This is a genomic window from Burkholderia sp. MSMB1498, from assembly GCF_001526245.1.
Taxonomy (GTDB): domain Bacteria; phylum Pseudomonadota; class Gammaproteobacteria; order Burkholderiales; family Burkholderiaceae; genus Burkholderia; species Burkholderia savannae.
On the sequence record NZ_LOYJ01000121.1, the window covers coordinates 1 to 99,281 of the forward strand.

General features: G+C 68.5%; 86 protein-coding genes, 3 tRNA genes and 2 pseudogenes. 44 read left to right on the top strand and 47 right to left on the bottom strand.

Translation table 11 applies throughout. From position 1 onward, the window contains the following. Positions 1 to 112 precede the first annotated feature (112 nt). Positions 113 to 1,024, bottom strand: coding sequence for a LysR family transcriptional regulator (locus WS91_RS28220; RefSeq protein ID WP_038744577.1), 912 nt, complete (start codon positions 1,022 to 1,024; stop codon positions 113 to 115). Between the two features lie 164 nt (positions 1,025 to 1,188). Here WS91_RS28220 and gcl point away from each other — a divergent pair, with 164 nt between their 5' ends. The 4 genes from gcl (at position 1,189) to lysM (ending at position 6,012) form a co-directional block, all read left to right on the top strand. Beyond that, the gene (gene gcl, locus WS91_RS28225; RefSeq protein ID WP_059580770.1) at positions 1,189 to 2,964 is read left to right on the top strand and encodes a glyoxylate carboligase; all 1,776 of its coding nucleotides are present in this window, start codon (positions 1,189 to 1,191) and stop codon (positions 2,962 to 2,964) included. A 119-nt stretch (positions 2,965 to 3,083) separates the two neighbouring features. Further along, entirely contained in the window at positions 3,084 to 3,893 is an 810-nt protein-coding gene (gene hyi / locus WS91_RS28230) for a hydroxypyruvate isomerase (protein ID WP_059642983.1), read from the top strand. 91 nt (positions 3,894 to 3,984) lie between these two features. After that, positions 3,985 to 4,890 (top strand): 2-hydroxy-3-oxopropionate reductase, encoded by a 906-nt coding sequence (locus WS91_RS28235; protein ID WP_038744581.1) that lies wholly within the window; start codon positions 3,985 to 3,987, stop codon positions 4,888 to 4,890. Between the two features lie 651 nt (positions 4,891 to 5,541). Beyond that, positions 5,542 to 6,012, top strand: coding sequence for a peptidoglycan-binding protein LysM (lysM, locus tag WS91_RS28240; RefSeq protein ID WP_038744583.1), 471 nt, complete (start codon positions 5,542 to 5,544; stop codon positions 6,010 to 6,012). Positions 6,013 to 6,187: 175 nt separating this feature from the next. Here the strand turns inward: lysM and WS91_RS28245 are convergent, their stop codons facing one another. Further along, the gene (locus tag WS91_RS28245; protein WP_038744584.1) at positions 6,188 to 7,231 is read right to left on the bottom strand and encodes an asparaginase; all 1,044 of its coding nucleotides are present in this window, start codon (positions 7,229 to 7,231) and stop codon (positions 6,188 to 6,190) included. A 497-nt stretch (positions 7,232 to 7,728) separates the two neighbouring features. Between WS91_RS28245 and WS91_RS28255 the strand changes: the two genes are divergently transcribed. From WS91_RS28255 to WS91_RS28265, 3 genes are all read left to right on the top strand, one after another. Further along, the gene (locus WS91_RS28255) at positions 7,729 to 8,019 is read left to right on the top strand and encodes a PsiF family protein (RefSeq protein ID WP_038744586.1); all 291 of its coding nucleotides are present in this window, start codon (positions 7,729 to 7,731) and stop codon (positions 8,017 to 8,019) included. Between the two features lie 208 nt (positions 8,020 to 8,227). Next, a complete protein-coding gene (locus WS91_RS28260) occupies positions 8,228 to 8,671 on the top strand; it encodes a membrane protein (protein WP_038744588.1) in 444 nt (147 codons plus the stop codon). Between the two features lie 212 nt (positions 8,672 to 8,883). After that, positions 8,884 to 9,471: a BPSL1445 family SYLF domain-containing lipoprotein gene (locus WS91_RS28265; RefSeq protein WP_038744590.1), complete on the top strand. Its 588-nt coding sequence runs from the start codon at positions 8,884 to 8,886 to the stop codon at positions 9,469 to 9,471. Positions 9,472 to 9,649: 178 nt separating this feature from the next. Here WS91_RS28265 and WS91_RS28270 read toward each other — a convergent pair whose 3' ends face one another. From WS91_RS28270 to mltG, 10 genes are all read right to left on the bottom strand, one after another. Continuing rightward, positions 9,650 to 10,714 (bottom strand): glycosyltransferase family 4 protein, encoded by a 1,065-nt coding sequence (locus WS91_RS28270; protein WP_038744591.1) that lies wholly within the window; start codon positions 10,712 to 10,714, stop codon positions 9,650 to 9,652. A gap of 282 nt (positions 10,715 to 10,996) precedes the next feature. Continuing rightward, positions 10,997 to 12,175: an AAA family ATPase gene (locus tag WS91_RS28275; RefSeq protein WP_059580897.1), complete on the bottom strand. Its 1,179-nt coding sequence runs from the start codon at positions 12,173 to 12,175 to the stop codon at positions 10,997 to 10,999. 264 nt (positions 12,176 to 12,439) lie between these two features. After that, complete coding sequence (locus WS91_RS28280; protein ID WP_059642993.1) at positions 12,440 to 13,627, bottom strand: mechanosensitive ion channel family protein; 1,188 nt, start codon at positions 13,625 to 13,627, stop codon at positions 12,440 to 12,442. Between the two features lie 66 nt (positions 13,628 to 13,693). Continuing rightward, positions 13,694 to 14,047, bottom strand: coding sequence for a Rap1a/Tai family immunity protein (locus WS91_RS28285; RefSeq protein ID WP_038744594.1), 354 nt, complete (start codon positions 14,045 to 14,047; stop codon positions 13,694 to 13,696). A 73-nt stretch (positions 14,048 to 14,120) separates the two neighbouring features. Next, positions 14,121 to 14,843, bottom strand: coding sequence for an ankyrin repeat domain-containing protein (locus WS91_RS28290; protein ID WP_038744596.1), 723 nt, complete (start codon positions 14,841 to 14,843; stop codon positions 14,121 to 14,123). Between the two features lie 12 nt (positions 14,844 to 14,855). After that, positions 14,856 to 15,665, bottom strand: a complete 810-nt coding sequence (locus tag WS91_RS28295; protein WP_038744597.1) for a TatD family hydrolase — start codon at positions 15,663 to 15,665, stop codon at positions 14,856 to 14,858. Between the two features lie 77 nt (positions 15,666 to 15,742). Continuing rightward, positions 15,743 to 16,249, bottom strand: a complete 507-nt coding sequence (locus WS91_RS28300; RefSeq protein WP_038744599.1) for a GNAT family N-acetyltransferase — start codon at positions 16,247 to 16,249, stop codon at positions 15,743 to 15,745. A 34-nt stretch (positions 16,250 to 16,283) separates the two neighbouring features. After that, a complete protein-coding gene (locus WS91_RS28305; RefSeq protein ID WP_038744600.1) occupies positions 16,284 to 17,312 on the bottom strand; it encodes a DNA polymerase III subunit delta' in 1,029 nt (342 codons plus the stop codon). Between the two features lie 19 nt (positions 17,313 to 17,331). Beyond that, positions 17,332 to 17,952 (bottom strand): dTMP kinase, encoded by a 621-nt coding sequence (gene tmk / locus WS91_RS28310; RefSeq protein WP_038744601.1) that lies wholly within the window; start codon positions 17,950 to 17,952, stop codon positions 17,332 to 17,334. Then, the gene (gene mltG, locus WS91_RS28315) at positions 17,953 to 18,972 is read right to left on the bottom strand and encodes an endolytic transglycosylase MltG (RefSeq protein ID WP_038744603.1); all 1,020 of its coding nucleotides are present in this window, start codon (positions 18,970 to 18,972) and stop codon (positions 17,953 to 17,955) included. Positions 18,973 to 19,050: 78 nt separating this feature from the next. Between mltG and ygfZ the strand changes: the two genes are divergently transcribed. Together ygfZ and WS91_RS28325 are read left to right on the top strand one after the other, a co-directional pair. After that, a complete protein-coding gene (ygfZ, locus tag WS91_RS28320) occupies positions 19,051 to 20,097 on the top strand; it encodes a CAF17-like 4Fe-4S cluster assembly/insertion protein YgfZ (protein WP_038744604.1) in 1,047 nt (348 codons plus the stop codon). Positions 20,098 to 20,167: 70 nt separating this feature from the next. Beyond that, entirely contained in the window at positions 20,168 to 21,019 is an 852-nt protein-coding gene (locus WS91_RS28325) for an NRDE family protein (RefSeq protein WP_059671461.1), read from the top strand. 396 nt (positions 21,020 to 21,415) lie between these two features. Here the strand turns inward: WS91_RS28325 and WS91_RS28330 are convergent, their stop codons facing one another. The 3 genes and pseudogenes from WS91_RS28330 to WS91_RS28340 all read right to left on the bottom strand — a co-directional run bounded on the left by WS91_RS28330 (position 21,416) and on the right by WS91_RS28340 (position 23,928). After that, positions 21,416 to 21,856 carry a GNAT family N-acetyltransferase gene (locus WS91_RS28330; RefSeq protein WP_038744606.1) on the bottom strand — a complete coding sequence of 147 codons (441 nt, stop codon included), beginning with the start codon at positions 21,854 to 21,856 and terminating at the stop codon, positions 21,416 to 21,418. 336 nt (positions 21,857 to 22,192) lie between these two features. Beyond that, positions 22,193 to 23,152, bottom strand: a complete 960-nt coding sequence (locus WS91_RS28335; RefSeq protein ID WP_038744607.1) for an alpha/beta hydrolase — start codon at positions 23,150 to 23,152, stop codon at positions 22,193 to 22,195. A gap of 81 nt (positions 23,153 to 23,233) precedes the next feature. Then, positions 23,234 to 23,928, bottom strand: a pseudogene (locus tag WS91_RS28340) (zinc-binding dehydrogenase). 105 nt (positions 23,929 to 24,033) lie between these two features. On the opposite strand from WS91_RS28340, the gene WS91_RS28345 reads away from it, so the two are divergent. From WS91_RS28345 to WS91_RS28355, 3 genes are read left to right on the top strand one after another with little or no spacing between them, the layout of a single operon-like run. After that, positions 24,034 to 24,264, top strand: coding sequence for a hypothetical protein (locus WS91_RS28345; protein WP_059671462.1), 231 nt, complete (start codon positions 24,034 to 24,036; stop codon positions 24,262 to 24,264). A 14-nt stretch (positions 24,265 to 24,278) separates the two neighbouring features. Then, on the top strand, positions 24,279 to 24,947 hold the full coding sequence (locus tag WS91_RS28350) for an HAD family hydrolase (protein ID WP_059671463.1): 669 nt from the start codon (positions 24,279 to 24,281) through the stop codon (positions 24,945 to 24,947). Between the two features lie 10 nt (positions 24,948 to 24,957). Next, complete coding sequence (locus tag WS91_RS28355; protein WP_059671464.1) at positions 24,958 to 26,103, top strand: MFS transporter; 1,146 nt, start codon at positions 24,958 to 24,960, stop codon at positions 26,101 to 26,103. A gap of 213 nt (positions 26,104 to 26,316) precedes the next feature. On the opposite strand, the gene WS91_RS28360 is transcribed toward WS91_RS28355, so the two are convergent. After that, complete coding sequence (locus WS91_RS28360) at positions 26,317 to 26,799, bottom strand: PaaI family thioesterase (RefSeq protein ID WP_038744612.1); 483 nt, start codon at positions 26,797 to 26,799, stop codon at positions 26,317 to 26,319. Further along, complete coding sequence (locus WS91_RS28365; protein ID WP_059580732.1) at positions 26,796 to 27,110, bottom strand: Dabb family protein; 315 nt, start codon at positions 27,108 to 27,110, stop codon at positions 26,796 to 26,798. Before WS91_RS28365 ends, WS91_RS28360 begins: the two co-directional genes overlap by 4 nt. 620 nt (positions 27,111 to 27,730) lie before the next feature. Between WS91_RS28365 and WS91_RS28375 the strand changes: the two genes are divergently transcribed. Continuing rightward, on the top strand, positions 27,731 to 28,195 hold the full coding sequence (locus WS91_RS28375) for a hypothetical protein (protein WP_038744615.1): 465 nt from the start codon (positions 27,731 to 27,733) through the stop codon (positions 28,193 to 28,195). A 520-nt stretch (positions 28,196 to 28,715) separates the two neighbouring features. Here WS91_RS28375 and WS91_RS28385 read toward each other — a convergent pair. From WS91_RS28385 to WS91_RS28400, 4 genes are all read right to left on the bottom strand, one after another. Then, positions 28,716 to 29,894 (bottom strand): acetyl-CoA C-acyltransferase, encoded by a 1,179-nt coding sequence (locus WS91_RS28385; protein WP_059580720.1) that lies wholly within the window; start codon positions 29,892 to 29,894, stop codon positions 28,716 to 28,718. Between the two features lie 73 nt (positions 29,895 to 29,967). Continuing rightward, positions 29,968 to 30,594: a bifunctional nicotinamidase/pyrazinamidase gene (gene pncA / locus WS91_RS28390; protein ID WP_038744618.1), complete on the bottom strand. Its 627-nt coding sequence runs from the start codon at positions 30,592 to 30,594 to the stop codon at positions 29,968 to 29,970. A 35-nt stretch (positions 30,595 to 30,629) separates the two neighbouring features. Then, positions 30,630 to 32,714 (bottom strand): 3-hydroxyacyl-CoA dehydrogenase NAD-binding domain-containing protein, encoded by a 2,085-nt coding sequence (locus WS91_RS28395; RefSeq protein ID WP_059671467.1) that lies wholly within the window; start codon positions 32,712 to 32,714, stop codon positions 30,630 to 30,632. 217 nt (positions 32,715 to 32,931) lie between these two features. Continuing rightward, a complete protein-coding gene (locus tag WS91_RS28400) occupies positions 32,932 to 34,572 on the bottom strand; it encodes a 3-(methylthio)propionyl-CoA ligase (protein ID WP_038744621.1) in 1,641 nt (546 codons plus the stop codon). Positions 34,573 to 34,699: 127 nt separating this feature from the next. Between WS91_RS28400 and WS91_RS28405 the strand changes: the two genes are divergently transcribed. The 5 genes from WS91_RS28405 to WS91_RS28425 all read left to right on the top strand — a co-directional run bounded on the left by WS91_RS28405 (position 34,700) and on the right by WS91_RS28425 (position 38,530). Next, positions 34,700 to 36,265 carry a protein adenylyltransferase SelO gene (locus tag WS91_RS28405; protein ID WP_038744622.1) on the top strand — a complete coding sequence of 522 codons (1,566 nt, stop codon included), beginning with the start codon at positions 34,700 to 34,702 and terminating at the stop codon, positions 36,263 to 36,265. Positions 36,266 to 36,350: 85 nt separating this feature from the next. Further along, on the top strand, positions 36,351 to 36,782 hold the full coding sequence (msrB, locus tag WS91_RS28410) for a peptide-methionine (R)-S-oxide reductase MsrB (RefSeq protein ID WP_038744624.1): 432 nt from the start codon (positions 36,351 to 36,353) through the stop codon (positions 36,780 to 36,782). 96 nt (positions 36,783 to 36,878) lie between these two features. Further along, a complete protein-coding gene (locus tag WS91_RS28415; RefSeq protein WP_038744625.1) occupies positions 36,879 to 37,409 on the top strand; it encodes a septation protein A in 531 nt (176 codons plus the stop codon). Beyond that, complete coding sequence (locus tag WS91_RS28420) at positions 37,406 to 37,726, top strand: BolA family protein (protein ID WP_081989352.1); 321 nt, start codon at positions 37,406 to 37,408, stop codon at positions 37,724 to 37,726. The genes WS91_RS28415 and WS91_RS28420 overlap by 4 nt, the downstream gene beginning before the upstream one ends. A gap of 24 nt (positions 37,727 to 37,750) precedes the next feature. Further along, a complete protein-coding gene (locus WS91_RS28425; protein ID WP_038744626.1) occupies positions 37,751 to 38,530 on the top strand; it encodes a peptidylprolyl isomerase in 780 nt (259 codons plus the stop codon). 124 nt (positions 38,531 to 38,654) lie between these two features. Here the strand turns inward: WS91_RS28425 and WS91_RS28430 are convergent. Both WS91_RS28430 and purL read right to left on the bottom strand, forming a co-directional pair. Further along, a pseudogene (locus WS91_RS28430) lies at positions 38,655 to 39,158 on the bottom strand (GNAT family N-acetyltransferase); the annotation flags it as partial. A gap of 39 nt (positions 39,159 to 39,197) precedes the next feature. Beyond that, positions 39,198 to 43,268 carry a phosphoribosylformylglycinamidine synthase gene (purL, locus tag WS91_RS28435; protein WP_059671468.1) on the bottom strand — a complete coding sequence of 1,357 codons (4,071 nt, stop codon included), beginning with the start codon at positions 43,266 to 43,268 and terminating at the stop codon, positions 39,198 to 39,200. Between the two features lie 254 nt (positions 43,269 to 43,522). Here purL and WS91_RS28440 point away from each other — a divergent pair, with 254 nt between their 5' ends. The 3 genes from WS91_RS28440 (at position 43,523) to pgi (ending at position 48,192) form a co-directional block, all read left to right on the top strand. Beyond that, complete coding sequence (locus WS91_RS28440; RefSeq protein WP_059671482.1) at positions 43,523 to 44,827, top strand: FAD-dependent oxidoreductase; 1,305 nt, start codon at positions 43,523 to 43,525, stop codon at positions 44,825 to 44,827. Positions 44,828 to 44,873: 46 nt separating this feature from the next. Continuing rightward, complete coding sequence (locus WS91_RS28445; protein WP_059671483.1) at positions 44,874 to 46,469, top strand: NAD(P)H-hydrate dehydratase; 1,596 nt, start codon at positions 44,874 to 44,876, stop codon at positions 46,467 to 46,469. A 100-nt stretch (positions 46,470 to 46,569) separates the two neighbouring features. Further along, positions 46,570 to 48,192 carry a glucose-6-phosphate isomerase gene (pgi, locus tag WS91_RS28450; RefSeq protein WP_059671469.1) on the top strand — a complete coding sequence of 541 codons (1,623 nt, stop codon included), beginning with the start codon at positions 46,570 to 46,572 and terminating at the stop codon, positions 48,190 to 48,192. Positions 48,193 to 48,253: 61 nt separating this feature from the next. On the opposite strand, the gene WS91_RS28455 is transcribed toward pgi, so the two are convergent. Beyond that, a complete protein-coding gene (locus WS91_RS28455; protein WP_059671470.1) occupies positions 48,254 to 48,970 on the bottom strand; it encodes an ABC transporter ATP-binding protein in 717 nt (238 codons plus the stop codon). Here WS91_RS28455 and WS91_RS28460 point away from each other — a divergent pair. Next, a complete protein-coding gene (locus tag WS91_RS28460; RefSeq protein ID WP_038744632.1) occupies positions 48,969 to 49,643 on the top strand; it encodes an arylesterase in 675 nt (224 codons plus the stop codon). The two genes, WS91_RS28455 and WS91_RS28460, sit on opposite strands and share 2 nt — an antisense overlap. A gap of 229 nt (positions 49,644 to 49,872) precedes the next feature. Here WS91_RS28460 and WS91_RS28465 read toward each other — a convergent pair whose 3' ends face one another. The 4 genes from WS91_RS28465 to WS91_RS28480 all read right to left on the bottom strand — a co-directional run bounded on the left by WS91_RS28465 (position 49,873) and on the right by WS91_RS28480 (position 53,198). Further along, complete coding sequence (locus WS91_RS28465) at positions 49,873 to 51,807, bottom strand: SurA N-terminal domain-containing protein (protein ID WP_059671471.1); 1,935 nt, start codon at positions 51,805 to 51,807, stop codon at positions 49,873 to 49,875. An 86-nt stretch (positions 51,808 to 51,893) separates the two neighbouring features. Beyond that, a tRNA-Asp gene (locus WS91_RS28470) sits at positions 51,894 to 51,970 on the bottom strand. Positions 51,971 to 52,235: 265 nt separating this feature from the next. Further along, positions 52,236 to 52,445, bottom strand: coding sequence for a hypothetical protein (locus tag WS91_RS28475; protein ID WP_038744634.1), 210 nt, complete (start codon positions 52,443 to 52,445; stop codon positions 52,236 to 52,238). Positions 52,446 to 52,703: 258 nt separating this feature from the next. Then, on the bottom strand, positions 52,704 to 53,198 hold the full coding sequence (locus WS91_RS28480) for a BCAM0308 family protein (protein WP_038744636.1): 495 nt from the start codon (positions 53,196 to 53,198) through the stop codon (positions 52,704 to 52,706). Positions 53,199 to 53,607: 409 nt separating this feature from the next. Here WS91_RS28480 and WS91_RS28485 point away from each other — a divergent pair, with 409 nt between their 5' ends. Next, positions 53,608 to 53,937, top strand: a complete 330-nt coding sequence (locus WS91_RS28485; RefSeq protein WP_059580694.1) for an HPF/RaiA family ribosome-associated protein — start codon at positions 53,608 to 53,610, stop codon at positions 53,935 to 53,937. A gap of 322 nt (positions 53,938 to 54,259) precedes the next feature. On the opposite strand, the gene WS91_RS28490 is transcribed toward WS91_RS28485, so the two are convergent. The 5 genes from WS91_RS28490 to tig all read right to left on the bottom strand — a co-directional run bounded on the left by WS91_RS28490 (position 54,260) and on the right by tig (position 61,072). Next, positions 54,260 to 54,335, bottom strand: a tRNA-Val gene (locus tag WS91_RS28490). Positions 54,336 to 54,878: 543 nt separating this feature from the next. Then, complete coding sequence (gene lon / locus WS91_RS28495) at positions 54,879 to 57,308, bottom strand: endopeptidase La (RefSeq protein ID WP_059671472.1); 2,430 nt, start codon at positions 57,306 to 57,308, stop codon at positions 54,879 to 54,881. A gap of 195 nt (positions 57,309 to 57,503) precedes the next feature. Continuing rightward, on the bottom strand, positions 57,504 to 58,775 hold the full coding sequence (gene clpX / locus WS91_RS28500; protein WP_038744641.1) for an ATP-dependent Clp protease ATP-binding subunit ClpX: 1,272 nt from the start codon (positions 58,773 to 58,775) through the stop codon (positions 57,504 to 57,506). A 160-nt stretch (positions 58,776 to 58,935) separates the two neighbouring features. After that, positions 58,936 to 59,589, bottom strand: coding sequence for an ATP-dependent Clp endopeptidase proteolytic subunit ClpP (clpP, locus tag WS91_RS28505; protein WP_038744642.1), 654 nt, complete (start codon positions 59,587 to 59,589; stop codon positions 58,936 to 58,938). Positions 59,590 to 59,725: 136 nt separating this feature from the next. After that, the gene (gene tig, locus WS91_RS28510; protein WP_038744644.1) at positions 59,726 to 61,072 is read right to left on the bottom strand and encodes a trigger factor; all 1,347 of its coding nucleotides are present in this window, start codon (positions 61,070 to 61,072) and stop codon (positions 59,726 to 59,728) included. Positions 61,073 to 61,516: 444 nt separating this feature from the next. On the opposite strand from tig, the gene WS91_RS28515 reads away from it, so the two are divergent. Together WS91_RS28515 and WS91_RS28520 are read left to right on the top strand one after the other, a co-directional pair. Then, positions 61,517 to 62,686 (top strand): glycerate kinase, encoded by a 1,170-nt coding sequence (locus tag WS91_RS28515; RefSeq protein WP_038744645.1) that lies wholly within the window; start codon positions 61,517 to 61,519, stop codon positions 62,684 to 62,686. Positions 62,687 to 62,779: 93 nt separating this feature from the next. After that, complete coding sequence (locus WS91_RS28520) at positions 62,780 to 63,229, top strand: MarR family winged helix-turn-helix transcriptional regulator (RefSeq protein WP_038744647.1); 450 nt, start codon at positions 62,780 to 62,782, stop codon at positions 63,227 to 63,229. Positions 63,230 to 63,647: 418 nt separating this feature from the next. On the opposite strand, the gene WS91_RS28525 is transcribed toward WS91_RS28520, so the two are convergent. Both WS91_RS28525 and WS91_RS28530 read right to left on the bottom strand, forming a co-directional pair. After that, complete coding sequence (locus tag WS91_RS28525) at positions 63,648 to 64,637, bottom strand: 2-dehydropantoate 2-reductase (RefSeq protein ID WP_059580690.1); 990 nt, start codon at positions 64,635 to 64,637, stop codon at positions 63,648 to 63,650. 94 nt (positions 64,638 to 64,731) lie between these two features. Continuing rightward, positions 64,732 to 65,877, bottom strand: a complete 1,146-nt coding sequence (locus WS91_RS28530; protein WP_038744650.1) for a helix-turn-helix transcriptional regulator — start codon at positions 65,875 to 65,877, stop codon at positions 64,732 to 64,734. Positions 65,878 to 66,212: 335 nt separating this feature from the next. Between WS91_RS28530 and WS91_RS28535 the strand changes: the two genes are divergently transcribed. The 4 genes from WS91_RS28535 to WS91_RS28550 all read left to right on the top strand — a co-directional run bounded on the left by WS91_RS28535 (position 66,213) and on the right by WS91_RS28550 (position 70,456). Beyond that, positions 66,213 to 67,268, top strand: coding sequence for a porin (locus tag WS91_RS28535; protein ID WP_038744653.1), 1,056 nt, complete (start codon positions 66,213 to 66,215; stop codon positions 67,266 to 67,268). 30 nt (positions 67,269 to 67,298) lie between these two features. Next, positions 67,299 to 68,486: an MFS transporter gene (locus WS91_RS28540; RefSeq protein ID WP_059671473.1), complete on the top strand. Its 1,188-nt coding sequence runs from the start codon at positions 67,299 to 67,301 to the stop codon at positions 68,484 to 68,486. Positions 68,487 to 68,532: 46 nt separating this feature from the next. Then, positions 68,533 to 69,642 carry a class II histone deacetylase gene (locus tag WS91_RS28545; protein ID WP_038744656.1) on the top strand — a complete coding sequence of 370 codons (1,110 nt, stop codon included), beginning with the start codon at positions 68,533 to 68,535 and terminating at the stop codon, positions 69,640 to 69,642. A 190-nt stretch (positions 69,643 to 69,832) separates the two neighbouring features. Next, positions 69,833 to 70,456: a phospholipase D family nuclease gene (locus tag WS91_RS28550; RefSeq protein WP_038744658.1), complete on the top strand. Its 624-nt coding sequence runs from the start codon at positions 69,833 to 69,835 to the stop codon at positions 70,454 to 70,456. Between the two features lie 281 nt (positions 70,457 to 70,737). On the opposite strand, the gene WS91_RS28555 is transcribed toward WS91_RS28550, so the two are convergent. Continuing rightward, entirely contained in the window at positions 70,738 to 71,397 is a 660-nt protein-coding gene (locus tag WS91_RS28555; protein WP_231752109.1) for an MEKHLA domain-containing protein, read from the bottom strand. 49 nt (positions 71,398 to 71,446) lie between these two features. On the opposite strand from WS91_RS28555, the gene WS91_RS36490 reads away from it, so the two are divergent. Further along, complete coding sequence (locus WS91_RS36490) at positions 71,447 to 71,638, top strand: hypothetical protein (protein ID WP_145986762.1); 192 nt, start codon at positions 71,447 to 71,449, stop codon at positions 71,636 to 71,638. A 67-nt stretch (positions 71,639 to 71,705) separates the two neighbouring features. On the opposite strand, the gene WS91_RS28560 is transcribed toward WS91_RS36490, so the two are convergent. Then, positions 71,706 to 71,792 (bottom strand) — tRNA-Leu (locus WS91_RS28560). Positions 71,793 to 72,017: 225 nt separating this feature from the next. Between WS91_RS28560 and hpnD the strand changes: the two genes are divergently transcribed. Continuing rightward, a complete protein-coding gene (gene hpnD / locus WS91_RS28565) occupies positions 72,018 to 72,854 on the top strand; it encodes a presqualene diphosphate synthase HpnD (RefSeq protein ID WP_059671475.1) in 837 nt (278 codons plus the stop codon). Between the two features lie 16 nt (positions 72,855 to 72,870). On the opposite strand, the gene WS91_RS28570 is transcribed toward hpnD, so the two are convergent. From WS91_RS28570 to WS91_RS34875, 4 genes are all read right to left on the bottom strand, one after another. Next, on the bottom strand, positions 72,871 to 74,118 hold the full coding sequence (locus WS91_RS28570) for a DUF1501 domain-containing protein (protein WP_059671485.1): 1,248 nt from the start codon (positions 74,116 to 74,118) through the stop codon (positions 72,871 to 72,873). An 82-nt stretch (positions 74,119 to 74,200) separates the two neighbouring features. Next, positions 74,201 to 75,613, bottom strand: a complete 1,413-nt coding sequence (locus WS91_RS28575) for a DUF1800 domain-containing protein (RefSeq protein WP_059671484.1) — start codon at positions 75,611 to 75,613, stop codon at positions 74,201 to 74,203. A gap of 208 nt (positions 75,614 to 75,821) precedes the next feature. Beyond that, positions 75,822 to 76,118 (bottom strand): hypothetical protein, encoded by a 297-nt coding sequence (locus WS91_RS28580; protein ID WP_059643035.1) that lies wholly within the window; start codon positions 76,116 to 76,118, stop codon positions 75,822 to 75,824. Then, positions 76,118 to 76,300, bottom strand: coding sequence for a hypothetical protein (locus WS91_RS34875; protein WP_009904927.1), 183 nt, complete (start codon positions 76,298 to 76,300; stop codon positions 76,118 to 76,120). Before WS91_RS34875 ends, WS91_RS28580 begins: the two co-directional genes overlap by 1 nt. A gap of 78 nt (positions 76,301 to 76,378) precedes the next feature. Between WS91_RS34875 and ompR the strand changes: the two genes are divergently transcribed. The 4 genes from ompR to WS91_RS28600 all read left to right on the top strand — a co-directional run bounded on the left by ompR (position 76,379) and on the right by WS91_RS28600 (position 79,891). Next, the gene (ompR, locus tag WS91_RS28585) at positions 76,379 to 77,113 is read left to right on the top strand and encodes an osmolarity response regulator transcription factor OmpR (RefSeq protein WP_004192636.1); all 735 of its coding nucleotides are present in this window, start codon (positions 76,379 to 76,381) and stop codon (positions 77,111 to 77,113) included. Between the two features lie 67 nt (positions 77,114 to 77,180). Next, the gene (locus WS91_RS28590; protein WP_038744665.1) at positions 77,181 to 78,539 is read left to right on the top strand and encodes an ATP-binding protein; all 1,359 of its coding nucleotides are present in this window, start codon (positions 77,181 to 77,183) and stop codon (positions 78,537 to 78,539) included. A 198-nt stretch (positions 78,540 to 78,737) separates the two neighbouring features. Next, the gene (locus WS91_RS28595) at positions 78,738 to 79,286 is read left to right on the top strand and encodes a peroxiredoxin (protein ID WP_038744667.1); all 549 of its coding nucleotides are present in this window, start codon (positions 78,738 to 78,740) and stop codon (positions 79,284 to 79,286) included. A 77-nt stretch (positions 79,287 to 79,363) separates the two neighbouring features. Then, positions 79,364 to 79,891 (top strand): carboxymuconolactone decarboxylase family protein, encoded by a 528-nt coding sequence (locus tag WS91_RS28600; RefSeq protein ID WP_038744668.1) that lies wholly within the window; start codon positions 79,364 to 79,366, stop codon positions 79,889 to 79,891. A 579-nt stretch (positions 79,892 to 80,470) separates the two neighbouring features. On the opposite strand, the gene ispF is transcribed toward WS91_RS28600, so the two are convergent. Further along, complete coding sequence (gene ispF / locus WS91_RS28605; protein WP_038744671.1) at positions 80,471 to 80,959, bottom strand: 2-C-methyl-D-erythritol 2,4-cyclodiphosphate synthase; 489 nt, start codon at positions 80,957 to 80,959, stop codon at positions 80,471 to 80,473. Between the two features lie 40 nt (positions 80,960 to 80,999). Next, a complete protein-coding gene (gene ispD / locus WS91_RS28610) occupies positions 81,000 to 81,710 on the bottom strand; it encodes a 2-C-methyl-D-erythritol 4-phosphate cytidylyltransferase (protein WP_038744672.1) in 711 nt (236 codons plus the stop codon). Positions 81,711 to 81,730: 20 nt separating this feature from the next. Here ispD and mfd point away from each other — a divergent pair, with 20 nt between their 5' ends. Then, positions 81,731 to 85,300 (top strand): transcription-repair coupling factor, encoded by a 3,570-nt coding sequence (gene mfd / locus WS91_RS28615; RefSeq protein ID WP_197422289.1) that lies wholly within the window; start codon positions 81,731 to 81,733, stop codon positions 85,298 to 85,300. Positions 85,301 to 85,757: 457 nt separating this feature from the next. Here the strand turns inward: mfd and WS91_RS28620 are convergent, their stop codons facing one another. After that, complete coding sequence (locus WS91_RS28620; protein ID WP_059671476.1) at positions 85,758 to 86,714, bottom strand: enoyl-CoA hydratase/isomerase family protein; 957 nt, start codon at positions 86,712 to 86,714, stop codon at positions 85,758 to 85,760. 707 nt (positions 86,715 to 87,421) lie between these two features. On the opposite strand from WS91_RS28620, the gene argE reads away from it, so the two are divergent. The 3 genes from argE (at position 87,422) to WS91_RS28640 (ending at position 90,707) form a co-directional block, all read left to right on the top strand. Continuing rightward, positions 87,422 to 88,639 carry an acetylornithine deacetylase gene (argE, locus tag WS91_RS28630; protein WP_059671477.1) on the top strand — a complete coding sequence of 406 codons (1,218 nt, stop codon included), beginning with the start codon at positions 87,422 to 87,424 and terminating at the stop codon, positions 88,637 to 88,639. A gap of 67 nt (positions 88,640 to 88,706) precedes the next feature. Next, positions 88,707 to 89,738, top strand: a complete 1,032-nt coding sequence (locus WS91_RS28635; protein ID WP_038744679.1) for a threonine/serine dehydratase — start codon at positions 88,707 to 88,709, stop codon at positions 89,736 to 89,738. Positions 89,739 to 90,257: 519 nt separating this feature from the next. Then, positions 90,258 to 90,707 carry a DUF3574 domain-containing protein gene (locus WS91_RS28640; RefSeq protein WP_059643048.1) on the top strand — a complete coding sequence of 150 codons (450 nt, stop codon included), beginning with the start codon at positions 90,258 to 90,260 and terminating at the stop codon, positions 90,705 to 90,707. A 520-nt stretch (positions 90,708 to 91,227) separates the two neighbouring features. Here WS91_RS28640 and WS91_RS28655 read toward each other — a convergent pair. Continuing rightward, entirely contained in the window at positions 91,228 to 93,747 is a 2,520-nt protein-coding gene (locus WS91_RS28655) for a penicillin-binding protein 1A (protein ID WP_059671479.1), read from the bottom strand. A 522-nt stretch (positions 93,748 to 94,269) separates the two neighbouring features. Here WS91_RS28655 and WS91_RS28660 point away from each other — a divergent pair. The 4 genes from WS91_RS28660 to WS91_RS28675 all read left to right on the top strand — a co-directional run bounded on the left by WS91_RS28660 (position 94,270) and on the right by WS91_RS28675 (position 97,690). Continuing rightward, the gene (locus WS91_RS28660; protein ID WP_038745099.1) at positions 94,270 to 94,950 is read left to right on the top strand and encodes a PspA/IM30 family protein; all 681 of its coding nucleotides are present in this window, start codon (positions 94,270 to 94,272) and stop codon (positions 94,948 to 94,950) included. Positions 94,951 to 95,063: 113 nt separating this feature from the next. Further along, positions 95,064 to 96,260: a tetratricopeptide repeat protein gene (locus WS91_RS28665; protein WP_059671480.1), complete on the top strand. Its 1,197-nt coding sequence runs from the start codon at positions 95,064 to 95,066 to the stop codon at positions 96,258 to 96,260. 184 nt (positions 96,261 to 96,444) lie between these two features. Next, positions 96,445 to 96,876: a large conductance mechanosensitive channel protein MscL gene (mscL, locus tag WS91_RS28670; protein WP_038745095.1), complete on the top strand. Its 432-nt coding sequence runs from the start codon at positions 96,445 to 96,447 to the stop codon at positions 96,874 to 96,876. A gap of 370 nt (positions 96,877 to 97,246) precedes the next feature. Next, positions 97,247 to 97,690: a hypothetical protein gene (locus WS91_RS28675; RefSeq protein WP_059574562.1), complete on the top strand. Its 444-nt coding sequence runs from the start codon at positions 97,247 to 97,249 to the stop codon at positions 97,688 to 97,690. Between the two features lie 130 nt (positions 97,691 to 97,820). Here the strand turns inward: WS91_RS28675 and WS91_RS28680 are convergent, their stop codons facing one another. Further along, positions 97,821 to 98,759 carry an NAD(P)-dependent oxidoreductase gene (locus tag WS91_RS28680; protein WP_060820695.1) on the bottom strand — a complete coding sequence of 313 codons (939 nt, stop codon included), beginning with the start codon at positions 98,757 to 98,759 and terminating at the stop codon, positions 97,821 to 97,823. A gap of 91 nt (positions 98,760 to 98,850) precedes the next feature. Here WS91_RS28680 and WS91_RS28685 point away from each other — a divergent pair, with 91 nt between their 5' ends. Continuing rightward, entirely contained in the window at positions 98,851 to 99,060 is a 210-nt protein-coding gene (locus WS91_RS28685) for a dodecin (protein ID WP_038745088.1), read from the top strand. Between the two features lie 31 nt (positions 99,061 to 99,091). Here the strand turns inward: WS91_RS28685 and WS91_RS36495 are convergent. Then, positions 99,092 to 99,281: hypothetical protein (locus WS91_RS36495; protein WP_059671481.1), on the bottom strand; the 190-nt coding region annotated here is incomplete at its 5' end.

A 99,281-nucleotide genomic window follows, 5' to 3' on the forward strand; every position in this document is an offset into this window, starting at 1 on the left:
TGGCGGACTGGCGGACTGGCGGACTGGCGGACTGGCGGACTGGCGGACTGGCGGACTGGCGGACTGGCGGACTGGCGCCGCGCGCGAAAGAACGCGCGCGGCGCCGCGGCGCTCAGACGGCGCCTTCCCAGTACCCGGGCCGCGCATACGCGGCGCGCAGATAGTCGATGAAATAGCGGACCCGCGCCGGCACGTAGCGTTGCTGCGGATAGACGGCGAGGATGTCGTAGTCGGGCAGCGCGAATTCGTCGAGCACCGTTTCGAGCTCGCCGCGCGCGAGCTGCTGCGCGATCTCCCACGTCGAGCGCCAGCCGAGCCCGAGCCCTTCCGACACCCAGCGGTGCAGCAGCTCGCCGTCGTTGCAGTCGAGCGCGCCCGACACGCGCATCGTCACGAGCTTGCCGTTGCGCCGGAAGTACCAGCCGCGGTTCTGCCCGCCCTGCAGATTGAACGCGAGGCAGTTGTGGCCCGCGAGATCGTCGAGCGTTTTCGGCCGGCCGTGCCGGCGCAGGTACTCGGGCGTCCCGCACACGACGCGCCGGTTCGACGCGAGCTTCACCGCGACGAAGTTCGGATCGACCGCGCCGCCGATCCGGATCGACAGGTCGTAGCCCTCGCGCACGAGATCGACGACGCGATCGGTCAGATTGAACGACATCTGCAAGTCGGGCTTGTCCGCGATGAACCCGGGCGCGAGCGGCGCGACGTGCTTGCGCCCGAACGCAGCGGGCGCCGACACGATCAGGTGCCCGCTCACCGCGCGGCGCCCGGCCGCCATCTCGTTTTCCGCCTGCGCCCATTCGGTGAGGAGCCCGCGGCAACGCTCGAGGAACGCGGCGCCGTCCTCGCTGACGACGAGCCGCCGCGTCGACCGGTACATCAGCTTCACGCCGAGGCGCTTCTCGAGCGCGTCGATGCGCCGCCCGAGCACGACGGGCGACACCCCTTCCTCGAGCGCGGCCGCCGCGAGGCTGCCCGCGTCGGCGACCCGCACGAAGGTCTCGATCTGCTTGAACCGGTCCATCCGCCGTCTCCTCACCGCCCCGCGCGGCCGCCCGCGCCCGGCATTCGATACTTTTAGTTTCGAAATAAGCGACTCGAGCGAATCTTATCAAACCTTTCCGGTGTCCCTAAAGTGTCTTCGACACCAGCGATACCCGCGATTCGCATCGAACTAGGAGACATTTCATGGCCAGGATGAGAGCCGTCGACGCCGCCGTGCTCGTGCTCGAGAAGGAAGGCGTGCAGACCGCGTTCGGCGTGCCGGGCGCCGCGATCAACCCGCTGTATTCGGCGCTGCGCCGCTCGGGCGCGATCGGGCACGTGCTCGCGCGGCACGTCGAAGGCGCGTCGCACATGGCGGAAGGCTACACGCGCGCCGCCCCCGGCAACATCGGCGTGTGCATCGGCACGTCGGGCCCCGCCGGCACCGACATGATCACGGGCCTCTATTGCGCATCGGCCGATTCGATCCCGATCCTCGCGATCACCGGCCAGGCGCCGCGCGCGCGGCTCTACAAGGAAGACTTCCAGGCGGTCGACATCGAATCGATCGCGAAGCCCGTCACGAAATGGGCGGTCACGGTGCGCGAGCCGGCGCTCGTGCCGCGCGTGTTCCAGCAGGCGTTCCATCTGATGCGCTCGGGCCGCCCGGGCCCCGTGCTGATCGATCTGCCGATCGACGTGCAACTCGCCGAGATCGAGTTCGACATCGCCACCTACGAGCCCTTGCCCATCTACAAGCCGCGCGCGACGCGCGCGCAGATCGAGGCCGCGCTCGCGATGCTCGACGAAGCCGAGCGCCCGCTCATCGTGTCGGGCGGCGGCGTGATCAACGCGGCGGCCGAGCATCTGCTCGTCGAATTCGCGGAAACGCTCGGTGTGCCGGTGATCCCGACGCTGATGTCGTGGGGCGCGATCGCCGACGACCATCCGCTGATGGCGGGCATGGTCGGCCTGCAGACCTCGCACCGCTACGGCAACGCGACGCTGCTCGCGTCCGACTTCGTGCTCGGCATCGGCAACCGCTGGGCGAACCGCCACACGGGCAGCATCGACGTCTACACGAAGGGCCGCAAGTTCGTGCACGTCGACATCGAGCCGACGCAGATCGGCCGCGTGTTCGGCCCCGATCTCGGCATCGTGTCGGATGCGAAGGCGGCGCTCGAGCTGTTCGTCGACGTGGCGCGCGAATGGAAGGCCGCGGGCAAGCTGAAGGATCGCGGCGCGTGGGCCGCCGACTGCCGGCAACGCAAGCGCACGCTGCAGCGCAAGACGCATTTCGACGACGTGCCCGTGAAGCCGCAGCGCGTGTACGAAGAGATGAACAAGGCGTTCGGCCGCGACACGTGCTACGTGAGCACGATCGGGCTGTCGCAGATCGCGGCCGCGCAGTTCCTGCACGTGTACAAGGCGCGCAACTGGATCAACTGCGGCCAGGCGGGCCCGCTCGGCTGGACGATTCCCGCCGCGCTCGGCGTGCGCGCGGCCGATCCGCAGCGCCCGATCGTCGCGCTGTCGGGCGACTACGACTTCCAGTTCATGATCGAGGAGCTCGCGGTCGGCGCGCAGTTCAAGCTGCCGTACGTGCACGTCGTCGTGAACAACTCGTATCTCGGCCTCATTCGCCAGGCGCAGCGCGCGTTCGACATGGACTACTGCGTGCAGCTCGCGTTCGACAACATCAACGCGCCCGAGGTGAACGGCTATGGCGTCGATCACGTCGCCGTGGCCGAGGGGCTCGGCTGCAAGGCGCTGCGCGTGTTCAAGCCCGAGGAGATCGCGCCCGCGCTCGAGCGCGCGCGGCAGTTGACGGCCGAGTTCAGCGTGCCCGTCGTCGTCGAGGTGATGCTCGAGCGCGTGACGAACATTTCGATGGGCGCCGAGATCGACGCGATCAACGAGTTCGAGGATCTCGCGGAGAAGGCCGAGCATGCGCCGACCGCGATCTCGCTGCTCGACTGATGCGCATCGCGCTCGCCGCTTTACTTGTTTGCTTGCTCGATTGGATTGATCAGCATCGCTGATCAGTTCAGTTCGACCGATTCGACTTGCTCAACTGACCGACCAGCGAGACCACGAACATGCCGAAATTCGCAGCCAATCTGACGATGCTGTTCAACGAGGTGCCGTTTCTCGACCGTTTCGAGGCGGCGGCCGACGCGGGCTTTTCCGCCGTCGAGTTCCTGTTTCCGTATCCGTACGCAAAGGAGGAGCTTGCCGAGCGGCTCGAAGCGAACCGCCTGCGCCTCGTGCTGCACAACCTGCCCGCGGGCGACTGGGATCGGGGCGAGCGCGGAATCGCGTGCCTGCCCGATCGCGTCGGCGAATTCCAGGACGGCGTCGGCCGCGCGATCGACTATGCGCGCGCGCTGAAGGTGCCGCAGCTCAATTGCCTCGTCGGCATCGCGCCGGCGAGCGCAAAGCGCGACGCGACGCTCGCGACGATCGTCGAGAACCTGCGCTTCGCCGCCACCGAACTGAAGAAGGCCGGCATGCGCCTGCTCGTCGAGCCCTGCAATTCGTACGACCTCCCGGGCTTCGCGCTCAACCGCTGCGCCGAAACGCTCGACGTGATCCGCGCGGCCGGCGCCGACAACCTCTTCCTGCAATACGACATCTATCACATGCAGCGGATGGAGGGCGAGCTCGCGGCGACGATCGAAAAGCATCTCGGATCGATCGCGCACATCCAGCTCGCGGACAACCCGGGCCGTCACGAGCCCGGCACGGGCGAAATCAACTATGCGTTTCTGTTCGATCGGCTCGACGCGCTCGGCTACGACGGCTACGTCGGCTGCGAATACAAGCCGCGCACGACGACGGCGGAAGGCCTCGGCTGGCTGCAGCAGATCGCGCGCGTCGATGCGAAGCGCGCCGGCACCGGCATGTGATCCGGTGCGCACGCGAACGCATCCGCTCATCCGCTCATTAGGCATCCACATTAGGCATCCACGATTCACAGGACTCACGGGAGACATCGCAATGGCAACGATCGGCTTCATCGGCCTCGGCATCATGGGCGCGCACATGGCGCGCAACCTGCTCAAGGGCGGCCACCGCCTCGTCGTGAACGGCGCGTATCCGGTGCCCGCCGATCTGCGCGAGCACGCGCAGGTCGCAGCGAATTCGACGGCCGTCGCGCAAGCGTCCGAGATCGTGATCTCGATGGTGCCCGACACGCCCGACGTGCGAAACGCGCTGTTCGCCGACGACGGCGTCGCGAAGGGGCTCGCGGCCGGCAAGCTCGTGATCGACATGAGCTCGATCTCGCCGCTCGACACGCGCGAGTTCGCCAAGGAGATCAACGCGCTCGGCTGCGACTATCTCGACGCGCCCGTGTCGGGCGGAGAAGTCGGCGCGCGCGATGCGACGCTCACGATCATGGTGGGCGGCCCGCAGCGCGCGTTCGAGCGCGCGAAGCCCCTCTTCGACCTGATGGGCAGGAACGTCTCGCTCATCGGCGACAACGGCGCGGGCCAGACCTGCAAGGTCGCGAATCAGATCATCGTCGCGCTGAACCTCGAGGCGGTCGCCGAGGCGCTCCTCTTCGCCGCGCGCTCGGGCGCCGATCCGGAGCGCGTGCGGCGCGCGCTGATGGGCGGTTTCGCGTCGTCGCGGATTCTCGAGCTGCACGGCGAGCGGATGACGAAGCGCACGTTCGAGCCGGGCTTCCGCATCGACCTGCATCGCAAGGACCTGAATCTCGCGCTCGACGGCGCGCGCCGGATGAACATCGCGCTGCCGCACACGGCGAGCGCGCAGCAGCTCTTCAGCGTGTGCGCGGCCAACGGCGGCGGCGCATGGGATCACTCGGCGATCGTGCGCGCGCTCGAGATCATGTCGAACTTCGAGATCGGCGAGCCGCAAAGCGACAAGAAAGTCGCGTGAACGAATGCGGCGGCGCGGCGCGGCGAATCGCGTCGGTGCGATGAAGCGGCGATGAAGCGGCTGCAAATCGGCGGTGCATCGGCGCATCGGCGAAGAGGAAAAGCGCAGCGCCGATGCGCCGCGGCGCGAGCGCCGTAAGCGCAGATGCCCGCCGTTCGGCTCGCACGCGCGCCGCTCGAATCGGGCATCGGTCAACACACCGTTCGCGCGAGCGAACGCAGCGCCGCGATGTCGCCCGTGTCCTGCGCGACGGCGTCGCTTAACACGACAACGAGTCGTCCGCGTGACGCTCGATGCAATCGAACGCGATGCGCGCGCGGCGCATCGTCGATGGGGCGCCTCGCCGCGTGCGCGTTGCATGCGGCGAGGCAAACAAAGCCGCTTTCGGCTGAGAGCGGCAGGTGGGTCCGCAGCGGCACCCGGCGCCGACGGGGAAGCCTTGGTCGGTCAGACGTCGTCGTCGGGTGTCCGTCTGTCGGATTCGTCACAGCACGTATTACATTTCTTTACGTTCGCCGAAGCGATTTTTCATGCAATTTGCAACGCGAACGCCTACACTTTCGCGACGCCTTTCGAGAAGCGCCGCACCGCTTTCGCGCTTCTCGCGACTTCACGGCGCATCTTTTTTCAATCACCTGAAGGAGTGTTGCGATGGGTCTTCTTTCGTTCATCAAGGAAGCGGGTGAAAAGCTGCTCGGCAAGAGCGACGAGCAAGCCGCGAGCGATCCGGCCGCAGCCAATCAGACGGCCGGCGATGCGATCAAGAACTACATCTCCGCACAGGGCCTCGACACGTCGAACCTGACGGTCGCGTTCGACGGCGCGTCGCGCACCGTCACGCTGTCGGGCAGCGTCGCGGACCTCGATACGAAGGCGAAGGTCAAGGTGGCGGCGGGCAACGTGCAAGGCGTCGCGGGCGTGAACGACGACGACCTGCAACCGGACGATCCGCAAGTGCAGTACCACGACGTCGTCTCCGGCGACAATCTCTGGAAGATCGCCGAGAAGTACTACGGCGACGGCTCGAAGAACGACGCGATCTTCCAGGCGAACCGCCCGATGCTCTCGAGCCCCGACAGGATCTATCCGGGCCAGAAGCTCGTGATTCCGCCGCAGTCCTGAACGACGCGCGCAGCGGCGCATCATGTGAAAAAAGCGGACCCACGGGTCCGCTTTTCTTTTATGCGCCGACGCCGCCTGCGGCTCGATTCGACGCGATGCATTCGGACGCGAAGCGGCCCGCGCGCCGCGCCGCGCGCGAGATGCGCGCCGGCCCGCCTATCCGCCTATCCGCCGATCAATACGTATCGAACACCCGCTGCAATTCGCGCACGTCGGCGACGCCCGCCGCGAGCGCGAGCATCAACAGCACGCGCGCCTTGTACGGATTGAGCGAGCCCGCGCTCACGAAGCCGAGCGCGTCGTCGTTCGCCGCGCCGTTGCGCATCACGTGCCCCGAGCCGACGCGCGACGCGCGCACGATCGCAACGCCCTTCGCCGCCGCGTCGGCCAGCGCCGTCTGCAGCGTCGCGTGGATCGAGCCGTTGCCCGTGCCCGCGACGACGAGCCCACGCGCGCCCGCGGCAACGCACGCGTCGACCATCGCGCGCGACGCGCCCGCGTAGCTCGCGACGACGTCGACCTGCGGCCACGCGGCGCCGATCGCGAAGCGCGAGTCGAGCGTATGCGGGCGCGTCGCGCGCCGCGCGAATTCGATGCGGCCGTCCTGCACCCAGCCAAGCGCGCCGAGTTCCGGCGAATGGAACGCGTCGACCGCGTAGGTGCTCGTCTTCACGACGTCGCGCGCGCCGTGTATCCGGTTGTTGAACGCGACGAGCACGCCCTGCCCGCGCGCCGCCTCGCTGCCTGCGACGGCCACCGCGTTCAGCAGGTTGAGCGGGCCGTCCGACGACAGCGCGGTCGCGGGCCGCATCGCCGCCGTCATCACGACGGGCTTCGCGGTCTTCACGGTCAGATGCAGCAGGTAGGCGGTTTCTTCGAGCGTGTCGGTGCCGTGCGTGATCACGATGCCGTCGATCGCGTCGCTCGCGGCGAGCGCGTCGATCCGCTCGACGAGCGTCGTCCACAGCGCGGGCGACAGATCCTTGCTGTCGATGCTCGCGACCTGCTCGGCTGCGATCGTCGCGATCTGCGCGAGCGCGGGCACGGCGGCGAGGAGCCGGTCGACGCCGAGCGCGCCCGCCTGATAGCCGGCCGTCTGCGCGGCGTCGGGCGCGGCGCCCGCGATCGTGCCGCCCGTCGCGAGAACGGCGATGCGTGGCAGCGTGCGCGGCGTCGCGCTCGAAACGTTGGGGGGGCTGGAAGATGTCGGTGCGTTCATGGCCGCGATTGTAACGGCAGCCGGCCTCCGCCCGGCAAGCGCGGAGTTTTCCCGAGTGCGCGCACGCGCGGCGCGAACCGGACGCGCCGGCCTCGCGCCGCCCGACGCGCGCCGTTCGCACTCCCGCACGATGCGCGCGCGACGCGCGAGATCGCGCGCGCCGCGCCTTCTCGCGTTATCTCGAAATAGACAAAATCGCCGGCGCCGCCCGACTGCGCCGCCCGGAAAAAGCGCGCGGCGCACGCACGCGAAGGCCGTCCGAAACGCTTGCGGCACCGGCGTTTGCAGCCTTGCGAAAGCATTTCGGCCACGGCCGGCGAGCGCGCTGCGCGCCCGATCCGTTGCGCGGCCGTCACGCGAAAATTAACGCACCGCTCGTTTTCCCCGAGTATTTTGTCGTTTCGGCGCCAATTTGCCATAATGCAAACCGCGATCCGCGCAGCCGCGCGATTCATCGCTTATCGAACAAGATGCAACTCACCCACCGGGAGTGTCCAATGAAGATCCGATCGCTGATGGCCGCGCTGCTCGTCGGCGGCGTGCTGGCAACGCCTGCATTCGCCGCAAACAGCCAGCAGGACAAGATGAAGGCATGCAATGCGCAGGCCGCCGGCAAGACGGGCGACGAGCGCAAGGCGTTCATGAAGGACTGTCTGTCGGCGAAGCCGGCGAAGAAGATGTCGCAGCAGGAAAAGATGAAGGCCTGCAACACGCAAGCCGCCGGCAAGACGGGCGACGATCGCAAGGCGTTCATGAAGGGCTGCCTGTCGGCGAAGCCCGCCGCCTGACGCTTCCGGCGAATCGGCACGATGCCGCGCACCGTTTCGACGGGCGCGGCACTTTCTTTTGCGACGCACGCATTCGCGCGCGGCCGACTGCGGCGTTTCGCCGCGTTTTCTTCTATGATGGCTGCAGCGCGGCCCTCCCCACCAAAACGAAGCGCCATCGGGCCGCCCTCATGACAGATGCGCGCCGCGCATCAAACGGAGGCACGGGATGGCATGGAGACAAAGCCGCTGGTTTCGGCGCTGGCTGATCGTGATCGTGTTCTGGGCGGTGCCTGTCGCGATCGTCGCCGTGCGCGAGATCCGCGAGGAAATGGCGTACAACTACGCCGACCTCGAGCTGGCGCTCACGACCTGGGAGCTCACCGGCGCGCAACGCGCGGCGGGCGCGGCGGCGGTCTGCCGCGGCGAGCCGGACGAGGCGCGCGCGGCAGGCTGCCCCGCCAACGTGCTCGCGGCGAACGCGCGCCGTCAGCAGGAGGCGCGCGACGAATTCGCGGTGCGCAAGCGCACGCTCGCGGGCTATCTGTGGCATGCGTTCGTCGGTTACTGGATCGTTCCCGCCGCGTTCCTGTTTGCATGCGGCGTCGTGATCGGGCTCGTGCGCCGCGCGCTGCGGCGCCCGCCGATCAAGCCGCCCGTTTCGCATCACTGACGTTCGCGCGCCGCGCGGCATCGGCTTCGCCCGCCAAAGCAAACCTTGGCCCACGACAACCCGCGCACGCACGCGCCGCCGCACAATGAAACGCGTCGATTTGACGGTCTTTCACCTTACAGCGGTAAGGCAAAGCATTTCGCTGTGTTATAAAGTCCGGCGTGAACCCGTTCGCGGGAATCACGCTGATCTACACTTGATGGAGAAAAACGATGCAGAAACGCAATCTCGTGTTGAAAGCCGCCGCCGCGCTCGTCGTGGGCAGCCTGGCGCTCGCCGGTTGCACGACGACGCCGGACAAGCCCGCCAACGCAGCGACCAACGCGTCGAAGCGTCAAGCCATCGATGCGAGCACGGACGCCACGCTGTCGCGTCTGTACTCGACGGTGCCCGGCTCGCGTGAGCTCGTCGCGAAGTCGCGCGGCGTGCTCGTGTTCCCGGACGTGATCCAGGCCGGCCTCATCATCGGCGGCCAAACGGGCAACGGCTCGCTGCGCGTGGGCGGCGCGACGGTCGGCTACTACAACACCTCGTCGCTGTCGGTCGGCCTGCAGGCGGGCGCACAATCGAAGGCGATCGTGTTCCTGTTCATGACGCAGGACGCGCTCGACAAATTCCGCAACTCCGACGGCTGGGCGGCCGGCGCCGACGCGTCGGTCGCGCTCGTGAAGATGGGCGCGAACGGCGCGATCGACACGACCACGGCGACCGCGCCCGTCGAAGTGATCGTGCTGACGAACGCCGGGCTGATGGGCGACGTGTCGATCAGCGGCACGAAGGTCACGAAGCTGAAGATCTGACGCCCGCGCACGCGGCCGCCGCATCGATGGCAAGCGGCGGCCGACACGAAAACGGCGATGCGCTTTTACCGCGCATCGCCGTTTTTTCATGCGTCGCCGCAACGCGCGGCGCGGCGCCGGGGCACACGGGGCGACGGCGGGCCGAGACGCACCCTGCCGCGCCGCTCGCCTCGTTCGTTCAAGACGCCGAATCGATCACCTTGAAGCGCGAGCGCTTCTGCGCGCGAATCAGCGATTGATAGACGTCGACGTATTGCTGCGCCATCCGGCGCGACGTGAAGCGCTCCTCGAAGCGCGCGCGCACCCGGTTGCGCGGCAGCGTGTACAGCCGGTTCACGGCCGCGACGGCGCTGATCTCATCCTCGACGATGAAGCCCGACACGCCCTCGTCGATCACCTCCGGCACCGCGCCGCGGTTGAACGCGATGACGGGCGTGCCGCACGCCATCGCCTCGATCATCACGAGGCCGAACGGCTCGGGCCAGTCGATCGGAAACAGCAGCGCATGCGCGCCCGACAGGAACGCCGCCTTCTCGTGATCGGCGATCTCGCCGATGAACTCGACGTGCGGCAGCGCGAAGAGCGGCTTGATCTCGCGCTCGAAATACTCTTCGTCCGCCGCGTCGATCTTCGCCGCGATGCGAATGCGCATCCCGCAGCGCTGCGCGATCCGGATCGCCGTGTCGACGCGCTTTTCCGGCGAGATCCGGCCGAGGAACGCGAGATACGACTGCTCGACGGGCTGCGGCGTGTAGAGCGTCTCGGGCAACCCGTGATGGACCGTCGTCAGCCACTTCGCCTGCGGCATCGGCTGGCGCTGCGCGTTCGAGATCGAGATCACGGGCGCGGTGTCGAACGTGTCGAACACCGGCTGCTGCTCCGGCAGATCGAGGCGGCCGTGCAGCGTCGTCACGAACGGCGTCTCCTGCCGCTTGAAGACCGAGAACGAGTAGTAATCCATGTGGAAATGGAGCACGTCGAAATCCCGCGCGCGGCGCGCGACGGTCTCCATCAGCAGCATGTGCGGCGCGATCCGGTCGCGGATCGACGAATCGAGCCGCAACGCGCGCGGCCACACCGCGTCGAGCTTCGCGCGCGTGATCGAATCGCCGCTCGCGAACAGCGTCACGTCATGCCCCAGGTCGACGAGCGCCTCGGTGATGTACGACACGACGCGCTCGGTTCCGCCGTACAGCTTCGGCGGCACTGATTCGGTCAACGGAGCGATCTGCGCAATTCTCATGGGTACGATCTCCAGTGGCGGCCGGCCCGCGAGCCGGCGTCGGGCGACGCCCGCAGACCGCCATTATTAGCGATCGGCGCGCATCCCAGCGGACCGATTGCATTTTTTGGGGCTTGTTACAGGCGAGATACATTCAGCCCAGCCGCATCTTTGCAGCCGCGGCGGACGTTGCCCAGAAACCTGGCCCTCTTTGTCCGATTCCGATGCGCCGTGCCGCCGCGGCGGCGTTCCGCGGCGCTCGCCGCCCCGCCGCCGCTGCCTGCCGCCCTCACCGCGCCGCCTTCATCGCGCCGGCCATTTCCATGCCGGCAAGTCGAGCGCGTCCGAATCGACGATCCGCGTCGCGCCCAGCGCCTTCTCGAGCACGATCGAATGGCTGCCCGGCTCGCGTTCGAGCGATGCGACGAGGCGCGCCGCATGCGACACGACGATCACCTGCGAGCGCCCCGCCGCCTGCGCGATCAGCCGGCCGAGCGCGGGCAGCAGGTCGGGATGCAGGCTCGTCTCCGGCTCGTTCAGCACGAGCAGCGCGGGCGGGCGCGGCGTGAGGAGCGCCGCGACGAGCAGCAGGTAGCGCAGCGTGCCGTCCGACAACTCGGCCGCGCGCAGCGGCCGCAGCAGCCCCGGCTGCCGCATCAGCACCTCGAAGCGGCCGCGCCTGCCCGGATTGTCGATCTCGAGCCGCGCGCCGGGAAACGCGTCGTCGAGCGCCGCGTCGAGCGCGGCGGCGTCGCCGATCTCGTAGATCGTCTGCAGCGCGGCCGCGAGATCGCCGCCGTCGTCGGACAGCACCGGCGTATGCGTGCCGACCTGCGCGAGCCGCGCGGGCGCGAGCGCGTCGGTGCGGAAATGATCGTAGAAGCGCCACGAGCGAATCCGCTCGCGCATCGCGATCATCTCGGGCGCGCCGCGCGGGTCGGCGAACTCGGTCATCATGCTGTCGAAACTCGCGACGGGCTGCGCAACGGTCCGCCAATCGCCCGCTTCATCGCGCGTGCGCAACTGCGCGCCGCGCCGATCGACGAGCAGCGTCGACGGCCGCGGCATCGGCCCGCTCCAGATGCACTCGCGCTTGATGACCGGATCGAGCCCGAACTCGGTTTCGCCGTTGAGCGGCGGCAGCCCGAGATCGATCGCGTAGCCGAAGTCTTCGCACGCGAAGCCGAGTTTCAGGCTCACCGGCTCGCTGCGCACCGTGCCCGTCACCGGCACCTCGCCCGCGAGCATGCCGCGCGAGAAGCGCTCGGGGCCCGCCCATAGCGTCGACGGCAGCCCGCCCTCGCGCGCGAGCGACGGAATCACCCGGCCCTGCGCGGTATCCGCGAGCAGGCGCAGCGCGCGATAGAGGCTCGATTTGCCGCTGCCGTTCGGCCCGGTGATCACGTTGAGCGCCGTGAGCGGCACGATGAGATCGCGCAACGACCGGTAATTGGCGATGGCGAGGGCGGTGAGCGGCGGCATCGAAAAATCGGCGGATCGCATCGGCGAATTGTTGAACCGTTGAATCGTTGATGGAGGAGGCGAACGGCGATCGATGCGCGCGGCGGCCTCATGTCGGCCTCATGTCGGCCTCATGTCTGCCTTATGTCGGCCCCACGTCGGCCCCACGTCGGCCCCACTCGGCCAGCGCGCCGCGCGGACCGCTCGCGCGATGTCCGCGTCGTGCGCCCGCGCATCCCGCGCGGCGCATGCCCGCAACGCGGCGTGCCGCACCGCCCGGCGCGCTCAATGCGGCGCGCGCGGCACGCCGGTCTCGGCCGTCGTCGGGTCCGCCGCGGTGAACGCCGCCGTGCTCGCGGCCGGCTCCTGCACGCGCCCGCCCGGATGCGGCTCGCGCGCGCCGGCGTCGGGCGCCGTCCATTCGTTGCGCTCGCGCGGCAGGCAGTGCGGATAGTGCGCGTTGATGAACGCGATGAGCCCCTCGCGCACGCGGCAGCGCAAATCCCACGCAAGCGACGAATCGCGCGCGCTGACGAGCGCGCGCAACTGCATCGAGCGCTCGGTCGCGTCGGTCACCTGCAGCACCTGCACGCGGCCGTCCCATTCGGGCGCGGCGGCGACGATCCGCGCGAGCTCCGCGCGCAGCGGCTCGAGCGGCAGCCGATAGTCGACGTACAGGAACACCGTGCCGATCAGCTCGGCGCTGCTGCGCGTCCAGTTCTGAAAGGGATTTTCGATGAACCACTGCAGCGGCACGACGAGCCGCCGCTGATCCCACAGGCGCACCGACACATAGGTGCCCGTGATCTCCTCGATGCGCCCCCACTCGCCCTGAATGATGACGACGTCGTCGAGCCGGATCGGCTGCGACAGCGCGATCTGCAGCCCGGCGATCAGGTTGCCGAGCACCGGGCGCGCGGCGATGCCGGCGACGAGGCCCGCGACGCCCGCCGACGCGAGAAGACTCGCGCCGACCTGCCGCACGTTCGGAAACGTCATCAGCGCGGCGCCCGCGCCGACGATCACGATCAGCACCATCACGGTTCGCGCGAGCACGCGGGTCTGCGTGTGGATGCGGCGCGCCTCGAGGTTGTCGGGCGTGTCGATCGGATGCGCGCGGATGATCGCGTCGCCGACCGCGGCGGCAAGCCGCATCAGCAGCCAAGTCAGCGCCACGATCGTGCCGACCGCCGCGATCGTGCGCAGCCCGCCCGCATGCGGCAGCGATTCGTCGACCTGCAGCCACAGGAACTCGAGCGCGAGGAACGACAGCAGGACGAGCGACGGCCGGTCGGCGTACGACACGATCTCGCTCATGACCGGATAAGGCCGGGCGATCGGCACGACGATGCGCGCGCCGATCCGGTGAATGCCCGCGATCACGAGCACGACGAGCGCCGACACGGCCAGCGTGCCGAGCCAGCTATGAAGCGGCGCATCGGCGATGCGCCACAGGTCGTCGATCGTCAACATGCGCGCCGTGTCTCCGTCAGGTTCGCGGGGAACGCGTCCCCGCGCCGGGGCGGCGGCCGGCCCGGATCAATAGCCGCGGCAGGGAAACGCCTTGCCGAGCCCGAGCGACACCGCCGTGCTCGCGTTGTAGTCGGCGAGCTTGGGGTTCTCCGCGATGTACTTGCGCACCGCGTCGGTCATCTGCTGCGACTTGATGTCGGGCGGCAGACAGAAGTACTGGCCGACGCGCGGCCCCGTGGTGCCGCCGATCGCGTCGATCGTGTTGTAGACGCCGTCCGCCGCGCCCTCGATGTACGCCGCGCACGACGCCCGCGACTTGACGTCGGTCTTCGCGCACAGCTTGTCGAGGTCGCCGGCCGTGAAGGCGGCCGCCGTCAGCGGCACGGCGAACGCGGCGGCGCAAAACATAGCCCGCAACATGAATCTTCCTTATGTCAGGAGGCGAAACCGCCGATACTTCGAAAGGCGCGGCAGCCCGCCGCGCCGAAAGTCACTATTTTGCACTCTTTTGCGCATTCGGCGCTGGCGCGTCGCCGATGCGCACCGTGCGCTTCGACAGAATCCCGGTTGCGTCCGGCGCGTTGTAGTGCTTCGCGAAGTCGAGCGCGGTGACGCCGAGCTGGTTCTTCAGCGCGGGATCGGCGCCCTGGTCGAGCAGCAGCGTGACGGTCGAGCCGTGGTTGCCGCGCGCCGCCATCATCAGCGGCGTCGTGCCGTTCGGCGACGCGGCGTCGATGTACGCGGACTTGTCGAGCAGATACTTGACGACCTCGTCGTTGCCGTTCGTCGCCGCGTAGTGCAGCGGCGACCAGCCCTTCTTGCTCACTTCGGCGCCCTTGTCGACGAGCAGCTTGACGAGCGGCAGATCGCCGTTCAGCGCGGCGAGCATCAGCGCGTTCTCGCCCGCCTTGTCTTCCTTGTCGAGCTCGACGTTCGGCGCGGCGGCGAGCGCCGCCGCGACCTGATCGGACTTCTCGCGCGCGGCGATCACGAGGAGCGGATCGCCGTTCGGCGCGATCGTGTTCGGGTCGAGGCCGTTCTTCAGCTGCTTCGAGATGTCCTTGATGTCGTCGAACTTGACGGCCTTCACGATCCCGTCGAGCGACTCCGCGTGCGCGGGCGCCGCCGCGAACACGCCGAGCCCGCCCGCGACCGCGAGCGTGCGCAGCACGGCGCTCATCGTGCGTTGTTTCGACAAGTGTTTGATCGACTTCATTTTTTTCAGCTCCTACCCCTGGTTGACTGGGCTGGCGTCGCCCGCGCGGGCGATCTTGAACAGCCGGAAAAAGTTCTGCGACGTCGCGGCGCCGAGCGCCTCGTCGGTCATCCCGCGTTGCGCCGCGATAAAGCGTCCGACATGGCTGACGTACGCAGGTTCATTCGGCTTGCCGCGATACGGCACCGGCGCAAGATACGGCGAATCGGTCTCGATCAGCAGCCGGTCGAGCGGCACGCGCCGCGCGACGTCCTGCACGTCGGTCGCGTTCTTGAACGTGACGATGCCGGAAAGCGAGATGTGGAAGTTCTGCGCGAGCGCGGCCTCGGCGACGGGCCACGGCTCGGTGAAGCAGTGCATCACGCCGCCCGGCACGCTCGCGCGCTCCTCGGCCATGACCCGCAGCGTATCCTCCGACGACGCACGCGTGTGGACGATGAGCGGCTTGCCCGTCGCGTGCGCCGCGCGAATGTGCGTGCGAAAGCGCGCGCGCTGCCACTCCATGTCGGCGATCGAGCGGCCTTCGAGGCGGTAATAGTCGAGGCCCGTCTCGCCGATCGCCACCACCTTCGGATGCGCGGCGAGCTCGACGAGCTCGGCCACCGTCGGCTCCTTCGCGTCCTCGTGGTCGGGATGCACGCCGACCGACGCGAAAACGTTGTCGTGATCGCGCGCGATCGCGAGCACGGACGGCAGCGTCTCGAGATCGACCGATACGCAAAGCGCGTGCGTGACGCCGTGCTCGCGCATGTTGTCCAGCACTTGCGGCAGACGGTCGGCGAGGCCTTCGAAATTGATGTGACAGTGTGAATCGACGAACATGTTGAATTCTTCCTTGCTGCGCGACGCGCAGCGCGCGACGGCGCCGGCGAAGCGGGCGCGCCGGCTGCGCCGCGCGCTTACGCTTCGACGAGCCGCTTGCCGACGATCACGAGATCGCGCTCGACGCCGTCGAGCACCGCGACGCGCGGCAGCGTGCCCCAGGTCGCGAAGCCGTAGCGCGCGAAGAGCCGCAGGCTCGGCTCGTTGTGGCCGAAGATGAAGCCGAGCGCCGTGTGGATGCCGAGCGCCGGCGCCTTCGCGAGCGCCGCCTCGAGCAGCCGGCTGCCGAGCCGGTTGCCGCGCGCGGCCTCGTCGAGATAGATGCTGATCTCCGCCGTATGGCCGTATGCCGGACGCCCGTAGAAATCGGAGAAACTCAGCCACGCGATCACCTGCCCCGCGCCCTCGACGACCCACAGCGGCCGCACGTGCGGATTGTGCGCGTCGAACCACGCGCGGCGGCTTTCGATCGTCACGGGCTCGGTGTCGGCCGTCACCCGGCGCGACGCGATCGTCGAATTGTAGATCGCGACGATCGCGGGCAGGTCGTCCGGCGTGGCGTCGCGATAGGCAAGCTCGGTCATGGAAGGCAATCCGATAGATGAAACGGTTGGCAGGCTACGCGAACAGCTCGCGGTAGCCGAGAAACAGCTCTTCGAACACGAGGCGCGCGCTGAGCGGATGGTTCTCCACCGCGCGCTGCCGCGTAACCGTCTTCAGGAAGCGCGCGAACGCGTTCGAATCGACGGCGGCCGCGCAGCGCGCGAGCGCCGCGCGCTGCGCGGGAAAATAGCGCGGCGCGCCCGCCGCGCGCTCGGCGAGCAAGTCGTACAGCCAGCGCTGCAGCCAGCCGAGCACGACGGGCACGGGCAGCTTCTGCAGCGTCTCGCCGCACGCGAACGGATCGCACGCGGCGCCCGCCGCGAGCTGCGCGAGCGTCCAGTCGCGCAGCGGCCGGTTCTCGTCGTTCGCGAGCGCGAGCGCGGCGAGCGGCGCGCCGCCCGCTTCGGCGAGCAGCGCGCCCGCGTCGGCGACGTCCTGCGCCGCGAGCCAGGCCGCCGCCGAGTCGAGCGCGGGCACCGCCATCGGCCACTGGCGGCAACGGCTCACGATCGTCGGCAAAAGCCGGTCGATGCGCGCGGACGCGAGCAGGAACACGACGCCCGGCGGCGGCTCCTCGAGCGTCTTCAACAGCGCGTTCGCGGCCGCGACGTTGAGCGCCTCGGCCGGATACAGCACGACGACGCGCGCGCCGCCGCGATGCGACGCGATTGCGCAAAAGTCGACGAGCGCGCGCACCTGCTCGATCTTGATTTCCTTGCTCGGCGTCTTGGTCTTCTTGCCGCCTTCGTCGGCGTCGGCGGCCTTCGGCTCGTCGGCCGCGCCCGGCAGCTCGGCTGCGAGCGCCTCCGGCACGACAATCCGGTAATCGGGGTGGTTGCCCTGCTCGAACCACGAACACGCGGCGCACGCGCCGCACGGCTCGCCGTTCTCATGCGGCGCCTCGCACAGGAAGCCCTTCGCGAGATGCCGCGTGAACGCGAGCTTGCCGATCCCCGCCTGGCCGTACAGCAAAAGTGCGTGCGGCCAATGCGCGCGCAGCGCCTGCAGGCGGTTCCAGTCGTCGGTCTGCCACGGATAGATCATCGTTCGCGTCGTCCTTTCGTCACAGCGCGGCGAGCACGCCGTCGAGCTTCTTGCGGATCTGCGGGATCGGCTCGCTCGAATCGACGATCACGAAGCGATGCGGCGCCTCCTGCGCGCGGCGCAGATACTCGGCGCGCGTGCGCGCGAAGAACGCGTCCGATTCGCTTTCGAACTTGTCCGGCATCCGCACCGCGCCGCGGCGCGCGCTCGCGACTTGCGGCGGCACGTCGAACAGCACCGTCAGATCCGGCTGGAAGCCGCCCTGCACCCAGCGCTCGAGCGCCTCGAGCTTGTCGCGCGGCAGCCCGCGCCCGCCGCCCTGATACGCGAACGTCGCGTCGGTGAAGCGGTCCGACACGACCCAGTCGCCGCGCGCGAGCGCGGGCTCGATCACGAGCGCGAGATGCTCGCGCCGGCCGGCGAACATCAGCAGCGCCTCGGTCTCGAGATCCATCGGCTGGTTCAGGAGAATCTCCCGCAGCGTCTCGCCGAGCTGCGTGCCGCCCGGCTCGCGCGTGACGACCACGTGCCGGCCGGCCGGCCCGAGCCTTTCCTGAAGCCGGTCGCAGAACCACTGCAGATGCGTGGTCTTGCCCGCGCCGTCGATCCCTTCGAACGTGATGAATTTGCCACGCGCCATTCATTGACCTCGTATGTATTTGTCCACGGCCTTGTTGTGATCCCCTAGCGTGTCCGAAAAAACGCTCGTGCCGTCGCCCTTCGCGACGAAATAGAGCGCGGACGTCGCCGCCGGGTTCACCGCGGCATAGAGCGCCGCCTCGCCCGGCAGCGCGATCGGCGTCGGGGGCAGCCCGCGGCGCGTGTAGGTATTGTACGGAGTGTCCGTCTGCAGATCGCGCTTGCGCAGCCGCCCGGCGTACGCATCGCCCATTCCGTAGATCACCGACGGATCGGTCTGCAGCGGCATCCCGGCCCGCAGGCGGTTCGCGAACACGCCCGAGACGAACGCGCGATCGGCCGCGCGCCCCGTCTCCTTCTCGACGAGCGACGCGATCGTCAGCGCTTCGTAAGGCGTCTGGAACGGCAGGCCGGGCCGGCGCGCCGTCCACGCGTCGGCCAGGCGCGTCTGCATCAGCTTGTACGCGCGGCGATAGACGTTCAGGTCGCTCGCGCCCCTGTCGAACAGGTAGGTGTCCGGAAAGAACAGGCCCTCGCCGCTGCCGCGCGCCACGGCCTCGTCGGACGCGCCGATCGCGCGCAACAGTTCCGCGTCGCTCATCCCGGCGCTCGCGTGCGCGAGCGCCGCGTTCGCGTCGAGCTCCGCGCGCATCCGCCGGAACGTCCAGCCCTCGATCACCGTGACGACGTACTCGTTGACGTCGCCGCGCGCAACCTTCTGCAGCACCTCGTAAGGGGTCACGCCCGTCTTGAATTCGTAGTTGCCCGACTTGAGCCGGCTCGACAGGAACAGCGCGCGCGTCATCGCGACGAAGAGCCTCGGCTCGACGGGCACGCCGCCGTGCGCAAGCTGCTGCGCGACGCTGCGCACGCTGCTGCGGGGATTGATCGTGACGTCGAGGGTCGGCGTGGCGAGCGCGAGCGGCCGAGTGGCCCAGTAATAGGCGCCGCCCGCGCAAGCGGCGCCCAGCAATACGACGGCGAGCGCCGCGAACGCGGCGCACTTCTTCAGTAGGGACATGCGGAACGTGAATCAGGTAAGACCCATATAATACTTGCTCGCCTCTGCCAAAGTCAGGATTGACTGTTCCCTCATTCCATGAGCACACCGATCGCCTCCCCGGCCGCGCAGGCCGCCGTCCCCGCCGCGCTGCCGGCGCCGCCCCGTCCGCGCCCCGACGATTTCGCCGCCGTGCTCGAGCGCGGCGCGTTCACGGTGCTCGAACAGTTCGGCATCGTCGATGTGACGGGCGCCGACGCCGCGACGTTCCTGCACGGCCAGCTGACCAACGACATCGAGCATCTCGATGCGGCGAGCGCGCGCCTGGCCGGCTACTGCTCGCCGAAGGGGCGCCTGCTCGCGTCGCTCCTCGCATGGCGCGCGGGTCACGACGTGCGCCTTCTCGTGTCGAAGGACGTGCAGCCCGCCGTGCAGAAGCGCCTGTCGATGTTCGTGCTGCGCGCGAAGGCGAAGCTCGCCGACGCGAGCGGCGCGCTCGTCGCGGTCGGCTTCGCGGGCGACGTGCGCGCCGCGCTGTCGGGCGTCTTCGACGCGCTGCCGGACGGCGTCCATACGAAGGTCGACGCGCCCGCCGGCGCGCTGATCCGCCTGCCCGACGCGGCCGGCCGCGCGCGCTATCTGTGGATCGCCGCGCGCGCCGAGCTCGACGCGCGCCTGCCCACGCTCGAAGCCGCGCTGCCGCGCGTGTCGGCCGCCGTCTGGGACTGGCTCGACGTACGCGCGGGCGAGCCGCGCATCACGCAGCCCGCCGCCGAGCAGTTCGTCCCGCAGATGGTCAACTTCGACGTGATCGGCGGCGTGAACTTCCGCAAGGGCTGCTATCCGGGCCAGGAAGTCGTCGCCCGCAGCCAGTATCGCGGCACGATCAAGCGCCGCACCGCGCTCGCGCACCTCGCCGTGGGCACCGACGCCGCGCATGCGGGCGTCGAGCTCTATCATTCGGACGACCCCGGCCAGCCGTGCGGGATGATCGTGAACGCGGCGGCGGCGCCCGAGGGCGGCGTCGACGCGCTCGTCGAGATCAAGCTCGCCGCGCTCGAGAGCGGCTCGGTCCACCTAGCATCCGCGAGCGGTCCGACGCTCGCGTTCCTGCCGCTTCCCTACGCGCTGCCCGCCGAAGCCTGACGGCCGCGCGCCGCCGGACGGCATGCGCCGCGGCGCGCCGCCCGGCCTCACCCAGCGAGGATATCGCCCGATGTGCCTGATCGTATTCGATTGGCAGCCCGACGCCGCGCAAGGCCCGGTGCTGACGCTCGCCGCGAACCGCGACGAATTCTTCCGCCGCACGAGCGCGCCGCTCAGCTGGTGGAGCGACGCGCCGCACGTGCTCGCGGGCCGCGATCTCGAGGGCGGCGGCACATGGCTCGGCGTCGCGCGCGACGGCCGCTTCGCCGCGCTCACCAATTACCGCGCGCCGTTCGATATCCGCGCCGGCGCGCCGACGCGCGGCAAGCTCGTGTCCGAGTTCCTGACGGGCAAGAACATGGCGCCGCTCGACTATCTCGCGAACGTCGCCGAGAAGGCCGTGTTCTACAACGGCTTCACGCTGCTCGCGGGCGACGTCAAGCGCGGCGAGCTCGCATGGTACTGCAATCGTCCGGCCGACGCGCAGCCGGCCCCCGGCGCACCCGCGCTCGTCGCGCCCGGCGTGCACGGGCTGTCGAACGCGCGGCTCGATACGCCCTGGCCGAAGCTCGTCAACAAGCGCAGCGAGCTCGGCGCACTGCTGACCCGGGACGCGGCGGCGCCGCTCGACGCGCTGATCGGGATGATGCGCGACGCGCGCGAAGCGGCGGACGACGCGCTGCCGCACACCGGCATTCCGATCGAGCGCGAGCGCGCGCTGTCCGCCGCGTTCATCGAGACACCCGAATACGGATCGCGCGGCACGACCGCGCTGCGCGTCGGGCGCGATGTCGAGGGACGGCTGAAGTTCGACGTCAAGGAGCGCTGCGACGACGACGGCTCGCACCGGATTGTGCGGCCGGGCACGTTCGAGCGCGCGTTCACGTTCGACGCGGACGGCGGGGGCGCCGCGGCGCGGTAACGGTTTCGGCTGCGGGTCCAGGGTCCAGGTTCGGAGCCGGCATCGACGGCGGGCTGGCGGCCAGCTCCACCGTGCTCTTTTTTTCGAGCGCCGGCTTCATGCTCCGGACTCCACTTCGGGCAACGGATTTCGAGCTTCCGAGCTTCCGGCTCATAGTTCGCGAAGTCGCGCGTCCGACCACGTCGAAAATTGGGAGCGCCTGCGCCGAGCGACAAAGGCCGCCGAACCGAAATCGGCGATCGCGACGGCGCCACGCCCCGTCGCGGCGCCTCCCCGCGCTCCAATCCGTTCATCCATTACAGCCGCTCAGACCGATCGCAATCGCGCTCCGCCCCTCGTTACACGCTTCGCATGCACCCGCCCGTCCGGCGCACTCGCCCGATGCCGCATCGCCGCTCACGGCTCGCGCGCCATCTCGACATGCGGCACGCCCGCCTCGACGAACGGCTCGCCGACGATCCGAAAACCGAGCCTCAAATAGAACGCGATCGCACGTTGCTGCGCATAGAGCCGCACGAGCGCGTCGCCGCGCGCCCGCGCTTCGGCGAGGAGCGCATCCAGGAGCCGCGAGCCGACGCCGCGCCCGCGCGCGTCGGCGAGCACCGACACCCGACCGATCGCGCCCGTCGGCAGCAGCCGCCCCGTCGCGACCGCGCGTCGTGCGCCCGCCGCTCGGTCGACCAGATACGCAACCGCGTGATGCGCATGCGGATCGTCGTCGTCGAGGTCGAGCTCGGCCGGAATGCGCTGCTCGCGCACGAACACCGCGTCGCGAATTCGTGATGCGTCGCAGCCGAGGTGCGACCAGTCGCCGGTTTCGATCTCGATGCTGTCCATGTGCCGCATCCTCGTTAGCCCATTCGGATCGGACGCCGCATGCCGCTTGCCGCGTGCGCGCCGCGCTTGTCCGGTCGTTTCATGTCGCCCGGACCGCTCCCGAGAGCGGCCGGACCCGCATCGATATCGTCTGACGAACATGATCCCGCGGCAATCGCCCGATCAGCCGACGCCGAAGCGAAGCCGGCGACACGAGCGTCAGCAGCCGCAGCGCTGCGCCGCCGCCGCGTCATGCATGCACGATCGGCAACGCGCGCCCCGGTTCGCGAATCCTACGCACGACCGAACCGACCGTCCCGCGCGACTTCACGTTCGCGCCCGCCTTCGCGTTCGCGCTCAGTCGCCTTCGAACGCCGCGCGCAGCGCGCTCGCCGCGTCCGCATGCGCGAGCCGCACTTCGGGCACGAAACCGCCCATCTTGAAGAACTCGTGAATCATCCCCGAGTACGCGACGAGCGTCACCCGGTTGCCCGCCGCGCGCAGCTTGTCCGCGTATGCGTCGCCCTCGTCGGACAGCGGATCGTACTCCGCCGTCGCGATCCACGCGGGCGCGACGCGCTCGAAGGAAGGCGCGCCGCGCGTGCCGTCGAGCGGCGCGAAGCGCCAGTCGTCGCGATCCGACGCGTCGCGCACGTAATGCTCGAAAAACCACTGGATCGTGTCGGCCGACAGCAGATAGCCCTTCGCGAGCCGCGCGTGCGACTCGGTCTGCTGGTGCCCCGTCGTCCCCGGATAGATCAGCAGTTGCAGCGCAAGCGCAATTCCACGATCGCGCGCGAGCACCGCGCACACGGTGGCGAGCGTGCCGCCCGCGCTGTCGCCGCCGACCGCGAGCCGCTCCCGGTCGACCCCGAGGCTCGACGCGTGCGCGTGCAGCCACACGAGCGCATCCTGCGCGTCGTCGATCGCCGTCGGGAACTTATGCTCCGGCGCGAGCCTGTAATCGACCGACAGCACCGCACAGCGCGCGTCGCGCGCGAACATCCGGCACAGCGCGTCGTGCGTGTCGACGCTGCCGACCGTGAAACCGCCGCCGTGGTAGTAGACGAGCGCGGGCAGCGGCTCGGCCAGACTCGGCTCGACGGGCAGATAGAGCCGCGCGCCGAACGCGCCGCCGTCGCGCGCCGGCAAGCGCAGGTCCTCGACCGAAAACATCGGCGCGGGCGCGACGTCGAGGATCGGCGCGCTCTTCTCGTACGCCGCGCGCGCCTGCGCGGGCGTCTGTTCGTGATAATCGGGACGTTTCGCGCGCTCGATCATGTCGAGCACCTGCGCGATCTTCGGATTCAGCGGCATCGTGAGGGCAAACGGCGAGCAGGCGGCGCAAGCGCGCCGGCGAAAAGGCTTGGAACGAGCACCGTATGATGCCACGGCCCGTCACACGGGCGCGACAAGCTGCTTGCCGACATTGCGTCCTTTGAGCAACCCGAGCGGCGCGCCGGGCGCGCGCTCGATCCCTGCGCGGTCGTCTCGCGACAATGCAGCTTCTTCTGCGCGACGAGCGATGCGAACTGCGCGAGCGCCTCCGGCCACACGTCGAAGCGCTCGGACACGATGAAACCCTGCATGAGCAGCCGCTGGCGCAGGATCAGCGCTGCGTTCGCGAGCGGCACCGACGCGCCGCCGTACACCGCGATCATCCCGCACATCGCGATGCGGCCGAACGGATTCATCAGCGCGAGCGTCGCGTCGAGCACCGCGCCGCCGACCTTCTGGAAATAGCCGTCGACGCCGTCCGGCACGACGGCCGAGAAATCGTCGGCGAGCCGGCCGGCCTTGTAGTCGACGCACACGTCGAAGCCGAGCGGGTCGACGATGTAGCGGCACTTGTCCGCGCCGCCCGCGATGCCGGGCACGCGGCAGCCGGCGAGTTGCCCCGCGAGCGGCCGCATCGCGAAATACGATTTTCCGGCATTCATCTGCTTGCGCATGCACGGACCGATCGACACGAAATGGTTGCACACGCGCACCTCGCCGTAAGCACGTGACGTTTCGACGGACGAGAAAATACCGACGTTCGCGCCGCGCCCGGCACGAGACACAAGCAGGCTCCGCCGCCTGACCTGCGACATCGCCCGGCTCCTTGTCGATGATCGGTGAGATCCAGCCTGACAGATGGCACTCGGTGCCCGGCCATCGGCCAACGTCCGGTCCACGCGATGCCTGTCTGTGTCTCAATGTCACGCCCCAAGCCCAATCCGATCGATCAAGACGGGCGGCGTACCTATCAAACGTTCCAATTTCGCGACGGCGAGATTCCGACCGCCCGTCTGGTCAGCCACGTGTTCGACTTCGCCGATTACCGGCAGGCCTTCCGCACCGTCGGATGCGACATTGCGCACCAAACGATGGCGCCGCTCGAAACGCCCAATTGCAAGGTGCTGCTTCGGCTGGCCGACATTCATTGACCGACGGACATGCGATGAGCAAATCAACTGTGATCTTTGACATCGACGGCGTGATCGTCGACAGCGAACAACTGCATTTCGACGTGCTGCGCGCGCTCGCGCCGGAGCAAACAGAACGCTTCAGCCCGCAGGAGCTCATCGGCCTGAGCCTGGAGAAAACGCTCGAGCACATCCAGGTGCCCGCCGACCGTCGAACAGAAATCTTGAGTCGAGCCGTCGACACCTACCGGTCGAAACTGAGTACGCATTACCTGCGCCCCGGTGTCTCGATGCTGACGGCGGCACTGGAAAGGCAACGCATCCGGTTCGGTTTCGGTTCGACCGCCCCACGCGACGTGTGCCTCGCCAATATCGCGCTGCTCGGCCTCGCGACGCCGATCCAGCTGATTTCCGGCGACGACGTGCCACGCACCAAACCGCACCCCGACCCCTATCTGGCGATGCTCGAGCAACTGGGGGCGCAGGCCGGCGACGCGATCGTGATCGAGGACACCGACCTCGGTATCCGCTCGGCCACGCTTGCCGGCATCGCGAAAGTGTACGCATGGCCGCACGCGCTGTCCGCGCAACAGCGTTACGACGAAGCCACCGCGGTGATCAATCGACTGAGCGACATCGCAGACTTCCAATCGCTGAGCCTGTCCGATTCGCTCCCCTCCTCGCACTCCGGCAACGCGTTTTAAGGTACCGATCGTGTCTGAATTGCATATTTCCGCACCCGCGCGCGAACCGGTATCGGCCACGCGCAAAGCCTTCTTCATCGCCGGATGCAGCCTCGCGAGCTGGGCCCCGCTGATCCCATTGACCAAGCAGCGCCTGCAGATCGAGAACGGCGCGATGGGAGCGGTACTACTCGCTTTCGGCCTGGGTTCGCTTCTGATGATGCCGATATCCGGCATGCTGGCGGCCCGCTACGGCTGCAGGCGAATTTTCGCGCTCGCGGTGCTGCTCGTATTGGCGACGCTGCCGGCGCTGGTGTCGCTAAATGCCGCACTGCCGCTCGCGGGAGTGCTGTTCCTCTTCGGCGCCGGCATTGGGGCGATGGACGTCGTCGTCAACATCCATGCAGTCGCCACGGAGAAACGCGTGCAAAGACCGATCATGTCCGGCTTTCATGCCCTCTTCAGCCTGGGCGGCATCGTCGGCGCGGGTGTCGTCAGCGCTCTGCTGGCGTTGGGTGCGACGCCGTTGTTCGTCGTCGTGCTGGAACTGCTGTTCATCGGGCTGTTGACGCTTTCCACTTGGAACGGTCTGTCCAACGAAGCAGAACGCGGCGATACCCCTTTTTTTGTCCTGCCGCACGGCAGCGTGATCGTCTTGGGATTTCTCTGTTGCGTGGCCTACGTCATGGAAGGATCAATGCTCGATTGGAGCGGCATCCTCCTGAGCAGTCAGCGGGATCTCGACGTCAATCGAGCCGGACTAGGTTATACGCTGTTCGCCGTCACGATGACCACGGGGCGTTTTTTCGGCGACAAGGTCGTCGGCCTGTTCGGCACGAAACGCGTGTTCATCGGCAGTGCGCTGCTCGCGACGTCCGGGTTCGTCCTGCTGGTGTCCAGCAGTTCCCTGTGGATGCTTGCCGCGGCGTTCTTGTTGATCGGCCTGGGCGTCGCCAATATCGCTCCGATGTTGTTTACGGCCTCCGGCAACCAATCCGCGATGCCGGACTCGCACGCGGTCGCGGCCGTCTCCACACTGGGTTACTCCGGCATTCTGATCGGCCCGGCCATGATCGGCGGGCTTGCGCACGCACTCTCTCTCGCCGGCGCATTCGTCTGCGTCACGCTCCTGTCCACGACGCTCTTTCTCGGCGCGCGGGCGTTCCGTCTCGATTGACCGATCTGCGCCGCGTGTCATGAGGCGCACAGCGTGTGGGCTTCAGCGAATACGCTTTCGCCTCCGTTTCGCATCGCGGCCCGCGTGAGCGGCGCCACGATCGTGCGTCGGTCGCGCCGGGGCCGCCCCGTGCATCGTCTGTCGCGTCGCGGCCGGGGCGCGCGAGCGCCCCAGACGGACGCCGGGCGCCCCCGAGCGACTGACCGCCCGTGCTCACGCGTCGCTCGGGCCGGGATGCGCGCCCGGATCGGTGCGGGTGCGCTGCCGCGCGATGTCGCGGCCGACCGCGAGCCGCTTCATGTACTTGAACGTGCCCAGCGCCTTCGCGACGAAGTTGCCCGCGCTGTCGCGAACCTCGCCCTCGCAGTACGCCATCGTCGTCGAGCGATGCAGCACGCGGCCGTACGCGCGCAGCTCGCCGCGCCCCGGCTGCATGAAGTTCACCTTCATCTCGACCGTGACGACGCCGACGCCGTCGTCGGTCAGGCTGCGCGCGGCCATCGCGAGCGCGACGTCGGCGAGCGTCATCGTGACGCCGCCGTGCGCGATGTTCCACGTGTTCATGTGCTGCTCGGCGAGCGGCAGTACGATCTCGCTCGCGCCGTCCTTCGCGCAAACGAGCTGCACGCCGAGCGCGTCGACGAACGGGCTTTCGATCGCCGGCTCGCGGCCGGTCGTGGCGGAGCCGGCGCTCATCGCGCTTCGTCGACGAGGTAGTCGATGCACTCGCGGCTCTCGCGCACCGCGCCGACGAACTTCTTCACTTCCTCGTGCACCGGATGCCCCTGGTACGCGTCGAGCGCGGCCTTGTCGGCGAAGTCGGACACGAGCACGACGTCGCAGGTCGCCTCGAGGCCGGGCGTCGCGAGCCCGACTTCGAGATGCAGCAGCCCCGGCACGATGCCGCGGCACGCTTCGAGCTTCGCCTTGAGCTTCTGCGCGTTCTGCGCGCGAGTCGCGCCTTCGGCCGATTCCTTCAGTTTCCAGCTTACGATGTGTCTGATCATGATGTCCGTGGTTCTTCGCAGTCGTTCGTCAATTCCGCCTCGCCGGCGCGCGGCCCTGCTTCCGATGCGTGCAGCCGCTCGCATGCGGCGCCCGCCGGAGCAATCGGCGCTCGCGGCGACGGCGCCCCGAAGTGCGGCGACATCCGCCGAGCCGAGACAGACAGCAAGCCTACCAAACTTATCGATTCCGATGGGTCTTGCGCGAGCCCGGCGAGGCGAAGACGCGCGGGCGGCCGCGAAACGCGCGACAGATCCGGCGCCCGTCGCCCGGCAGGCATGACGCCGCCTTGTGCGGCGCACGAAACCGCGTCCGGTTCGCCACGGCGCGCCGCCGCGCGATCGCCGCCGGCGGCTGCCGCCTGCCGTGCGGCCGACAGGACGCTGGCTAATCGCGTCGCTCGTCCTATACTGATTTTTGCCTGACGATAGCCGCGTCGAACGCCGACTGCGCGCATCGCCGCGCGATCGGGCATCCGGATGCCGATTCCCGCGGAACGTCGAATCCTGTCGAAGACGCCGCCGCCCGACACTCGAATGACGCCCGGATACATCGGAGACGGGAGCGATGCGACGTCCGCGGTTGGTCCGCACATGCTCCACCTGAATGCAAGGAGCGCAAAGTGTTCCCCAAGGAATCGACGATCCGGATGCTCATCGAGCGCTGGGATCGCCACTACTCGACCGTTTTGGGCGTCAAGTCCGCCACCGAACGGTCCGAACGGATTGCACGCGATTTGTACTTGGTGCGAAACGCCGGCTTTGGCGGCGTTCAGGCGCCGCCGAATCTGCCCGGCAATCTTGTCGACAAGGACGACGAGATCATGGCCTGTGTCGAGCACTATTTTCTGACGCGGGATTGGGTCGCGAACGGCAAGTACCCGGCATGGGAAGCACGCACGCTTTCCGGCATCTACCATCTCGGCAAGAGGGTCGGGATCGCGCCCCGGCACAACAAGGAGAAGCCCGTCACGCCCGCGTCGCCGTTGCAGCGCGTGCTTCAGGTGGAAGGCATCAAAGACGGAACGATCGACCGCAAGCTTGCGGGCATACAGTCGCCCCTCGTGAAAAAACCGCCGAAATACTAGTGGAAAGGCCGCCGAAATCCGACTGATCGGCGCGCCGAGCCGAGCGACGGCGCATCGCGCGGGCCAACCGGCGGCCCCGTCACGCGGGCCAACCGATCGAGCGCGCCGCATGCGTCGCAGGATGAAAAAGATCACACGGCGCGCGTTCGGCTCGATGTGCAACGAACCGCCGCGCGCCCGCGTGCTCGAACGCCCGCCGGCGAGACCGGGGCCGCCATGCGCGATGCCCGCGCCGCATCGCGCGATGCAACGCCTGCGCGACATCCGCCGCTGCGCGCGCGTTCGGCCCGCCCTCGCCCCGCCCGTCTCGGCCGCAATACGCGATCAAGCGCTCGATGCGCTCCGGTCCGGCATGCGCGCTTCGATCGCCGGACCGTGCATCGGCGGGCTCGGTTCGATGCCGAGCGCCCGCCGCTTCTTCAACGCAGCGGCGAAATGCGCGAGCGACGGCAGAAACCCGCCGCGCTCGTTCGAACCGGCAATGCCGTCGAACGGATCGCCCTCGGCCCGCGCGCCGCCGTCAGACCACTTCGAACAACCCCGCCGCGCCCTGCCCGCCGCCGATGCACATCGTCACGACGACGTACTTCGCGCCGCGCCGCTTGCCTTCGATCAGCGCATGGCCCGTGAGCCGCGCGCCCGACACGCCGTACGGATGGCCCACCGCGATCGCGCCGCCGTTCACGTTCAGGCGATCGTCGGGAATCCCGAGCGTGTCGCGGCAATAGAGCACCTGCACCGCGAACGCCTCGTTCAGCTCCCACAGATCGATGTCGGACACCTTGAGCCCCGCCTGCTTCAAGAGCTTCGGCACCGCGTAGACGGGCCCGATGCCCATCTCGTCGGGCTCGCAGCCGGCAACCGCGAAGCCGCGGAAGATGCCGAGCGGCGCGAGCCCTTCGCGCTGCGCGAGCGTCGCGTTCATCACGACGCACGCGGCCGCGCCGTCGGAGAACTGGCTCGCGTTGCCTGCGGTGATCACGCCGCCCGGCAGCGCCGGACGAATCTTCGCGACGCCCTCGAGCGTCGTATCGGCCCGGATGCCCTCGTCGGCCGCGAGCGTCACTTCCTTCGTGTAAAGGCGGCCCGTCGCCTTGTCGGCGACGCCCGCGCGCACGGTGATCGGCACGATCTCGGCGTCGAAGCGCCCCGCCGCCTGCGCGGCCGCCGCGCGAAGCTGCGAATTCGCGCCGTACTCGTCCTGGCGCTCCTTCGAGATGCCGTAGCGCTTCGCGACGTTCTCGGCCGTCTGCAGCATCGTCCAGTAGATCTCCGGCTTGTGCGCGTCGAGCCAGCCTTCGCGCAGCATGTGCCGGTTCATTTCGTTCTGCACGCACGAGATCGACTCGACGCCGCCCGCGACGAACACGTCGCCCTCGCCCGCGATCACGCGCTGCGCGGCGAGCGCGATCGTCTGCAATCCCGACGAGCAGAAGCGATTGACGGTCATCCCCGGCACGCCGACGGGCAGCCCCGCGCGCAGCGCGATCTGCCGCGCGATGTTCGCGCCCGTCGCGCCTTCGGGGTTCGCGCAGCCGATCAGCACGTCCTCGACGCGCGCGGGATCGAGCTTCGCCCGCTCGACGGCGGCCGCGACCACGTGGCCGCCGAGCGTCGCGCCGTGCGTCATGTTGAACGCGCCGCGCCAGGATTTCGCGAGCCCGGTGCGGGCGGTCGATACGATTACGGCTTCGGTCATCCGAGTCTCCTGATTCTGAATGCTGAGTGTCGATGCGATGAAATGGGTCGAGGCGGCGTTCGCGAAGCGGCGCTTACGGATTGACGTCGGCCGACTGCACGCGCGCGACGCCCGCCGCGGCGAGCGAGGCCCACGCGCGCGCGAGCGAGCCGTCGAGATCGATCGCGCGGCACGCGTCCTCGATCACCGCCGCGTCGAAGCCCGCCGCGCGCGCGTCGAGCGCGGACCACGCGACGCAATAATCAGTCGCGAGTCCGCAGCACCACACGCGCTTCACGCCGAGCTCGCGCAGATAGCCGGCGAGGCCCGTCGGCGTCTTGCGATCGGCTTCGACGAACGCCGAGTAGCTGTCGACGGACGCGTCGCGCCCCTTGCGGATCACGAGCCGCGCATGCGGGATGTCGAGATCGCGATGCAGCGCCGCGCCTTGCGTGCCCTGCACGCAGTGCACGGGCCAGAGCACCTGCTCGCCGTACGGCAGCGCGATCGTCGAGAACGGCGCGACGCCCGGATGGTTCGCCGCGAACGACACGTGATCGCGCGGATGCCAGTCCTGCGTCAGCACGACCTGATCGAAGCGCGCGGCGAGGCGGTTGATCGCCGGCACGACTTCGTCGCCGCGCGCAACCGCGAGCGCGCCGCCCGGCATGAAGTCGTTCTGCACGTCGATCACGAGTAGGACATCGTCGGTGCGCTGCATCGTGGTGCTCCGTCAATGGGCGACGCCGCCGCGCGTCACGCGTTGAAACCGCGTCCGCTCGCGGCGAGCTCGGCGATCGACGGCGCGATCTGCCACGCGTCGCCGTTCGCGCGCTGCGCGTAGCCGCGCATCGCGCGCTCGACGTTGTAGAGGCCGACCGTGTCCGCGTACAGCATCGGGCCGCCGCGCCAGAGCGGGAAGCCGTAGCCCGTCAGGTAGACCATGTCGATGTCGGACGCCTTCGACGCGATCTTCTCCTCGAGAATCTTCGCGCCTTCGTTGACGAGCGCGTAGACGAGCCGCTCGACGATCTCGTCGTCGCCGATCTTGCGCCGCTCGACGCCGCGCTCCTTCGAATACGCGACGACCATCTCGTCGACGAGCTTCGACGGCTTCGCGTTGCGCTCGCCCGGCACGTAGTCGTACCAGCCCGCGCCCGTCTTCTGGCCGAAGCGGCCCTGCTCGCAGAGGCGATCGGCGATCTTCGAGTAGTGCAGATCCGGCTGCTCGACGTAGCGGCGCTTGCGAATCGCCCAGCCGATGTCGTTGCCGGCCAGGTCGCTCATCCGGAACGGCCCCATCGCGAAGCCGAACTTCTCGATCGCGCGATCGACTTGCGCGGGCAGCGCGCCTTCCTCGAGCATGAAGAGCGCCTGGCGGATGTACTGCTCGATCATCCGGTTGCCGATGAAGCCGTCGCACACGCCGGACACGACCGCCGTCTTGCGGATCTTCTTCGCGAGCTGCATCACGGTCGCGAGCACGTCCTTCGCGGTCTTCTCGCCGCGCACGACTTCGAGCAGCTTCATCACGTTCGCCGGGCTGAAGAAGTGCATGCCGACGACGTCCTGCGGGCGCTTCGTGAATGCGGCGATCTTGTTCACGTCGAGCGTCGACGTGTTCGATGCGAGGATCGCGCCCGGCTTCGCGACTGCGTCGAGCCGCGCGAACACCTGCTCCTTCACGCCGAGCTCCTCGAACACCGCCTCGATCACGAGATCGGCGTCCTTCAGATCGTCGTACGACAGGGTCGGCCTGACGAGCGCCATCCGCGCGTCGAGCTTTTCCTGCGTGAGCTTGCCCTTCTTCACCTGCGCGTCGTAGTTCTTGCGGATCGTGGCCAGCCCGCGATCGAGCGCGTCCTGCTTCGTCTCGAGCAGCGTGACGGGCAGGCCCGCGTTCAGGAAGTTCATCGTGATCCCGCCGCCCATCGTGCCCGCGCCGATCACCGCGACCGATTTGATCTCGCGCACGGGCGTGTCGGCCGGCACGTCGGGAATCTTGCTCGCCGCGCGCTCGCCGAAGAACGCATGGCGCAGCGCGCGGCTCTCGGGCGTCTGCACGAGCGCAATGAAGCAATCGCGCTCGAACGCGAGCCCCTTGTCGAAGCCTTGCAGCACGCCCGCCTCGATCGCGTCGACGCACTTGTGCGGCGCCGGATAATGCTGCGCCACCGCCTTCACGCTGTTGCGCGCGAACTGGATGAAGCCCGCCGCGTTTTCGTGAACGATCTCGCGGTCGCGCACGCGCGGGTGCGGGCCGCCTGCAGCACCCGCCTTGCGCGCGAACGCGACGGCCGCGTCGAGCAGATCGCCTTCGACGAGCGCGTCGAACAGGCCGCTCTTCGCGAGCTGCTCGGACGGCACGGGCGCGCCGGAGACGATCATGTTCAGCGCGGTCTCGAGACCGACCGCGCGCGGCAGGCGCTGCGTGCCGCCCGCGCCCGGCAGGATGCCGAGCTTCACTTCGGGCAGCGCGATCTGCGCGCCGGGCGACGCGACGCGGTAATGCGCGCCGAGCGCGAGCTCGAGGCCGCCGCCCATCGCGACGCTGTGAATCGCGACGACGACGGGCTTGCCGCTCGCCTCGACGGCGTCGATCACGGTGTGCAGCGTCGGCTCCTGCAGCGCCTTCGGCGTGTTGAATTCGGTGATGTCCGCGCCGCCCGAAAACGCGCGGCCCGCGCCCGTGAGCACGATCGCCGCAACGGACGGGTCGCGCTGCGCGCGCTCGAGCCCTGCCATGACGCCGAGCCGCGTCGACAGGCCGAGGCCGTTGACGGGCGGATTGTTGAGCGTGATGACGGCGACGCCGTCGCGAGTCGTGTAGTCCACTGCCATCTGCCTGCCTCCATGCGTATGCGCGGCCGGTGCGGCGGCGCCAGCTGTGATGCGGTCATTGTCCGCCAACGGCCGGAAGGCCGCGCGGTCGATGCGCCATTTTCTGAGTGTCGAGAAACAGAGGCAGGATACCTCAAAAAAGAACGGTCGTTCAATTTAGTGATGGCCCGCACCCCGACCGGCCGGCGCGGGCCGGCGGGCGGGTCGTCCGGCGCGCTTACGCGTCGACGGCCGTCGGCAGCACGTGGTGCCGGAACTGCTCGCGCAGCTTGAGCTTTTGCAGCTTGCCCGTCGCCGTGTGCGGCAGCGCGTCGACGAACGCGACATCGTCCGGAATCCACCATTTCGCGACCTTGCCGACGTAGAACGCGAGCAGTTCCTCGCGCGTCACGTCCATCCCGGCGCGCCTGACGACGACGAGAAGCGGCCGCTCGGTCCACTTCGGATGCGCGCATGCGATGCACGCGGCCTCGGCGACGGCCGGATGCGCGACCGCGACGTTCTCGACGTCGATCGAGCTGATCCACTCGCCGCCCGACTTGATCACGTCCTTGCTGCGGTCGGTGATCTGCAGGAAGCCGTCGGCGTCGATCGTCGCGACGTCGCCCGTCGGAAACCAGCCGTCGACGAGCGGCGACGCGTCGCCCCCGAAATAGCGGTCGATCACCCACGGCCCGCGCACCTGAAGATCGCCGAACGCGACGCCGTCCCACGGCAGCTCGCGGCCGTCCTCGCCGACGATCCGCATGTCGATCCCGTAGATCACCCGGCCCTGTTTCTCGAGCAGCCGCCGCTGCTCGTCGGCGCCGCGCTGCGACTGCGCCCAGTTGAGCTTGGACAGCGTGCCGAGCGGCGACAGCTCGGTCATCCCCCACGCGTGGATCACCCGCACGTCGTAGTCGTCCTCGAACGCCTTCAGCATCGACGGCGGACACGCGGAGCCGCCGATCACCGTGCGCTCGAGCGTGGAGAAGCGCACGCCCGCCTCGCGCATGTACGCGAGCAGGCCGAGCCACACCGTCGGCACGCCCGCCGAGAACGTCACGCGCTCGGCCTCCATCAGCTCGTACAGCGACTTGCCGTCGAGATCCTTGCCCGGCAGCACGAGCTTCGCGCCCGTGAGCGCCGCCGTGTACGGCAGCCCCCACGCGTTGACGTGGAACATCGGCACGACGGGCAGCGCCGCGTCGAGCGACGACAGCCCCATCGCGTCGGGCAGCGCCGCGCCGTACGCATGCAGCACCGTCGAGCGATGCGAATAGAGCGCGCCCTTCGGGTGGCCCGTCGTGCCGGACGTGTAGCAGAGCGACGACGCCTGCCGCTCGTCGAGGAGCGGCCACGCGTAATCGCCGTTCTGCGCGCCGACGAGCGTTTCGTAGCAGAGATACGGCGTCGCGCCCTTCGGCAGGTGCGCGTCGTCCGTCATCGCGATCCAGCCCTTCACGTTCGGGCATTGCGGCGCGAGCTGGTCGACGAGCGGCGCGAAGGTCAGGTCGAACAGCACGTACTGGTCGTCGGCGTGATTGACGATGTACGCGATCTGCTCGGGAAAGAGGCGCGGATTGATCGTGTGGCAGACGGCGCCCATCCCGCTGATCCCGTAATACGCCTCGACGTGCCGGTAGCCGTTCCACGCGAGCGTTCCAATCCGGTCGCCCGCACCAGCGCCCAGGCGGATCAGCGCCTGCGCGAGCCGTTTGGAACGCGCTTCGCAATCGCGATAGGTATAGCGGTGAATGTCGCCCTCGACGCGTCGCGACACGATCTCGACGTCGCCCGCATGCCGCGCCGCATGCGCGATCAGCGACGACACGAGAAGCGGCATATCCATCATCTGGCCCAGCAACGGCTTACCCATCGTTTTCCTTCTCCCTGAATTATTTTTCCGATACGGTCTGCTGCGAACGGCTCGACGGCGTGCGGGCGGCTCCGAGCGCCCCGCGCGGCGCGGACTTACAATATCGGCTAACTTACAGATCAGCAATATGTCGTTTTCCACAAGCGAAGCCGCACCGGCCGCCCCTCTCCCCGATCTCGCCGCGACGCTCGCCGCGCCGCGACGCGACGCGTTCGCACAGCTCGGCGGCGCCTTCCTGACCCGGCTGCCCGCCGCGCCGCTGCCCGCGCCGTACGTCGTCGGCTTCTCCGACGACGCGGCGCGCACGCTCGGCCTCGATCCCGCGCTGCGCGACGCGCCCGGCTTCGCCGAGCTGTTCTGCGGCAACCCGACGCGCGACTGGGCGCAGGCGTCGCTGCCGTACGCATCGGTCTACTCGGGCCACCAGTTCGGCGTGTGGGCGGGCCAGCTCGGCGACGGGCGCGCGCTCACGATCGGCGAGCTCGAGCACGACGGCCGCCGCTACGAGCTGCAACTGAAGGGCTCGGGCCGCACGCCGTATTCGCGCATGGGCGACGGCCGCGCGGTGCTGCGCTCGTCGATTCGCGAATTCCTGTGCTCGGAGGCGATGCACCATCTCGGCATTCCGACGACGCGCGCGCTCGCCGTGATCGGCTCGGACCAGCCGGTGATCCGCGAGGAAATCGAAACGTCGGCGGTCGTCACGCGCGTCGCGGAGAGCTTCGTGCGCTTCGGCCATTTCGAGCACTTCTTCGCGAACGACCGGCCCGACCTGCTGCGCGCGCTCGCCGATCACGTGATCGAGCGCTTCTATCCGTCGTGCCGCGACGCCGACGATCCGTATCTCGCGCTGCTCGCCGAAGCGACGCGGCGCACCGCCGAGCTCGTCGCGCAATGGCAGGCGGTCGGCTTCTGCCACGGCGTGATGAACACCGACAACATGTCGATCCTCGGCGTGACGATCGACTACGGTCCGTTCGGCTTCATCGACGCGTTCGACGCGAAGCACGTCTGCAACCACTCGGACACGCACGGCCGCTACGCGTACCGGATGCAGCCGCGCATCGCGCACTGGAACTGCTTCTGCCTCGCGCAGGCGCTCTTGCCGCTCTTCGGCCTCGAGCGCGACGCGCCGAACGAAGACGCGCGCGCCGAGCGCGCGGTCGAGGACGCGCACGCGGTGCTCGGCCGCTTTCCCGACCAGTTCGGCCCCGCGCTCGAGCGCGCGATGCGCGCGAAGCTCGGCCTCGAGCGCGAGCAAGAAGGCGACGCGGCGCTCGCGAACCAGTTGCTCGAGATCATGGATGCGAGCCATGCCGATTTCACGCTGACGTTCCGCCGCCTCGCGCGCGTGTCGAAGCACGACGCGAGCGGCGACGCGCCCGTGCGCGATCTCTTCATCGATCGCGACGCGTTCGACCGCTGGGCGAACCTCTACCGCGCGCGCCTGTCGGACGAAGCGCGCGACGACGCGCATCGCGCGGCCGCGATGAATCTCGCGAATCCGAAATACGTGCTGCGCAACCATCTCGCGGAAACGGCGATACGCCGCGCGAAGGAGAAGGATTTTTCAGAAGTCGAGCGCCTTGCGGCCGTGCTGCGCCGCCCATTCGACGAGCAGCCGGAGCACGACGCGTACGCGGCGCTGCCGCCCGACTGGGCGAGCGCGCTCGAAGTGAGCTGCTCGTCGTGACGCCGCCAAGCCGTGACGCCGCGTGCCGTGCGACGCCGCACGGCCGCCGCGGACGTCGCGCATGAATCCATCAGGAGAATCGAAGATGTCAGGAGATCGAGACGACAAGCGTTATCCGTATCAAAAGGATGACGCCGAGCTACGCCGCCGCCTCACGCCGCTGCAATACGAAGTCACGCAACATGCGGCGACCGAGCGGCCGCACACGGGCGAATACACGGATACCGAGGACGCGGGGATCTACCACTGCGTCGTCTGCGGCACCGCGCTCTTCGAATCGGGCGCGAAATATCATTCGGGCTGCGGCTGGCCGAGCTACTTCAAGCCGATCGACGGCGAGGTGATCGACGAGAAAATGGACTACACGCACGGAATGACGCGCGTCGAAGTGCGCTGCAACCAGTGCGGCGCGCATCTCGGCCACGTGTTCGAGGACGGCCCGCGCGACAAAACCGGATTGCGGTACTGCATCAACTCGGCTGCGTTAAACTTCGAGGCTAAACCCGAGCGGACATGAGCCCGCGCAGGCCGACGAGCCGGCCTGCGCACACGCCGCGACGGGCGTCCCTACAACGGTGGCGGGCCCCATGCCCGCCACGCAGCCGCGAGCACCATGAAATTTCTGTTCGATCTGTTCCCGATCATTCTGTTCTTCGCCGCCTTCAAGCTGTGGGGCATTTTCACCGCGACGGCCGTCGCGATCGCCGCGACCCTCGCGCAGGTAGCCTGGGTCGCGTTCCGCCACCGGAAAGTCGACACGATGCTGTGGGTGAGCCTCGGCGTGATCGTCGTGTTCGGCGGCGCGACGCTCGTGCTGCATGACGAGAAGTTCATCCAGTGGAAGCCGACCGTCCTCTACTGGCTCTTCGCCGCCGGCCTCTGCGCCGCGCGCTATGTGTTCGGCAAGAACCTGATCGAGAAGATGATGGGCAAGCAGCTGACGCTGCCCGAACCGGTCTGGGACAAGCTGAACCTCGCCTGGGCCGCGTTCTTCGCGGCGCTCGGCGTGACGAACCTGTACGTCGTGCGCAATTTCACCGAATCACAGTGGGTCAACTTCAAGCTGTTCGGCACGACGGGCGCGATCGTCGTCTTCGTGATCCTGCAAAGCCTCTGGCTCGCGAAATACCTGAAGGACGAATGACGATGAGCGAGACCTTCCTCTACGCGACACCTGCCGAGCGCATCGCGCTCATCGAGGCGCGTCTATCCGCCGCGCTCGCGCCCGAATCGATCGACGTGCGCGACGACAGCGCGCAGCACGCGGGCCACGCGGGCGCCGCCTCGGGCGGCCACTACACGGTCACGATCGTGTCGGCCGCGTTCGCCGGCAAGAGCCGCGTCGCGCGGCACCGGCTGGTGTATGATGCGCTCGCCGATGCGATGCAACGCGGCATCCACGCGCTTGCGATCGTTGCGTACACGCCAGAAGAATATCCAGCGCCTTCCCGTTCTCAATAAGTCCGCCTCATTAGGAACTTCCCGATGATCCTGAAATTTCCCCGCCTGTGGGCCGCGGCAGCCGCTCTCGCGGCCGCTCCGGCTTTCGCCCAGAACATCGCCGTCGTGAACGGCACGCCGATTCCGAAGTCGCGCGCCGACGCGATGATCGCGCAGCTCGTCCAGCAAGGTCAGCAGGACACGCCGCAGCTGGAGCAGGCGGTGCGCCAGGAGCTCGTCAATCGCGAGATCCTGATGCAGGAGGCGATCAAGCGCGGCATTCCGAATCGTCCTGACGTGAAGGCGCAGATCGTCGTCGCGCAGCAGACCGCCGTGCTGCGCGCGCTGATCGAAGATTTCCTGAAGAAGAACCAGCCGAGCGACGCCGAACTGAAGGCGCGCTACGACGAGCTCGTGAAAAACGCGGCCGGCCGCGAATATCACCTGCACCACATCCTCGTCGAAAACGAGCAGCAGGCGAAGGACCTGATCGCGAAGATCAAGGGCGGCGCGAAGTTCGAGGATCTCGCGAAGCAATACTCGAAGGACCCGGGCTCGGCGAAGAACGGCGGTGATCTCGACTGGTCCGATCCGAAGGCGTACGTGCCGGAATTCGCGGCGGCCGCGCAGCAGTTGCAAAAAGGCCAGATGACGGATACGCCGGTGAAGACGCAGTTCGGCTGGCACATCATCCGCGTCGACGACATCCGCAGCATCACGCCGCCGCCGTTCGAGCAGGTCAAGCAGCAGATCGCGCAGCAGATGGTCCAGCAGAAGCTGCAGGCGTTCGAGGAAGGCCTGCGTCAGCAGGCGAAGATCCAGTAACGCCGCATCGCGCCGGATACGAGAAAGCCGCTCCTCGGAGCGGCTTTCTTTTTGTCCGCGCGCGCGCGCCGGATTGCCGGGCCGACGAGCGGCATGTGCGGCGCGCCCGCGCGCTCGCGTGCCGTTACGCGTAGAACGACGCGTGATACCGGACTTCGCCCGCCGGGCGCGGCATGGCGTCGTCGAACGACAACGCCGTCAGGTATTCGGGCGACGCGTGCGGAAACGCGATGTCGCCCGCCGGCCCGAAGCCGAAGCGCGCGTAATAGGCGGGATCGCCCAGCACGACGCACCCGCGCGCGCCGATGCGCCGCAGCGCATCGAGGCCGGTGCGCACCAGTTTCGCGCCGATGCCCTGCCGCCGGCAGCCGGGCAGCACCGCAAGCGGCGCGAGCCCGTACCAGCCAGCGCCCTTCGTGCCGATCGTCGCCGGCGAAAACGCGACGTGGCCGACGATGCGACGCTCGCGCTGCGCGACGAGCGATACGCTCAGGCAACCGTCCGCGCGCAGCGCATCGACGATGCGCCGCTCGAACTGTCCGCCGTGCGGCTCGCCCGCGAATGCGGCGGCGATCACGCCGGCGATCGCCTCGACGTCGGCCGCGCGCTCGTCGCGCGGCGTGACGGCGTGGCGGCGCCGGCCGGCTGCGGGCCGATCGTCATCGCGTCAGCCGAGCCAGCGGCGCGCGTTGCGGAACACGCGCAGCCACGGGCTCGCTTCGCCCCAGCCTTCCGGATGCCAGCTCATCGTCACCGTGCGATGGACGCGCTCCATGTGCGGCATCAGCACCGTGAAGCGGCCGTCCGCCGTCGTCACCGACGTGATGCCGGCAGGCGAGCCGTTCGGGTTGAACGGATAGCGCTCGGTCGCGTTGCCGCGATGATCGACGTAGCGCATCGCAATCGCGACGCGGCTTTGATCGCCCTGCTGCGAGAAATCAGCGAAGCCTTCGCCGTGCGCGACCGCAACCGGAATCCGCGAGCCCTCCATGCCGGCGAAGAAGATCGACGGCGAGCTTTGCACTTCGACGAACGAGAAGCGCGCCTCGAACTGCTCGGACTTGTTGCGCGTGAACTTCGGCCAAGCCTGTGCGCCCGGGATCATCGACGCGAGGCTCGACATCATCTGGCAGCCGTTGCAGATGCCGAGCGCAAACGTGTCGGGACGCGCGAAGAACGCGGCGAACATGTCGGCGAGCTTGTCGTTGAAGCGGATCGTCTTCGCCCAGCCCTCGCCCGCGCCCAGCACGTCGCCGTACGAGAAGCCGCCGCAGGCGACCGCGCCCGCGAAATCGGCGAGCGTCGCGCGGCCCGCGAGCAGATCGCTCATGTGAACGTCGTGCGCGTCGAAACCCGCGCGATCGAACGCGTACGCGGTTTCGAGATGCGAGTTCACGCCCTGCTCGCGCAGGATCGCGACGCGCGGACGCGCGCCCGTCGCGATGAACGGCGCGGCGACATCCTCCGCCGGATCGAACGTCAGCACGGGCGCGAGGCCCGGATCTTCGGCGTCGAGGATCGCGTCGTATTCGGCGTCCGCGCCGGCCGGATTGTCGCGCAGCCGCGCGATCCGCCAGCTCACTTCGGCCCACGCGCGCTGCAGCTCGACGCGCGGCGCTTCGTAGATCTTCTTCGCGTCGCGGTACACCTCGATCGCGTCGGTCTCGTTGACCGCGCCGATCACGTGCGAGCACGCGGACAGGCCGTGCTCGCGCAACGCGCCGAGCACCGCGTCGCGGTCCGCCGCGCGCACCTGGACGACCGCGCCGAGCTCTTCGGAGAAGAGCGCGCGAATCGTGCGGTCCTCGCGGCGGCCGCTCGTCTGCTTCGCCCAGTCCTTCGCGTCGCCGTAGTCGGATTCGTGCTGCGCATCGAGCGTCAGCATGTCGACGTTCAGCGACACGCCCGCGTGCCCCGCGAACGCCATTTCGCAGACGGTCGCCCACAGGCCGCCGTCCGAGCGGTCGTGGTACGCGAGCAGCAGGCCCTGCGCGTTCAGCGCCTGGATCGCCGCGAAGAAGCGCTTCAGGTCTTGCGGATCGTCGACGTCGGGCGTCGCGTCGCCGACCTGCTGCGAGACCTGCGCGAGAATGCTGCCGCCGAGACGGTTCTTGCCGCGGCCGAGATCGATCGCGATCAGCGCGCTCGCGCCGACTTCCGCGACGCGGCGCAGTTGCGGCGTCAGATGGCGGCGCACGTCGTCGACGGGCGCGAACGCCGAGATGATCAGCGACACCGGCGCGACCACTTCCTTCGCGACGCCGCTCTCGTCCCACTTCGTCTTCATCGACAGCGAATCCTTGCCGACCGGAATGCCGATGCCGAGCGCGGGGCACAGCTGCATGCCGATCGCCTTCACGGTGTCGAAGAGCTTCGCGTCCTCGCCTTCGGTGCCGCACGCGGCCATCCAGTTCGCGGACAGCTTCAGCTTGTCGAGCGACGCGATCGGCGCGGCGGCGATGTTCGTGATCGCCTCGCCGACCGCCATCCGGCCGGACGCGGGCGCGTCGATCACGGCGAGCGGCGTGCGCTCGGCCATCGTCATCGCTTCGCCGCTGAAGCCCGCGTAGTCGAGCGCGGTGATCGCGCAATCGGCGACGGGCACCTGCCACGGGCCGACCATCTGGTCGCGCACCGACGTGCCGCCGACGGTCCGGTCGCCGATCGTGATGAGGAACGACTTGCTCGCGACGGTCGGGTGCTTCAGCACGTCGCGCGCGACGTCGGCGAGCGACATGCCCGTCACGTCGACGCCCGCGCGCTCGACGGCGACGCGCGCCACGTCGCGGTGCATGCGCGGCGGCTTGCCGAGCAGCACTTCCATCGGCATGTCGACCGGATATTCGGCCGCGCCCGCCGCCTCGTCGTCGACGAGCTGAAGCTGGCGCTCGTCGGTCGCGACGCCGACCACCGAGAACGGGCAGCGCTCGCGCGCGCAGATCGCCTCGAAGCGCGGCAGGTCCGCCGGCGCGATCGCCAGCACGTAGCGCTCCTGCGCCTCGTTCGACCAGATCTCGCGCGGCGACAGGCCCGACTCCTCGAGCGCGACCTTGCGCAGCTCGAAGCGCGCGCCCTTGCCCGCGCCGTCGACGATTTCGGGAAACGCGTTCGACAGGCCGCCCGCGCCGACGTCATGAATGCTGAGGATCGGGTTTTGATCGCCGAGCTGCCAGCAGCCGTTGATCACTTCCTGCGCGCGCCGCTCGATTTCCGGGTTGCCGCGCTGCACCGAATCGAAGTCGAGCTCGGCCGTGTTCGCGCCCGTGGCCATCGAGCTTGCCGCGCCGCCGCCCATGCCGATGCGCATGCCGGGGCCGCCGATCTGGATCAGCAGGGAGCCGGCCGGCACGTCGTGCTTGTGCGTGTGCTGGTCGGCGATGTTGCCGATGCCGCCCGCGATCATGATCGGCTTGTGATAGCCGCGCACCTGGCCGCCGACGTTCTGCTCGTACACGCGGAAGTAGCCGCCGAGGTTCGGGCGGCCGAATTCGTTGTTGAACGCGGCGCCGCCGAGCGGGCCGTCGATCATGATCGAAAGCGGCGACGCGATGCGGTCGGGGCGGCCGTACGGCGCATGCTGCTCGCTCGCGTCGCGCTCGCCGACGGGCTGCGCGGCGTCGCGTGCGTTTTCCCACGGCTGGCGTGCGCCCGGCAGGTCGAGGTTCGACACCGTGAAGCCCGCGAGGCCCGCCTTCGGACGCGCGCCGCGGCCCGTCGCGCCCTCGTCGCGAATCTCGCCGCCCGCGCCGGTCGCCGCGCCCGGGAACGGCGAGATCGCGGTCGGGTGGTTGTGCGTCTCGACCTTCATCAGCGTGTGCGTGAGCTCGGTGTGGCGGCCGTAGCGCTCGCCGGGCTCGCCGGCCGCGTTCGCGCCGCGCGGGAACCAGCGCTCCGCCCGCGCGCCCATCATGATCGACGAATTGTCCGAATACGCGACGATCGTGCCTTGCGGGCTCAGCTTCTCGGTGTTGCGGATCATCGCGAAGAGCGACATGTCCTGTTCTTGCCCGTCGATCGTCCACTGCGCGTTGAAGATCTTGTGGCGGCAGTGCTCGCTGTTCGCCTGCGCGAACATCATCAGCTCGACGTCGGTCGGGTTGCGCTCGAGCTTGCCGAACGCGTCGACGAGGTAGTCGATCTCGTCGTCGGCGAGCGCGAGGCCGAGCTCGACGTTCGCGCGCTCGAGCGCGCCGCGGCCCTGCGCGAGCACGTCGACCGTCGCGAGCGGCTTGGCCGGCAGCTCGTCGAACAGGTGCCGCGCGTCGTCGCGCGAGCCGACGACGCTTTCCGTCATCCGGTCGTGCAGCGCGGCCGCGACGGCCGCGCGCGCGTCGGCGGCGAGCGCCTTCTTCGCGCCGACGCCGAGGATGCCCGCCTTCAGGGTCACCGTGAACTCGATCCCGCGCTCGATCCGGCGCACGCGCGCGAGGCCGCAGTGCTGCGCGATGTCGGTCGCCTTGCTCGCCCACGGCGACACGGTGCCGAAGCGCGGCAGCACGACGAAGGTCTCGGTCGCGCCCTTCTCGGCGGCCGGCTCGAACGGCGCGCCGTAGTGCATCAGCGCGTCGATGCGCGCGTTGTCGTCCGCCGCGAGCGGCTCGTGCGCGTTGACGAAATGCAGATACTGGCCGCGGATCGCGACGATGTCGCCGTCGATTTGCTTGAGCGCGTCGAGCAGGCGGGTTTGACGGAAATCGGAAAGCGCCGAAGCACCGGGAAAACACGAGAAGTGAGCCATGGGCTGGACTGACGTCGATGAGTCGCGCAAGCTGGCGACGTGGGGCGTAAGGAAGGCCGTAATTATACCCGGAAGTCGACCGCCGAACGGCCGCTCGCATGCGCCGCGCGCGCCGGCCCGACGCCGCGGCGCACGCATCGCGCCGGCCGGCGCGCGTCATTTGGCGCTATCATGCGCGCTTCACCGGGCCGGGCACGGCCTGCCACGCAAGATCCTCCATCGGGCCGGAAGCGGCGCCCGACATCGAATCGAACATGGATGTAATCGTCATCGGCGGCGGCGTCGCCGGCATCGCCACCGCCTACCAGCTGCGCGCGGCCGGCCATCGCGTGTGCGTCGTCGAGCGCCACGCGACGGTCGCGCAGGGCGCGACCTACGGCCAGGGCGGCACGCTGCTGCCGACGCCGCTCGACGTGTGGTTCGGCCCGACCTTCATGCGCGAGCGACGCGCGCAAAAGAGCGGCGTCGTCTACAAGCCGGGCTTGAACGGCGCGCTGCGGCGCTTCGCGAGCCGCCTCGACGCGCTGCGCGAGCCCGCCGCGTTCGCCGCGCAGTACGCGAAGCTGAAGCCGCTCGTCGAGCTCTCGCGCGACGCGATCGCCGACGTCGAGACGCGCTTTGGCCTCGAATTCGAGCAGAAGAGCGGCGTGCTGCACGTCGTGCGCGACGCGGCCGAATGGGAACGCACGCAACCCGCGCTCGACCTGATGCGCGACCTCGGCCTGCCTTACGAAACGCTCACGCCCGACGCGTGCGCGGCGCTCGAGCCGTCGATGCCCGCCGAGCCCGCGTTCGCGGGCGGCGTGCTGTTCGCGCAGGAGCGCACCGCGAATTGCCCGCTGCTCGTGAAGCTCGTCAAGCAGGTGCTCGACGAGCACGACGTGCAGTTCCGGCTCGGCCGCGCGGCCGCGGCGATCCGCACCGACGCGAAGCGCGCGGCCGTCGAGCTCGCGCCCGATCCGGCCGATCCGCGCGCGGCGAAGGCGAAGGAAGTCGACGTGATCTCGGCCGACGCGATCGTCGTCGCCGCGGGCACGGAGAGCCTTTCGCTCGTCGAGCCGCTCGGCGTGCGCGCGCCGCTACATCCGGTGCGCATCCACACGCTGACGGCGCCGCTCGCGTACGAGGAGCACGCGCCGCATCTGAGCATCGTCGACTCGGTCAAGCGGATCGCGATCACGCGGCTCGGCCAGCGGCTGCGGATTGGCGGCGCCGCCGTGCTGCAAAGCGCGAAGGACACCGCGCGGCCGCTGCCCGAGCCGCTCTCCGAGACCGCGCTCGCGCTCCTCGGCCAGGCGACGCACGATTGGCTGCCCGGCATCGCGAAAATCTCCGCCGCGCGCGCGTGGCAGGGCGCGAAGCTGTTGTCGCCGGACGGCCTGCCCGTCGTCGGGCCGACCGCCGACCCGCGGGTCTTCGTCAATTTCGGCCACGGCCCGGCGGGCTGGGGCCTTGCGTTCGGGTCTGCTAAAGTGGTGGCAGATGACGTCGGCGGCGGCGCGCACCGCGTGCCCGCCGACACGCTCGCCGCGCTGCGCGCGGAGCGCTTTGCCACCTGACGCCGTTGCCGCCGCGCGCGGGGCGGCGCGTGATCGCGAGCCGCCCATGATCCTCTCTGCCGATTCCGCCCCGCCCCCTTCTCCCGAGCCGTTCGACGCGCCGCCGATTCACGCGAGCGAGCCGCTCTTGACCGTCGCCGAGCTGCGCGACGTCGAGACCGCGGCCACCGCCACGCTGCCGCCTCACACGCTGATGGACCGCGCGGGCAAATCCGCCGCGCAATGGCTCGCCGCGCGGCTCGTCAGCGACCCTCGCCCCGTCTGGTTCGCGGTCGGCCCCGGCAACAACGGCGGCGACGCGCTCGTCGCCGCGGCCGAGCTGCGCCGGCTCGGCTTCGCGGCCGACGCCTGGATGCCGATCGAAGCGAAGCCCGACGACGCGCGCTGGGCGCTCGAGCGCGCGCGCGCGGCGAACGTGCCGATCGACGAAGCGGCCCCCGAATCATTCGACGGCTACGGCTGGCTCGTCGACGGCCTGTTCGGCATCGGCCTCGCGCGGCCGCTCGACGGCGCGTACGCGGCGATCGCGCAGCGAATCGCGGCGCGCGCGCGGCACACGGGCCGCGTGCTCGCGCTCGACGTGCCGAGCGGCCTCGACAGCGACACCGGCATGCGCGTCGGCGCGGGCCCGGCCGTCGCGGCAACCGACACGCTGTCGTTCATCGCCGCGAAGCCCGGCCTCTACACGGGCGACGGGCGCGACCTGGCGGGCGAGATTCACGTCGCGCCCCTCGATCTCGACGAGGCCGTCGCGCCCGCGATCCGGCTGAACGCGCCCGATCTCTTCGACGCGCGCCTGCCCGAGCGCGCGTTCGCGTCGCACAAGGGCACGTACGGCAGCATCGCGATCGTCGGCGGCGACACGGGCATGTGCGGCGCGCCGATCCTCGCCGCGCGCGCGGCGCTCTTCGCGGGCGCGGGCAAGGTCCACGTCGGCTTCGTCGGCGCGGGCGCGCCGCCGTACGATCCGCCGTATCCGGAACTGATGCTGCATCCGGCCGACGCGTTGCCGACGGCCGCGCTCACCGCGCTCGCGATCGGCTGCGGGCTCGGCGCGAGCGAGCACGCCGCGCACACGCTCGCGGCGCTGCTGCGGCTCGACGCGCCGAAGCTCATCGACGCCGACGCGCTGAACCTGATCGCGAAAACGCCCGAGCTTGCCGACGCGCTCGCCGCGCGCGGCCGCGCGGGCGACGCCGCCGTGCTCACGCCGCACCCGCTCGAAGCAGCGCGCCTGCTGTCGACCGACGCGGCCGACGTCCAGCGCGATCGCGTCGCGGCCGCGCGCGCGCTCGCCGCGCGCTTTTCGGCGATCGTCGCGCTGAAGGGGTCCGGCACCGTGATCGCGGCGCCCGACGGCCGCGTCGCGATCAACCCGACCGGCAACGCGGCGCTCGCCACAGGCGGCACGGGCGACGTGCTGGGCGGCCTGATCGGCGCATTCCTCGCGCAGCGGATGCCGCGCTACGAAGCGGCGCTCGCGGGCGTCTACCTGCACGGGCTCGCCGCCGAGCGGCTGTGCGCGGCGGGGGCGGGCCCGGCGGGCACAGCCGCGGGCGAGCTCGCGGCCGCCGTGCGCCTGCTGATCAATCGGCTGTTTTATACGCGACCCGCCACGTCGGGCCAAGCGCCGCTATACTGATCGTCCCGCCGCGCAGGCGGGCTCCTCGTCCGCCTGCATGCCGCGCGCCGGCGCGCAGGCGCGGCCCTCCCCGGTTCAAGCCGTTTCGCTCCTGATTGCCATGACGCTGAATTCGCTCCCCGTTTGGCCCGCGCTGCAAGCGCACTACGAAGAGATCCGCGACGCGCATCTGCGCGACTGGTTCGCCCCCGCCAACGATCCCGCGCCGACGCGCGCCGAACGCTTCACGTTCGAAGGCGGCGGCCTTGCGGCCGATTTCTCGAAGAACCGCATCACCGACGCGACGCTCGCCCTGCTCGTGCAGCTCGCGCGCGAAGCGGGCGTCGAGGCGCGCCGCGACGCGATGTTCGCGGGCGAAATCGTGAACCCGACCGAAGGCCGCGCGGCGCTGCACACCGCGCTGCGCGCGAGTTCGCCCGACGCGCCGTTCCACGCGCAGGTCGCGGCCGAACGCGCGAAGATGGCGCGCTTTTCCGACGCGGTGCGCAGCGGCGCATGGACGGGCTACACCGGCAAGCGGATTCGCCACGTCGTGAACATCGGCATCGGCGGGTCGGACCTCGGGCCGAAGATGGTCGTCCACGCGCTGCATCACGTCGCGACGCCCGACATCGCGACGCACTTCGTGTCGAACGTCGACGGCGCCGATCTCGCACGCGTGCTCGAGCGGATCGATCCGGAAGAGACGCTCGCGATCATCGTGTCGAAGACCTTCACGACGCTCGAGACGATGACGAACGCGCGCTCGCTGCGCGACTGGTTCGTCGCGAAGGGCTGCCCGGAGGGCGCGCTCGCGAAGCATTTCGTCGGCGTGTCGGCGAACCCCGCCGAAGTCGTCAAGTTCGGCATCGCCGAAACCAACGTGTTCGAGATGTGGGACTGGGTCGGCGGCCGCTACTCGCTGTGGTCGGCGGTCGGCCTGTCGATCATGATCGCGATCGGGCCGGAGCGCTTCGGCGAACTGCTCGCCGGCGCGCACGACATGGACGAGCACTTCCGCACCGCGCCGCTCGAGCGCAACCTGCCGGTGCTGCAAGGCCTCGTCGGCATCTGGTATCGCAATTTCTTCGGCGCGCAGAGCTATCTCGTCGCGCCTTATTCGGAAGCGCTGCATTACCTGCCGTCGTATCTGCAACAGCTCGAGATGGAGAGCAACGGCAAGTCCGCGCGAATCGACGGCGCGTTCGTCGGCTACCCGACCTCCGCCGTCACGTGGGGCGAGCCCGGCACGAACGGCCAGCACGCGTTCTTCCAGATGCTGCACCAGGGCCCGACGCTCGTGCCGATCGATTTCGTCGCCGTGCTCACGCCCGAGCATCCGCTCGCGAGCCACCACCCGAAGCTGCTCGCGAACTGCTTCGCGCAAAGCGAGGCGCTGATGCTCGGCCGCACGCTCGACGAGGCGCGCAAGATCGCGGGCCCGGAGAAGCCGGAGCTCGCGCCGCACCTGACGTTCCCCGGCAACCGGCCGACGACGACGCTCCTCGTCGACGCGCTCACGCCGCGCGCGCTCGGCGCGCTGATCGCGCTCTACGAGCACAAGGTGCTCGTGCAGGCCGCCGTGTGGAACATCAACCCGTTCGACCAGTGGGGCGTCGAGCTCGGCAAGATCCTCGGCAAGATCGTCGAGGCGGACCTGACGGCCGCGCAGCCCGATCCCGCGAAGCACGATTCGTCGACGTCGACGCTGATCGCGCGCGCGCGCAAGGCGCTCGGCAAGTAATGCACGTGCGGCGCGCGAGCGACGGCGGTCGAGCCGCTGCTGCGCCGCCGTTCGCGCCGCGTCAGCTCGCCTCTTGCCGCGCGCGGTCCGCACCGCGCAGACGCCCCGCCTCGAGCACGACCGTCGTCTCGCAGCGGCGCGCGAGCTCCGGATCGTGCGTGACGAGCACGAGCGTCGCGCCGTGCGCGCGGTTCAGCTCGAACATGAGGTCGATCACCGCATGGCCCGTCGCCGCATCGAGGCTGCCCGTGGGTTCGTCGGCGAACAGCAGCGCCGGGCGCGTGACGAACGCGCGCGCCAGCGCGACGCGCTGCTGCTCGCCGCCCGACAGGAGCTTCGGATAGTGACCGGTGCGCGCGCCGAGCCCGACCTCTTCGAGCAACGCGCGCGCGCGCTGCGCGGCCTCGCGCGCGCCGACGCCGCCTTGCAGCTCGAGCGGCAGCATCACGTTCTCCAGCGCGCTCAGATGCGGCATCAGTTGGAACGACTGGAACACGAAGCCGACCGCGCCGTTGCGCAGCGCCGCGCGCGCATCCTCGTCGAGCTGGCCGAGATCCTGGCCGAACAGGCGAACCGTGCCCTCGGTCGCGCTGTCCAAGCCGGCGAGCAGACCGAGCAGCGTCGATTTGCCCGACCCCGACGCCCCGACGATCGCGACGCTGCTGCCGGCGCGAACCGTCAGATCGATGCGGTCGAGGATCGTCAGTTCGCCGGCGGCGTCGGCGACACGCTTGCACACATTCCGCACTTCGATGATCGGATCGGTAATCTTGAGCATGAAACGCACATTTCACTGGAAGGTTGGCGCAACACTTGCCGCGATCGCGGCGCTCGCCGGCCCGGCATCCGCGGCGACGAACGCCGCGCCCTCGACCGGCGCACACGGCAGCAAGCCCGTGATCGTGGTGCTCGGCGACAGCCTGTCGGCCGAGTACGGCCTGCCGCGCGACACGGGCTGGGTCGCGCTGATGCGCACGCGTCTCGCGGCCGAGCGAATCGATTATAGCGTCGCGAACGCGAGCATCTCCGGCGACACGACGAGCGGCGGCCGCGCGCGGCTGCCCGCGGTGCTCGCGCGGCTGAAGCCCGCCGTCGTCGTCGTCGAGCTCGGCGCGAACGACGCGCTGCGCGGCGTGCCGCTCGCCGCGACCGAAAGCAACCTGCGCGAGATCGTCGCGCAGGCGCGGCAGGCGCGCGCGCAAGTGCTGCTCGTCGGCATGTACGTGCCGCCGAATTACGGCCCGGACTACACGCAGAAGTTCCACGGGATGTACGCGACGCTGTCGAAGGAGATGCGCGTGCCGCTCGTGCCGTTCTTGCTCGCCGGCATCGAGAACAAGCCCGACATGTTCCAGGCCGACCAGATCCATCCGACGCAGGCCGCGCAGCGCCAGTTGCTCGACAACGTGTGGCCGGCCCTCAAGCCGCTGCTGCGGACGTCGTCGCGCTGACGGTGGCACGCTGACGGTAACGCGCCGAAGGCCGACGTCAGCGCCGATACCGCGTGACAATCGCGACAATTCGGCGGCGCGCAAGCGCGCGCCGCACCGCTGACCATCCCGCATCGCCCGAAACGCAGCCGCGCTCCGGGGCGCACGCCGAAACGAAACAGCCCCGCTCGATGGCGGGGCTGTTTTGCATCGAGCGGGCGCGCTCGTACGCGCCGCCGGTCGCGGTCCGTCAGTTCGAACCTTGCTGCGCGTTATCGGCGCTCTGGCCGTACACCTTGACCTTCGAGCGCGCGCGCAGCGACGCGAGATACGCTTGCGTCTCGCTTTGCGCGTACACCTGCGCGAGCTGCTGCTGGGCGGCCGCGAGGCGCTGATCGTCGACGGGCGCCGCCGCCACGACCGAATTCACGCGGAAGATCGCATAGCCGTCGGCGCCGAGATCGATGCCGACGTACGCGGGCAGCGTCTTCGGATCGACCTTGTAGATCGCGCTGACGGCCGCGGGCGGCAGCCCATGCGCCTGCGTGCGCGAGATCTTGTCAGGCGCGGCGAAGCCCGCCGTCGACTTCGACTTGCGCAGCTCCGCGAGCTTCGCTTCGCCGTCCTGCTTCGCAAGGCGCGCCGCCTCTTCGGCCGCCACCTTCGCGCGCACCTGATCCTTGATCGCGCCGAGCGCGGGCACGGTCGACGGCTGATAATTCGTCACGCGCGCGGCGATCAGCGTGTTGTTGCCGATGTCGACCGCCTGCGTGTTGTTGCCGTTCTTCACCGAATCGGCGGCGAACACGGCCGCGAGGAACTTCGCGTTGTTGAGCGGGCTGTCGGGCGGCAGCGCCGGGTTCGGTTGCGGCGACACCGTCGCGGTCTGGATCGTCAGCTTGTACTTGTCGGCGGCCGGCTGCAGGCTCTTCGCCTTTTCGTAGACGGTCGACGAGAAGCCTTCCGCGTTGTCCGCGAACGCCTTCGCCGCGAACTGCTGCTTCAGGTCGGCCGCGATCGACTCCTTCACTTCCGCGAGCGGCTTCACGACGGCCGGCTTCACGTCGGTCGCCTTCAGGATGTGAAAGCCGAAATCGCCCTGCACGACGCCGCTCATGTCGCCCTTCTTCAATGCGAACGCTGCGTCGTCGAACGCCGCGCCGCCCGCGGTCGAGCCGCGCGTGATGAAGCCGAGGTCACCCCCCTTCGCCGCCGACGGCGCGTCTTGCGAGTTCTTCTCGGCGATCTGCGCGAACTGGTCCGGATGCGCCTTCACGTCGGCGAGCAGCTGCTCGGCCTTCGCCTTCGCGGCGGCCTTCTCGGCCGCGCTCGCATCCTTCCCCGCGGCGATGAAGATATGGCTCACGCGCACCTGCGCGTCGGTGCGGTAGCGCGCGATGTTGTCGTCGTAGTACTGCTTGATGTCGACGTCGCTCGGCTGCGCCGAGGCGGCGGCCGCCGCCTGCGAGTACACGAGATACTGGATCGTCGCCGTCTCGCGCGTCGCGAACGCCTGCTTGTGCGCGTCGTAGTAAGCGGAGATCTGCGCGTCGGTCGGCTGCACCTTCGCCGCGTAGTCGGCCGATTTCAGCACCATCGGCTGCACTTCGCGCTGCTGCTCGGCGAGCTCGGTCAGACGGCGCGCGACGCTCTTCGGCGTGAACGCGCTCGACACGATGCTCGCCGGAATCTGCTGCAACGCGAGGTTGTAGCGCACGCGCTCCTGGTATTGGTCGGCCGTCATGCCCTGCATCGCGAGCATCTGCGTGTAGCGCTCTGCGTCGAACGAGCCGTCCGGCTTCTTCAGCGACGCGATCACCGGATCGCCCAGCAGCGTCTGGCGCACGGCGCCGTCCGATGCGGTCAGATGCAGGCGCTGCGTCTCGTCGGCGAGCGCGCGCTGCTGGATCAGGCCGTCGAGCAGTTGCTGGCGACGCTCGGGCGTGTCGAACGCTTTCGCGTCGAACTGCGCGCCGAGCATCTGGCGCGCCTGGTCGACCTGCTGGCGCAGCATGCCGTCGAACTCCGCGCGCGTGATCTTGCGCCCGTTGACGGCCGCGACGTTCGCGCTTTCGTCGAAGAACCCACGGAAACCCTGAATGCCGACGATCCCAAGCCCCGGCAGCACGATCAGGAGCAGGAAAAACATCATCAGGCGCTGGTGATTGCGAAAGAAATCGAGCATGCGTGGCGGCGTGAGCTGGACAAAACGCCCGATATTACAACAGCGGGCAAGAAAAAAGGCGAACCGGAGTTCGCCTTTCGGGATGATGGCGGAGCGGACGGGACTCGAACCCGCGACCCCCGGCGTGACAGGCCGGTATTCTAACCGACTGAACTACCGCTCCTTGGTCTTGCTTGCGTGGCCGGGACGCGAAATCGGACGAGATGCCGCACGCCCATCGAAGGCATACGCTCGGCCGGTCCCGGCAGCTACCGCGAGAGCGCGGTGGCAATCCGAAATATTATCCGATATTGTCATCCGAGCGCAACGGCAATTCGCCTGTCGCCTGCGAGATAAGCCTTGCCCGCCTTCGGCGCCCAACCGACAGATCGACACGTACCGCAACACGCTTTCCCGTCACGCGACACGCGCCCGCCGCGCTTTCGCGCTCATCGAGACCATTCGTCACCGGTTGCGCCTACAACGACGCGGCGCCTCGCCCTCGCCCAGCGCTTCGCCTGCGCGATCGCGATGCGTATCGCGCTGCCTTCCGACATCCCGTCTCTCAGCAGCGCATTGGCGATCTCGATTGCCTTGTCGCGCACCCAGGGCGTCAGATTGCGCATCGACGCCGGGTAGCGTTCGGCGGTCCAGGGCATGTTGCCTCCGCGTGCAAAAGCGGGGCGATCGAACCCGCACGAACATGCAGCCACCTTCGGATCGCATGCGGTGCGTCACGCGATGCGCGCATCACCGGCGCTCCAGACGGCTCAGCAGCGCATTCGCACGCTATCGATGCCCTTACGGCGAGCGCTCGCCGATTATGCAATCAAGCACGCGGCCGACGCACGGCGCCGCCTCGACACGCACACGCGCGCAAGAGCACGCGCCAGCACGAATGCCGCCGCGCGAGCCGCTCACCGACGCCAATACGCGCGAACGAGTTGTTCGTCCTGACTGTATTTCAGGTCGAGCGAGCCCTGATACGCGGATTTCAGCGCCGAGCCGAGATTGCGCGCCAGATGGACGTCGGTGGTGGTCACGACGGTCGCGCCGCCGTCGGTGTCGATCGCCATGATCCGCTGCATCGGATGTCCCGCGCGCGCCCGCTCCTCGTGATGGCGCAACAACTGCAGCAGTTCCGACAGATGCTCGCTCGCGAACGGTCCGTCGATATGGAGATAGCCGGCCGGCATGCGCTCGGCGGTTCGTTGACAGGCGCCGCATTGATGCTCGTGCGCGTCGTCGGGACGCGCGAGCCACTGCCAGCGCCCGGCGCTGAAAACCGCGCCGCATGTGGGACACACCGTCGGCTCGTGCAGCTTGCGACGCATCGCATAGGGATCTTGCGCGAGTCCGGGATAGACCACTTCGTGACTGCCTGCCTTGAAAGGCCGCGTGCGATGATTCATGGAGACGCTCCTTGCATGACGCCGAACGAATGCAACGACAGCCTCAGCCTAGGGCAGGCGCCCGGCTCGACGTTGACCTGAGTCAACGAAGCCATGCCGCGCTTACGGGCACGCGCAACCCACGACGCGACGCGACTCGACGCGCAACGCTCGCGCCGCAGGCGATACGCCCCTTCCCGTTTGCACACGTTGCGCCGCCGCATCGCGCGGCGCTCGTGCCGCCGGCGCATCCCGTGCCCGCCCGCGCAACCGCCGGGCGTTGATCGACATCAAGCCGGCATTCGCGCCGCGGCGAACAATAAGGGCGTCGCGGCACGCAAGAAGCCGAACCGCATCGACCAACGGCGCGCGCCGCATGCGGCCGACGACGCATACGCACGACCAACCACGTTTTTCACCGAGTACAACAATGAAATTACCGCTCGAAGTCTCGATTCAAGGAATGCCTCGCTCCAACGCGCTCGAAGAAGCCGTCGCCCGCCACGCCGCCAAGCTCGAACGCCATTGCGCCGACATCATCCGCTGCCGGGTCAGCGTGATCCTCGACGACAGACACAAGCACCAGGGCAAGCCGTTCGACGTGCATGTCGACGTGACGATTCCGGGGCGCGAGATCGTGTCGAATCGCGAATCCGACGAGGACGTGTACGTCGCGCTGCGCGACGCGTTCAGCAATGCCGAGCGGATGCTCGACGATGCGGTGAACAAGCGCCGGGACCACACGAGGCAGTCCGCTTAGCGGCGCCACCGCGCAGCGCATCTCGTGCACATCCCGCGCGCAGGACAAACCCCGCACGCGGCCAGACGGGCGCTCCCGACGGCGCTCGCCGGCCGCTCCGCCAGAACGACGCGCGCTCGACGCTCGGGCGAATCGCAATGCGGCTCCGCGCCGCGTGGACGCCTTACGGCGGACATCGCGACGCCCCACCACGCGGAGCGCCCGCGTCGCGCGCCCGCATCGAGTTGGCGAAGCCTCAAAACAAAAAACCCGCAAAGCGAATCGCCATGCGGGTTTCGGTTGCTGCTCCTGTCTGCTTCGAACGCGTGCCGCGAAACGGAAATGGTGGGTGCTGAGAGGCTCGAACTCCCGACCTACGCCTTGTAAGGGCGCCGCTCTACCAACTGAGCTAAGCACCCGCTCCGGATTCACGCCGTTCTCGATCGGGGCATCGCACCCCTCAAGCAGCTAGCCGGTGATTTTAGCGCAACCTTCAACGCTTTGCCAAGCCTCAATTCGGACACGGCTGGCGCGCGGATGTCGATCGCCTCGCCGGCCGGCGCGGCTTGCCGCCGCCGCGCTCGCCGCCCCACCCCCGAACGCGCCGAAGCCCGCCGCGCATTATCGTGACGCGGCCACGGCCGGTTCGCCGGCCGGACAGCGCATCGGGCTCGCGCGCCGCCCATGACCTCGGCCAATCAACGTGCATTGCGCCACGGTCGATCGACTCGGTCTCGCTCGTTTCATCCGCACTCCGGGGTCGGCCGCCGCTTCACGCCGTGCATGAAGCGCGCACACGCAGCCCCGCGAACCAGAGAAAACCCACAACGAAACGCCGAGACGCGCTCGCCTCCTGGCCCGGCACGCGGGAAGCACGCTCCGTCATCACGCCGCGCAAAAACAAAGCCCACGGCCTTGCGACCGTGGGCTTGTTCAGCAGAACGCAAATTGCTTGCGCGCGCTCAGTGCTTGACGACTTCGGACGAGCCTGCGTCCTTCGCGGGTTCCGCAACGGGCGCCGCCGCTTTCGCCTCTTCTTCCGGCAGCGCGCTCGGCAAACGTTCGAGCGCAAGCTCGAGCACCTTGTCGATCCAGCGAACCGGCACGATTTCGATCGCGTTCTTCACGTTGTCCGGAATGTCCGCGAGATCCTTCACGTTCTCTTCCGGAATCAGCACGAGCTTGATGCCGCCGCGGTGCGCCGCGAGCAACTTCTCCTTCAGCCCGCCGATCGGCAGCACTTCGCCGCGCAGCGTGATCTCGCCCGTCATCGCGACGTCGGCGCGCACCGGGATGCCCGTCAGCACCGACACGAGCGCCGTCGTCATCGCGATGCCGGCGGACGGACCGTCCTTCGGCGTCGCGCCTTCGGGCACGTGGATGTGGATGTCCTGCTTCTCGAACGCCTCATCCTTGATGCCGAGCCGGCGCGAGCGCGAGCGCACGACCGAGCGCGCGGCCTCCACCGATTCCTTCATCACGTCGCCGAGCGAGCCCGTGCGGATCACGTTGCCCTTGCCGGGCATCACGGCCGCCTCGATCGTCAGCAGATCGCCGCCTACTTCGGTCCACGCGAGCCCCGTGACCTGACCGACCTGGTTCTCCTTCGCGGCAAGGCCGAAATCGTACTTGCGCACGCCGAGGAACGTGTCGAGGTTCTCGCCGTCGACCTTGATCGCGCCCGTTGCCTTCTTCAGCAGCAGCATCTTCACGACCTTGCGGCAAATCTTCGAGATTTCGCGCTCGAGCGACCGCACACCGGCTTCCCGCGTGTAGTAGCGGATGATGTCGCGGATCGCCTGCTCGGTGACCTCGACCTCGCCCTCCTTCAGGCCGTTGTTCTTCTTCTGCTTCGGCAGCAGGTAGCGCTGCGCGATGCTGACCTTTTCGTCTTCCGTGTAGCCCGACAGACGGATCACTTCCATCCGATCGAGGAGCGGCGGCGGAATGTTCAGCGAGTTCGACGTCGCGACGAACATCACGTCCGACAGATCGAAATCGACCTCGACGTAGTGGTCGGCGAACGTGTGGTTCTGTTCCGGATCGAGCACTTCGAGCAGCGCCGACGACGGATCGCCGCGGAAATCCATCCCCATCTTGTCGACTTCGTCGAGCAGGAAAAGCGGATTGCGCACGCCGACCTTCGACAGGCTCTGCAGGATCTTGCCCGGCATCGAGCCGATGTAGGTGCGGCGGTGGCCGCGGATCTCGGCTTCGTCGCGCACGCCGCCCAACGCCATCCGGACGAACTTGCGGTTCGTCGCGCGCGCGATCGACTGGCCGAGCGAGGTCTTGCCGACGCCCGGGGGCCCGACGAGGCAGAGGATCGGCGCCTTCACCTTGTCGACGCGTTGCTGCACCGCAAGATACTCGAGAATCCGCTCCTTGACCTTCTCGAGGCCGTAGTGATCCTCGTCGAGCACCTTCTCGGCGTTCGCAAGATCGTTGTTGACCTTGCTCTTCTTGCGCCACGGCAGCGCGATCAGCGTGTCGATGTAGTTGCGCACGACGGTCGCTTCCGCCGACATCGGCGACATCAGCTTGAGCTTCTTCAGCTCGGCGTCGGCCTTCTTCTTCGCTTCCTTCGGCATGCGCGCGGCGTTGATGCGCTTCTCGAGCTCCTCGAGATCCGCGCCTTCCTCGCCTTCGCCCAGTTCCTTCTGGATCGCCTTGACCTGCTCGTTCAGGTAGTACTCGCGCTGGCTCTTCTCCATCTGGCGCTTCACGCGCCCGCGGATGCGCTTTTCGACCTGCAGGATGTCGATCTCGGCCTCGAGCTGCGCGAGCAGGTGCTCGAGACGCTCGATGACCGGGAACATCTCGAGGATGTGCTGCTTCTGGTCGAGCTTGAGCGGCAGGTGCGCGGCGATCGTGTCGGCGAGCCGGCCCGCCTCGTCGATACCCGACAGCGACGTCAGGATTTCGGGCGGGATCTTCTTGTTCAGCTTCACGTACTGGTCGAACTGCGACACGATCGCGCGGCGCAGCGCTTCCGTCTCGGCGCTGTCCGCGTGATCCGGTTCGAGCGGCATCACTTCGCACGAGAACTGCGTCTCCTGCTCTTCGATCGACAGCGCGCGCGCGCGCTGCAAGCCCTCGACCAGCACCTTCACGGTGCCGTCGGGCAGCTTCAGCATCTGCAGGATGTTCGCGATGCAGCCGACGTCGTACATGTCCTTTTCGGTCGGCTCATCCTTTGCGGCCGTCTTCTGGGCGACGAGCATGATGTGCTTGCCGCCTTCCATCGCAACTTCCAGGGCCTTGATCGACTTCGGCCGGCCCACGAAGAGCGGAATCACCATGTGCGGGAAAACGACGACATCCCGCAGCGGCAGCAGCGGCAGCAGCGGGAGCGTGGTGCGTTCCGGCGGGAGAAGTTGGGTGCCTGACATTTCATTTCCCCATGAGTGGAATCAATTGTTCGATAAGTAAGGCCGGCACAACGGATTGCAAGCCTTCAGCGCGTGGGAAATATTCAGTAAAAAGGTTACCGTTCGGTTCGAGTCAGAGTTACCCACAAGATAAACGAAAAAAAGCCGTTCACGATTCCATGAACGGCTTTTTTGCACATCAAACGTCAAAGCCGGTCAATTCGAACCCGCCACTTTCGGCGTGTCCTCATAAATCAATAACGGTTTGCCGTCTCCTTCGATGACATTGTCGTCGATGATCGCCTTGCTGACCCCTTTGAGGGTCGGCAACTCGTACATCACGTCGAGGAGCGCCTGCTCGATGATCGAACGCAGCCCGCGCGCGCCCGTCTTGCGACGGATCGCCTTGCGGGCGACCGCCTGCAGCGCGTCCGGCCGGATTTCGAGTTCGACCCGCTCCATCGCGAAAAGCTTCTGATACTGCTTGACGAGCGCGTTCTTCGGCTCGACGAGAATCTTCATCAGCGCGGCTTCGTCGAGCTTGCCGAGCGTCGCGACGACAGGCAGACGGCCGATCAGCTCGGGGATCAACCCGAATTTGATCAGATCCTCCGGCTCGACCTCGCGCAGCACTTCGCCCGCATCCCGCTCCTGCTTGCTCTTCACGGTCGCGCCGAAACCGATGCCCGTCTTCTCGGTGCGATCGGTGATCACTTTCTCGAGGCCGTCGAACGCGCCGCCGCAGATGAACAGGATGTTGGTCGTGTCGACCTGGATGAAATCCTGGTTCGGATGCTTGCGGCCGCCCTGCGGCGGCACCGACGCCATCGTGCCCTCGACGAGCTTGAGCAGCGCCTGCTGCACGCCCTCGCCCGATACGTCGCGAGTGATCGACGGGTTGTCCGACTTGCGGCTGATCTTGTCGATCTCGTCGATGTAGACGATTCCGCGTTGCGCCTTCTCGACCTCGTAGTTGCAGTTCTGCAGCAGCTTCTGAATGATGTTCTCGACGTCCTCGCCCACGTAGCCGGCTTCCGTCAGCGTGGTCGCGTCGGCGATCACGAACGGCACGTTCAAGAGGCGCGCGAGGGTCTGAGCGAGGAGCGTCTTGCCGGAGCCCGTCGGGCCGATCAGCAGGATATTGCTCTTCGACAACTCGACATCGTCCTTCTTGTCGAGATGCTTCAGGCGCTTGTAGTGATTGTAGACGGCGACGGCGAGGATCTTCTTCGCGCGCTCCTGCCCGATCACGTACTGATCGAGGATGTCGCGAATTTCCTGCGGGCTCGGCAGGTCGGATTTGGACAGGCTGGCTTCGACGCCCGCCGCGGCCGCTTCGTCACGAATGATCTCGTTGCACAAGTCGATGCATTCATCGCAGATGAACACAGACGGCCCCGCGATGAGTTTTTTCACCTCATGCTGGCTTTTGCCGCAAAACGAGCAATACAACAGCTTCTCGCTGTTCGAACCTTTCTTGTCCGCCATGAATGTAGAGCCTCCGGACACGTGAGTTACATGATACGCCGTTTGTCCCCGACACCATGACCTGGTAAATACTCGGGAGACGGCGGCGATGTTCTTTTGCCGCAGATGCTCGGGGCGCGTGGCGGGCGCCACCCCTATTGGGGCGGCACCCCACTAAAGCTTACGGACGCTTCGTCGACACGTGGTCGATCAGCCCGTACGCCTTCGCATCTTCGCTGGACATGAAATTATCACGGTCGGTGTCACGCGCGATGCGCTCGACGTCCTGACCGGTGTGATGAGCGAGCAGGTGATTCAGGCGGTCCTTCAGGTAGAGGATCTCGCGCGCCTGGATCTCGATGTCCGACGCCTGGCCGCGCGCGCCGCCGAGCGGCTGGTGGATCATCACGCGCGCGTTCGGCAGCGCGTAGCGCTTGCCCTTCGCGCCCGCCGCGAGCAGGAACGCGCCCATGCTGGCCGCGAGGCCCATGCAGAGCGTCGACACGTCCGGCTTCACGAACTGCATCGTGTCGTAGATCGCCATCCCGGCCGACACCGAGCCGCCCGGGCTGTTGATGTAGAGGCTGATGTCCTTGTCGGGATTCTCGCTTTCGAGGAACAGCAACTGCGCGACCACGAGATTCGCCGTCTGGTCGTTGACTTCGCCGACCATGAACACGATGCGCTCTTTCAGGAGCCGCGAGTAGATGTCGTACGAACGCTCGCCGCGGCCGCTCGTCTCGACGACGATCGGCACGAGCCCGAGCGCTTGCGCCTCGAAATCCCGCGGGGCTTGCGAAGCCAACGTGTCCAGCAATTGAGCGCGATTAATCATTCAATGAGCCTTGTCCGAGAATGAGTATTGAACGGCAGGAAACGAGCCGGAGAACGTCGCACGCGGCGCCGCCCCAATGAAAAACGGCGTGCGGGCCGTCGTCGCTCCGACAGCCGGCACGCCGCTAGAGCGACACTTAAGCTTGCGCCGTTGCGCTCGCCAGTGCCTCGAAGCTTACTTCCTTGTCCGTCACCTTCGCCTTGCCCAGCACGAAATCGACGACGTTGCTCTCAACGACGAACGCTTCCATTTCGGCAAGGCGCTGCTGATTCGAATAATACCAGCGGACCACTTCCTTCGGGTCTTCGTAGCTCTTCGCGAATTCGTCGACTTCCGCCCGGATCTGCTCCGGCTTCGCCTCGAGGCCGTTCGCCTTCACGAGCTCGGCGAGCACGAGGCCGAGCTTCACGCGGCGCTCGGCCTGCTCGGCGAACATCTCGGCCGGAATCGGCGCGTCCTTCGCGTTCGGCACGCCGCGCTGCGCGAGGTCCTGGCGGGCCATCTCGACGAGGCGCTGCTGATCCTGCTCGACGAGCGCCTTCGGCACGTCGAGCTCGGAGATCTTGAGGAGCGCGTCCATCACCTGGTTCTTCACGATCGACTGCGTGCGGCGCTTCGCCTCGCGCTCGAGGTTTTCCTTGATCTCGTTGCGCATCTTGGTCAGATCGCCGTCCTCGACGCCGAGCGACTTCGCGAAATCGGCGTCGATCGCCGGCAGGTGCGGCCACTCGACCTTCTTCATCGTGACCGTGAACTGCGCCGTCTTGCCCGCCACGTCCTTGCCGTGGTAATCGTCCGGGAACTTCAGGTCGAATTCGCGCGGCTCGCCCGCCTTCAGGCCGAGCGCGGCCGTCTCGAATTCGGGCAGCATCCGCCCTTCGCCGAGCACGAACACGAAGTCTTCGGCCGTGCCACCCTGGAACGCGACGCCGTCGATCTTGCCGACGAAATCGACCGTCACGCGATCGCCGTTCTGCGCGGCCGCGTCCGCGCCGCCGTCGCCGTGCTCGCCGCTTTCGCCGCGCGCGTGGAAGTGCACGCGCTGCTTGCGCAGGATGTCGAGCGTGCGGTCGATCTCGGCGTCGCCGATCGTCGTCGTCGAGCGCTCGACTTCAGCGCTCGCCAGATCGCCGATCTGCACTTCCGGGTACACCTCGAACGTCGCGTCGAACGCGTACGCGCCTTCGGTGATGTCCTGCTTCGGCGAGAAGCTCGGCTGGCCCGCGACGCGCAGGTTTTCCGCACGGCTGATCGTGAAGAATTCCTGACCGATCTTGTCGCTCAGCACCTCCGCCTCGACCTGGCCCGCGTACTGCTGCGCGACCATCTTGAGCGGCACCTTGCCCGGGCGGAAGCCCGGCATGCGCACGTTCTTCGCGAGTTTCTGGATGCGGGCGTCGATCTCCTTCTGCACGACTTCCTTCTGCAGGGAGATCGTCACGCGGCGTTCGAGCTTGCCGAGGTTTTCAACAACGTTAGCCATGGCTTCAATCGTCCTAAAATTATTCGAGCGAATCGGTTTTTCCTTGCCGTGCCAGCCTTGCGGCGGACGCGCTGTCGCGCACCGTCCGTTCGCTTGCGCGAGCGCATCGGGCGCAGGCCGCGCCTGGCGGCCTAGTCAGCCTCGCGCGCGTCCCGTCGGCGGCTTGATGCACGGCTTTGGCCGGAAGAATCGACTATTCTAGCAAACTATTTTCCCCTCACCGCGAGTTCGGGCCCTGGCGCGACGCAGCATCGCGCGCGGCGCGCCCCGAGCGATCCCGAACATGCGCAACGCGGTATCCCGCGCGCGCCGGGCATCCGGTAAGCTCGCTTCACGGTCCTCGCCGGCCGTCGCGCGGCGCGCGTGCGCCCTCACATTCGCCATGCCCGCCCGACTTGCCCACGCGCGATCGGCCCGTCGTCACGAACCGCCTCCGGAGACACCATGCCGCTGCACTCGCCCGCGCCCGTCGTCGTCATTGCGCCCGATTCGTTCAAGGGGTCGCTGTCGGCCGAGCAGGTCGCGAACGCGATCGCCGCCGGCGTCGCGCGGGCGCGCCCCGACGCCGTCCTGCGCCGCCGCCCGATGGCCGACGGCGGCGAAGGCACGCTCGATGCGCTCCTCGCGCACGCCGGCGCGCGTCGCACGCTGCGCGTGCCGGGCGCGTCGCTCGCGCCGCGCGACGCGGCCGTCGGCCTCATCGACGAGCGCACGGCGATCGTCGAGACGGCGGAAATCGTCGGCATCACCGATCCGGCCGGCATGCGCGTGCCCGTCGCCGCGCGCAGCACGCGGGGCCTCGGCGACGCGATCCGCGCGCTCCTCGACGAAGGCGTGCGTACCTTCTACGTCGCGCTCGGCGGCAGCAGCACGAACGACGCCGGCGCGGGCTTGCTGGCCGGCCTCGGCTTGCGCGCGTTCGATGCGCACGGCCGGGAGATCGATCCGACGCCCGAGCGGCTTGCGCAGGTCGCGAGCGTCGACGTCGCGGAGCTCGACGCACGCCTGGCCGGCACATCGTTCGTCGCGATGTCCGACGTCGACAATCCGCTCACGGGCGAGCACGGCGCAACCGCCGTGTTCGGCCCGCAAAAGGGCGTGACGCGCGAGCAGGTCGCGCCGCTCGACGCCGCGCTCGGCCATTTCGCGACGCTCGTCGAGGCGGCGCTCGGCCGCCGTCCCGCGGGCACTTCCGCCGGCCGCGCCCGCGACCTGCCCGGCGCCGGCGCCGCGGGCGGCCTCGGCTTCGCGCTGCACGTGCTCGGCGCGCGCTTCGAGCCGGGCGCCGAGGTCGTCGCGCGCCAGGTCGGGCTCGACGAGGCGCTCGCGGGCGCGACCTGGATGATCACGGGCGAAGGCCGCTCGGATGCGCAGACGCTGCACGGCAAGGCCCCGTTCGTCGCATGCCGGCACGCGCGCGCGGCGGGCGTGCCGGCGACGCTGCTGTCGGGCGCGATCGACGCGGCGGCGCTGCCGCAATTGTCCGATCATTTCGACGGCTGCTTTTCGCCCGCGCCCGGGCCGATCACGCTCGACGCGGCGCTGCGCGACGCCGCGCGCCTGCTGGAAAACGAAGCCGAGCAACTGACGCGGCTGCGCTACGGCCGGGCGTGACGTGCGTCGCGCGTTCGGCGCGCGGACGGCACCGTTGACCGCGCGCCGCGATGCGGCAACAATCGGGCCCGCACCCCTCATTCAGGACACGACATGGCAGGCAGCAAAGTCGGGCTCGACCAGTTCATGACTTACCGGATGCACGTGCTGAACAAGCTCTCCGATCGCGGCATCGGCGAGCTCTATCAGACGAAGCTCGGCATATCGCTGCCCGAGGCGCGGATCATCGCGTCGGTCGGCGCGTTCGGGCCGTTCTCGATCATGGAGCTCGCGCGGCGCGCGAATCTCGACAAGAGCCAGGCGAGCCGCGCGGCCGAGGCGCTGATCCGGCGCGGGCTCGTCAGGCGCGGCCCGAGCGACGACGACGGACGCGTCGTGCTGATCGCGCTCACGCCGGCCGGCGTCGCGCTCAACCGGAAGATCATGCCGATCGCGCGCAAGTGGAACGCGACGCTGCTCGACTGTCTGAGCGAAAGCGAGAAGGCCACGTTCAGCCGTGCGCTCGACAAGATCATCGCGAGCGCGCGGGAACGGACGGATTGAGCTCGGCCGGCGGCATGCAGGAGGCTCGTGTCCGGCTCGTGCTCGACTCGGAAGCGCGGGTGTTGGAGCCGAGCGGCGGGTGGTCGGCGCAGGGATGATTGGGTCGGGTTTCGCGCCGACTATTCGTTCGGTTGGGCGAAGGGTCGGCAGATCGACGAGTCCTCCGGCCGGTGGATCGGTGGATCGGTGGATCGGTGGATCGGTGGATCGGCAACCGTAGTCGAATCGGCGACGTCCGGCACGCGTTTCGCCCGTATTTCACCCGCATTTCGCCCGTCTCCCCCGCCCGAACGACGTGCGCCGAACGACGTACGCTGAACCCGCACCCACCCCGCTTTCGCACACGCGCGCCGCGTCGCCGCATCACGCGCCGGGCGAATCGCCCGCATCGATCGGCCGTCGCCCGCCGCGCCGGACCTCACAGCCCGGAATTGAACGCGCGCTGACGCAGCAGCCCGAGCACCGCGTCGCAATACGGCGTCGGCACGCCGAGCTTGCGGCCGAGTTCCGGGAACACGCCCAGAATCGGCCCGATCTCCAGCGGCCGCCCCGCCTCCAGATCCTGCAGCATCGACGTCTTGAACGCGCCCAGCCTGCGCGTCACCACGATCCGCTCGGCGCCGCTCATCCCGGCCGACAATCCGAGCCGCGCGCCGATCGCGTCGGCCTCCTCCATCATCCGCAGCGCGAGCGCGTGCGTGTACGGGTCGTCGAGCAGGCGGTCCGCCGCCGAGCCCGTCAGCGCGCTCAGCGGATTCATGTTCATGTTGCCCCAGAGCTTCGCCCAGATGTCGGTGCGGATGTCGGCCGAGCGCTCGACGTCGAAGCCGCCCGCCTCGAGCGCGTCGGCGAAGCGCGCGGCAAGATCGAGCAGCTCGCGCCGCGGCGCGCCGACGATCAGCCGGTTGCCGCGCCCGCGCGCGACGACGCCCGGCTCGCGCGTCGCCGACGACAGATGAACCACGCAGCCGATCGCGCGCGCGGGCGGCAGCGCCGCCGCCGTCGCGCCGCCCGGATCGATCGCGTCGAGCACGGCGCCGTCGAGCGGGCCGCCGAAGCCGTCGAAGAACCACCACGGCAGGCCGTTCATCGCCGCGACGACAGTCGTTTGCGGCCCGACGAGCGGTGCGATGCGCGTCGCGAGTTCCGGCAGCGCCTGCGCCTTCAGCGCGATGACTACGTAATCCTGCACGCCGAGCGCATGCGCGTCGTCGCTCGCGCGCAGCGGAACCGCCGTTTCCTCCCCCGACTCGCCGACGATCCGCAGCCCGCGATCGCGCAACGCGTCGAGCGTCGCGCCGCGCGCGAATGCACTCACGTCCCAGCCCGCACGCGCGAGCGCCGCCGAGAACAGCCCGCCGATCGCGCCGATCCCGACGATCGCCGCGCGCACCGGTGCTCGATCCATATGCGTGTCTCCTCGTTCGATGAAGCGACGAGCATAGAGCCAAATGGTTGCGGTCACAACCATTTCGCGCGCTTCGCCGCGCGCGGATCATGCGTCACTCGTCGATGCCGGGCTCCGCGCCGATTCCCTGCGCCGCGCGATCGATCTCGCCGAGCACGCCCGAGATCTGGCTCTTGTCGTGCATCCCGAGCTTGCGATACGCGCAGCGCAGATAGTGCCGCACGGTCGCGGGCGCGATCTCCATGCACTGCGCGACTTCCTTGTGCGAGCGCCCTTCGCCGTAATAGCGGATCGCCGCGAGCTCGCGCGGGCTCAGGCGGTCGAGCAGCGAGCGCGGCCGCGCCTCGAGCTGGTACAGGCCCGCGACGGGCACGCAGCGCATGCACAGCGCGTCGCCCGAATACGGCTGCGACGCGTGGCGGCGCAGATGCTCGACGAACGCGGGCGGCAGCCGCGAGCCGCCCCAGTCCGGCCACTCGGTTCGCAGCACCTCGCCGAAACCCGCGTCCGCGTGATGCAGCACGCCGAAGTTGTCGCAGATCGCGCGCACCGTCGATGCGGCCGCTTCGCTGCGCAAGCGGGTCAATTGCGCGGCGCGATTGATCGTCAGCGCGGCCGCGAGGTGGGGAATCACGTCTTCGTAGCGGCGCGCGTCGTCGTCGGTGAACGGACGATTCAGGCCCTGCCGGTAGATCGACAGAAACGTCGTGAGTCCGAAACGCCGGTCGAGCGTGCACACGCACATCAACTGCGCGAGCCCGTACTTCACGCACCAGTCGCGAAAACGCCCGTCGAGGCCAGGCTCGACGACCGACAGGATCGCCGCCTGCCCGTACGCGCCGTGCAAGGTGCGGTGCGCGAGCGGATCGCAATCGCGCACGCGCTTCCAGTCGATGAAAAACTCGTGCGGCAGCCGGTACAAGTAGCTGTTGTGCATCACGGGGCCGGTCGGCGTGTGGTTCGCGACGCCCGTCCAGCCTGCGTCGAACGGCAGATAACGCGACAGCAGCTGAAAGAACCGGCATTCGAACTCGCCGATCGACGCGCGGCTCGCGACCGCGTACAGGTCGAGCAGGAACAGGCTCAGCTCGCGCGACGCCGCGCCCGGCGTCTGCGTGACGCCGTCGAAGTCGCGCCGGCGCGGCGCAAGCGGCGGCCACGCGGCTTCGTCGAGCACGATCGCCGCCGGCACGTCGCGCAGCGCATCGATGTCCTGCCGAATACCCGCTCTGATCGCCACCACTGACCGCTCCCTTGCCCGCTCGTCTCGCCGGCCTTGCGTGCTTCGATCGCTCCGATGAGCGATCGATTATAGCCGCCGGTTTTTTTGAAAACCGCCGCGCCGCGAACCCGCGAATGCCCCATCCATTTGAACGGTGCCGGCGCGTTGCCGCACCGCATCATCGGCGCCGCCGCGCCGCGGCCGCACGCGCGCGCCGCGGCGCGACGGCATTCAGGATGCCTTGAGGGTTTTCCGCATCGTTCATCTGAACGGCTGTGCAGCGGCTTTGCCGCTACCGACACTGCCAACGCCCCCCGAACGACAACGATTACACGGTTTGGAGAAACGAAGCGATGAGGACGTTCAGAAACACTCGCAGACGACGCGCGCTCGCCGCAACCGCGACGCTCGCCGCACTGTCCGATCCGACGCACGCGCAGTCGACGCTCACGCTCTACGGCGTCGCCGATGCGGGCGTGCAGTATCTGTCACGCGCCGACGGCCAGAAAGCCGCATGGCGATTGCAAAATTACGGAATCCTGCCTTCCCAGATCGGCCTGAAGGGCGAAGAGGACCTCGGCGGCGGCTGGCGCGCGCTCTTCAAGCTCGAGCAAGGCATCAACCTGAACGACGGCACGGCGACCGTGCCGGGCTACGCGTTCTTTCGCGGCGCGTACGTCGGCATCGGCGGGCCGGCCGGCACCGTCACGCTCGGCCGCCAGTTCAGCACGCTGTTCGACAAGACCCTCTTCTACGATCCGCTCTGGTACGCGTCGTACAGCGGCCAGGGCGTGCTCGTGCCGCTGTCCGCGAACTTCATCGACAACTCGATCAAGATCCAGTCCGCGACGTTCGCCGGCTTCGACTTCGAGGCGCTCGCCGCCACCGGCGGCATCGCCGGCCACTCGCGCGCGGGCCGCGTGCTCGAGCTCGGCGGCCAGTTCACGAGCAACGGGCTGTCGGCGAGCGCGGTCGTGCACCAGTCGCACGGCACGATCGACGGCGGCGCCGATCGCTCCGCGCTGCGGCGCGACATCGGCACGCTCGCCGCGCGCTACGCGTTCGCGTCGCTGCCGCTCACCGTCTATGCCGGCGTCGAGCGGATGACGGGCGAGCTCGATCCCGCTCGCACGATCGTCTGGGGCGGCGCGCGCTACCAGACGAGCGGCCGCTTCGGTTTCGCGGGCGGCGTCTATCACACCGATTCGCCGACGCCGCAGATCGGCCATCCGACGCTTTTCATCGCGAGCACGACGTATTCGCTGTCGAAGCGCACCGTCGCTTACCTGAACCTCGGCTACGCGAAGAACAGCGGCCGGAGTTCGCAGACCGTCTACGAATACGACCCGACGCCGCTCGCCGGCGCGTCGCAGTTCGGCGCGATGCTCGGCATGTATCACGTCTTCTGAATCCCGATTCGAGCCTTGGAGAGCACGACCATGAGAACTCTGCTGCAAGATGCGGCGCCGCCGGGGGCGACGCCGCCCGCCGATGCGCCCGATTTCACGAGCGGCACGCTCGCCGCGCTCGTCGCGTTCGCAGCGATTACACCGCTCCTGCTGCTGGTCGCGCCGGCTGTCGCCGGCCAGCTCGGCGCGCAGCTCGGGCTGTCGGCGTCGCAGATCGGCACGTATTTCTTCGTCGAGCTCGGCGCGTTCAGCCTCGCGACGCTGCCGTCGTATCTGTGGCTCGGCCGCGTCGACGCGAGGCGCGTCGCGTGGTGCGCGGCCGCCGTGTTCTGCGCCGGCAATCTCGCGACCGCCGCGCTGATGCCGGGCTTCGTACCGTTGCTCGCGCTGCGCGCGGCGACGGCGCTCGGCGGCGGCACGCTGATGGTGCTCTGCATGACGAGCGCCGCGGCGAGCGGCAACAGCGATCGCGTCTACGGGCTGTGGGTCGTCGGCCAATTGATCGCGGGCGCGGCGGGCCTCTTTCTGCTGCCGCATCTGTTCGACGCGGTCGGCTTGCGCGCGCTGTACGTCGTGCTCGCCGCGCTCGCCGTGTGCGCGGCGCCGCTCGCGAGCCGCTTTCCGGCCGTGCCGCGCGCACGGCCCGCGAGCGAGCGCGGCGCGCATCGGCCGATGGCGCGCGCACCGGCCGCGCTTGCGATCGCCGGCGTGCTGACGTTCTATCTCGCGATAGGCGGCGTGTGGACGTTCGCGAACAAGGCGGCGTCCGCGGTCGGCTTCGGCGCGCAGGCAAGCGGCAACGTGCTCGCGATCGCAAGCCTGATGGGAATCGCGGGCGCCGCGCTCGCGTCGTATCTCGGCGGCCGCGCCGCGCGGCGCGCGATGCTGTTCGCGGGGTATGGAATCCTCGCCGCGTCGCTCGTCATGCTCGCGGCGATGCCGAACGCAACCGGCTACACGATCGCGATCTTCGGCTTCAAGTTCGCGTGGACGTTCGTCCTGCCGTTCATTCTCGCGAGCGTGGCGGCCATCGACGCGACGGGCCGCCTGATCGCGACGCTCAATCTCGTGATCGGCTCGGGGCTCGCTGCCGGGCCGCTCGTCGCCGGGCTGCTGCTCGACGGCGGCGGCACGCTGCGCGCGCTGTTCTCGGTCGCGGCGATCGTGTCGATCGCATCGCTCGCGGCGCTGCTGCGCGTCGAACGCGACGCGCATTGACGCCGCATGTCGTTCCCCTCCTCCTTCATCGTTTCAGCTCATCGCAATGAAAAAAACCGCTTTCTTCACCGACGAACGCACTTTCTGGCACACGGGCGGCGCGCATGCGCTGTTCTTTCCGGTCGGCGGATGGGTGCAGCCGCCGTCGAGCGCGGGCTACGCGGAATCGCCCGATTCGAAACGGCGCCTGCTGTCGCTCGTGCACGCGTCGGGGCTCGCCGCGCATCTCGACATGCTGAGCGCGCCCGCCGCGACCGGCGCCGATCTGCGGCGCATCCATCCTGCGCACTACCTCGAAGCGTTCAAGCGCGCGAGCGACGCGGGCGGCGGCGATCTCGGCGAGCTCGCGCCGTTCGGCAAGGGGAGCTACGAGATCGCGGCGCTGTCGGCGGGGCTCGCGCTCGCCGCCGTCGACGCGGTGCTCGCCGAGCGCGCGGCGAACGCGTTCTCGCTGTCGCGCCCGCCCGGCCACCATTGCCTGCGCGACAAACCGATGGGCTTTTGCCTGCTCGCGAACATTCCGATCGCGCTCGAGGCCGCCCGCGCGAAGCATCGGATCGAGCGCGTCGCCGTGATCGACTGGGACGTGCATCACGGCAACGGCACGCAGGCGATCTACTACGAAGATCCGAACACGCTGACGATCTCGCTGCATCAGGACCGCTGCTTTCCGCCCGGCTACAGCGGCGCCGACGAGCGCGGCGCGGGCGCGGGCGCAGGCGCGAACCTCAACGTTCCGCTTCTCGCGGGCGCGGGCGACGACGCGTATCGCTACGCGTTCGAGCGCATCGTGCTGCCCGCGCTCGACGCGTTCAAGCCAGAGCTCGTCGTCGTCGCGAGCGGGCTCGACGCGAACGCGGTCGATCCGCTCGCGCGCATGCAGCTGCACAGCGAAAGCTACCGGTTCATGACGCACGCGCTGATGCAGGCCGCGCAACGGCATTGCGGCGGGCGGCTCGTCGTGGTCCACGAGGGCGGTTATTCGGAGGCCTACGTACCGTTTTGCGGGCACGCGATCGTCGAGGCGCTGTCGGGCGTTCGCACCGACGTCGCCGACCCGATGCTCGAGCTCGCGATCGCGCAGCAGCCGGGCGAGCGCTTCGGCGCGTTCCAGCGGCAATTGATCGACGAGATGGCGACGAGCTTCGGTTATTGACCGCGGCGGCTCGGGCGATCCAAAGCGAAACGAAACGACATGAAACGGCGCCGCGCGGCGCCGTTCGTCGGCGGGCGTCGACAGAAACGTCCCGGCGAGGCGACGGAAAAAGCGGCGAAAAGAATCGGCGAAAATCGCGCCGATGCCGTTACACTCTCGTCCTCTTCAGTTTCGAACGCCCAAGAATCGCATGCAGTTGCCCAAGCGGCTCGCCGCCGCGTGTCTCGCCGCCGTTTTCCTGTCCGCCGCGCCGCCCGCCGTCAGCAAGACGGCTTCCGATTCGCTGATCGCCCGCCTCTTCGAGCTGATCGCCGACGCGCTGCCGTCGCCATCGAGGGAAGCGCCCGCGGGACAAGTCGTCGAAGCGGCGTTCTCGCCTGACGGCGGCGCCGAGACGCTCGTGCTGAAGGTGATCGGCGCGGCACGCGCGTCGATCCGTCTGGCGGGCTATTCGTTCACGTCGCCGAAGGTCGTGCGCGCCCTCCTCGACGCGCATCGCCGCGGCGTCGACGTCGCGATCGTCGTCGACAACGACGGCAATCGCTCGAAGGCGTCGAAGCAGGCGCTCAACCTGCTCGTCAACGCGAAGGTGCCGACGCGCACGATCGACCGCTATGCGATCCACCACGACAAGTACATCGTCGTCGACGGCCGCCATGTCGAGACGGGCTCGTTCAACTACAGCGCCGCGGCGGCCGCGCGCAATTCGGAGAACGTGCTCGTCGTCTGGAACAATCCGGCGCTCGCCGCGCAGTACCTGAAGCACTGGCAGAACCGGTTCGATCAAGGGGCCAACTATCGGTCGACTTATTGAGCGCGGGCCCTGGGCGGCGGCGGGCCGGCGTCAGGGCGCGCTCGCTCGCCGGTTCGCTCGCGCGAGCCGTTCGCGCAGCGCGCCGACGAGCCGACGTACATGTCGATTGCGGCGAGCGCGGCGCGAAACCGCGCGCGCGCCGCAATCGCCCGGCGACGCGTTCGCGGCGCGCGATCCGCTTACTACTGCCTACCGCCGCTTGCCGCCCCGCCGCTTGCCGCCGCCCACGGCGCTTCGCCGTCGCGCTCCGCGCGCGACGCTCGGCGGCCGCTCGCCACGGTTCACGCATCCGTCCACCGGCGATAGGTCGCCGCCTGCCCCCGATAGGTGCCGTCGCGATCGATCAGGTTCCAGACGGTGACGTCTTCGATCCAGAAGCGCCGCCCCGACTTCGCAATGCGCAGCCCGCGATAGCCGGTTGCGAATCCGCGCGTTCGCACCGCTTCGAGCAGCCGCGCGCGCTCGTCGCGATTCGGCTCCTCGGCCGAGTACCGCGAATGCAACGCGGTCATCTCGTCCCAGCTGTATTCGAAGCAGCGCTGCACAGTCCTGTTCGCGTAGACATAGCGCGGGTCGGCGGCGGTGTCGTGGGCGAGCACGCAAAACGGGGCGTCCTCGTAGAGCCAGCGCGGGGCGTCCGCGCGGGGCAACTCGGGAGCGACGAGCGGCGTGCCGGTCAGCCGCAGATGGCTGCCGGCGAGGAGTTCGAGGAAGTCCGGGTCCAGCGCAAGTGAAGGGGACATGGCGTCGTTCTGGCAAGGGATTGAGGAAGTCGCGCGATAACGGCCGAAGACGCCGCTGCGCGCGCGTCGCAACGAATCGACTGCAGATTGTGCGCCTGGTTCGAAGCCCGCGTCGACGCGGCCGGCAAGTCGCCCGATCTCCGAGTCGAGGGCGGCCGCTCGCCAGGATGCAGTGTTCGAGCGCAGCGCGCGCAGCACGACTCGACGCGCCGAACCGTGAGCCGATCAAGCGCGGCTGGAGCCATGCATGCTGAAGATGAAGACGCGCTCGGCCGCCTCGTGGAAGATGAACGGCGGAACGGATGAACAGACGAGTGGGCGAATGCCCGTGCAAACCCGCGCGCAACGCGTGAAGCCAACGAGAGAATTCGCGCTCGATCACAACGACCGCCGTCGACAAGCGGCGGCTGGAGAAATTTCGCGGAAGCGCTTCCGGTGAGAAACGCGCGACTCGGGCGCGATGGAACCGATCTCGACCGGCTCGACGGAAGCTCGGAAAGCGTGGATGGTGCGTGAGGCCGGACTCGAACCGGCACGCCCTTGCGGGCGTCAGGACCTAAACCTGGTGCGTCTACCAATTTCGCCACTCACGCACGCGAAAAATGCTGCGCCGAACGGGGCTGCGCGTCGCTTTCGCGACCGCCCGAAAAGCGCGAGCGCGAGATTCTAACCGATCTCCCTACACTTGTCTCTAGCAGCCGGCCTCTCTTTTGCCGCGATGCTAGAATTCGCCGTTGTCCCCGCACGGCGGCCGCGACGCCCTGCCGTCGAACGTCCCCGCGCCCCCGAGCCGATCTCGCTCCACTCGTTCCTGCCCCGTGAATTTCGACGAATATTGCCAGCAGAAAGCCGCGCCGCCCGGCTCCAGCATCTACTATGCGCTGCGCCAGGCGCCGCTCGCGCGCCAGCCGCTCGTCACCGCGCTCTTCGCGCTGCGCCGCGAGCTCGAACAGACCGTGAAGGAAGTCAGCGATCCGACCATCGGCCACACGAAGCTCGCGTGGTGGCAAAAGGAACTCGCCGAGCTCGCGGCGGGCAATCCGTCGCACCCGGTCTCGCAGGCGCTCGCCGCGCACCATCCGGACATCACGCGCGAAGCGAGCGCGCTGCAGACGCTCGTCGCCGGCTACGGCATGGATCTCGAGCAGGCGCGCTATCTCGACTTCGCGAATCTGCGCCGCTATGTCGACCATACGGGCGGCACGTTCGCCGCGCTCGTCGCGCGCGCGAGCGCGAATCCGCCGGCCGAAGGCGACGCGCGCTGGGCGCATCCGCTCGGGCATGCGCTGACGCTCGCGCAGTTCGTGCAGGATCTGGGGCAGGACGCGCGCCAGGGCCGCATCTACATTCCGATCGACGAGCTGCAACGCTACGGCGTGACGGCCTCCGATCTTCTCAATCGCCGCTACAGCCCCGCGTACACCGAGCTAATGCGCTTCCAGGCGTCACGCGCGCGCGACGCGCTCAACGCGGCGCTGTCCGGCATCCCCGCCGACGAGCGCCGCGCGCAGCGCACGCTGCGCGCGCTCGGCGCGCTCGCGCTCGCGGTGCTCGACGAGATCGAGCGCGACGGCTTCCAGGTGCTGCACCAGCGGCTCGCGCTCACGCCGATCCGCAAGCTGTGGATCGCGTGGCGCGCCGCGCGGCGCCGCTGATGCGCGCCGCCGCCCGTCACGCGCGCAACAGCGGCAGCGGCTCGAAACGCTGCTCGAGGACGCTCGTCGCGTCGAGCCCCCACCACGGGCCGAGCACCGTCGCATAGAGCTGGCGGAAGTCGACCGCGACAGGCAGATTGCCGTTGCCGTCGAGCCGCGCGAGCGCGGGCGGCGCGCCGTACAGGCCGCCGCGCACGCGGCCGCCCATCACGAAATGCGGCGCGGCCGTGCCGTGATCGGTTCCGTTGCTCTGGTTCTCCCGCGCGCGCCGGCCGAATTCGGCATACGTCATCACGAGCGTGTCGTTCCAGCGCCCGAGCTCGGTCAACGCCGAGCGCATCGCGACGAGCCCTTCCGCCAGTTGCTTCAGCAAGCCGGCCTGCTGGCCCGGCTGGTTCTGATGCGTGTCGAAACCGTTCAGCGTGAGGCGCAGCACCGCGACGCCCTGCCCCGGCATCGGCGTGCGTTGCGGCGCGTCGCACGCGGCGAGCACCTGCATCGCGGTCTTCACCGACGCGCCGAACGGCCCGCCCGGAAACGCGGTCGCGAGCGCGGGCGTGCCCGCGTGCGGACGCAGCCGGTCGGCCGCCTTGACGATGTCGTTCTCGACGTCGATCACGTGCGCGAGCGCGGGATTCTGCTCGCGCAGCGACACGGGCTGCACGAGCCGCGCCGCGCGAATGAACTGAGCGGGATTAACGAGCGCGATCGCGCGCGCGCCGTTCGCGAGCGGCCCCATTTCCGCGCTGCCGAGCACGACGCCGTCCGCGGCGAAGCCGGGCGGCACGCTCGCCTGCGCGAACGCGCGCGTGAGCCACCCCTCGCGCAGGTACTCGTCCGCGCGCGACGCTGTGTCCCAGATCTCGATCGAGCGGAAATGCGACAGATTCGGCTGCGGATAGCCGACGCCGTCGACGATCGCGAGCCGCCCGTCGCGCCAGATCGGCATGAGCGGCGCGAGCGCGGGATGCAGCGCGGCGCGCTCGTCGAGCTGCACGACCTGCTCGCGCTTGATGCCGATCGTCGGGCGCAGCGCGCGGTACAGCGGGTCCGCGTACGGAATCACCGTGTTGAGCCCGTCGTTGCCGCCCTTCAGCTCGACGAGGATCAGCAGGTTCGAATAGCGCGTGGCACGCGGCGCGCCCGCCGCCCCGATCGCGCCCGAGGCGGCCGCCGCCGTGGCCGCGAACGCGTGCGGCGCGGCGAGCGATACGCCCGCCGCGCCGGCGAGACTCGCCAAGGCCAGAAAATCGCGTCGTTTCATCTTGCTTTCCTCGTTCTGCATTCGACGCGGCCCGCGCGCCGCCGAGCCGCGCGCAATCTCATCGTCATCGTTTTCATGTCCTTCACTTCAGTTGATACGCCGGGTCCATCAGCAGCGCCTGCAAATACGCGCTGCTCGTCGCGCCCGCCTCGATCGCCGCGACGGGCGAGAGCGGCAGCACCGCGTGCTGCAGCTGCAACTGCGTCGACAGACTCGGCTGCGCCTGCGGCTTCGTCCGATACGCGGCGAGCCACGCATCGAGATCGAAGCGCATTGCGCGCCGCGCCGGCGCCGGCTTGCCTGCCATGTCGCGGGAAACGGACGCCGCGCGCATGCCGGGCGCTTCCGTCGCACGCATCATCTGCTCGACGAACTGCTTGCGCGCAAGCAGCGTCGAGCTGTTGATCCAGGTCGCGCCGCCCGGCCAGCCCTTCACGTTCGGCGGATAGAACAGGTTCTGGCCGAGCGCGCGCAGCGTGTTCGCGAGCGGCGCGGCATCGCCGTAGTCGACGTCGAAAAGCCGCACGGTGCCGGCCACGAACTCCGCCGGCGACTTGACGAGCACGCCGCGATTGCGATCGTCCCAGAACGCGTCGGACGAAAGCAGCGCCGCGAGCGCCGCCTTGATGTCGTAGCCGCTCTGCCTGAATCGCGCGGCGACGCGCTCGACGACGTCGGCATCGGGCGTATCGGAGACGAACTCGCGCCACAGCTTCGCTGCGACGAAGCGCGCGGTCTCGGGGCGGGCGAGCAGGATGTCGAGCACCGCGTCGCCGTCGAGGCGGCCGGTTTCGCCGAGCACCGTCTTCACGCCGTCGTCGTGGACGTTCGGCCGCAGCACGTATGCGAGCGTATCCGGATCGAGACTCCAGCCCGTGTACGCGCGCGCGGCCTCGGACACGTCGCGCTGCGTATAGTGGCCCTCGCCGAGCGTGAAAAGTTCCATCGCCTCGCGCGCGAAGTTCTCGTTCGGGCGGCCCCGGCGATTGCTCGCGCCGTCGAGGTACTGCAGCATCGCCGGGTCCTTCGCGACGCCGTGCAGCATCGCGCCGAAATTGCCGAGCGCGTCGGCGCGCAGCAGCACGTTCTGCACTGCAATCGTTTGCGGAAACGGCACCTTGTCCTGGCCGGACGTGAAGTGGTTGTGCCAGAAGAGCGTCATCCGCTCGGTGAGCGGCGACGGCGTCGCGAGCATCTCGCGCATCCACCACGCGCGCAGCTCGTCGTAGCGGCGATTGCGCAGTTGCTGCTCCGCGCGACGCTCGTCGGGCGAGAACGCGGCGCGCGCCGCGCGCGACGGCGGCAGCTCGCGCACCCAGTCGGGCAGCGGCGTGACGCTTTGCGTGCGCGTGCCGTCGAGCAATTCGGCGAGCGCCTGCGCGCGCGTCATGCCGACGAAGCGCTCGACATCGCGCGGCGGCGGCGAAAAGCCGGTGCGCGTCAGCAGAAAGCGCGCCTCGTCCGCATCGAGAAGGGTCTGCATCGCGGCCGGCATCCGGTCCGCTTTCGCCGGGGGCCGCCCGGCCGTGCTCGAATCGCTCATCGTCGACCGCTCTCCGAAAGTGGAAAACCACGGCGGCGCGCGCCGCGCGCGCCGTCGGTGATGGCGATTCAACGGCTCGCGCCGATGCGCAGTTGACGAATGAATTGATACGGAATCTTTCGGGGCGGGAAGCGCCCGGCGGCGCGCCGGATTTAACGATTCAACGCTTGTAAAGTTCGCGCACCGCGTCTTCGATATGCTGACGCAAGAGGTGACGCTCTTCGGGCGTCATGTGGCCGTCGCGGCGGCGCTGTTCGAGATCGGGCGGAACCGCGGCCGCGCGGGAGGAGGACTCGCCGCGCTCGGGCTGCGCGGAACGCCCCGCTGCGCCGTTGCCTCGCGGCACCTTGTGCGACGGCGCGGCGCCGCGATCCGAGCGCTGCGCGCAAGCGAAGTCCGAAGCGAGGAAGCCGGCGCACGCGAGCGCCAGCGCGAATGCCATCTTCGTCGGCCGCATCACTGGCCTCGCCTCTTTCGTCGTTTTGTTCCCTTCGTCACGCGGCAACCGGCTACCTTTGGCACACGAACAAACCCTGCGAGAATCGGGCGTGCAAACCATGTAAATGTTAAGTGGATGGAGTATCCACCGAATGTCGTCTTCGAGTAAAGGAGTCTGTCGTGACTGTCTTTACTCCGCACAATAGCGCGGGTAAATTTTGTAACTGACTGTAACCCGTCGAAAGCCGCAACCGCGCGGTTTTTCCTAATCGCGATAAGATGCCGCTCATGGAAACGAAAAACCCCTCGAAAATTCTCGTCGTCGACGACGACCCGCGCCTGCGCGATCTGCTTCGCCGCTATCTCGGCGAGCAGGGTTTCAACGTGTACGTCGCGGAGAACGCGACGGCGATGAACAAGCTCTGGGTGCGCGAGCGTTTCGATCTGCTCGTGCTCGACCTGATGCTGCCGGGCGAGGACGGCCTGTCGATCTGCCGGCGCCTGCGCGGCAGCAACGACCGCACGCCGATCATCATGCTCACCGCGAAGGGCGAGGATGTCGATCGCATCGTCGGCCTCGAGATGGGTGCCGACGACTACCTGCCGAAGCCGTTCAATCCGCGCGAGCTCGTCGCGCGCATTCACGCGGTGCTGCGCCGCCAGGCGCCCGCCGAGCTGCCGGGCGCGCCCTCCGAGACGACCGAGGTGTTCGAGTTCGGCGAATTCTCGCTGAACCTCGCGACGCGCACGCTCACGAAATCCGGCCAGGAGATTCCGCTCACCACGGGCGAATTCTCGGTGCTGAAGGTGTTCGCGCGCCATCCGCGCCAGCCGCTGTCGCGCGAAAAGCTGATGGAGCTCGCGCGCGGCCGCGAATACGAAGTGTTCGATCGCAGCCTCGACGTGCAGATCTCGCGCCTGCGCAAGCTGATCGAGCCCGATCCGGGCAGCCCGCGCTTCATCCAGACGGTGTGGGGTCTCGGCTACGTCTTCATCCCCGACGGTGCGGCCTGATTCCCGTTTCAACGCGGCACGCGCGTTTCGACGCCACGCCTTTGACGCCAGTTAGACGACCAGTCCTATGCGTATCGACCGGCGCCTTTTGACGCTCGTCTTCGGCGGGCTCTTCTGGCGCACCTTCCTGCTGATCGCGCTGTTGATCGCGGTCAGTCTCGCCGCGTGGTTCCAGAGCTTCCGGGTAATCGAGCGCGAGCCGCGCGCGCAGCGCGTCGCGCTGCAGCTCGTCGCGATCGTGAAGCTCACGCGCACCGCCCTTCTCTATTCCGATCCCGATCTGCGCCGCGCGCTGCTGCAGGATCTCGAGAGCAACGAAGGCGTGCGCGTGTATCCGCGCGAAAAGACTGACAAGTTCAAGCTGCAGCCCGACGAATCGCTGAACCGGCTGATCGAGCACGACATTCGCAGCCGCCTCGGCGACGACACGGTGATCGCCCAATCGGTCAACGACATCCCCGGCGTGTGGATCAGCTTCAAGATCGACGACGACGACTACTGGGTCGCGCTCGACCGCGATCAGCTCGACACCGTCACCGGCCTGCAATGGGCGGGCTGGGGCCTCTTCGCGCTCGCGCTGTCGCTGATCGGCTCGGCGTTCATCACGAGCCTCGTGAACCAGCCGTTCTCGCGGCTCGCGCTCGCCGCGAGCAAGGTCGGCTCGGGCCAGACGCCCGAGGCGCTGCCCGAGCGCGGCATGGGCGTCGCGGCCGAGACCAACCGCAGCTTCAACCAGATGGTGCGCGATCTCGAGCAGCTCGAAGCGGACCGCGCGCTGATGCTCGCGGGGATCTCGCACGACCTGCGCACGCCGCTCGCGCGGCTGCGCCTCGAAACCGAGATGAGCCCGTCCGACCAGGCGACGAAGGACGCGATGGTCGACGACATCGAGCAGATGGATCGCATCATCACCGCGTTCATCGACTACGCGCGTCCCGCGCAGCGCACGCCGGAGCCCGTCGACCTGTCGCACGTCGCGCGCGAGGTCGCGGCGCGGATCGTCAGCGAGGACGGCGTGCAGCTCGACATCCGCCTCGCGCCCGCGGCCGTCATCGAAGCGGACGAGACGGACATGCGCCGCGTGATCGGCAACCTCGTCGAGAACGCGCGCAAGTACGGGCAGAGCAAGCGGGACGGCATCGCGCGCATCCTGCTCGAAACGCGCGCGACGCACGCGCGCGTCGAGCTCGTCGTCTCCGACGAGGGCCCGGGCATTCCGGAGGATCAGCTGCCGCTCGTGATGCGCCCGTTCTATCGTGTCGACACCGCGCGCAGCAAGGCGGACGGCACCGGCCTCGGCATGGCGATCGTGCTGCGCCTCGTCAACCGCTACCGCGGCACGCTGCGGCTGCGCAACCGCACGCCCGACGCCGGCCTCGAAGTCACGCTGGAGTTTCCGAGCGCGAAAGCGCGTGCGGCCGCGTGACGCACGACGACTCCCCCATTCGGTGGTCGAACCCTATCGACGTCTTTGAATTTTTCTATGAGAGTCGTTAGTTAAAATCTATTGAAAGAATAATATAATAGCGTTATAGTTTTGCCCATGCTGTCACGGAAACGTTGCAGCGCATCGGTAGCTTGACCGCAGGTGGCATTTTTTTCCAACTCATACAGGAGCATCCGCATGAAGACCGTGGGCGATAAACTCGAAGCTTTCACCGTTGTGGCCGCGAAGCCGGGCTTCAACAACCACGAAGAAAACGGCCAGTCGGCTTTCGAGACCGTCACCGAAGCGTCGTTCCCGGGCAAGTGGAAGATCGTCTACTTCTACCCGAAGGACTTCACGTTCGTCTGCCCGACCGAAATCGTCGAATTCGCGAAGCTCACGAAGCAGTTCGAAGAGCGCGACGCCGTGCTGCTCGGCGGCAGCTCGGACAACGAATTCGTCAAGCTCGCATGGCGCCGTGAGCACAAGGATCTCGACAAGCTGAACCACTACTCGTTCGGCGACGTCAAGGGCGAACTGATCGACCAGCTCGGCGTGCGCGACAAGGAAGCGGGCGTCGCCCTGCGCGCGACGTTCATCGTCGACCCGGACAACACGATCCAGCACGTGTCGGTGAACAACCTGAACGTCGGCCGCAGCCCGGCAGAAATCCTGCGCATTCTCGACGGCCTGCAAACGGACGAGCTCTGCCCGTGCAACCGCGCGATCGGCGGCGCGACGCTGTAAGCGTTCGATGCACGAAAGCCCGCGGCGCTGTGTCTTGCCTGCGGGCTTTTTTAACGGCCCAATCATAGGAGATATCAATGGAATTCATCGATTCGATTAAGGCGCTCATTCCCGACTACGCGAAGGACATTCGCCTGAACCTCGACGGCACGATCTCGCGCTCGTCGCTCGAAGGCACGGACGCGGTGGGCGCGGCGCTCGCGGCGGCGTTCGCCGCGAAAAGCCCGGCGCTCGTCACGGCGATCCGCGAAGCCGGCGTGCTGTCTCCCGAGGAAACCAACGCGGCGCTGACGGCGGCCGCGCTGATGGGGATGAACAACACCTGGTATCCGTACGTCGAGATGGCCGACGACGCCGACCTGAAAACGCAGCGCGCCGAGCTGCGGATGGGCGCGTACGCGTCGCACGGCGGCGTCGACAAGCGCAAGTTCGAGATGTACGCGCTCGCCGCGTCGATCGTCGGCAAGTGCCACTTCTGCGTGAAGTCGCACTACGCGCTGCTGAAGAACGAACAAGGGATGACCGTCACGCAGCTGCGCGACGTCGGCCGGATCGCGTCGGTGATCAATGCCGCCGCGCAGGTGATTGCGGCCGAAGGCAAGTAAGGGCAAATAAGGGCAAATAAGCGGGATACGGAGCGCCGTCGGCGCGCGCAATCGCGAATGCGCGAATGCGGCCGTCGAAACGAAAACGCCACGCGGCAATTGCGCGTGGCGTTTTCGTTTGCGCGCGTGCGGTGGAATGACCCGCGCGGCGAAGCGTGATGGCAGGCTTCCTGCGCTTCGATCAAACCGATCGGCTGCTTCGGTTGATGACGGCCGGCGCGCTTGCCTGCGTCGCACGCCGAACCGCATCGGTCGCGTGAGGCGGGCGGCCTCGAGCGCCCTCGCCAGTTCGAACGGTTGCGGCGGCTGTGCGGCTGTGCGGCCTGTGTCGCGCGGCCTGCGTCGAGCCGATTGCCCGCGACAAGAAGCGCCGCCGCCCGCCTCGGCTCAGCCTCTCCACGGCCGGATACGCGCGCCGTCCGCGCCGCGCCGGCCGCCGATGCCGCTGCGCATGCGGCCCACGCCGCCGATCCCGCCGTTCCCGCCGATCCTGCCGTTCCTGCCGTTCCTGCCGTTCCTGCCGTTCCTGCCGTTCCCGCCGTTCCCTCCGTTCCTGCCCGTCACGCCGATCCCGCCCGCCTACGCCGCCGCTTCGCGCACGACGAGCGCCGCCGCCTGCGCCTCGATCCCTTCGCCGCGGCCGAGGTAGCCGAGCTTCTCGTTCGTCTTCGCCTTCACGTTCACGCGATCGAGCGGTAAGCCGAGATCGGCCGCGATGTTCGCGCGCATCGCGTCGATGTGCGGCGCGAGCTTCGGCGCCTGCGCGATGATCGTGCTGTCGACGTTGCGGATCGAAAAGCCCGCCCGCGCGACGCGCGCCGCGCATTCGCGCAAGAGCGCGCGGCTGTCGGCGCCTTTGAAGTGCGGATCGGTGTCGGAAAAATGACGGCCGATGTCGCCGAGCGCCGCCGCGCCGAACAGCGCGTCGGTGATCGCGTGCAGCAGCACGTCCGCGTCCGAGTGGCCGAGGAGCCCCCGCTCGTACGGGATCGTCACGCCGCCGATGATGAGCGGGCGTCCGGGAACGAGCTGGTGCACGTCGTAGCCTTGTCCGATTCTGAAATCCATGTGATTCGATCCGAGTGTGATGCGATGGTGAAAATTCGGTTCAGCAAGCGCGTGAGGGATGCGCGAGGATCGCCTCCGCAAGGTCGAAATCCTCCGGATACGTGACCTTGAAATTGCGCAGGCTGCCCTGCACGACGCGCGGCGTATGGCCCGCCCACTCGATCGCGCTCGCTTCGTCGGTCAGGTCGCGGCCATCGAGCTGCGCGCGCTGGATCGCGTCGCGCAGCATCCCGATGCGGAACATCTGCGGCGTCTGCGCCTGCCAGAGGCCGGCGCGCGGCTCGGTGCGCTCGATCGCGTCGCCGCCCGCCGGCACGCGCTTCAACGTATCGGCGACCGGCAGCGCGACGATGCCGCCGACGGGATCGTCCTTCAGCGCGCCGATCAGCGTGCGGATCAGCGCGGGCGTGATGCCGGGCCGCGCGGCGTCGTGCACGAGCACCCAGTCGGCGTCGGTCGCGCCGAATTCGGCGAGCTGGATCAGCCCGTTCATCACCGACGCCTGGCGCGATGCGCCGCCGCAGCGCCGCACCGCGAAGCGCAGGCCGGAAAAGCGGCGGGCGTCGAAGTGGGTATCGTCGGGCGAGATCACGACGAGGGTCTGCGCGAACTCGCTGCACGCGTCGAATGCGGCGAGCGTGTAGTGCAACAGCGCGCGTCCGGCGAGCGTGCGGTATTGCTTCGGCAACGCGGAGCCGGAACGGCTGCCGGTGCCCGCGCACGGAATCAGGGCGAAAAGTCGGGAAGTCACGGAAAGAAACGCCGGGAAAGATGAAATCGAAAGACGGATTTTATAATACGTCTTTCGCCTCGATGCGCCGCGCCGAGCTCGCCCGCCATCCGGCGCCAGCCAACCAGCCGCTCGTTATGTCAGACAACGCCTCTCCTTCGCAGTCCCCCATCGCGCTCGTCAAGGCGGGCCAACGCTTTGCGTTCGACGGTGCGCACGGCTCCGCCGACGCGCTCGTCATCGCCCGCTACCTCGCCGCGCACCGCGCGCAGGTGCCGCTTCTCGCCGTGATCTGCGCGAACGCGGTCGACGCGCAGCGGCTCGCGCACGAGCTCGGCTACTTCGCGCCCGACGCGCGCGTGCGCGTGCTGCCCGACTGGGAGACGCTGCCGTACGACACGTTTTCGCCGCACCAGGATCTCGTCTCCGAGCGGCTCGCCACGCTGCACGACCTCGGCGAAGGCCGCTGCGACATCCTGCTCGTGCCCGCGACGACGGCGCTCTACCGGATGCCGCCCGCGTCGTTCCTCGCCGCGTACACGTTCGCGTTCACGCAGGGCGAGCGGCTCGACGAGGCGAAGCTGAAGGCGCAATTGACGCTCGCCGGCTACGAGCACGTGAGCCAGGTCGTGCGCCCCGGCGAATACTGCGTGCGCGGCTCGCTGATCGACCTGTTCCCGATGGGCTCGCCGCTGCCGTACCGGATCGACCTGTTCGACGACCAGGTCGATTCGATCCGCGCGTTCGATCCGGACACGCAACGCAGCCTCTACCCGGTGCGCGACGTGCGCCTTTTGCCCGGCCGCGAGTTCCCGTTCGACGAAGCCGCGCGCACCGCGTTCCGAAGCCGCTGGCGCGAAACCTTCGAGGGCGACCCGAGCCGCGCGCCGATCTACAAGGACATCGGCAACGGCGTGCCGTCGGCCGGCATCGAATACTATCTGCCGCTCTTCTTCGACGAGACGGCGACGCTCTTTCACTACTTGCCCGACGGCGCGCATCTCGTGTTCGCGGGCGATCTCGACACGGCGATCCGGCGCTTCACGGCCGACACCAAGCAGCGCTACGCGTTCCTGTCGCACGATCGCGAGCGGCCGATCCTCGAGCCGCAGCGCCTTTTCTTGTCCGACGACGATTTCTACACGCTCGCGAAGCCGTTCGCGCGCGTCGCGCTGCCCGCGCAACCGTCGGGCGGCTGGGCGGCGCCGCTGCCGAACCTCGCGCTCGAGCGCCACTCGGACGCGCCGCTCGCCGCGCTCGCCGCGTATCTCGACACGACGAAGAACCGCGTGCTCTTCACCGTCGAATCGGCCGGCCGCCGCGAGACGATCGCGCAACTGTTCGCCGAGCACCATCTGCGGCCCGCGGGCAGCGACAGCTTCGCCGCGTGGCTCGAGAGCGACGAGCGCTTCGCGCTCGGCGTCGCGCCGCTCGCGAACGGCTTCGCGGTGCCGGGCGAAGGCTACGCGATCGTCACCGAGACCGAGCTGTACGGCGCGCTCGGCCGCCGCGCGGGACGCCGCCGCCAGGAGCAGGCGAGCAACGTCGACGCGATGGTGCGCGACCTGTCCGAGCTGAAGGTGGGCGATCCGGTCGTCCATGCGCAGCACGGGATCGGCCGCTACATGGGCCTCGTGTCGATGGATCTCGGCGAAGGCGAGACCGAGTTCCTGCATCTCGAATACGCGAGCGACAGCAAGCTGTACGTGCCCGTCGCGCAGTTGCACGTGATCTCGCGCTACAGCGGCGCCGATCCGGACAGCGCGCCGCTGCACGCGCTCGGCTCCGGCCAGTGGGAGCGCGCGAAGCGCCGCGCGGCGCAGCAGATCCGCGACACGGCGGCCGAGCTCCTGAACCTCTATGCGCGCCGCGCGGCGCGCGAGGGTCACGCGTTCGCGCTCGAACCGCGCGACTACGTGAAGTTCGCCGACAGCTTCGGCTTCGAGGAAACGCCCGACCAGGCCGCGGCGATCGCGGCCGTGATCGGCGACATGACGAGCGGCAAGCCGATGGACCGCCTCGTGTGCGGCGACGTCGGCTTCGGCAAGACCGAGGTCGCGCTGCGCGCGGCGTTCATCGCGGTGATGGGCGGCAAGCAGGTTGCGCTCCTGTCGCCGACGACGCTGCTCGCCGAGCAGCACACGCAGACCTTCATCGACCGCTTCGCCGACTGGCCCGTGAGGGTCGCCGAGCTGTCGCGCTTCAAGTCGACGAAGGAAGTGAACGCGGCGATCGCGCAGATCAACGAAGGCAGCGTCGACGTCGTGATCGGCACGCACAAGCTGCTGTCGTCGGACGTGCAGTTCAAGCGGCTCGGCCTCGTGATCATCGACGAGGAGCACCGCTTCGGCGTGCGCCAGAAGGAGGCGCTGAAGGCGCTGCGCGCGGAGGTCGACGTGCTCACGCTGACCGCGACGCCGATCCCGCGCACGCTCGGCATGGCGCTCGAAGGCTTGCGCGACTTCTCCGTGATCGCCACCGCGCCGCAGAAACGGCTCGCGATCAAGACCTTCGTGCGCCGCGAGGAAGAGAGCGTGATCCGCGAGGCGATGCTGCGCGAGCTCAAGCGCGGCGGCCAAGTGTATTTCCTGCACAACGAGGTCGAGACGATCGAGAACCGCCGCGCGATGCTCGAGGTGCTCGTGCCCGAGGCGCGCATCGTGATCGCGCACGGCCAGATGCACGAGCGCGAGCTCGAGCGCGTGATGCGCGATTTCGTCGCGCAGCGCGCGAACGTGCTCCTCTGCACGACCATCATCGAAACCGGCATCGACGTGCCGAGCGCCAACACGATCATCATGCACCGCGCCGACAAGTTCGGCCTCGCGCAACTGCATCAGTTGCGCGGGCGCGTCGGCCGCTCGCACCACCAGGCGTACGCGTACCTGCTCGTCCACGATCCGCAGGCGCTGACGAAACAGGCGCAGCGTCGCCTGGAGGCGATTCAGCAGATGGAGGAGCTCGGCTCGGGCTTCTACCTCGCGATGCACGACCTCGAGATCCGCGGCACGGGCGAAGTGCTAGGCGACAAGCAGTCGGGCGAGATTCACGAGATCGGCTTCCAGCTCTACACCGAAATGCTCAACGACGCGGTGAAGGCGCTGAAGAACGGCAAGGAGCCCGACCTCACCGCGCCGCTCGCCGCGACGACCGAGATCAACCTGCATGCGCCCGCGATCCTGCCCGCCGACTATTGCGGCGACGTGCAGGAGCGGCTGTCGCTGTACAAGCGGCTCGCGAACTGCGAGCACGGCGATGCGATCGACGGCATCCAGGAAGAGCTGATCGACCGCTTCGGCAAGCTGCCGCCGCAGGCGCACGCGCTCGTCGAGACGCACCGGCTGCGGCTTGCCGCGAAGCCGCTCGGCATCGTGAAGATCGACGCGAGCGAGGCCGCGATCGGGCTGCAGTTCGTGCCGAATCCGCCGATCGATCCGATGCGGATCATCGAGATGGTGCAGAAGCACCGGCACGTCAAGCTCGCGGGCCAGGACAAGCTGCGGATCGAGACGCGCACGCCGGACCTCGCGGTGCGCGTGTCGACGGTGAAGGAGACGCTGCGCGCGCTCGGCCAGCCGCAGCAGTCGCGCGCGCAGGCGGCGGCGCGGTAGTCGGTGGTCGGTGGTCGGTGGTCGGTGGTCGGCGGTCGGCGGTCGGCGGTCGGCGGTCGGCGGTCGGCGGTCGGCGGTCGGCGGTCGGCGGTCGGTAGTCGGTAGCCGGCGGTCGATGGCCGTCTTTTGCGCCCTAGTCGCCACACCGATGCGAAGCACGCCGCACGTCGCGCGCGCGGCCGCGCCGGGCTGCATGCGCACGGCGCATCGGCCGCGGCCCATTGCTGACGACATTTCGCTCGCGGCGCATGAATCGCGGTGCGAATCGCGGTGCGCAAAGGCCGGCGAAGGGCCGGCGCGACACATCGGCGCCGAATGATGCCGCGCGGATGTCGAACGCGTCCGGCGCATCGCATGGCGTCCGTTCCGCCGCCCGGCGTCATGGCGCCCCTTCGCGCGTGGCGCGACCGACAAGCCTCGACGGCGGTCGAACAGCCGTCCGCCCGGCGCGCCGGCGCTAACGGGAAAAATCGACGGCCACCCCGTCGATCCACGTGCGCAGTTGATCGACGCTGATATCTTCCCCATCTTCGATCAACGACGACACGTGATCCGCGTACGCGGCCATCGCGTGCCGCGTGCGGCTCTGCGTCGCCGCCGACAGGAACCCGGCCTTCTCCACCGCCATCCCGTCGCGAAACGGCAGCGACGCGCCATCGTAGATCGCGCGCTTGATCGCGCGAACCGAATGGCTCGCCCGCCGCGCGAGACGCTCGGCGAGCGCCGTCGTCTCATCGCGCAGACGCTCGCCCGGCACGACGCGATTGACGAGGCCGAGCTCGAACGCCTCGCGCGGCGACAGCAGGCGGCCGTCGAGGCACAGCTCCAACGCGCGCGCGATGCCGACCGAGCGCGCGAGCATCTGCGTGCCGCCGCCGCCCGGCAAGAGGCCGATGAAGATTTCCGGCTGCGCGAGAATCTGCCCGCCGTCGACGCTGCCGTCCGCCATCAGCCGCAGATCGCACGCGAGCGCGATCTCGCAGCCGCCGCCCATCGCACGGCCGTTGACGGCCGCGATGAACACCTTGTCCATCGCGCGCATGCGCGCGGTCACCTCGTGAAACAGATTCATTTGCGCGACGCCCGCGAGCGGCGTCCGCTCGATCAGCCTGCGCACGCCCGGCACGCGGCTGCACGCGGACTCGATGCGCATCATCGCGCCGGTGACGGCGGGCGGCACCGCGATCGACAGCCCTTGCGCGATGGCCTTGATCTCGCCGACGTCGAAATGCGTGAGGAACACGCCGGGCCGCGCGCTCGTGACGACAACCGCGCCGATGCCCGCATCGCGCGCGATGTCGTCGAGTGTGCGCTTGAACTCGCGCATCATCGCCATCGTGAGAAAGTTCAGCGGCGGATTGTCGAAACTCACCGTCAGCACGCGCCCGCTGCGCTCGATCTGCAGATGCTTCATCGTCGTCTCCTGTCCTGCTGGCCGGTCGCGCGACGCGTCCAAGGCGCGGGTGGCGTCGAGCGGCGGCGACGGCCGCCGCAACTATTACATCATCCGATGTAATCAGCCGGATACTAAGTTCTTAAATGGAACTAAGTCAAGCGTCGACGCGAGCCACGAATGTTCGTGCGCACGCCGGGACGAAGACGGGACGAAGACGGGACAAAGCCGCGACGAAACGGCGAGGAACGAATCGCGTTCGATCCGGCTTGCGCGGCCTGCATTCGGCTGCGGGCCCGCAGCCGGGCGCGACGCGTTCGGCCGTCGATGCGGATCGTTTCGATTCGCCGCGATCGCGCAGCCTCCTGCCCGCGCAGCGTCGCGCGCGACGAGCGCATCGCGAAGAGCCGAGATCGTGGGCGACTGCGCCACCGCCGCGATTCCTCGACGCATCGGCCGCGACGCGTGTCGAAGCCACGCATCGAAACCGCGAATCGAAACCGCGAATCGAAACCGGCCATTGAAACCGATTCGCCGCTCGATGACGCCGCGCGCGGCCGAACGCATCCCGCACGTCCCGAGCGAATTCGCGCCGATTCGCCCCCGCGCGCCCCGCTCGCGCGCACGGACGCGCCGGATGCTGCGCCGCAAATCGTCGCGCGAAGACGGGCCGCATCGTTTTTGAGTATGATCTTTGCATTCGTTCGCCTCTCTGCCGGAGCCCCGCCATGCCCGTTCTCGACGCAACGGCACCGTCCGCGTCCCCATCCGCTTCGTCCGCCGAGCCGATCAGCCTGCCGTGGGTGAAACGGCTCGTGTCGATCGACACGACGAGCCGCGTGCCGAATCTCGGCCTCATCGAAATGGTTCGCGACGCGCTCGCCGAGGCCGGCGTCGCATCGACGCTCACGCACGACGCCCGCGACGGCTGGGCGAACCTGTTCGCGACGATTCCCGCGCACGACGGCACCACCGACGGCGGCATCGTGCTGTCGGGCCATACCGACGTCGTGCCGGTCGACGGCCAGCAATGGGACAGCGATCCGTTCACGCCGCAAGTGCGCGACGGCAAGCTCTACGGCCGCGGCACCTGCGACATGAAGGGCTTCATCGGCACGGCGCTCGCGCTGCTGCCCGAGATGCGGGCGGCGAGGCTCGCGCAGCCGATCCACTTCGCGCTGTCGTTCGACGAGGAGATCGGCTGCGTCGGCGCGCCGCTGATGCTCGCCGACCTGAAGGCGCGCGGCGTCGCGCCCGCCGGCTGCATCGTCGGCGAGCCGACCGGCATGCGCCCCGTGATCGCGCACAAGGGCATCAACCTCTATCGCTGCTGCGTGCGCGGCCACGCCGCGCATTCGTCGCTGACGCCGAAGGGCCTGAACGCGATCGAATACGCGGCGCGCCTCATTTGCCACATTCGCGATCTCGCCGACGAATTCCGCGCACAGGGCCCGTTCGACGAGCTGTACGACGTGCCGTTCACCACCGCGCAGACGAGCCTCGTCCAGGGCGGCAACGCGGTCAACACGGTGCCCGCCGAATGCCAGTTCACGTTCGAGTTCCGCAACCTGCCGGCGCTCGATCCCGACGCGATCTTCGCGCGCATCGACGCGTACGCGCGCGACACGCTGCTGCCGCGGATGCGGCGCGAGCATCCGAACGCGGCGATCGAATTCTCGAAGATCGCCGCGGCGCCCGGCCTCGACGCGGCCGAGCAGGACGCGATCACGCAGCTCGTGCGCGCGCTCACGGCCGACCAGGACAAGCGCAAGGTCGCGTACGGCACCGAGGCGGGCCTGTTCCAGCGCGCGGGCATTCCAAGCGTCATCTGCGGGCCGGGCCACATCGAGCAGGCGCACAAGCCGAACGAGTTCGTCGAGCTCGAGCAGCTCGCGTCGTGCGAACGTTTCCTGCGCAAGCTCGTGCAAGGCATGACGCTCGCGTGAGCCGGCGCGCCGCCGCGAGCCTCGTTCCGGCCGGCGACCGGCCACCGTCATCGATACGCGCACGCACATGTCGACCTCACCTCACCACCCCGCTCATCTGACGATCAACGGCGAGCCGATTCCGACGCTCGACGAAATCGCCGCGCAGCACTTCGCGCTCACGCCGTGGGTCACGCGCACGCCCGTGTTCGAGCGCGCCGATCTGCCTTCGCTCGACAACACGCACGTGAACCTCAAGTTCGAGCTCCTGCAGGCGAGCGGCAGCTTCAAGGCGCGCGGCGCGTTCACGAACCTGCTCGCGCTCGGCGAGGCCAGGAAGAGCGCGGGCGTCACCTGCGTGTCGGCGGGCAACCACGCGGCGGCCGTCGCGTACGCGGCGATGCGGCTCGGCACGAGCGCGAAGGTCGTGATGTTCGATACCGCGAGCCCGGCGCGCATCGCGCTCTGCCGCCAGTACCGCGCGGAAGTCGTGATGGCGTCGAGCCCCGCCGAGGCGTTCGAGATCGTGCGGCGAATCGAGGCGGAGGAAGGCCGCTTCTTCGTGCATCCGTTCAACGGCTATCACACGATCCTCGGCACCGCGACGCTCGGCTACGAATGGGCGACGCAGACGCCGGACCTCGACGCGGTGATCGTGCCGATCGGCGGCGGCGGCCTCGCCGCGGGCATGTCGACCGCGCTGCGGCTCGCGAATCCGCGCGTGCACGTGTACGGCGTCGAGCCGGAAGGCGCGGACGCGATGAGCCGCAGCTTCGCCGCGAATCATCCGGTCCGCATGGGCGCGATGCACACGATCGCCGATTCGCTGATGGCGCCGCACACCGAGGAATACAGCTACGAGCTGTGCCGCCGCCATGTCGACCGGATCGTCACCGTATCGGACGACGCGCTGCGCGCGGCGATGCTCTATCTGTTCACGCATCTGAAAGTGGCGGTCGAGCCCGCGTGCGCGGCCGCGACGGCCGCCCTGCTCGGGCCGCTGCGCGAATCGCTGCAAGGCAGGCGCGTCGGCGTGCTGCTGTCGGGCACCAACATCGATTCGACGGCGCTCGCCGCGCATCTCGAGCATGCGCAGCTGCATCGGACGTCGCGGCCGTGACGCCGGTTATCCCCAGTTCGTGTTGAAGAGCATGTTGAAAAGCCGCGGACAAGCGCGCTAACGCGTTGATCGCGCGACGTTTTCGGGAAGCGCCGCGAAATGCGTCGCGGGCCTGCCCGACAGGCCCGCCGCGTGGCGCGGTTATCCCCAGTTTTTGTTGAAAGGGCTGTTGATAAGCATGGGGCAGCGGTGCTAACCGCTTGATCCGATTCGGATCGCCCGCCTCGGCGCGACACGTTGCACGATCGATTCGCATCGCCCGAACGCCGAGCCGCGCGCCGCGTTTTCCACAGATCGTGTTGACAGGCTTGTTGATAAGCGGCCGGACAACTGCGTAAGTGCTTGAGCGAGCAGTGCTTTGAATCGGTGCTCACGCACGCGGCGGCGCGCTGACGCGACGTGCGCCGCAAGCGTGCGGTTGCAGTTGCGGTTGCGGTTGCGGTTGCGGTTGCGGTCGCAGTCGCAGTCGCAGTCGCAGTCGCGCGGTCGATCAACCACGATAATCGACGAGGGTCAACGATGCCAGCTTTTCATTCGACATGGATCGGCGGCATCGCGCTGATCGCCGCCGTCGCCGCGCTGCCCGGCTGCGCGACGGCGCCGCAACCGGTCGCAAGCGACGCGCGCTGCACGCAAGCGGGCGGCACGCGCGAGTTGCAGGCGGATCTGCTGTTCGGCCGCGACATCGCCGGCCACGGCTCCGTCACCGACGCGCAGCGCGAGCGCTTCGTCGCCGACGTCGTCACGCCGCGCTTTCCCGACGGGCTCACGACGTGGGACACGCACGGCCAATGGCGCGATCGCGCAACGCTCGGCATCGTGCGCGAGGCAAGCTTCGTGATCCGTATCATCGCCGCCGACTCGCCCGCGACGCTCGACAGCCTTGCCGCGATCCGCCGCGCGTACGTCGAGCAGTTTCGTCAGCAATCGGTCGGGCTCGTGTTGACGCGGGTTTGCGCGTCGTTCTGAATGCGACGCTCGGAACGCTTCACTTTGAATACGCCGTTCTGAACGCTTCGCATCGCGCGCATCATTCCCAGCGGCTCATTCCCAGCGAGTCGTTTCGTGCGGATCGCTCGAACGCCGCCGCCAAAATCGTGTCGCACCGCTCGAAGCATTCGAAGCATTCGAAGCATTCGAAGCATTCGAAGCATTCGAAGCATTCGAAGCATTCGAAGCATTCGAAGCATTCGAAGCATTCGAAGCATTCGAAGCATTCGAAGCATTCGAAGCATTCGACTTAACACGAAGCCCCCGGTCTCGCAAACGCGCCGCATCGAGCGCGTCGCGCGCCCGCGCATCTACCGGCCCTGCCGCTCGGCGAAGCCGTCAGCGCAAACGCCGCCGCGCGCCGCCGCGAAACCGCCCACATGCGCGCCAGCCTCGCACGCGACCACGCCGCACCGCCGCGAACGAAACCGCCAGCGAATCGCATCGACAAAAAAAACGGGCGCGCCGGCGCCCGTTTCGTCATGCGATCGACCCGCGCTCAAGGCTTGTTGCCTTCGAACATGTCGATGATCTGCCGCTTCTCCTCCGGCGTCACGGGCGGCGGCGTCAGGCCCCCGGCGCCCGCCGAGCCGAGCGCGTCGTTCGCGCTCACGGTCGGGCTCGCGGCCGGGTTGAAATCGACGCTCGCGACGAAGCCCGCGCCCGGCGTGCGATCCGCGTAGTACAGCTCGCCGTCGATCGTCGTCAGCCCGTCGGGCATCGCCATCTGCTGCTCGGGCGCGCCGGAAAGCGCGGTGCGCATGTAGTTCACCCAGATCGGCAACGCGAGCTGCGCGCCGAATTCGCGGCTGCCGAGGCTCTTCGGCTGATCGAAGCCCATCCACGCGACCGCGACGAGCGATTGCTGATAGCCCGCGAACCAGCCGTCCTTCGCGTCGTTCGTCGTACCCGTCTTGCCCTGCAGGTCGCCGCGGCCGAGCGCGTTCGTGCCCGCGCCCGTGCCCGCCGTCGCGACGGTGTGCAGCAGGCTGTTCATCACGTACGCGTTGCGCGCGTCGATCGTGCGCGTCGCGTTCGCGCCGGCGGCGACAGGCTGCGCCTTCTGCAGCGCCTGGCCGCGAGCGTCGTCGACTTCGGCGATCAGATACGGATCGACCTTGTAGCCGCCGTTGGCGAACACCGCGTAGCCGGCCGCGAGCTGCAGCGGCGTGACGAGGCCCGCGCCGAGCGCCATCGGCAGATACGGCGGCGTCTTCGCGGGATCGAAGCCGAAGCGCTGCGTCACGTAGTCCTGCGCGTACGACGTGCCGATCGACGCGAGAATCCGGATCGACACGAGGTTCTTCGAGCGCTGCAGCGCGGTGCGCATCGGCATCGGGCCGTCCGGCTGGTCGTCGTCCCTCGGCTCCCACGGCTGGCCGCCCGGCACGCTCGGCGGGAAATACAGCGGCGCGTCGTTGATGATCGTCGCGGGCCCGAGGCCCTTTTCGAGCGACGCCGAATAGATGAACGGCTTGAAGCTCGAGCCCGGCTGCCGCCACGCCTGCGTCACGTGGTTGAACTTGCTCTTGTTGAAATCGAAGCCGCCGACGAGCGAGCGAATCGCGCCGTCCTGCGGCGCGATCGCGACGAGCGCGCCCTCGACCTGCGGCAGCTGCACGATCTGCCATGCGCTTCTCGCGTCCTTCATCACGCGCACGATCGAGCCCGGCTTGATCTTCAGCGCCGCCGACGCGCGCGCGCTCAACGCGCCCGCCGCGAAACGCAGCCCCGCGCCGTTGATCGTCGTCGTCGCGCCGCCGACGAACTGCACCTCGAGCGCCGTCGGCGACGCGGCGAGCACGACGGCCGATTGCAAGTCGCCGTTGTCCGGATGATCGGCGAGCGCGTCGTCGATCGCCTCGTCGCGCTCGTCGCCCGCGGGCGGCAGCGCGACGAAGCCCTCCGGCCCGCGATAGCCGTGGCGGCGCTCGTAGTCCATGATCCCGCGGCGCACCGCCTGGTACGCGGCTTCCTGGTCGGCCGCGTTGATCGTCGTCGTGACCGTCAGGCCGCGCGTGTAGGTCTCGTCCTTGTACTGCGCGTACATCATCTGCCGCACCATTTCGGCGACGTACTCGCCGTGCACCGCGTACTGGTTGCCCGGCGTGCGCACGCGGATCTCCTCCTTCACCGCCTGGTCGTACTGCTGCTGCGTGATGTAGCCGATCTCGAGCATCCGCTTCAGGATGTATTCCTGACGCACCTTCGCGCGCTTCGGATTGACGATCGGGTTATACGCGGACGGCGCCTTCGGCAGCCCCGCGAGCATCGCCGCCTCGGCGAGCGTCACGTCCTTCAGGTCCTTGCCGAAGTACACGCGCGCGGCGGCCGCGAAGCCGTACGCGCGCTGGCCCAGATAGATCTGGTTCATGTACAGCTCGAGGATCTGGTCCTTCGTGAGCGCGCGCTCGATCTTGTACGCGAGCAGCATCTCGTAGATCTTGCGCGTGTAAGTCTTCTCGCTCGACAGGAAGAAGTTGCGCGCGACCTGCATCGTGATCGTGCTCGCGCCCTGCCGCGCGCCGCCGTGCAGGATGTCGGCGACGCCCGCGCGCAGAATGCCGAGAAAATCGACGCCGCCGTGCTCGTAGAAGCGGTAGTCCTCGATCGCGAGCACCGACTTCTTCATCACGTCGGGGATGTCCGCGAAGCGCACGAGGCTGCGGCGCTCCTCGCCGAACTCGCCGAGCAGCACGTGGTCCGCGCTGTACACGCGCAGCGGCACCTTCGGCTGATAGTTCGTGAGCGCGTCGAGCGACGGCAGTTGCGGCCCCATCACGACGAGCGCATAGCCGACGACCAGCGCGCCGACGGCGAGAAGCGTCGCGAACAGCCCGACGAACCACAGCGCGACGCGCGAGCCGAACGTGCGCGAGCCGCCGCTCGTGCGGCGCTGCGCGCGGTCGTCGTCTTCATCGGTGTCGTCGGTGTAATAGGCGCCGGCGGGCGAACGTCGTAGCGAATAATGGTGCTCGTTCGTGGCGCGGGAGGAAGGCGGTCGTTTGATAATAGGCATGTCGGATGGGCAGCGCACGAGGCGCGCCGCGAACGCGCGCGGGGCGCGTGCGTGGAATCGGTGGACGTAGCGTCGTGGAGCGTATCACGTCGACGGCTCCCGGCGCGCGTTGGTCCATACGGCGTCCGGTCCGCAGCGTGACAGCGCATTTTAATGAAATCGACGGGCGCTCTTCACGATTTTTTGTAAAAAATCCTCCAATTCGTTGCGCCGCGCACCGTCGCGGGCCGCGAACGCTCCTATGATGAAGACGGCATGCCGTGCGCCGCCGGCTTTCGTTTTGAAAGGCGCGCACGCGAGAAATTTGCGCGCGGCGCACTGGAAATTTTCGCCGCCCGCCCGCATTTTCGGTCGCGGCGGGCGGCATGCGCGCCGCCCGTGCGAGCCCGCGGTCACGCGGTTTTAAGCGGTGTTTAAGCGAACCGGTGGTGTAATATCCGCCGACGCCGACCGCCCGCGCCACGGCGAAGCATCGCACGCGATGCGCGGCGCGCGCATCGTTCATTACTTACGGAGGAATCCATGTCGCTTTTCGACTCTATTTCGCGCACGATCAAAGGTCTGCTGAACGACGCGGCGGACTCGGTGCAAGATCCGTCGCGCGACGCGCGGCAGATCGTGCGGGAGCTCGACGACAGCATCGGCCGCGCGGAAAACTCGCTGATCGAGATCGAGGCGCAGGTCGCCACGCAACGCAGCAAGCGCGACACGGCCGACGAGCGCGCGAAGAAATATGAAGACGGCGCGAAACGCGCGCTGCAGTCGGGCGACGAAGGCCTCGCGCGCGAAGCGCTCGCCGCGCAGGCGAACGCCGAGGCCGAGCGCGACGCGCTCGCGCGCGAGCTCGAGACGCTCGAGCCGTCGGTCGACAAGCTCAAAGGCCAGATCGCCGACATGCGCGCGCGCCGCAACGAACTGAACGCGCGCTCGAACATCCTGCAGGCGAAGCAGGAAATCGCGCAGGCGAAGGACGTCGCGGCCACCGCGCTCGGCGGGATCGGCGGCAAGAACCTGTCCGAGGATTTCCAGAAGCTCGAGGACAAGGTCACGCTGTCGAACGCGCGCTCGGACGCCCGCCTGAACTCGGCCGACACGAACAGCGGCCGCGCGCTCGACGACAAGCTCGCGGCGCTGAACAAGGGCCCGTCCGTCGAGGACCGCCTCGAAGCGCTGAAAAAGCAACTGAACACGCCGGCGCAATAACGGCGGCGCTACGCCAGCCGGCGCTTCGCGGCGCGGCGGCGGCGCACGTCGAACGCGCACGCCGCCGCGCCGCGACAATCCGCAAGGAGACGGGCCGAGCGCCCGAACCGATCATGAAAAAGCTTCTCGCAGCCGTCGGATTGTCGCTGCTCCTCGTGTCGGCCGCCGCCAACGCGGCGGTGCCGTCGCTGCAGCAAATCCAGCAATCGATCGCGCAAGGCAACTGGCAACGCGCCGACGCGCAGCTCTCGCAAGTGATCGACGCGTATCCGGACAACGCGCGCGCCCGCTATCTGTACGGCCAGGTGCTCGACCGCGAAGGCCGCCCCGCCGAGGCGCTCGAGCAGATCGAGCGCGCGAAATCGCTCGATCCGCAGTTGCGGTTCACCGATCCGTCGCGCTTCGCGCAGACGGAAGCGCGCGTGCGCGCCGACGCGCGCCGGACGGCCGCGCAGACCTCGCGCTCGGCGACGTCGGGCGGCATGCTCGTCGCGCCGCAAGCGCAGGCCCAGGCGCAATCGCAATTCGCCGCGGCGCCCGCCGCGCCCGCGCACCGCGGGCCGTCGGCCGGCATGTGGATCGGCATCGCAGTCGTGATCGGCGCGATCGCGCTCGTGCTGCGCTGGACGCTGCGCCGCGCGCGCTCGACCGACGACAAGCGCGCCGACGACGAACGCCGCGCGCAACTGAAGCGCGCGACCGACGTGCTCAACGACGTGCGCCCGCTCAAGCTCGACGCGCGGCTGTCGACGGCGCCCGGCGCCGCCGCGCTCAACGGCGAGATCGAAGCGCTCGAAGCGCAGGCGCGCGAGCTCGTCGAGACGTTGTCGAACGGCCAGAATCCGGCGCCGCCGTACCGGCCGGACGAACTCGAGAAACAATTCGCGAGCCTGAAGGCGCGCGTCGAAGGCCGCCCCGATCCGAACGCGGCCGCGGCGAGCGCGCCCGGCGGCGCGGGCTCGGTGTTCGCTCAGGAAGCCGATCGGCTGACGGGCGCGCAAGGCCAGCCGCCCTACTCGCCGTATCCGCCGCAGCCGCAACAGCAGCCGCCCGTCGTGATCCAGCAAGGCGGCGGCTTCGGCGGCGGCATGGGCGGGCTGCTCACGGGCGTGCTGCTCGGCGAGGCGATGTCGCACGGCCGCGAGCGCGTGATCGAGCGCGACGTGATCGTCGACGACGAAGCGCGGCGCCGTGCGGCCGCCGATCCGGGCATCGACTTCGGCCAGGGCGGCAGTTGGGACAGCGGCGGCTCCGACGGCGGCGGCATCGATCTCGGCAGCAATGGCGACGACTGGAGCAACAACGGTTGACGACGCACCGTTAGAACGACGAAATGGGCCGGCGACGGCCCATTTTTTTATCGGTCCCCTTTGTCAAGATTTCTCAGATGAACTATCGATAAAGGATCGGGTTCGTTATGATGACGGCCATCAACGTGCCGTAACGAATCGTTGCGCTACGCCCTATTCCATTTTCGACAGGAGCAAGCCGCCCATGAGCATCATCAAGGAATTCAAGGAATTCGCCGTCAAGGGCAACGTCATGGATCTCGCCGTCGGCGTGATCATCGGCGGAGCGTTTTCGAAGATCGTCGACTCGGTGGTGAAGGACCTCATCATGCCCGTGATCGGCGTGCTGACGGGGGGCCTGGATTTCTCGAACAAGTTCGTGCTGCTCGGCCAGATTCCGGCGTCGTTCAGGGGCAATCCGGATTCGTTCAAGGATCTGCAGGCGGCGGGCGTCGCCGCGTTCGGCTACGGCTCGTTCATCACCGTGCTGATCAACTTCGTCATCCTTGCGTTCATCATCTTCCTGATGGTCAAGTTCATCAACAAGCTGCGCAAGCCCGAAGAAGCCGCGCCCGCCGCGACGCCCGAAGACGTGCTGCTGCTGCGCGAGATCCGCGATTCGCTGAAGCAGCGCTGAGCGAGCGCGCCGCGAGCCGCAACGCAGCCCGCCTTCGCGCGGGCTTTTTTTCGTCGTCCGGACGGTCTTCGGCGGTGCGTCGCGCGCGGAGGCAGAGAATACCCGAATCATTTTTTGCGACGTTCTGACGCACGCGCGGCGCTACCGGGTCTATCATGGAGACTCAACGACAGTGCAGGCGCAAAAAGCGCTGGCTTTGGCGATCGTAGGCTCTCACCCGGTTCGGTCGACGCACGGCAAAACGCATCGGCGAACTTCGTGAAGCCGGCATTTTCGTATGCTATAAAAGATCGACATGCGGCGCACATAGCCGGGAGTGGGTCGCATGAGGATGCCGCATTTCTTGCAATTGTTTTTGAGGCGAGTGTTTATGTCCTTCCCGAAAAAACGCCGACGCGCGCAACCAGACGGCCAGGAATCGTTCCTCGCGGTGCTGCGCCATGCCAAACCGTTCGCGCAGCTCGATACGAAGATCGCGCGCGCCAGGTCGCAGGACGAGCCTGTGCTCTACGCGCACGTGCTGCCCGGCCTCGACGTCCTGCTCTGCAGCGTGCGCGGCGCGCAGCCGCCGTATCCCGCGATCGCCGAGCTGCGCAAGCGCTGCATCGAATCGATCGCCAACGCGCTCGAGCAGCCGCTCGACGGGCTCGAGAACGGCGGCTACTGGTACGAAGCGAACGGATTCGGCTTCCTCGTGTTCGCGAGCCGCGCGCGAGCGCGTATCCTGCCCGAATTCGGTGCAGGCGTGAAAGCCGGGCTGCGAAGCGGAATCGGGCAACCGAACGCCGGCGACACGACGCCTCGCTCGCTGTAACCCTCGCCAACCTAGAACGGGCCGTTTCAAACGGCCCGTTTCTTCATCCGGCCGCAACGGTTCGCGGTCCGCGCGGCGGCGTGCGTCGCATGTTCGCCGGCGCCCTTGCCGCCCGCGCGCGTTCGCCCCGCTATTCGCCTCGTTTCGCCTGCGGCCGCACGATATCGATGAACGCCGCGAAATCGGCCTGCGCAAGCCCCATCGCCGCGCCGAGCCGCAACACTTGCTGGACCGTCGCCGCGACGGGCATCACCGCGCCCGCGTCGCGCGCCGCGTCGGCGATCGCGTCGACGTCCTTCTGGAACGTCTTCAGCGCGCCGATCGGCGGATGGCCCGCGCTCGTCATTCGCGGCACGAACGTTTGCAGCAGCACCGAATCCGCCCAGCCGCCCGCGAGCGCCTCGGCGAGGCGCGACGCGTCGATGCCGCTCGCCTGCGCGAGCCCCACCGCCTCCGCGATCGCCGTGACGGTCGCCGTCACGATCGCCTGATTGCACAGCTTCGCCGTCTGCCCCGCGCCCGCTTCGCCGAGATGGGTGACGCGCGATGCGTATGCGCCGATCAGCTCGCGCACCGCGTCGACGTCCGCCGGCTGGCCGCCCGCCATCACCGCGAGCGTGCCCGCCTGAGCGCCCGGCACGCCGCCCGACACCGGCGCGTCGATCCAGCTCGCGCCGAGCGCCGCCGCGCGCGCCGCATACGCGCGCGTCGCCGCGGGCGGAATGCTCGAATGATCCACGATGCGCCGCACGCCGCGCGCCGCGGCGTCGCCCGCGAGCACGCCGGATGCGCCGAACACGACTTCCCCGACTGCCTGCGCGTCGAGCACGCACAGCATCACCGTCTGCGCGCGCGCGGCAAGCTCGGCCGGCGTGTCGACGACTTGCGCGCCGTGCGCGGCGAGCGCGTCGGCCTTCGCGCGCGTGCGGTTCCATACGTGCACCCGATGGCCCGCCGACAGCAGATGCCGGATCATCGGCGCGCCCATCAATCCCGGTCCGCAAAATCCCACGTCCACGTCTTCCCCTTTCCTCTCGTTCGAATACCGATTGAAGTTGCCGCCCATCATACCTATCACTCAAGAAGGCATGCGCGGGAACGCCGAATGCGCGCGCCCCGCGTGCCGGGCCGCACATCGAACGACTCACGGGAGAAACGTCATGAACGACCACGTCTACAAACTGATCGAACTCACCGGCTCGTCGCGCCAATCGAGCGACGAGGCGATCCGCAACGCGATCTCGAAAGCGGCGAAGACCGTGCGCAATCTGCACTGGTTCGAAGTGACCGACATGCGCGGGCACATCGAAGGCGACCAGGTGATTCACTGGCAGGTGACGCTCAAGGTCGGGCTGCGCATCGAAGACTGATCGCGCGGGCGGGGCGCGGCGAACGGCGGCGTCAAACGTTCGTTTGGAAAGCGCGTGTGGCGCGCGAGCCGCGCATCGGGCGCATCGGGCGCATCGGGTGCATCGGGCGCATCGGGTGCATCGGGTGCATCGGGTGCATCGGGTGCATCGGGTGCATCGGGTGCATCGGGTGCATCGGGTGCATCGGGTGCATCGGGTGCATCGGGTGCATCGGGTGCATC

Excerpts from the sequence above, each read along its gene's own strand:
- WS91_RS28365 (WP_059580732.1), bottom strand. The coding sequence starts at position 27,110 with ATGATCAGACACATCGTAAGCTGGAAACTGAAGGAATCGGCCGAAGGC.
- WS91_RS28290 (WP_038744596.1), bottom strand. The coding sequence starts at position 14,843 with ATGAAGTCGATCAAACACTTGTCGAAACAACGCACGATGAGCGCCGTG.
- argE (WP_059671477.1), top strand. The coding sequence starts at position 87,422 with ATGCCCGTTCTCGACGCAACGGCACCGTCCGCGTCCCCATCCGCTTCG.
- WS91_RS28550 (WP_038744658.1), top strand. The coding sequence starts at position 69,833 with ATGCAGTTGCCCAAGCGGCTCGCCGCCGCGTGTCTCGCCGCCGTTTTC.
- WS91_RS28405 (WP_038744622.1), top strand. The coding sequence starts at position 34,700 with ATGTCGTTTTCCACAAGCGAAGCCGCACCGGCCGCCCCTCTCCCCGAT.
- mscL (WP_038745095.1), top strand. The coding sequence starts at position 96,445 with ATGAGCATCATCAAGGAATTCAAGGAATTCGCCGTCAAGGGCAACGTC.
- ispF (WP_038744671.1), bottom strand. The coding sequence starts at position 80,959 with ATGGATTTCAGAATCGGACAAGGCTACGACGTGCACCAGCTCGTTCCC.
- WS91_RS28485 (WP_059580694.1), top strand. The coding sequence starts at position 53,608 with ATGAAATTACCGCTCGAAGTCTCGATTCAAGGAATGCCTCGCTCCAAC.
- lysM (WP_038744583.1), top strand. The coding sequence starts at position 5,542 with ATGGGTCTTCTTTCGTTCATCAAGGAAGCGGGTGAAAAGCTGCTCGGC.
- WS91_RS28360 (WP_038744612.1), bottom strand. The coding sequence starts at position 26,799 with ATGAGCGCCGGCTCCGCCACGACCGGCCGCGAGCCGGCGATCGAAAGC.
- WS91_RS28440 (WP_059671482.1), top strand. The coding sequence starts at position 43,523 with ATGGATGTAATCGTCATCGGCGGCGGCGTCGCCGGCATCGCCACCGCC.
- WS91_RS28465 (WP_059671471.1), bottom strand. The coding sequence starts at position 51,807 with ATGCTCGATTTCTTTCGCAATCACCAGCGCCTGATGATGTTTTTCCTG.
- WS91_RS28520 (WP_038744647.1), top strand. The coding sequence starts at position 62,780 with ATGGCAGGCAGCAAAGTCGGGCTCGACCAGTTCATGACTTACCGGATG.
- WS91_RS28590 (WP_038744665.1), top strand. The coding sequence starts at position 77,181 with ATGCGTATCGACCGGCGCCTTTTGACGCTCGTCTTCGGCGGGCTCTTC.
- hyi (WP_059642983.1), top strand. The coding sequence starts at position 3,084 with ATGCCGAAATTCGCAGCCAATCTGACGATGCTGTTCAACGAGGTGCCG.
- lon (WP_059671472.1), bottom strand. The coding sequence starts at position 57,308 with ATGTCAGGCACCCAACTTCTCCCGCCGGAACGCACCACGCTCCCGCTG.
- WS91_RS28595 (WP_038744667.1), top strand. The coding sequence starts at position 78,738 with ATGAAGACCGTGGGCGATAAACTCGAAGCTTTCACCGTTGTGGCCGCG.
- WS91_RS28475 (WP_038744634.1), bottom strand. The coding sequence starts at position 52,445 with ATGCCCTGGACCGCCGAACGCTACCCGGCGTCGATGCGCAATCTGACG.
- WS91_RS28275 (WP_059580897.1), bottom strand. The coding sequence starts at position 12,175 with ATGCCGCCGCTCACCGCCCTCGCCATCGCCAATTACCGGTCGTTGCGC.
- WS91_RS28600 (WP_038744668.1), top strand. The coding sequence starts at position 79,364 with ATGGAATTCATCGATTCGATTAAGGCGCTCATTCCCGACTACGCGAAG.
- WS91_RS28385 (WP_059580720.1), bottom strand. The coding sequence starts at position 29,894 with ATGACCGAAGCCGTAATCGTATCGACCGCCCGCACCGGGCTCGCGAAA.
- WS91_RS28345 (WP_059671462.1), top strand. The coding sequence starts at position 24,034 with ATGTCACGCCCCAAGCCCAATCCGATCGATCAAGACGGGCGGCGTACC.
- WS91_RS28270 (WP_038744591.1), bottom strand. The coding sequence starts at position 10,714 with ATGAGAATTGCGCAGATCGCTCCGTTGACCGAATCAGTGCCGCCGAAG.
- WS91_RS28305 (WP_038744600.1), bottom strand. The coding sequence starts at position 17,312 with ATGATCTATCCGTGGCAGACCGACGACTGGAACCGCCTGCAGGCGCTG.
- WS91_RS28685 (WP_038745088.1), top strand. The coding sequence starts at position 98,851 with ATGAACGACCACGTCTACAAACTGATCGAACTCACCGGCTCGTCGCGC.
- WS91_RS28325 (WP_059671461.1), top strand. The coding sequence starts at position 20,168 with ATGTGCCTGATCGTATTCGATTGGCAGCCCGACGCCGCGCAAGGCCCG.
- WS91_RS28220 (WP_038744577.1), bottom strand. The coding sequence starts at position 1,024 with ATGGACCGGTTCAAGCAGATCGAGACCTTCGTGCGGGTCGCCGACGCG.
- WS91_RS28425 (WP_038744626.1), top strand. The coding sequence starts at position 37,751 with ATGATCCTGAAATTTCCCCGCCTGTGGGCCGCGGCAGCCGCTCTCGCG.
- WS91_RS28570 (WP_059671485.1), bottom strand. The coding sequence starts at position 74,118 with ATGAAACGACGCGATTTTCTGGCCTTGGCGAGTCTCGCCGGCGCGGCG.
- WS91_RS28665 (WP_059671480.1), top strand. The coding sequence starts at position 95,064 with ATGAAAAAGCTTCTCGCAGCCGTCGGATTGTCGCTGCTCCTCGTGTCG.
- WS91_RS28300 (WP_038744599.1), bottom strand. The coding sequence starts at position 16,249 with ATGACCGAGCTTGCCTATCGCGACGCCACGCCGGACGACCTGCCCGCG.
- WS91_RS28525 (WP_059580690.1), bottom strand. The coding sequence starts at position 64,637 with ATGGATCGAGCACCGGTGCGCGCGGCGATCGTCGGGATCGGCGCGATC.
- WS91_RS28395 (WP_059671467.1), bottom strand. The coding sequence starts at position 32,714 with ATGGCAGTGGACTACACGACTCGCGACGGCGTCGCCGTCATCACGCTC.
- pgi (WP_059671469.1), top strand. The coding sequence starts at position 46,570 with ATGACGCTGAATTCGCTCCCCGTTTGGCCCGCGCTGCAAGCGCACTAC.
- ygfZ (WP_038744604.1), top strand. The coding sequence starts at position 19,051 with ATGAGCACACCGATCGCCTCCCCGGCCGCGCAGGCCGCCGTCCCCGCC.
- WS91_RS28660 (WP_038745099.1), top strand. The coding sequence starts at position 94,270 with ATGTCGCTTTTCGACTCTATTTCGCGCACGATCAAAGGTCTGCTGAAC.
- WS91_RS28350 (WP_059671463.1), top strand. The coding sequence starts at position 24,279 with ATGAGCAAATCAACTGTGATCTTTGACATCGACGGCGTGATCGTCGAC.
- WS91_RS28260 (WP_038744588.1), top strand. The coding sequence starts at position 8,228 with ATGGCATGGAGACAAAGCCGCTGGTTTCGGCGCTGGCTGATCGTGATC.
- mltG (WP_038744603.1), bottom strand. The coding sequence starts at position 18,972 with ATGTCCCTACTGAAGAAGTGCGCCGCGTTCGCGGCGCTCGCCGTCGTA.
- WS91_RS28335 (WP_038744607.1), bottom strand. The coding sequence starts at position 23,152 with ATGCCGCTGAATCCGAAGATCGCGCAGGTGCTCGACATGATCGAGCGC.
- WS91_RS28400 (WP_038744621.1), bottom strand. The coding sequence starts at position 34,572 with ATGGGTAAGCCGTTGCTGGGCCAGATGATGGATATGCCGCTTCTCGTG.
- WS91_RS28455 (WP_059671470.1), bottom strand. The coding sequence starts at position 48,970 with ATGCTCAAGATTACCGATCCGATCATCGAAGTGCGGAATGTGTGCAAG.
- tmk (WP_038744601.1), bottom strand. The coding sequence starts at position 17,952 with ATGGCGCGTGGCAAATTCATCACGTTCGAAGGGATCGACGGCGCGGGC.
- WS91_RS28280 (WP_059642993.1), bottom strand. The coding sequence starts at position 13,627 with ATGTTGACGATCGACGACCTGTGGCGCATCGCCGATGCGCCGCTTCAT.
- WS91_RS28480 (WP_038744636.1), bottom strand. The coding sequence starts at position 53,198 with ATGAATCATCGCACGCGGCCTTTCAAGGCAGGCAGTCACGAAGTGGTC.
- clpP (WP_038744642.1), bottom strand. The coding sequence starts at position 59,589 with ATGATTAATCGCGCTCAATTGCTGGACACGTTGGCTTCGCAAGCCCCG.
- gcl (WP_059580770.1), top strand. The coding sequence starts at position 1,189 with ATGGCCAGGATGAGAGCCGTCGACGCCGCCGTGCTCGTGCTCGAGAAG.
- WS91_RS28265 (WP_038744590.1), top strand. The coding sequence starts at position 8,884 with ATGCAGAAACGCAATCTCGTGTTGAAAGCCGCCGCCGCGCTCGTCGTG.
- WS91_RS28535 (WP_038744653.1), top strand. The coding sequence starts at position 66,213 with ATGAGGACGTTCAGAAACACTCGCAGACGACGCGCGCTCGCCGCAACC.
- WS91_RS28680 (WP_060820695.1), bottom strand. The coding sequence starts at position 98,759 with ATGATGGGCGGCAACTTCAATCGGTATTCGAACGAGAGGAAAGGGGAA.
- WS91_RS28575 (WP_059671484.1), bottom strand. The coding sequence starts at position 75,613 with ATGCCGGCCGCGATGCAGACCCTTCTCGATGCGGACGAGGCGCGCTTT.
- WS91_RS28635 (WP_038744679.1), top strand. The coding sequence starts at position 88,707 with ATGTCGACCTCACCTCACCACCCCGCTCATCTGACGATCAACGGCGAG.
- WS91_RS28655 (WP_059671479.1), bottom strand. The coding sequence starts at position 93,747 with ATGCCTATTATCAAACGACCGCCTTCCTCCCGCGCCACGAACGAGCAC.
- WS91_RS28420 (WP_081989352.1), top strand. The coding sequence starts at position 37,406 with ATGACGATGAGCGAGACCTTCCTCTACGCGACACCTGCCGAGCGCATC.
- WS91_RS28285 (WP_038744594.1), bottom strand. The coding sequence starts at position 14,047 with ATGTTGCGGGCTATGTTTTGCGCCGCCGCGTTCGCCGTGCCGCTGACG.
- WS91_RS28545 (WP_038744656.1), top strand. The coding sequence starts at position 68,533 with ATGAAAAAAACCGCTTTCTTCACCGACGAACGCACTTTCTGGCACACG.
- WS91_RS28675 (WP_059574562.1), top strand. The coding sequence starts at position 97,247 with ATGTCCTTCCCGAAAAAACGCCGACGCGCGCAACCAGACGGCCAGGAA.
- WS91_RS28415 (WP_038744625.1), top strand. The coding sequence starts at position 36,879 with ATGAAATTTCTGTTCGATCTGTTCCCGATCATTCTGTTCTTCGCCGCC.
- pncA (WP_038744618.1), bottom strand. The coding sequence starts at position 30,594 with ATGCAGCGCACCGACGATGTCCTACTCGTGATCGACGTGCAGAACGAC.
- tig (WP_038744644.1), bottom strand. The coding sequence starts at position 61,072 with ATGGCTAACGTTGTTGAAAACCTCGGCAAGCTCGAACGCCGCGTGACG.
- WS91_RS28255 (WP_038744586.1), top strand. The coding sequence starts at position 7,729 with ATGAAGATCCGATCGCTGATGGCCGCGCTGCTCGTCGGCGGCGTGCTG.
- msrB (WP_038744624.1), top strand. The coding sequence starts at position 36,351 with ATGTCAGGAGATCGAGACGACAAGCGTTATCCGTATCAAAAGGATGAC.
- WS91_RS36490 (WP_145986762.1), top strand. The coding sequence starts at position 71,447 with ATGCTGAAGATGAAGACGCGCTCGGCCGCCTCGTGGAAGATGAACGGC.
- WS91_RS28330 (WP_038744606.1), bottom strand. The coding sequence starts at position 21,856 with ATGGACAGCATCGAGATCGAAACCGGCGACTGGTCGCACCTCGGCTGC.
- WS91_RS28445 (WP_059671483.1), top strand. The coding sequence starts at position 44,874 with ATGATCCTCTCTGCCGATTCCGCCCCGCCCCCTTCTCCCGAGCCGTTC.
- clpX (WP_038744641.1), bottom strand. The coding sequence starts at position 58,775 with ATGGCGGACAAGAAAGGTTCGAACAGCGAGAAGCTGTTGTATTGCTCG.
- WS91_RS28540 (WP_059671473.1), top strand. The coding sequence starts at position 67,299 with ATGAGAACTCTGCTGCAAGATGCGGCGCCGCCGGGGGCGACGCCGCCC.
- WS91_RS28640 (WP_059643048.1), top strand. The coding sequence starts at position 90,258 with ATGCCAGCTTTTCATTCGACATGGATCGGCGGCATCGCGCTGATCGCC.
- WS91_RS28295 (WP_038744597.1), bottom strand. The coding sequence starts at position 15,665 with ATGTTCGTCGATTCACACTGTCACATCAATTTCGAAGGCCTCGCCGAC.
- WS91_RS28460 (WP_038744632.1), top strand. The coding sequence starts at position 48,969 with ATGAAACGCACATTTCACTGGAAGGTTGGCGCAACACTTGCCGCGATC.
- ompR (WP_004192636.1), top strand. The coding sequence starts at position 76,379 with ATGCCGCTCATGGAAACGAAAAACCCCTCGAAAATTCTCGTCGTCGAC.
- WS91_RS28235 (WP_038744581.1), top strand. The coding sequence starts at position 3,985 with ATGGCAACGATCGGCTTCATCGGCCTCGGCATCATGGGCGCGCACATG.
- WS91_RS28620 (WP_059671476.1), bottom strand. The coding sequence starts at position 86,714 with ATGAAGCATCTGCAGATCGAGCGCAGCGGGCGCGTGCTGACGGTGAGT.
- purL (WP_059671468.1), bottom strand. The coding sequence starts at position 43,268 with ATGGCTCACTTCTCGTGTTTTCCCGGTGCTTCGGCGCTTTCCGATTTC.
- WS91_RS28580 (WP_059643035.1), bottom strand. The coding sequence starts at position 76,118 with ATGCGGCCGACGAAGATGGCATTCGCGCTGGCGCTCGCGTGCGCCGGC.
- WS91_RS28245 (WP_038744584.1), bottom strand. The coding sequence starts at position 7,231 with ATGAACGCACCGACATCTTCCAGCCCCCCCAACGTTTCGAGCGCGACG.
- mfd (WP_197422289.1), top strand. The coding sequence starts at position 81,731 with ATGAAATCGAAAGACGGATTTTATAATACGTCTTTCGCCTCGATGCGC.
- WS91_RS28515 (WP_038744645.1), top strand. The coding sequence starts at position 61,517 with ATGCCGCTGCACTCGCCCGCGCCCGTCGTCGTCATTGCGCCCGATTCG.